A 112889-nucleotide genomic window follows, 5' to 3' on the forward strand; every position below is an offset into this window, starting at 1 on the left:
AATCGACCGGAGAGTGGGCACGCTCGCTGACTGGTGGCGAGGGCGCCGATTTCGTGATCAGTGCGCTGGGCGCAAAGGCGCCCGCATCGACGATGCTCGACTCGATGAAGGGTGTGCGACGTGGCGGCAAGGTGGTCAATGTCGGCGGCGTCGCAGAGAACCTTCCGGTCGATGTCAAGTGGCTGATGGACGAGCAGGTCCAGTTGATCGGCTCGAACTGGTTCACGACTGCGCAAGGACAGGAGATGGCGGAGATGGTGCGCACGGGAACTATTGACCTGTCGTATCTGGAAAACCGCTGCTTCCCACTCGCTGACGTCAATGAGGCGATTTCCGGACTCAAGGACCGCGACGGCGGGTTCAGCAACTACGTCGTGATCCCCTAGTAGGAGTAGGGCCCTCCTGCTGAAGGCCTTCTTTTTGCGTTCAGCAGGAGTTCAAATCCGTCAGACAGAAAGATAAGAAGCCGGCGGGGAGAAGGGCGCGGACAGAATCGATGAAGTTCAGGGATCGAAGCCCGGCATCGCTGGCGCTTCGCACCATCTACGATCAGAGGAGACAAGAAATGGAGAAAACCAACTATACGACCATGGCCAAGCTACTGCATTGGTCAATGGCGGCGCTGATTCTCGTCGCTTGGGTAATTGGCTACTACTCAAGCCTGCTCACCTTGAAAGAAAAAATCCAGACGGACAGTATCATGATCCATAAGTCTGTCGCGAGTGTGACGCTCTTTCTCATTGCCATTCGGATCATCTGGCGTCTCACACACCCGGCTCCTGCGGCGCCGGACGGGATGTCGAGTCTGGAACGAAGCGCGGCGAAGATCGGCCATTTTCTGCTCTATGCGTGCATGGTCGCACTTCCTCTTTCGGGATGGCTATGGAGTTCCGCTGCGGGTTACAAGATTCCGGTGGCCGAGATCTTTTTCCTGCCACCGCTTATCGACAAGAACCCGGCACTGACCGCGACACTTAGCGGGGTGCACAAAGTCCTAGCCTACATGATACTGGCGCTGATTTGCGGTCACGTGATGATGGCGCTGAAGCATCATTTCATCAATCGAGATGCATTGCTCTTATCGATGCTCCCGAGGAAGAACCGGACGCCGCATCCTTCACGGTCGATTACCTAGTCGCGGCGCAGGTTATCGCTGTAGAGTGCGGCTGCGAGCGTTGGGGCAGCCTGGGCGCTGTGGATTCCTGCCAGGCCGGCGGCAACCTGGCGACCAATCCAGGCGGTGGCAACGTAGCGCACTTCGGCATGGCACGCGAACTGGTATTGGGTCCCGTAGCGATCCTGCCATCGGGCGCGGTCTACTACGACCTGTGCACGCTGCGAGAACCTGTAGCGCCCGGCCGGTGCACCGGACGACTGGGCCGCCCGTAACGGCGCCTCGCTCACCGACGCAGTGCTGGAGCAGGTGATGCAGTTCGGCTGCAGCATCAGCGCCCAGCACGGGATCGGGTAATCAAGGGTCACGCGTTGCAATCAGTACAAGGGCCCGCTGGATCTGCGGCTGATGCAAGCGGCGAAGGCCGTCTTCGATCCCGCCGCCATTGTGTGTCCCGACAAGCAGCTCTGAGCCATTGCGAGAACGTCATGAACAAAGCTGCGGTTGGCGTGCCGGGCCGGCGGGCAACCCTACGCAACCACTCACCTTCGGAACTGCTGAGCTGCATTCGGGCGCTGGCGGGCTCGCTGCGCAACGTTGCTGGCTGCCCCCGCCAGCACGTCATCGCGTTGATCAACGGTGCGATGGCCGCCGCCTCGCCGCGCGAGGTCGCCGTGGTGCTTGGCGCGGCGGCCGAACTGGGCATTTATCCGGATACGGCTTCGCTCGATCGCTGCCATGATTTGGTGCAATGCACCGATGAGGTGGCCGTACGCGCTGTCGTGTGGGTAGTGCGCCACCGGCTGGCGCGCCAGCGGTCTCATGGCCGCGGTTCGCAGCAAGCACGGACCCGCAACACCAGTCAATGAACCTGTCAATGAACGAGGCAGAAATTTTTGATGCGGCGCCAATCCCCGCAGGGCGGGCGAATAATCAACAATGGCTCGATCACAGCGCATGCGCCACGTCCGTTCTCATCGCCTTACACACCCAGCAAGCGCGCGCTACTGGGCCTGACCAAAAGCATTGCGCTAAATGGCCGCGCCTTCACCATCGTCTGCACCCCGATCGACATCGGCAATGCCCTGACTTAGCTGGGGGCACGAATGCAGAAGGGCGTGCTGCAAGCCAATGGCACGGAGGAGTCTGAGCAGATGGTCGACGCTCGCCAGGTCTACGATGCGGTGGTCTACATTGCTGACCTCCTCTTTCCGCCAACGCCCTGAGTGTGACGTTGATAGCAAGCAAGATGCCTTTCCTCGGCCGCGGCTGAGGCGGGCCGCTACCGCATGCGGTGATGATCTTATGAACGCGTTTTTTTCCCTCGCGCCAGGTTTTCACGCGTCAGACTAACTGGAGGGGCTGCCTCCTGCGCGAACGCAGGAGGCGAGGGCGGAGCGGCAGATCCCGCTCCTGGGCGCTAGCCCGCCGATTCATCAGCCGCGTGCCAGCGCAACGCGCCAACCGTCGGCGACTTCCATCAACCTGGATACCGGCTGGCGCAAGAAGCCAAAGGCCACCGAGCGTACCAGTTCCTTGTGCTTTTCCTGGATAAGGTATTCGACGGGTGATTTGCCGTCGACACGCGCCAACAGCAGCGCGGGCAGCAGGCTGGCCGCGCGTGCTTCCAGCCTGTCGGCTGGCTCCCAGCTGACTTGTTGAAGATACTGCCTGGCCAATGTTTCGAAGCACTTGACTAATGCATCACGTCCATCCGATTGCACCACGCACTTCAGCAGCAGGTGATTGAGACAGAAGGCGAGATCGAACGCGGGATCCCCGTACCATGCGCATTCGGCGTCGAGAAACACAGGGCCTTTGGGGCCGACCAGGATGTTCTTCGGACTGACATCGCCATGAACCAGGGCAAGGCGCGTGTCGCGAGTGCGTTGGGCAATCTCCACCAGTACATCTGCGACGTGGGGGTTTCGTGCTGCTGTTGCAAGAAGGTAGGGTTCGAGCCGAAGCGCATGAAAGTTCTCTGCCGAATCGAACTTTGCCGCGAGATCCGGTTTCGCCGCGCTGGCGGCGTGCAGCTTGCCGAGGACACGACCGACATCATCTGCTACGGACGATTCGATATGGCCTGCCATCAGCTGTGCCTTCCAGACGGGGTACATTTCAAGCGGAAGGAACGACATCGCGAAGAGTCCTGCCTTGGCGTCGCGAGCGATGGGCCGCGGAACATTGTCGGGGACGTGCTCCGAGGCAAACTGCAACCATGCCCACTCATAGGCATTGCGTGTCAAGGGGGCCTCCCAGTCTGCAGCCACCTTGAGTTTGCCCAGTGCACGCTTGACGGCAAGAGTACGGCCGGGCAGCTCGACTTTCCAGATATCGGATGACACACCTCCGGTCAGGCGGCTGAAGGACGCTTCCTCATTGGCGGACATGAGGCCCTGAGAAGCCAGAAAGGACATTAGGAGCGTCTGCTCGACGTCAAAGGATGGAAATGTTTCGGAGATCGTCATGTCGCCTTAGCGGTTGAAGTCAGTGGCATTGCAGCGGACGGCGCCTTGCGAGGCATCGCGCGCATTGGGCCGGCAGGGCAAGCAGCAATGCTGAGATGGCCCCGCGTAGTAAGTGAAACGAACCGGTTTTGTCGAAATTCATCACCGGTGCGCGTGCTGCCGGGGATCGTTGCGTGGCTGCTCTGGCGCGGACCCTTGCAGCACGCGGACCACTTCCTCGGCTGCACGTCGCCGCAGTTCCGTCAGCGATGCGTCTGATGAGAACGCAACGTGCGGGGTCAGCATCGCGCCTGCGCAAGACAAGAGCGCCTGCGGCACCGCCGGCTCAGTCTCGAGCACATCCAGCGCGGCGCCAGAGAGCTGCCCCGTCTGGAGCGCTTCGACCACAGCGTCAGTATCTACGATAGCTCCGCGGCTGACGTTGATGAGCAGGCTATCCTGCTTCATCAGCGCAAGGCTCGACCGATTGATCAGGTGATAGGTCGACTCGGTCAACGGCACATGGACGATCACGATGTCGCTTTCCGCCATCAGATCTTCAAAGCCAACAAACTGGACGTGTCCGGCGTCGGCTGGGGGATACAGCGTATGGGCAAGGACGCGGCAGCCAAAGGCATTCAGCTTCATCGCCGTGGCGTGGCCGATGCGGCCGTAACCAATGATCCCGCATGTCATGTTCGCGAGCCGTTTGAGGTTTGCGCTCGCCGGGTTCCAGCGCCCGGATCGGACCTCGCGGTCAAAACCGATGAGCCCACGCGTCCATGCCAGCGCAAAGGCGACGGCATGGTCCGAGACTTCGGCGACGCAGTAGTCCGGTACGTTGGTGACCCAGACGCCGTGCTCTGTTGCTGCAGCAACCGCGATGTTGTCGAGTCCCACCCCGAGCCGCGCTACGACCTTGAGTCTTGAGCTTGCGTGAATCGCCGCGGCCGACACCGGCGCCCAGCAGGTCATGATCGCATCCGGTTGATGCTGCTCGACGAGTGCATCGATGGCGGCTTCCGGCGCGGGGGATGCCGGTCCGGTGACCAGCCTGAAGCCGGCAGATTCAATGACGCGACGCTCGACCGAGTCGTCCGGCCAGGCATAGTCCGTCAGCAATACGATAGCAGACATGATTTTCCCTTCGCTCCCTTGGTGGCAAACAGGTGGCCTCAATCGGGCCGTGTACACAAAACGCGTTGAGCGCCCAGACCGTCTACACCTGCCTGGACGACGTCCCCGGCGCGCAGATACCGACCGTGGTGACTGCCGATTCCCGCCGGTGTCCCGGTGCAGATGAGGTCACCTGGTTGCAGCGGAGCCTGCGTCGACAGGTAGGCGATCTGCTCGGCAATGCTGAAAACCATGTCGTTGGCCATGCCGTCCTGCATCAAGTCACCGTTGAGGCGCAGCCACGGGCGCAGTGCCGATGGATCTTCAATCTCCCACACTGGCACCAGCCACGGTCCGGTCGGCAACCAGCCCTTGCGGGACTTGGACTGCAACCAGTCAGCGCCAAGCATCGGCAGGTCCAGGCGAAAGACGCTGTCACGCAGCGTAATATCATTCACCACGCAGTAGCCTGCGACATAGTCGAACGCGCTTGCTACATCGATATGCTGCGCATGACGACCGATAACGATCCCGATCTCTACTTCCCAGTCAAGCGTGGCCATATCAGCCTTGACCGGCAGCTCATCGTACGGGCCGGATACGCAAGCCGCTCCTTTCAGGCAGATATAGGGTTTACCATCGCTGCGCCGGATTTCAATGGATTGGAGCACCGCATCGCGTCGGGCATGTGCTTGCGGCCCTTGCGGCCCATCTGCCGCATCCAGGGCAGATTCCACAAGCTGGCTGCGATAGTTCGCGATCGTGCAATAGACCTGGCGAGGGGCAACCGGCTGATTCAGTCTGAGGGTGGCGATATCCGCGCCATGTTCGATGATGGCTTCCTGTGCCGCCCGGGCGCTGGTCAGCGTTCGGAGGATCTCCGAGTTTGTGACCCAGTCGTCGAGAAAGGCCATCATTGAACCGGTTCCGCGCAGACCGGTGGACTGCCAGTAGGTCAGCGCCAGTGCCCGGTTCTCGAACAACAAGGCAGGGAACGGGGTGCAGGCAGCAGCGGAGATATTTACCAGTACAGGGTGCATGACGGTCTTGACAAAATGTGGTGGTCGACGGATCTCGCTCACTGATAGTTTGGACCACCACTGCCTTCGGGGTTGGTCCAGACAATGTGCATCGGATCCAACTCAGCTGGACAAGGAAGTTTCAGGGAAGAGAGCGTTCCTGATTGGGGGTGATGCTGACGAGGACGTCTTCGGTTGCATGGCTGGCGGCGACACCTGATGCGCGGCGGCGTGGGGCGGTCTCGACGAGAAGTACAGCGATCGCGGCGCCAGCGATGAGGCTGTAAAGGGCGAAATCGAGGGTACGGGCGAGACCGAAATGCTGCGCCACGAATCCGGCAATGACTGGCGCGACGCCGCCGCCGAAGATTTCGCCCACGCCTGAAACGAGTCCGATGGTGGAAGCGACGAGGCCGGGAGGCGCAGCTTCGGTTGCCACCGGGCCGCTGAGCAGGCTGAGCAAGCCGATCGCGAAGAAGGCCACGCCGAACAGGAGGGCAAACAGCAGTTTGGGATTGGATCCGGTGCACGAGAAGAAGTACAGCAGCACGGCAGCGGCGGCGAAGGCGATCAGGGCCGTGGGCCGGCGGCCGATGTAGTCGGAGATACCCGCCAGGCAAAACGAGCCGAAGAAGCCGCCAAAGCCGACGGCCGAGGCGACAAATCCCATGCTCTGCGTATCGAGGTGCAGTACGGTAACCAGATAGGTGGGTACCATCGCCCCGATGACGAAAATGCCGCTCATGGCGCACAGGATAGCGGCGGTTGCGACAATGACATTGCGGCGGACCAGTAGTTCGGTCCAGCGCGGCTTGCCTGCGTGGTCTGCGGCCGCTGCGGGCGCGGCGGCGCTGCGGTCATGAATGCAGCGCCAGATGAGGGCGGCGATGATCAGGCCCGGTACCGCGGAGATGGTGAATACCCAGTGCCAGGAGGGCACGACCTGCAACAGCTGCGTGGCCACGATGGGGGCGAGGCCGAGGCCCATCAGCGGCATCATGCTCAGTTGGAGTCCCAGGTTCAGTCCGCGCCGGGCTGGCAGCGAAGCTTCGCTGTTGGCGGCGAGGCTCGCGGGGGTAAAGGTACCCTCGGCCACCCCCATCGCGGCGCGCAGCAGTATCAGGCTCATGAAGCCGGAGGCAAAGCCGGACAGGCAAGAAAGCAATGAGAAGGCAACCATCGTGACCACGAGGATCTTCCGTCTGCCGATCCGGTCCGAGAGCGGGCCCATGGCAATAGACCACAGTCCCCAAGCGACGCCGAGTACTCCGATCATGCTGCCCAGCTGCGAAAAATTCAGGCCCAGTTCGCGCATCATGTGCGGAAAAAGCGGTGCCATCAGCCAACGGTCAAACCCTACCAGCCCGAAGCTGAGGCCCAGCAGTACGAGCGTCCTGCGCTCATAGCCGGCATCGTGGTGGAAAGCAGTCATGAGTGTCTCCTCTCATTGCGGTTATGTAGTCTTAAATGCAGCCGTGCCCCGCCGCGCATGGGTGTGGTACTTTCTACTCATGTGCGAACGTTAGCATTCGCGATAGTGTAGGTGCTGTGTCCCGCGGCAGTCAACCTCCAATGGTGGTTCCGGAAGGTGCTGTACTGCAATATTTTGATGCTATCGTTAGCGCAATGGAGGGGCGGCCACGCTTAATGCGGTGGCTGCGGCGCAGAAGCTTGGTGGCGACGTTCCGGTATTGATCGCTGGTCACGACGTGAAGGGTGCGGTCGAAGTGGCTGCGAAAGTTGGCGGCGTGGCAAAGGTGCTGGCGGAGAACGTCGAAGCAATGGTGCTGCGTATCGCGAAGGACTATTCGCACATCCTCGCTGCGGCAACTGCCCGCGGCAGGAACATGGCGCCGCGCATCGCGGCGAAGCTGGACGTTGCCCAGAGCAGCGACATTACCCGCGGGCCATACAGCATCTGGCCGGCATGAAAGACTCGAAGGTCATCGTCGCGATCAACAAGGACACGGATGCGTTGATTTTCAGCGGCGCGGTTTACGGGCTGGTGGCTGACCGGTTCAGTGCGGTGCCCGAGCTGCTAGATCAGTTGCCCTAAAGTGGCATGAAAGCCTCGGGCGCACTTGGTAATGCAGTTCAGTTAACCATCGTCGTTCCCGCGAAGGCGGGAAGCCAGTGACTTTATCCCCCTACGGGGACGTGAAAGACGCTGGATTGCACGCTACGCTCGCCCTACGGGCCGTCCTGCGGACGTCCAATGCAAACGTGCTTTGTCCCCGCCTGCGCGGGAATGCCGGTGGGGCTTGATACCTTGACTGAACGGCATTTGGGCGCGTGGGCCTTTCAGGGGTGGCGCGCCATCGTGTTCGATGCTTGCGCTGAGACCGACGCTCCCCTCGGCTGTTTCAACCAGCATCAACCGTGCGGCGGCGCGGCGACGCGACCCGCCGGCCTGACGCGGGGGCGAGTTGCCTCGTGCTGCCACGAACGATGAGTGTTGCGGGAGAAATGGAAGTGTAGGGCGCGGACGTGATTGCGTTGTCCTTGATTTGATGCACGAACCAGAGACCACACGCCGTTGCCAGGTCATAGACGGGAAGCCCGACCGTAGTCAATCCTGGGCCCCACCAGCGGAAGCCGATCTCGTCGCCGAATCCGACGACGGAAAGGTCGTCGGGCACCCGGATCCCTTGCGTCATCAGCTCCTCGAGTACGCCTTGCGTGGTTTGCACCGAGCCAGCAACAATGGCTGTTGGCGGGGTCGGCAGCGACAGCAGACGACGCGTGGCCTCCCGGCCAATGTCGATCGAACCGGGCGCAACGAGTTGCACCAAGGCAGGATTGACATTCTCACGGCGTGGCAGCGCCTGATGGAACCCCTTCAGGCGCGCTGAGCCTGTCGGCAGTTCATCCGTGGCACCGATGTATCCGATGCGATGGTGACCGAGCTGGACGAGATGGCTGGTTGCTTCAAATATTGCCTGTGTGTCGTCAATCCCGAACCACTGTTCGCCGAGCGACGCATGCCGGCGCAGCAACTGGATGTGCGGCAACATTTTCAGCAGCTTGACGGAATCGGGATGGGGTCTCGCTGTCGGCACAATAATGATGCCTGCAACGTTTGCACTCGTGAGTTCACGGATGTGATGCAACTCGACCAGGCGGTCGTCATCGGTTTCGGAGAGCGTAAGCTGAAAGCCACCGCGTTGCAGGCACTTTGACAGTGCGTGGGCAACCGTCGAATAGAAACCATTGCGAATGTCCGGCAGGACAAAGCCGACAAGGTTGCTGGACACCCCTCGCATCATCCGCGCGGCAAGGTTTGCCACGTAGCCCATCTCATTGGCGACCTCAGTCACCTTCTGCTTGGTAGCTTCACTGATTCGCGAATCATCAGCGAGTGCGCGACCTACCGTCGAGGGAGATACCTTGAGGCGAGCGGCGATGTCTTTGATTGTGACCATGAAAGTTGTGGCGCGGCAGTTTTGTATAACGATAGCACGCTCGTGGCACTGCGCAAAGCGCATGGCGCGCACAACAGGCCTGGAGAAGAGATGTCCTCGGCCAGTGTCAAGGCATCCTCAATTGCGCGTCGAGCGGCGGAAAAGGTAGACATGTAGCCCGCCACGATACCGTCAGAGGTGCCATTTCAAGGGCCTATGTGCTAACGCTAGCACAATCAATGCCGCATAGAGTGCCTGATTCCACGGGGTCATTGCGACTCAGTCTTTGACTTTCCCATTTCGTTGGGCTAACGTTAGCACAAATCTGACGCGAACTCGGCCATCTGGATGCGCAGCGCTGCATGCACCCGGAGGCCGTCCCGTGGCGATGGGACTTGCGGGGCCAGGGTAGGGATGAGGCGTGGATCTTTATTGCGTCTGAAGGGGCAAGGAGGCCGGATAAATACGAGACGTGGATTGCATGAAATTGCAAGGCAAAAAATAAACTCGAAGGAGTGAGACAAATTGAAAAATTGGAAATCTGTATTCCTGGCAGGAGCGATCTTCCCGGCGTCTGCCTTCGCCCAATCTGTCACCTTGTATGGCGTGATTGACAGCGGCATCGAATATGTGAGCAATGTGGGTACCAGCAAGGACAATCTGTTCCGCGTTCCGTCAAATACCGGCACAACCCCGTCGCGATGGGGGATGCGAGGAACCGAAGATCTTGGGGGCGGTCTCAAGAGCGTTTTTGTCCTCGAATCCGGCTTTGCGCCAGATGCCGGAAGTTCCGGCCAGGGTGGACGCCTGTTTGGCCGACAAGCGCTGGTTGGTCTATCCGGGCCTTGGGGGCAAGTCGCGTTCGGACGGCAGTACTCCATGATCTTTTGGGGCACTCTGGATACGGATACCCTGGGTGCAAACATTTACGGATCAGGCGCTCTCGACCCATACCTGTCGAATCCCAGGGTTGACAACGCCATTTCCTACAAAGGGAAATTCGGCGGATTGACAGTCGGCGGGACTTACAGCTTCGGACGTGATAGCGCGGTGGTTCCCGGTGCAACCAGCGCCAACTGCGCTGGAGAGAACCCTTCCGACACGAGGGCATGCCAGCAATGGTCCGCTCTACTTCTCTACGAACAAACATCCTGGGGAATTTCGGCGGCGTACGATGTCATGCGGGGCGGCACCGGTGCACCAAATGGACTGACCCGCAGCAGTATTGCGGATAAGCGACTGGCATTGGGTGCCTACGCTTTGTTGGGTAATGCCAAGCTCGGCACCGGGGTTATACTCCGGAATAATGGTGGCAGTTCAACGCCGAGAAGCAATCTCTGGTATACGGGGGCCGCTTACGATATTACCCCAGCCATCACGCTGTCAGGGGAAGTGTATTATCTCGACTATCGCAACAGCGATAATCACGCCTTCCTCTATACGGTGCGAGGGGCGTACAATTTTTCCAAAAGAACGTCCGTCTATGCCACTATCGGGCATATCAATAACAGTGGCCAGCTTGCCCAATCGGTAAGTGTGGGAGCCCCCGGCTCAAATCCGGCGCCTGGTGGTTCGCAGTTTGGCACGATGATTGGAATCCGGCATACCTTTTGATCACAAGCAAAGGCTCCGGCTTCTGGGGCCACCGGCCATCCGATTGAGCGAAGAGGGATGAACTCTTGTCGAAACACAGAGTGCATCCCGGAGGCTCGGGGCTCAGGCTTTGGCCGACAAGCGTGGATAGCGACTGCCCGGTATCAAGTCGCTCCCATTCCTTTGCCGCGCTTGCGGAATGCCGTGGCGCGGAAGGATTGCCCCTGGTAGAAAAGAATGGCTGCCAGATCGTTGCATTTCCCTTGGACAACACGTCAATGACGCAACATTCCGACTCGACCGACAAGTTTTCACTTTGGAGCTCGAAGGCGCTCCGGCGCTTGCGTGCGCTGCTGGTTTTGGTAGCAATACCAACCGGCGACGCCACCGCAGCCGAGGCCGCGCTCGCGCCAACAGGGACCCTGAGAGCCGCCTACATAGTCGCGAACGTAGCCCAGGCGCGACACGATCCTGTCACTGGTACCTTCACCGGTGTGGTCGCGGACATAACCCGCGAATTGGGACGCAAGACTAACGTAGCCGTGACGATCATGCCGCTTCCTACTGCTGCATCAGTGTTGGAGGCAGTTAAAAATGGCAGCGCCGATATCGGATTTGTGGCGCCGAATCCTGATCGTTCCGGTGTTCTCTTTTCGCAAACGTATGTGCTGGTACAGCAGAGCGCATTGGTCCGGGCAGATTCGCCGCTTGTCTCAGTCAAAGACCTCGACCGGCCCGGCCGGACGATTGGGGTGAACACCGATGATACGGTAGGCGTCTGGTTGCAGCAGCATTTGAACTTTGCCAAGGTGCGCGCCACATCGGACTATACAATGCAGGAGCCTTTCCACTGGCTCCGTGAGGGAATCGTTGACGCTTTCGCCGGCGGTCGCCAACGTCTCGCATCCCGTGCAGGCAATGAGCCGCAACTGCGCATGTTGCCCGACAACTTGTACGGTGTAGCGCAGAGTATTGCGGTCCCCTCGAATCGGCCGGAGCGGTTGGCGTTGATCAACACGGCCCTTGATGCAATGCGTGAGGACGGATTCCTTGCCGATTCAGTGAGGCGAAGTGGCATCGATGGCCTTGCGGTTGCACCCGCGGAGATGTCGAGGCCTTGAAAGTTGGCTCCAGCGCGGCCGGAGGACCACCCTGCGACTGTCCTCCGAGCCATGCCCCGCACTGACTGAGCTAACCGTGCGTTGCCTCAGCCACTGTTACGCAACCCCGCCGCCACCCCGTTGATGGTCAGGTGGATGCCGCGCCGTACGCGGATGTCATCGCCATCCTTGACCGAGCGGTAGCGCTTGAGCAACTCAACCTGCAAGTGGTTCAGCGGATCGAGGTAGGCAAAGCGGTTCTTGATCGAGCGCGCCAGCAGCGGATTGTCCGCCAGCCGTTCCTGGTGGCCGGTGATCAGCGCCAGCATCTCGCAGGTCAGGTGCCATTCCTTGCTGATGCGGTTGAACACGTTGCGGCGCAGCGCCGCGTCGTCGCACAGCTGCGCGTAGCGCGAGGCCACCGCCAGGTCGGTCTTGGCCAGCACCATGTCCATATTGGACAGCAGCGTCGAGAAGAAGGGCCAGGTCTTGACCATGCGGCGCAGCGTGGTGACGGCCGACTTGCGCGCCTTGTCATCGGGCGCGCTGTCCAGCAGCTCCCTGACCGCGCTGCCGAAGCCGTACCAGCCCGGCAGCAGCAGCCGGCACTGGCCCCACGAGAAGCCCCACGGGATCGCGCGCAGGTCTTCGATGCGGCGGTTCTTCTTGTCCATCAGCTTGCGCGAGGCCGGACGCGAACCCAGGTTCAGGTCGGCGATCTCGGTGATCGGCGTGGTGGCGAAGAAGTAGTCCTTGAAGCCGGGGGTCTCGTACACCAGGTCACGGTAGGCCGTGAAGGCGCGGTCCGACAGCTGCTGCATCACCGCCTCGAACATGTCGAGGTCCTTGGGCGCGTTCTGCTGCGGCAGCAGCGACGCTTCCAGCGTGGCGGCGACCACCGTCTCCAGGTTGCGCCGGCCGATCTCGGCGTTGGCGAACTTGCTGTTGATGATCTCGCCCTGTTCGGTCAGGCGGATCTGGCCGTTCACCGTGCCCGGCGGCTGCGACAGGATGGCGTCGTAGGTCGGGCCACCGCCGCGGCCGACGGTGCCGCCGCGGCCATGGAACAGGCGCAGCTTGACCTTGCGCTGCTCAAACAGCTGCACCAGTGCCAGTTCGGCCTTGTACAGCTCCCAGGTCGAGGTCAGGAAGCCGCCGTCCTTGTTCGAGTCCGAGTAGCCGAGCATCACTTCCTGCTCGACGCCATGGTGCGCGATCACCGAATCGAAGCCCGGCAGGTCCAGCAGCGACTGCATGATGCCGGCGGCATTGCGCAAGTCTTCGATGGTCTCGAACAGCGGGATCACCATCAGCTCCATGCGCGCCGGGTCGGTCTTGCTGCCCAGCGTGCCCTGCAGCATGCCGGACTCCTTCTGCAGCAGCATCACTTCGACCAGGTCCGACAGCGTCTCGGTGTGCGAGATGATGTAGTTGCGCGCGATGCGCTTGCCGTAGCGGCCACGCAGCTCGCGCGCGGCGGCGAAGATCGCCAGTTCCTTGCGGGTCTGCTCCGAGTACTCGTGCCAGGGCAGCGTCAGCAGGCGCGGCTGGCGCAGCTCCGCCAGCAGCAGTTCCAGCTTGCGCTGCTCGGGCAGCTTGGCGTAGTCGGCGGCGATGCCGGCGGCGGCGAACAGTTCGGCGATGACCGCCTCGTGCACGTCCGACACCTGGCGCATGTCGACCGAAGCCAGGTGGAAGCCGAACACGGCGATCGCGCGCGCCAGTGCGTCGATGCGGTTGCTGGCCAGCGCCTGGCCGTGGTGGGCGCGCAACGAATCGATCACCACCTGCACGTCCGCGGCAAAGGACTCGGCGCTGTCATACGGCTCGGCCGGCGCCACCGGGCGGCGCGTTGCGGCGTGGCCGGTGAGCGTCTTGCAGGTCGCGGCCAGGCGCGCGTAGATGCCGATCAGCGCGCGGCGATAGGGTTCGTCGGCGCGGTGCTCGGAGTGGTCGGGCGAGCGTTCGGCCAGCGCCAGCAGCTCGGGGTTGGCGTCGACCATCAGCGTGGACATCGACAGCTCGGCGCCCAGTGCATGCACTTCGTCCAGGTACCAGTCCAGGATCAGCTGGGCCTGCTGGCTGGCGGCATGCTCGAGCGTCTCGGCGGTGACGTTGGGATTGCCGTCGCGATCGCCGCCGATCCACGAGCCCATCTGCATGAAAGGCGCGAGCGGGGTCGGCTGGGCGCCGGGCGTGCCCTTGCGCTTGCGCATGGCCGGGAACACCGCGGCGATGTCTTCTTCCAGTTCGCTCATCAGCTGCGGGATGCCGCGCAGGAAGGTGGTGCGGTAGTACGACAGCGCGTTCTCGATCTCGTCGGCCACCGTCAGGCGCGCGTCGCGCAGCATGCGGGTCTGCCACAGCGTGGTGACCTTGGCGCGCAGCTGCGCGGTGTTGTGCTCGCGCTCGCGTGCCGTCATCGGCAGGTCGCGCTCGGCCAGCAGGCGGGCGATCTCGCGCTCGGCGTCGAGAATACTCTTGCGCTGGACTTCGGTCGGGTGCGCGGTCAACACCGGCACGATCAGCGCCTCGTCCAGGAACTTGCGCAGCTGCTTGCCGGTCACGCCGGCGGCGTCGATCGCCTCCAGCGCGTGCGGCAGGCTGCCCGCCTGCGGCGGCGAGCCGGCCAGCGCATGCACGCGGCGGCGGCGGTTGTGGTGCTGGTCCTCGGCGATATTGGCCAGGTGCGAGAAATAGCTGAACGCGCGCACCACCTGGTTGGTCTGGTCGCGCGACAGGCGCTTGAGCAGGCGGTCCAGCTCGGCGCCGGCGGCGCGGTCGTTCTCGCGGCGGAAGCGCACCGCGGTCTGGCGGATGGTCTCGACCACCTCGAAGGCGGCGTCGCCTTCCTGTTCGCGCAGGCAGTCGCCCAGCAGGCGGCCCAGGAAGCGGATGTCCTCGCGCAGCGGCAGGTCCTTGTCGGCGGTGCCAGGGGGCGGCACGGCAGTTGCTGATTTGACATTCATCTCTGGCACAGCATGGCGTGTGTCACCTGCGACGCCTGTCGGTGCGCCCTTGCCAGGGACGGCTTCGCTAGCAGGTGAGTTGACGACAGGAATCGCAACGGAGATTGCGGTCAGGGCGTCAGTTGCTCGGTTGGCGGAGGATTTTCGCTGGCTTGCGGGGCGTGCTGCTTGCTGCGTCATGGAATTCTATTTTTTTCAATCAAATTGATGTGACATTGCCGGGTGCGAGTCGCAGACCCGATTACCTCTTCAGACGCTCCACCAGCCCGATGGTGGTGCTATCAGCTGCGCGATCGCCTTCGTCTTTCAGCAGGCAGACGTCATCGACCTGCGTTTGGTCTCCGGCGGAAAGACGCTCCAGCTGCCGTCGTCATGTCGAAAGAAAAAGACAGCCACCGGGTTGTTGGTTCGAGGCAGTTCCACATGCACACAATGATTTCTGCCCAGTGTGGAATGCAACACACGGGTTATCCGTAGCGATGAAAACGAGGAGTTGCCGAACCACTTCTCAACCAGAAGCCTTAACGATCCTTGATTAATTTGCACTTTCGTCTCGTTGGAATAGGCGCGATCAAATGTCACAGATAAAGCGATGAACGCGTCAGTACCTTCACCAAAGAGATACAGGTGACAAGGGCTCACTGCTCTTCGGGATGTCAACTTGCAGCTTTCCGGCTCGCTGGAGGTACTTACTGAAGTGAACAACAGCCTGCCTTCGAGGCTCGGCCCGGCTGCTTTGCAGTGTTAAGCGTCTAACGCCTCCATGCTTTTGCTAACGTTAGCACTATAGTCGCGATTGGCGACCACTGTCAAAGGAATGCTCTCACAATCGCGGGCCCCGACGCTGACGCCCCTTGGGGGGCTAGCGTAACGCGAGGGCTCGCCGAAGCAGGGGAACCATTCACGGCGAGAGGATTATGAGCCACCCAATGCGCTAACCAGGACTTTGAAGTAGATTTAGCCGACCTATTAAACTAGGGATGCTCTGCACAAAGCCTGCTCAAATGTGCTTGGGGGTGAATGAGAAGCTGGTGAGGCCGGGCGCAGGCGCTCGCGGCACGCGCTGGACAGCATTTGAGGCTTGGCGCAAGACACGCGTCCAAGCCTCTGACGCACTCATGCCCCGGCGGTGGCGCGGATGCACGCGAGCATCGGATCGCGCTTGCCGCCCGGACCGGGATCTCTCCAACGGGGCGTGAATGGCCCGGCGCTGAACGCCCGGGCCGCGACGACAGGTCCGCCTATGGCTTGAAGAACGATACCGGCGTCATCAGCCGGTTCTCCTGGCTGATGAGGTAGCCGGCCTCGCCGCTCATTTTTAGGTAGTCGCTCCAGGCCGGGTCCTTCTGCAGCGCCTGGCGCTTGCCCTCGCGATCGGCCGCGCTGTCATAGACCCAAATGTGCATGTAGCTGTTGACATCGCCGGTCTCGGTTTGCATGTAGGCCAACGGTTTGCCAAGGTGGCGACTCTGGATCGCGTAGCCGTGCTCGGCATACAGCGCCAGGTGTTTTTTGATCGTGCCGGGGCGGCAGGTGTAGGTCCGAACATCGAACAGCATGGGGCTTCCTCGAGCGGTGGCGGGGGAGTGGAGTCAATCGACGGTGGCGCCAGACTGTTTGACAAGCACGGCCCAGCGCGCCACCTCCTGGCTCACGTACTTCTGAAATGCGGCCTGATCGTCGCCGACCGGGTCGGCGCCGAGCCCTTTCAGCCGTTCCTTCACGGTGGGGTCGGCTACGCTCTGGACGATGGCCTGCGAGAGCTTCTCGACGGCGGCCGCTGGCGTGCCGGCCGGCGCAAACAGGCCGAACCAAGAGCGCGCGGTCATGCCCGGGAACGGCGTTTCCGCGAATGCGGGCACATCGGGCAGGGCGACGTGGCGCTTGGTACCGGTGACTGCCAGCGCCTTGAGCTTGCCGCTCTGCACCTGGGCGAGGACTTCGGGCAGGTTGGCGAACATGATCTGCACTTGGCCGCCCATCACGTCATTGAGCGCCTGCGCCCCGCCCTTGTAGGCGACGTGCGTCATCTTCGTGCCGGCTAGCGTGCTGAACTGCTCGCCGGCCAAGTGGGACGCGGTGCCGGTGCCGCCCGACGCGTAGTTGACGCGGCCGGCATTGGCCTTGGCGTATGCGGCGAGCTCGCTAGCCGAATTGGCCGGCACCGAGGGATTCACCACCAGCAGCAGCGGCACCGACGCCAGGTTCGACAGGCCCACGAAATCGCGCGTGAGGCTGTAGTTGAGCTTCTGGTAAAGCGACGCGTTGATTGCGTGGCTCGACGTGGCCATCAGCAGCGTGTAGCCGTCGGGGTCTGAGCGCGCGGCCGAGACGGCGCCAATATTGCCGTTTGCGCCGGCCTTGTTTTCCACCAATATCGACTGGCCGAGCCGGGCCGACATGGCTTGCGCCGCGGTGCGCGCGATCACGTCGGTGGCGCCGCCGGCGGCGAACGGCACGATGATGCGCAAGGGATGATCCGGGTAGTCCGCCATCGCGTTGAGGGTAGTGACGGCCAATGCGGTGGCCACGGCAAGGCCCCGCAACCGGATGATTGCTTTGTACATGTCTGTCTCCTGTGCCCCTGGCTTCTTATGGGCCCGCTGACGGCGGCCTGCGCGTCTGCCGGGTTGTCGGCCCAATGGCGTCATGCCGTGCCCGCACGCGCCGCTCGTGCCCGCATACACATAAGAACGTGCGCGGGTGACGGCGACGCCGGGTTCGGCTGCACCGTGAGGAACACTTTACCCAGCCACGTGGCAGCTGCGTTAGGACGGATCAGACGATGTGTTGGACTTTTTCGCGCGTCATTCCAGCGGACGACAATGCTTCCTGCGGAAGTCGCCCGGCGTGAGGCCGGTCTGCTTCTTGAAGAAGCGTGCGAAGTAGGCCGGGTCCTCGATATTGAGACGGAACGCGATCTCGGCGATGCCTGTTTCAGTGTTGCTCAGCCAACGCTTGGCTTCGAGCACCACGCGTTCCTGTACCACCTGGCTGGCCGTGCGCGCCACGGTTCGCTTGACAGCGTCGTTGAGCTGACGCTCGCTCACGCAGAGCGCCTCGGCGTATTGGCCGATCGTGCCGAAGCGCAAGTAGTGCTTTTCCACCAGCATCGTGAAACGGCGCGTGAGTGCCTGCTGCGGTCCAACGCCGCTGTTGTGCTCGTTGTCCGGGCACAGGCGGCACAGGCGCGTGAGCAGGATCAGCAGGCAAGCCCGGAGCACGTCGGTAAAGCCAGGCTGGCGGTCGCGCGCCTCGCGCTCCATCTCGCCAAGCAGCGGCAGCATGTCGTCATGCTGGGCCTGCGTAAGATAGAGCGCATTGTTGCCGCGCGTGGGGTCGTAGAACGGGAATTTTGCGACATCTTCGGCCCGCGGAAACATCCGCGCGAAGAAGTCGGTGCTGAAATTCAGTACATAGCCGTGCGGCTTGACCGATGAGGTCCAGCCATGGACCTGCCCTGGTGAGAGGAAAAACACCGAGTGGTCGCGCACATCGAAATGCGCGAAGTCGAGCATGTGCGTGCCGCTCGCCCGGGTCATCCAGAGCAGGTGGTAGTAGCTGTGCCGGTGCAGGAAGCCGCGCGGGATGTCGTCGCGGTCCTGCAGCCGCACGAGGTCGAAATAGAATGACCCCTCGCCCGCGAAATCCGACGTCTCGAAGGTGGGAAACTCGCCAGACGGGCTGGAAGGGAGGGCTTTGGGCAAGCGCGGGTTCCTTGCGGTGTCGGGGCCTAGTTACCAGCGCCATCCTATCCAAAAATGCGCCGGCGGCCGCTGAGTCATGCCCGATCCACCGGGATGTCAACCCTGCGGCTGGTCAAGAATCTGGGCGCAGATCGAATGCCAAATGACGGCGTCCATTTGCATTACACGATCGTAGCGGAAAATAAATTTGTCACCGGGGTATCCGGCTGGAACCCTTGTCGCGCAAAGGTGGCGGAAAATGAATTAACATCTTTATCGACACTCTCGTGTACGCCACCGCTCCGGCAGAATCAGTGATGCATCATCTGATCAACCGTCGCTTGTTCAAACGACAGCAGATGCCGGTGGTACTACCTTCTCCAAGCGCGAGTCGAGCTATTAGATGGCAAGCTGGAGGAGCGATTTATCGACAAGTAGCCGCGCTTTCGATCGCCAGAGCTACAACTGATCACGTAGAGGGGCGTATCCCCTAGCTTGATTCCACGCCCAGCATTCAGGGCATTTCCTTATACAGAAGTCATGACTCTTCCCGCAGCGCTTGAATGGTGAGCGCGGCGTCCATGGTTCGCTGCATGCCGATCCAGATCGTCTTAGCGCCGGGCTCGCCATCGCCAAGGCCCGCTCCACACGATCTATGTGTGAGAGCTGTAGCGCTTCGACCTTGCAGCCGGTCTTCAGGACATGGAAAAACATCTGGCGGGTAAAGGACTGGCGCGGTGCTCGGCGACCCCGGCCCGTTTCCAGCCCCTCCCCATAAGAACTGATCGTGAGGTTTTCCCTCAAGCAGCTCACCCAGTGAGATTCATCGCAAGGGTTATGTGTCCTGTCGGTATGGCGGCCGCTTTCACGCGAACTCCTCCGCGCCAGACAGCGGGCGCGTTTTCCAGTCCCAGTACAAGCCCAGGACTCCGTAGAGGTACTCGTTACTCCACCGTCGCCACCCGACGCTCCTCTTCTTGCGTCGCTTGCGCCGCGTTAGCAGAGTTCGGACCTTCATTTCCAGATAGTCGCGTACCTCACTGAAGGCGCGACTGGCGTTGCCGACCCGAAAGTAGTTGACCCATCCCGCCACCGCAGCATTGAGTTTCGCGATCAGCTTCACGGCTGGGGTCGAGCCTCCATGCCGGATGATGTCGCGGATCCTCGCCTTGATGGCTTGGCGAGCCTTCTTCTTGGGGGTCATCCGGACGAAGTACCCGTTCCCCGCTCGTTTGCGCACGCGACGCAGGTCGAACCCCAGGAACCCAAAGGCGTCCTCCTTCAATGTATCCACCACAATGGTTTTCTCCGTGTTCAACTCGACGCCTAGCGGCACGAGTTGTTCCCGCAGACGCTGTAGGGCACGTTCAGCCCAGCCGCGTTTGGTGTGGTGGCCACTGACGGTGATGACAATGTCGTCAGCAAACCGGTGATAGTTCACTGCCTCGTAAGGGCCCTGTGCCGTCTTGCGTCGAATCTCGTCGAACATCCAGTCAATCTCATTCAAGTAGATGTTCGCGGCGAGTGGGCTGAATGGGCCACCTTGCGGTACCCCAACTTTGCCCGCTGCTTTGATAACCTGCTTGACCAAGTGCATGACCTGGGGATCCTGAATGCGCTTCGCGATCTTGCCCAACAGAGTTGAATGTTGAATTGTGTCAAAGTAGCGCGACAGATCCACATCAACCACCGTCGACATGCGCCGCAGCACACTGCGTCTGACTTCCGCCAGCGCGCGGTGTGGGGACCGCTTCGGTCGAAACCCGTAGGAGTTCGGGCAGAAGTCCGCCTCGAATACCGCTTCGAGGATCAGTTTCAGCGCCCCCTGCACCACGCGGTCGCGGATGCAAGGAACCTGGAGAACGCGGACCTTGCCGTTGCTCTTCGGGATCTCAACCCTGCGGTTCGGCTTGGGTTCATACCTGCCTGTTTTGAGGTCTGCCTGAATCTCCGCAAGGAATACAATGCGTCCCGATGCCTCGATGTCATTAAAGCTCAGACCATCGATTCCCGGTGCACCGCCGTTCCTCTTGGCGATACGGTAGGCCTCGTCTAGGGTTTCACTCTTCGCAATATGCACGAAGAGCCCCCAGAAGCGATGGGTCTTGTCAGACTTCGCCTTGCGATAGATCCGCCTTCTCAGTTCCTGCAGACTGCCGGATGCCTTTGTCATTTCATCCCTGCCTCACATTGTTGGACGGAGTACTCACCGGTCCGGGCCCTTCCCTCCGGGCGCGTTTTGCTGCACGCCCATCGTCAGTACTACGACCCGATCCGTCACCCTGGCACCTATGCCCGCATTTCCCACTCGCGGTTATAACGAGCATCTCCTCGACGGGCTTTCTCCGCCGGGTGCCGAGGGCTTCTCCAGTTTCCACGCTATCCTTCACACCATGTCGCCGCTGATACCCCGCCGGTGAGAGCTGCCGCATCGGACTCGTTTCGGACAACTCTTGCTGCTTTCGCGCGTTATAGACCGTCTCAGCCACCGGGTTTTCGTGTGACGAGGCTACATCTGCGTTCACTGCACGTTGCAACCTGGTGCGTTGCATACACTCCTTTCTGAGCATACTGTCGGAGGGCTCCGTCATCTTGCTTTCGCGCCATAACGCCTCCCAAGCTACGAGGCTTGAGTCTTTTGCCTCGGTCGGACTTACACCGACTGGATAACGTGTCCTTATCTGGACACACCCACTTCCCATCGGGCTCGGTACCAGTCGACGAGTTCGATGACAGCATCGGCGTCCTGCGCTTCTCGGTTCGTCAACAGCCGCCAAACCACTGGCTTGACGCCTGCGGGCGCTCCGATCTCCCTGGCCTCTACACAGGTGAGCGCAGGGCCATCCAGACCGGGCAGCCTCATACGTTTTGCGCGTAGCTCCTGTTTGACCTCGCGCGCCTTCTGGCCTGCACGCCCTGGCAAGATAAAGGCGATTTCCCCGAGTGCCGGGCTGGCGTCGGCGCTATCCCACAACTTGCCGCCTTCGGCAAGGTTGCGGTTGTGTTGGCTGCGGATCAGCCAGTCGGCCGGTTGGCCAAGTTCCTGGGCGCGCGCCATCAACTCGGCAATATCACCCTCGCGGTCCGTCACATACACCAGCCGTGTCTGGGGCAATAGCGCGGCTTGCTCCGCAACGCGTTCATACCCTTCAATCCAGCGGACGCTTTCCTTGATCCCGCCGCGGTGGCCATTGGCGTCCTTTGGTTCCCGAGCCCACATCCAGGCATCGATCACCCCCAGCGGTTCACGGTCAGGCGTCACCGCGTAGGTCGGATGCAAAAACATGCCCCGCTGGGCTTCGTAGCTCAGCGGCCCCAGCCCCTCCATTGCCGAGAAACCGATACGCCCCAATGGTTTGCGACCAGTCATCGCACGCACCGGGAATGCTCGCAGTAGGCAGGGCCGCAAACCGCTTGAGCAATTCCTTGGCGCGCCGATCCCGCCGCGGATCACCAAGATCCAGACTCTCGAATTCCTCGTCCACTCATGCCCCCGACTCGTCGTTGCCCATTGCTGTTCAAAATCCGAGAGTAAACGCGAGTCTGGCGAAGTTAACAACCCCTTACCTCGAAATTTCCGCGGCCGTATGCTCCATGCCCCGCTGCGGAGACGGTACTACTTCTGTATAAGGAGATGGGCTATGAGACGCCGTCATCTTCTCGTTCGCCCCAAGGATCGTCGCTATAAAGCAGGTCATAGTCGTGGGGGAAAAGGGTTAGACGCGGAGGAGGATACTGAAACACCAACTCCGGTTCAACCTGGCATCCCGAAGTTTGCGAAATACTTATCGAACGGCGGATTCACGTCCGGCCCGCGTGAATAGCGAGCGCAGATTGAGAGCGCGAACAGCTTCGTGGAAATCTAAGCAGATCACTCAGGCCATGGCGCCGAGACCACGGGCAACGGCCTGTGCGCAGACTCCAGGCTATCGAATGTGCTCTGTATGCCGGGGGAGAGCCATCGCACAACATCACAGCCGCGGTACGACCCGAGCTGCGGCTCTAAGCCAGATTTTTACTATCGAGCAGGTACGAAGCGCGGCATGATCGGCACGATATTTCCTTCATTGCTTGCAAGGTTGGCAGAGTGGCGGCAGTTGGGTACCGCTGTGGGCTCCCCAACCACCCGGTGGTGTTCTTCGACGAGCTGCGGGTCCAAGATGCGCGAGGATGGCGTCGTGCGCAGCAAGGCGGTCGATCTGGTGCTGGGCGTGCTGCCCGATGGCACGCGTGACATCCTGGGCCTCTGGGTCCGATGACTGCTGAGGCGGTGCAGGACACGACCTCTAACGGGCGGGCCTGCCAGGCGGTGACTTCCTCCATGACCGCATCCGTTACCGAGCTGATGAACGCATGCGACACCTCGGTGCCGTACTGCTCGGCCAGAAACGCCTGGATCTCGCGCACTGTCATGCCGCGGGCATACATGGCGATGATCTTGTCGTCAAAGCCAGTGAAACGCCGGTCGTGCTTGGGAATCAGGATGGGCGCGAAGCTGCCGTCGCGGTCCCGCGGGATCGCCAGGCGCAGCGGTCCCGTGTCGGTAAGCACCGTCTTGGCGCTGGAGCCGTTGCGCTGGTTGCTGGCATTTTCGGGGCGCTCAGCACCCTCCGGGTAGCCCAGGTGATGGCCCAGCTCCGCGCCCATCGCCCGCTCGATCAGGGCCTTCTTGAACGCCATGGCGGCATGCTCTCGATGGCATTCGTGGTGTAGATGATCTTGCGGATGGCTGGCGGGAACGCAAAGATCACGCGGCCCAGACGCGGTGCCAGGAGGCTGCAATCGGCGGGTAGCGCTTGCCCCAGTCGCTTTGCTCGAAGGCCAATAGCGCGGCCTGTGCGGCCTCTACCGTGGCTGCTGTGTAGACAGGCTTGAGCGCGGCCGCCACCGCACGGCGGTCCTTCCAGCTCGCGTAGTCCAAGCTGCCGCGGATCAGATGCACGCTGCATGTCTGCAGTATCGTGCTCGGGAACACCGCGTTCAGGGCCTGCTCCATGCCCTTCAAGCCGTCGGTCACCGCGATCAGGATGTCTTGGGTGCCTCGCGTTTTCAGTTCGTTGAACACCTTCATCCAGAACTTTGCCCCTTCGGTGGTCTCGATCCGCATCCACGACGCCCCACGGCGCCACTATTCGCTCTGACCACACGTCAGCGGCCGCTTTAAGAAATGCGCCGATCAGGGCCTTAAGGCCAAGGCCTCGGGCAAGTGAGGAAGCGGAGCTTTCATCGCGTGGGTGCGCCTGAAAGGGTGGGAGCTCGTTTTCTCGAGCGAGCAACCCTATTAACCGCCTCGTACCCCGCCGGCTTGCGCCGCGCGGGGCTTTCGGCTTTGCATGCTTCGGCTTAATCGCTACGCGTAATCGCCTTTCGGGTCGTCCGGCATCGTCCACTTGAAGCTCTCGTCCTTGACGAGAGCCGGTGGTCCCGGCGCCGGCGAAGTTAGTTGTGGTGCGGTCTTGGACAGCTTGTGAGAAGACTGGAACGAGTGCTTCCTCGTTGTGCCTGTCGACTCATACCTAAGCGGGATTGACATGGTGTTCCCCGGTGAGTGCGCCAAAATTCCCGGGTGCGAACCACTGCAGAGGGGGTGAAATTTGAGCATACACCTATATTGGATAGTTCGTATTCGTCAATGACGGGGGTGTCAGGATTTTTGTGTGCAAGGCTAAAGGCCTGCCTGCCGGGCAGGCTGCCCGGCAGGCAGGCCTTTGATCCTATCTCAGTGATGGGGTTGTGTGAAGCGATCCTCGTAGAGGATCGCGAACTGGTTCATGGCCGCTTTCCAGTCGTGCGTGGCGCTGCCCCACTTGCAGGTGATGTTGCGCAAGGCTAGCCACAGCAGCTTTGGTGGCCGCTTCATCGCTCGGGAAGTGTATTGCGCAGTTGCGCGTTGATGCTTTTCGGTCGTGGTAGCGTAGGGACGGCCCCATCATCGGGTAAGCTTCAAACGGCGGGTTGCTTATCCGGGCAGCTTTGCGACGGCCACCAGTGATGCGCGTACGAGCGAAATGGCATTGCCCATCCTGATCGCAGACGATCGTCTCGGTGTGTCCTGGGTGGGGTGCGTTTCGCCGCAACCAACTGGGCCAGATGTGAGCGCCGCTCGGCATCTCGCTCGGCATCTGGAAGACTCCCAGCGTCACTCAAGCGGGTCCAGTTCTTCGAGCTGTTGCCGGTACTGAGGATGGGGCGTTATTTGGTCATGCTAGGATCCTTGGCAGCGTTGGGAGATAGCCATGGACCGCGTTACCGAATATCGAGGATTCGAGATCCATATTGACCTTGTGAGCACATCCGAGGACATGTTCGATGTCTGGTTCCAGATCGAGGGCCCGATGAGGCCTCCGGGAGTTGCTGCAATCGGCAAGCGAATCAAAGTCCATGGCGGCCCGTTCTCTCGTCGCTGGGCATATCTCGTCGCCGAGGTAGCAGGCAGAGCCGCGGTGGATGTAATTCTTGGCGTGGAGGAATAGGCTCACCCCGCCATCCCCATCCGCCTCGCTTCCTTCGCGTGCTACGATCCTCTGGCACGATAGAGGGCAAGCCATGGCGAACTTCGAAACCGATGCCGAAATACTCGAGTGGATTGCTAAACACAGCGAGGACGAATTCCGGCAGCACGTAGAGCGCCACACGTTCGGCGACAGGCGTTTAGAGAACGCTCGTGCATATCTCGATAGGATCGACAGCCAGCGAGCGGAGATACGCGAGGAACGAGCGCTTCTGGCGACGGAGCAGGCAGCGGGCGCGGCGCAGGACCAAGTCGAGACTGCGCGACAAGCGCTCCGCATTTCGAAATGGGCTCTCGGTATAGCTATCGTTTCCGCATTTGTGGCCGTTGCCGGTTTGGTCGGAAAATAGGCCATTACATAACCTCCGCAGGCTGTGCCACTGACAGCGCCACCGCCACTAGGCCGTACCCACACCGGCGTGGCTGACAGCATGAACGTCTCGCCTGGCTCGGCCAGCAGCAGAGTAGTGCCCATCACCTTCGCGATCGCGCGCGCCGCGCCTGGCCGGCACAGCGTTGCCGATGCGCTCGCGCCAGGCCTGATCGCTCAGGCCGTCCAGCTCGAGATATTCCTCGGGCTCAACGAGGGACTGCAGGCAGGCCAGTTCCAGCGCTGTGAAAGGGCGGTGCCAGGTGCCGTCCAGCGCGCGGACGATGGCGATCAGCTTGTCGTTCGCAGGCACTACACTGAAATGGCAATCCACAGCAGTCTTCGCTGTCCGGATCTCTTTGCTTTTCTTCAGATCGTCGTCAACGCAAGGCTTGAGATGAACCGTCTCCGATACTCGGTGAGCCTGTCCTACGAGGTCATGGATCCCATGGCGGACTTCCTTCTGAACATTGAAGCCGCCAGGACTTCCCGGCAGGTCGTCGTTGCCGAGCGATTGACGTTCCCCCCGTCAATTCAGACCAGCCACTACACGGATCCGGTGCTGTGCAACCGCCTGCTTAGAATGCGCGCACCCAAGGGTCGCCTTGCCATTCGCTATGAGGCAGTCGTCGATATCGATCATCGCCTGGACGACAGCGCTCAGTTGTCAGAAGTGCCTGTCGCCGAACTACCGTTCGATGTCTGGCACTACCTCGCGCCTAGCCGATATTGTGAATCTGACCGCCTAATGGAATTTGCGATGCGTGAGTTCGGGGGCATGCAGCGCGGCTATGCCCGCGTCTACGCAATTCGGGAGTGGGTGCGCAATCACGTGCGTTTTCTCTCGCGCTCCACCAACGAGCGCACGTCGGCGGTCGATACCATCGTTGAACGCACCGGTGTCTGCCGCGACTTTGCTCACCTGATGATTGGGATCTGCCGCGCCCTGAGCATTCCGGCGCGCATGTCCAGCAGCCTGGACTATGGGGCAGATCCAACAATGGGAGCGCCGGATTTTCATGCGGTGGTAGAAGTGTATTTGTCCCACCGGTGGTACCTGCTCGATCCCTCTGGCGTATCGATCCCGACGGGGCTGCTTCGTATCGGCACCGGCCGGGATGCCGCGGACATACCGTTCGCGGCGATATTTGGCGCGGTGGAATCGAAGCGGCCCTTTGTCGAAATCCAGGCTGTGACTGACACAGCGGCCGGGATCGAAATGCCGGTGTTCACTGCAAAGGCTATCTCCACCTGGTAGCCGGCGCTAGTTGGCCGCTGCTACCGGCCCCGTGGTCGCTTGCGCATCAACGCTTGTTTCCCTTCTCGCTCTCCCTTTCCATGGCGGCCTTCCATTCCTCATAGGCCTCGATCGGCTCCATGGACTGATCGACGAACGCGGCGGCGCGCTCTGCGGCGGCAAGCATGTCCATGGCGGAGTCGCCTTGGTTGTCGTCCTCCGTTCCGGGTGGCAGTAGCATGTCGTCGAGCATCGCCGCCAGTTCCGATGTATCCTATGGCTCACCCAACTGAGTCTTCTTTACGTAGTGCTGGACTTCCGAGTTTTGGCCGGCGGTCAATGGCAGTCCACGGAAGGTAGGCTCTTCGTTGTGATGGATCATGATGTACCTCCGATGATGGTCTGCACTTTGAGTGCAAGCGCAAAACCGCACCACCATCGGAAGCCGGCAAGGGGCCGGGCATGCGCCGTCATGGAGCGTTGGCATGCCGCAACTGCGTCTAGCCCGTCGTTCCCGCAGGCGGCGTACATGGCCACTGAGTCAACGACTGCTTTCGGCGAGATTGACTGACCTGCTTCGTGTCGGGTGCATTACTCCTGATGCGGTGCAGATACCGACAGGCGCTGATCGACCAGGGCGCCGCCGACGGTAAAGTGATACAGGCTTTGCCAAGCGTGGTCCTTGATTCCGAGCATGGCGTGCATTTCATCATCAAAAAAGCAGCCAATCCCCGTGGCGCGCTCTCCGGTAGCTTCGGCTTCAAGATAGAGCGCTTGGCCGAGCATGCCGCATTCCCAGAAAAGATGGCGATAACGCCATGGTTGCTTTAGGGCGATCTCGAAGTTCGCGAGCATCCCCAGCGCAAAGCAGGAATCGGCGGCAATATCTTGGTGACAGCAGATCAGCTTTGCCACCGCGCGCAGATCGTAAGGCAGCAGAAAATAGAGTGGCAGATGGTCCGGTCCAGTCCTTTGCCAGAGCCATTCCGGGCGCATAGCCTGCTTGAGGCTTGTCAGCGCCCCAGGGTTCCTCACTAGTCCTTCGCGTCTTTGAAATAGCACCCCATTCATCTATGATGGATGCATGGGAAAAATGAGCTTGGACGAGCTCGAACGAGAGCAATTGTTGGCAGCCACGCGCAGCCAAACGGTGCGTGTGGCGGATGTGCGTCGGGCCAGGTTGATCCTGATGCTCGAAGACGGGGAATCGCGCGACGCGATCATGCAGCGGCTCGGTTGCGATTCGCGCTTTATCGCGCGTTGGTCGCGCCGGTTTCTGGCCGAGCGGCTGGCGGGCCTGTACGCACGCCATCCCGGCAGAGCCCCCGCGCGCGCGCCGGAGAAGCTTGAGGCGCGTGTGTTGAACACCACGCTCAAGCGCAAGCCAGCCGACGGCTCCACGCATTGGAGTAGTTACAAGCTGGCCGCAGAGTTGGGCAACGTGTCGGTCTCGACCGTGCAACGTATCTGGCGCAAACATGGTCTGCGTCCCCATCGACTGGCACAGCACATGATCTCCAACGATCCGGACTTCGAGACCAAGGCTGCCGACGTCATTGGCTTGTACCTGAACCCGCCGGCGCATGCGGTGGTGTTCTGCGTGGATGAGAAGACCGCGATCCAGGCATTGGACCGCAAAGACCGCATGTTGCCGCTGTCGCCCGGGCGTGCCGAAAGCCATGGATTCGAGTACAAGCGCAACGGCACCTTGAGCCTGTTTGCCGCGTTGAACACGGCCACCGGAGAAGTGCTAGGCAAGACTGCGGCGCGTCACACCAGCGAGCAGTTCGTGGCGTTTCTGACCGATATCGTGGCCCATCAGCCCGATGGTCAGGAAATCCACGTGATCTGTGACAACGTGAGCAGCCACAAGACGTCGCGCGTCCAGGAATTCCTGCGGGCCCATCGGCACGTGCACATGCACTTCACGCCCACATATTCGTCGTGGCTGAACCAGGTGGAGAATTGGTTCTCCCGTATCCAGCGTGACGTCATTAGTCGCGGTACCTTTACTTCCGTGAAGGACCTGGACCGGAAGCTGATGCGCTATATCCGTCAGCACAACGAGAATCCGGCACCCATCAAGTGGAAGTACAACGACCCAACTCGGCGAATTCGCCCGGTGCCATTTAATTGACGCAGTGTACTAGCGCATGCAGAGAACCACGCGCGGGAGCGTTGCGGCCGAAGAAAAGTTTCTTCCGGGCCGCATGACGCTTGACCTATCGCTGACTTTCCAACCCGGAGAAGCGCCTGACTTCGATCTGCTGATCGACAGGGCAAAGTCCCGCGGCTACCGCGTGCTGCACGACAGCCTGACCATCACGTTTGCCGACAACCAGGCCGTGTGGCGAGTCAGCCTGGTCGCGCCGGAAAAGTCGCGCGCGCTATCGCCGGCAGCACTGGCGGCCGAAATCGCTGCAACCCAGGGTGTCTCCCGGTTCAGCATCGTACCGTGCGCAGTTGAGCCGGGTAAGCGAATACACCGAAATTTTGCAGAGATAAGACGTGCCCTCGCCGGAGTTGTCAAGGGCTTGAATACGCGATCAAGGGCGTGGGCCGTGGCCCCGGGACCCGCGCTGCGCGAGCGGCTTCTGTAGGGTAGCCAGCACTTCATCGAACCAGGGTCCGGTTTTGAACTGTTACGCCCGCTATCCAACACGTGGTGATCGTGCTTTCGCTGCAAAATGATACGCCGGCGCCCGAAATCCTCTTGAAATTAACAATTTGCACACAACGACTTTTGCACGAAAAGCTCTTTGCACAACTCGTTGATACAGAACGGTTTACTTGCTGAAACCGTGTCAATCAGCACCGAAAGCACGATCACCCCTGAGCGGGCATGCACGCCCGTGCGAACCCCTCTCTTGAGCGCGCCTGGCTACCATGGAATCGGCTGGCGATTGCGGAAAAAGCCACCGGTGGGGCCATCGTCGGGCAGCGTTGCCAGCCAGATCACGGTGTCGATGCCCTGTTCGGGCGAGCGCGGCGCATCGGGGCCGCCCAAGTCGGTGCGACACCAGCCGGGACACACCGAGTTGACCTTGACGCCGCTATCGGCCATCTCGGCGGCCAGGATGCGCGTGACGGCGTTTAGCGCCGTTTTCGAGATTCGGTAGGCCGGCACACCGCTGCCCATCTCCGCCAGCTGTCCCATGCCCGAAGCCAGGTTGACCACCCGGCCGGCGCGGTTGGCGCGCAGCAGCGGCGCCAATGCCTGGGTGGTCCGCAGCACGCCGAAAAGATTGGTTTCCAAGGTGCGGCGCAGGGCGTCGAGCGGCAGTTCGAGCAGGCTGGTGTCGTAGTGGTCGAGCGAAACACCAGCGTTGTTGATCAGCACGTCCACGCGACCAAAGCGTTCAGTCAGCCAGTTGGCCAGCGCAGCCGCCGAGCTGTCCTCCGTAACGTCAAGGGGGTGGCAAGCGATTGGATGACCCGCAAGCCGGAGCTCTGTCTCGAGCACCTCGAGGTCCGTCGGCTTGCGCGCCGTGGCGACGACCAGATGGCCTTCCACGGTGGCCAGCCGGCGCGCGGCCGCGCGGCCCAAGCCGCGGCTCGCACCAGTGATGACGGTAATGGGTTGGTTGACCATGCCTGAGTCTCCTCGGCGCTGGCGTGAGGCAGGCCAGCTCTCGCAGCGTTAAAGACTTGCCCACGTCGCACGCCCACGCATCGATAGTTCGCCGTTGCTACAGGGATGCGAAGGACTCTTTCCAGAGTCCCCTGAAAGGTCTCGGTGTTCGCTTGCCCCGTAGGCGCAGCTAATCATCTATACACGTCGACGGCGGCCTGGTGATAGCGGATTCTCCGCATCCCGGCCTGACGCTAAACAGGGATGCTGGAACAAATGAGGACCAAATTGGTTCTAATTGGCAAATACTGGTGGCGATGATGCTCAGACTAAGCAAGCTGACCGACTACGGGACGGTGATCATGACGCACTTGGCGCGAAACCCGGGCCGAATTTGCAGTGCCGCCGAGGTCGCCGCCGCGATCGGCGTGGCGGTACCGACGGCAAGCAAGATTCTGAAGAGGCTGGCAAGGCACCACTTGCTGCAGTCATTGCGCGGCGCCAATGGCGGCTATCTGCTGGCACGACCGCCGGAACATATCTCGATCGCACAGGTGATTGCCGCCATGGAAGGCCCGGCCGGCATGACCGAGTGCAGTGTCGCTACCGGTCTGTGTGCACAGGAAGGTCTGTGCGCCATCCGCGCCAACTGGCAATCGATCAATAGAGTGATCTTTGGGGCGCTTAACGGTGTGACACTGGCAGATATGGCACAACCGGTGTTGCACCCGGTGGATATTGGCGCCTTGCACGCCCGACGCGCACACGGGCCGCAAGCTGACATTTCGTGATTTAGATGACAGTGGCAAGCGAAGGCTGAACATGGCAACCCCGGCACGCAAGCTCGATGAACTGATCAGCCAAGGCTATAAGCATGGCTTCTACACGCCCGTGGAGACGGACACGGTGCCGTGCGGGCTGAATGAGGACGTGATCTGCATGATCTCGGCCATCAAGGGCGAGCCGGAATTCATGCGGGAGTGGCGTCTCAAGGCCTTCCGCCACTGGCTGACGATGTCCGAGCCGCACTGGGCGACGGTCAAGCACCCGCCCATCGACTACCAGGCGATCGCCTACTATTCAGCGCCGCGCTCCCAGAAGGCGGGACCGAAGACGCTGGACGAGGTCGATCCGGAGTTGTTGCGCACCTACGAAAAGCTGGGCGTGCCACTGCACGAGCGTGAACTGCTGGCAGGCGTGGCGGTGGACGCGGTATTCGACAGCGTCTCGGTGGCCACCACCTTCAAGCAGAAACTGGGCGAACTCGGCATCATCTTCTGCTCGTTTTCCGAGGCGGTGCGGGAGCATCCGGCGCTGGTGCAGCAGTATCTCGGCTCGGTCGTGCCCTATACCGACAACTTTTTCGCCACGCTCAACTCCGCCGTGTTCAGCGACGGCTCGTTCTGCTATATCCCGCCTGGGGTACGCTGCCCGATGGAGCTGTCGACCTACTTCCGCATCAATGCCCGCAACACCGGCCAGTTCGAGCGCACCCTGATCATCGCCGACCAGGGCGCTTACGTCAGCTATCTGGAAGGTTGCACCGCGCCGATGCGCGACGAGAACCAACTGCATGCCGCGGTGGTGGAGCTGATCGCGCTGGAAGACGCACAGATCAAATACTCGACCGTGCAGAACTGGTATCCGGGCGATAAGGAAGGCAAGGGCGGCATCTACAACTTCGTCACCAAGCGCGGCGACTGCCGCGGCGCGCGCTCGAAGATTTCGTGGACTCAGGTGGAGACCGGCTCCGCCATCACCTGGAAGTATCCAAGCGTGATCCTGCAGGGCGACGACTCGGTCGGCGAGTTCTATTCGGTCGCGCTGACCAACCACTACCAGCAGGCCGACACCGGTACCAAGATGACCCACCTCGGCAGGAATACCAGGAGCACCATCCTTTCCAAGGGCATTTCGGCCGGCCACGGCCAGAACGCCTACCGCGGGCTGGTGAAGATGGCCAGGAGCGCAATCGGCGCGCGCAACTACTCGCAGTGTGATTCGCTGCTGCTGGGCGACAAATGCGCCGCGCACACCTTCCCTTATATCGAGGTGAAGAACGCTACCGGCCAGGTCGAGCACGAGGCCTCCACCTCGCGCATCGGCGAGGACCAGTTGTTCTATTGCCAGAGCCGCGGTGTCAGCGCAGAGGATGCGGTGTCGATGATCGTGAACGGTTTCTGCAAGGAAGTATTCAAGGAGTTGCCGATGGAATTCGCGGTGGAAGCCCAGAAGCTGCTGGGCGTGAGCCTGGAAGGCAGTATCGGGTAAGGGGGGCGCCCGGGGCGCGCCGCAGGCCACATTTGATGAAAGAAGCCAGCCATGCTTGAGATTCGCAAGCTGCACGTCAGCGTAGACGAGAAGCCCATCCTTCACGGCATCGATCTCAGCGTGAAGGCCGGCGAGGTGCATGCCATCATGGGCCCCAATGGTTCGGGCAAGAGCACCCTGGCCCACGTACTGGCCGGCCGCGACCGCTTCACCGTCACTGCGGGTGAAGTCCTCTACGATGGCACGAACCTGCTTGGCATGCCGCCGGAAGAGCGCGCCCGCGCGGGCATCTTCCTCGCCTTCCAGTATCCCGTGGAAATCCCCGGCGTCTCGAATATCTACCTGCTCAAGGCGGGGCTCAACGCGATCCGCAAGCACCGCGGTGAGCCAGAGCTGGACGCCATGGATTTTCTCGCCCTGGTCAAGGACAAGCTCCAGCTCATGGAGATGGACCAGGACCTGCTTTACCGCTCGGTGAACGAGGGCTTCTCCGGCGGCGAGAAGAAGCGCAACGAGATCCTGCAGATGGCGGTGCTGGAGCCCCGGCTCGCCATTCTCGACGAAACCGACTCCGGTCTCGACATCGATGCGCTCAAGATCGTCGCCAGGGGCATCGAGGCCATGCGCAGCCCGCAACGCGCCATTGTGCTGGTCACGCACTACCAGCGCCTGCTCGATTACATCGTGCCGGATCAGGTTCACGTGCTTGCGCACGGCCGCATCGCCAGGTCCGGCGGGCCCGAGCTGGCGCGCGAACTGGAACGGCGCGGCTATGCCGGGGTGGAGGCGCAGGCCGTCACGGGGATGGAGTCTTCAGCATGAGCGCAAGCGGACTGGAGCACTATCTCGCCGAGTTCGACCGCGTCGAGGCCGCGCTGCCCGGCCGCCGCCTGGGCTGGCTCGCGCACGCGCGCCGGCAGGCGCTGGATCATTTCGCCCAGGCCGGGTTCCCTACACTGCGCCAGGAGGACTGGAAATACACCAGCGTGGCCGCACTCGAGAGAAGCCGCTTTGCCGTGACACTGCCGCAGGCCGGCGACGGCCTGGACGCTGCGGTGGCAGCGCGGATCGAGGCGCTCGCCCTGGCCGGCGCGCACCTGCTGGTATTCGTCAACGGCGCGCACCAGCCGCAATGGTCGCGCATCGGTGCGCTGCCTGCGGGGATGGAGCTCGCCAGCCTCGCCGCCACGCTGGAGCGCGCACCGGACTGCCTGGAAGCGCTGCTCCTGCGTCGCGCTAGCGACTATCCGTCCGGTTTCGCCGCCTTGAACATGGCGTTCATGACCGACGGTGCCTATATCCGCGTGGCGCCCGGAACCGTCCCCGAACAGCCGATCCACTTGCTGTTCCTCGCCACGGCTGGCGAGCTGGCTACCCATGCGCGCAACCTCGTGGTGGCGCAAGCCGGCAGCCAGGTCTGCATCGTGGAGCACCACGCGGGCCTGGATGGCCTGGGCTATTGCACCAATACCATCACTGACATCGTTGCCGAGCGTGATGCCCAGGTCGAACATCACAAGCTGCAGCAGGAGAGCCTCAAGGCCTTCCATATCGCCGGCGTGAACCTGGACCAGCGGCAGGGTAGCCGCTTCACCTCCAGTTCCTTTGCCCTGGGCAGCGCCCTGGCGCGGGTCGACATCGAAGTCGGGCTGAATGCCGAGCATACCGAGTGTTCGCTGGACGGGCTGTATATGACTGCCGGGCGGCAGCATATCGACCACCACACCCGCATCGACCACGCCAGCCCGCACAGCAAGAGTCGCGAGTTGTATAAAGGCGTGCTGGCGGGCGCCTCGCGCGCCGTCTTCAACGGCAAGGTGGTGGTGCATGCCGATGCCCAGCACAGCGATGCCCACCAGTCCAACCGCAACCTGCTGCTGTCCGACCAAGCCGAGGTCGACACCAAGCCGCAGCTGGAGATCTATGCCGACGACGTCAAATGCGGCCACGGCGCCACCGTAGGCCAGCTCGATGCCGAGCAGATTTACTACCTGCGCTCGCGTGGGATGGACGCTGCCGCGGCGCGTGCCCTGCTGACCTTTGCCTTCGCCGAGGAGGTCGTCAGGCGGCTCGGCTCTGCCCCATTGCGCACGCGGCTGGAAACGCTCTTGCGCGGCAAGCTGCCGGAACCTGTGAAGGAGCTGCCATGAACACGGCAGCGCATGAACTGATGGCCGTGGAGCGCGCGGTGCCGGACGCCGGCCTGGAGGTGGAGCGGCTGCGGCAGGATTTCCCCATCCTGCGCCAGACCGTCAACGGTAAGCCGCTGGTCTACCTGGACAACGCCGCCACCACCCAGAAGCCGCAAAGTGTGATCGCTAGCGAAGCACGTTACTACAGCGCGCTCAATGCCAATGTCCACCGCGCCGTGCACACCCTGAGCCAGCGCGCCACCGAGGCCTACGAGGCTGCGCGCGACGCCGTGCGAGACTTGATCAACGCGGCCGGGCGCGAGGAAATCGTGTTTGTGCGCGGCACCACCGAGGCGATCAACCTGGTGGCGGCAAGCTTCGGCCAGCGCCTGCGCCCGGGCGACGAGATCCTGATCAGCGCGATGGAGCACCACTCCAACATCGTGCCGTGGCAGCTGGCGTGCCAGCGCTCCGGCGCCTTGCTGCAGGTGGCGCCGATCAACGACGCGGGCGAGTTGATGCTGGAACAGTTCGCGCGATTGCTCGGCCCACGCACCAGGCTGGTTGCATTGGCGCACCTCTCCAACGCGCTCGGCACGGTCAACCCGGTGCGACACATCATCGAGCTGGCGCATGCCCGGGGCATCCCGGTGCTGGTCGATGGCGCGCAGGCGGTGCCCCACCTCAAGGTCGACGTACAGGCCCTCGATTGCGATTTCTACGCCTTCTCGGGGCACAAGCTCTACGGCCCCACCGGCATCGGCGTGCTCTATGGCAAGGCTGCGCTGCTCGATGCCATGCCGCCTTACCAGGGCGGCGGGGACATGATTCGCGAGGTCACGTTCCGCAAGACCACATACAACGAGCTTCCCTACAAGTTCGAGGCCGGCACGCCCAATATCGCCGGCGTCATCGCCCTTGGCGCCGCCATCGAGTATGTGCGCGCGGTCGGCCTGGAGGCCATCGCCGCCCACGAGCACGCGCTGCTCGCCTACGCCAGCGCGCAGGCAGCGCGGATCGCCGGCCTGCGCATGATCGGCACGGCTGCCGACAAGGCGAGCATCCTTTCGTTCACCCTGGCCGGCATCCATCCGCACGATGTCGGCACCATCCTCGATCAGCACGGCGTGGCGGTCCGTGCCGGCCACCATTGCGCCATGCCCGTGATGGAGCGCTTCGGCGTGCCTGCCACGGTGCGCGCTTCCTTCGCGCTGTACAACACGCGTGAAGAAGTGGATGCACTGTTTGCTGCCGTGCGCGCGGCACAGGAGATATTCGCCTGATGTCCGACCTGCGCAACCTCTACCAGGAAGTGGTCGTCGACCACAGTCGCTCGCCACGCAATTTCGGGCGGCTGGCGGCAGCGAACCGCAGCGCCGAGGGGTTCAACCCGCTGTGCGGCGATCGGCTGACGCTGTACCTGAGAATCAGCGATGGGGTGATCGAGGACGCCAGCTTCGATGGCTCGGGCTGCGCCATCTCCACCGCCTCCGCCTCGCTGATGACAGAGGCGCTCAAGGGCAAGACCGAGGCACAAGCGCGGGCCTTGTTCTCTGCCTTCCACGCGCTGGTGACCGCAGAGTCGGCGCGGGCCGGCGTGCCGTTGGGCAAGCTGGAGGTCCTGGCCGGGGTGCGCGAGTTTCCGGCGCGCGTGAAGTGCGCAACCCTGGCCTGGCATACCATGCAAGCCGCTTTGGAGAACCGCGCCAAGCCGGCCTCAACGGAGTGAAGCGATGAGCATGATCGATTGGCTGCGCAAGGCCGAGGAACACGAAGACAGGTTCGAGCCTGAGCCGGACAGCCTCGAGGGGCGGGTGATAGCGGCCTTGCGCACCGTGTACGACCCCGAGATCCCGGTCAATATCTATGAACTTGGCCTGATCTACCAGTTATCGGTGGACGAAGCCAGCGGCAAGGTGGGCATCCGCATGACGCTGACCGCGCCAGGCTGCCCGGTGGCGCAGACCTTCCCCGGTGTGGTGGAGGACGCCGTGATGGAAGCCAGCGGCGTGAACGACGTCGAGGTTGAACTGGTATGGGACCCGCCCTGGTCGAGAGAACGAATGAGCGAGGCGGCGCGCCTGGAACTGGGGCTGCTCTGAGATGAGCGAGTGGATCGATGTCGCCCGCGCCGAGGAGTTCGCGCCGGGCACTTGCCGTAGCGTCGATGTCGATGGCGTACAGGTCGCGGTATTCAATGTGGGTGGCAATTACTACGCCATCGAGGACCTCTGCTCGCACGAGGCCGAGCCGCTTTGCGGCGGCGACGTGGAAGGCCAGGAAGTCGTCTGCCCGCGCCACGGCTCGCACTTTTCCCTGCTGACGGGCGAGGCGCTGTCCCCGCCCGCCTACGAGCCGGTGGCGACCTTTCCGGTTCGGGTGGAGGGCGGCAAGGTGCAGGTCAGGGACGAGCGCTGGGAATAAGTGGCCGCGCCCTTCCTGGGGTGATCGTACATTACGTGCAAAAAGTGGCGGTAGGAGGGCGCAGAGCCGTCTGTAGCAAAGGATTTCGGCGCTATGAGTCTCGCGCGAGCGGGGTATCTCCAAGTCCTGGATAAATCAACACTCTCCGGCGCAAACCGCAAGAAAACACGGAAAATACGAATGAAACGAACGCGTCCCACCGGTGAGCGGTGGGATCGAATGGACCCTCACGGCCCAACGGTATTGAAGTGCCAAGAGGAAAGATTTACACATTTCCCCGGATCGGCGAGCGAGGTGTAATCGCCGAAGAAGCGCAATTGGCCACGGCGATGCGCTTCGTCCAGATGGGTTACCGCAAAAATAAGTTGGAAAAAAGCTCGAGCCAGGTTGCGCGACGATACGGATCAAAATATTTAATTTTTTTGTCCTATTTCCGCATAGCGCTGTCGGCCGAGAATTTAATGCGCTCGTAAAATAGCGGACGTTGCTACCAGCAATAGGTGATTTTTGAAGGTCTGACCCAAGTTACCGGCATACCGATTCGGACGGAGCTTGACATTGAAGCCGCGTGGCCTATACCGCTAGCTGACAGCCACCCGTGGCGGACGAGAAAATGCCAATCGGGATTTGCCGTCCGCTTGCCCGACCTCCGGGGGCAAACGTGCACACACGTGCAAAATCGTCACTTCTGGCTGAGGAGCCCTGAGAATGATGATAGTCACAGTCTTATTCAGCCTGCCTGACGGTATGACCCGGGAGGCGTTCGTTGCGCACTGCCGCAAGACTGCCGAACACTGGAAGGAGAATCCGGCGCTGTTGCACAAGACGTACCTGTATGACCCGAAAGCGCGACAGGGCGGCGCGGTGTTTCTGTGGCAGGACACCGCGGCTGCGGAGCAGGCACTCGGCGATGCATGGCGTCTGCAGATGGCAGGGTTCTACGGTGCGGACCCGGTCGTCCGGTACTTCGAAGCGCCGCTGGTGATTGCCGGCGGCGAATTGCGCGGCAACCACGAAGCATCCGCATAGTCAATTCCGTGTTGCACCGCCAATCCCGGGAGCCGGCGCTACCGCGCAAATAGTGGACGGATCAGTCGGCGCCAGTTCCGGATACCCTGCGGATCACATCACGAAGGCCGACACCGTCATCTATCGAGCCAGCCAGCACGACTGTGGTGGATGCGCGCTGAAGAATCAATGCTGCCCGAACATGCCATTCCGCAAGATCGCTCGCAGCATCCATGAGAGCGCGTGAAGTAGCACGGAAACTCGCGGTGACACCCGAGTTCAAGCAGTCGCGCCGGGAGCGAAAGAAGGTGGAGATGCTATTTGCTCATCTGAAACAAATCTTGAAGCTGGATCGCTTGCGGCTACGAGGGCTAACCGGAGCGCAGGACGAGTTCTTACTGGCAGCAACAGCGCAAAACTGCGACGAATGGCAAACAGGTAAAGCACGAGCGCAAAGAGCGGCCCCATAGCCACAGTCTTGCCCATCACCGTCCTATATATTGGCGACCTCGGGGAGGTCTTCGACAAGCATCGAGATCGGATCAAGGAAGCGGCCCACATTAAGTGGTTGGTGATCCGGCCGTCCAGAATGGCGCGCACCATGGCGCCGCTGAAGAGGATGGGGCATTCTTTCGTCATGCTAGGATTCTCCAGGACAGTTGGAGAAAGAAATGGATCTCCAAGGCTTCACCTACTACCGCGACCACTGGTATGAAGCATCCGCAACGTCTCTTGGCGTTGGAGGGCCTTGGCAAGGTGAGGTGACGATCTGCACGAAGGCGGCAGACGGAGCTCCACTCAAAGTCTTCGATCACCGTCTTGTTCCTGGCCAGTTCTTCAGCGAAGCCGAGGCATGGCAGCACGCTTCGGAGTGGGCCCGAAAGCAGATTGATGCGCGCTCTAGTTAGCACGCGCACCATGGCGCCGCTGAAGATAATGGGATGCTCTTTGGTCATGCTAGGATTCCTTCCAACGCATTTGGAGGCTTCCCGATGCATCAGCGTCAAGATAAGACTTTCGCTCTGCAGGCCCCTGGCGATTTGCCGGGAGATCGCTGACGCTCACAAGCATTCGCGAGTTGACCGGGAACCAGACCCCAAAGTCTCGACTGCCTTCATTCTCGGGCCAGGCGAGGTTCGTGCCGCAGAGACATCGTGGTTCATCGTCGATGGCGACGACTGGCTTGATCCACGTGCTGTCATTGAGGGGGCGATAATGTACTGGATCCGATTCCTTGGTGATCGCGATATGTTGCGCGAAACGCCGATTGAAGAGATTTATCGCAAGGAACGATCGCTCCGGGGCCAGCCTGAGGGGGGCGTCTGAGGGCGAGGATTTGTCCAGTGCGCGATCTGTGGATTTGATTAAAATTTAAGCAGATAGGCCACCTTGTCCTCCCGCCGGCGCGGATCTTCGTAGCAGCAATCCCCGGAACAAGCTTGACGTCTAATGTTTCCGAACGACAGCGCGACGCTGGATCCTGCGCCTCCTCAAAATCTATTCACCTGCATCATGTCGATCGAAATCGAGCGCGCGGAAGCGATCACCTGGATCCGCATCCAGATGGCCCAGCATGGGCTGAGCCTGTCCGACCTGCAGGCCGCCGGCTGCTTTGCCGAGCCGCCGCCGGCGCCATCGCTAGGGGCGGTGCGCTACCGCAACGCGCAGGGGCAGGGCTGGGACGGTCGGGGCGCCATGCCGGACTGGCTGCAGCGGGCGATCAACGCCGGGCAGAACGTGGAACATTTCCAGGTTGGGTAGTATTCTCGCGGCGGTCCCATCCTATGGGACCGCCTGGACCTTGCATTGCTCGCCAGCTGACCGACCCGGATAATGAGGGGGAGACCGGCGCCGCCGGCCCGCAATCCGAAACCAACCGAATGCCGGACGCAACGCTCCCTTCCCCCGATTACACCGCTTGGCTCGCTGGGTTGAAAACTCGGGTCGAGCAGGCACGCCAGTGTGCGGTCCTCTCGGTCACCGGGAACTCGTGACGCTTTATTGGCAGATCGGACGTGACATCCTCGAGCGGCAGCACAGAAGGGATGGGCAGCCCAGGTGATAGACCGGCTCGCACGCGATCTGCGGGCGACGTTTCCGGACATGAGGGTTTTCGCCGCGCAACCTCAAGTACATGCGCGCGCTTGCCGAGGCTTGGCCGAGCGGGTAATTTGTGCAGCAGGCTGCTGCACAATTGCCCTGGTTCCACCTTTGCACGCTGCTGGACAAACTGTAGTCCAACGAACTGCGCGAATGATATGCCAAGGAGGCCGCCGAGCATGGCTGGTCGCGCAGCCACCGGGAAAATGCTGCACGTGCACGAAGTCGATGGTCGGCAGTTTGCTGTATCCGACGATTCGCAGTCTGCTCTGGACGCGGCGAACCGGGAGGCCATCGACAACGCCAAAGGTCGCGGCCGTTGACGCGGCACTGGGCCCCAGGGCGCCGGTAACGTGCTTCCGGTGCGTGGTCTGCGGGCACGTATCTGCCGGCCAGATTCCTGGGCGAGGCAAAGGGGACGGCAGCTTTCGTCCCCCCGCCGCCACGAGCAGGACGGGCAGATTTGTCCTGGTTGCTTCGATTCGAGGAAGCGCGGAATGGATTTAGGTCGGGCAGCACACAAAAGGTTCGGGCCCGGCCAAAGCAACATAGACCTTCTCCCGGGCATAAACTGGAAGGACGCGGCGGCCGCAGTGTGTCCTGGCGCCCAGAGTTTCTGTTAGCCTCCGGGCAAACTCCCGAGCGTGGCGGGTGCCGGCTGCGCGGCGATAGCGATGCCACGCCCAAGCTGCCTTCTCAAATGCCATGAGTTACATTCGCGCACCGTTCACCGACGATCAGGTCCAGAAGCTCAACGAGAACCAGGTCTGCCTCGGCGGCCCGGTTCTGCGCGCCTTCACCTGCAGGAACAGCGCCGATCATCGCCACGGAGTCGAAGGTGGCGCTCCTGGCATCCTGATTGCCACCAAGTACGGCTGGGTTTGCCCACACTGCAACTACAAGAGAGACTGGGCATTCGCAATCATGGCGACCCGGTTGACTCGCCCGCCGACCGCCATCCAATCCTTTGTCTATACGACGCCCTCAATCGAGAAGGCCAACATCCTCCTCGGTCAATATGAACGGCTTGCGGCAACCGAGCGCCCCGGCGCGGCCGTGATGGTCGCCTGCATCAAGAATCGCATCGAGGAAATGTCGCTCCCCGGATTCGGCGCTATCGAGCTCAGCGAGATCCCCACTGACGCGGTGGTGAGACGATCAGAAGGACGTAATTACCGGATCGTCTCGGGACAGTCACATCTCCAAGCCGCCTTGCGCCTGACCGGCCGCGCGCTGGTGACGGATGCTGTCACCCATGAGCAGTTACATGTCCATGACATCGACGGCAAACTGTTTGCCATTCCGTCAGACGCCCAAGCAGTGCTCGACTCAGAAACACTTAAGGCGATCGAACACGCCAAGGCCGACCCGCGCGCGAGACGCGCGTGAACTCGTTTCGCTGCACGCCACACTGCTCTCACATGGCACGGATCTCAATGCGAAGAGCGTTGCTGCGATGATTCGGGAATTGGATCCGGCGCATATCTAGAGGATCAAGCTCTTGCGCGACCTGGCTCGCCCATGCGACCCAAGGCCTCCCGAATTTGGACAGCGAGTTCCGCCATCGACCTGGTTTCAGGATAGAAGAGACAACTGCCGTCGGCATTGCGCTGAACCAGATGCATCCCGGCTTCCAAATGGGAGACGCTGACATGCAATCTGTCGTTGATGACCGGGATGCCATCGCGCGCCTCATCTTCGATGCGATCGCAGCAATGAATTCCAAGGGCTTCGAGCTGGCGCCGAACGGTGGTGATGCGCACGGGGCAGTCCTCCTGCGTACAAGCGTCTGCCTGATTGTGCTCGCCGTCCACGATGGACGGAAGAGAGGACTCCGCACCTCGGGCTCGGGGCAGCGCGCCGCCCGAGGGCGGCGTTTGCCATAGTTGCCTTTGCCGATAACTGGCGTTTATCGGCATGACGTGTCGTCGTAAGGTTCCTTGGATAAGGCGAGGACTGGCTCAGCTCGGCCGAGCGTACAACGTCAAAATATGACGCAAATTTAACATGAGGCCCGATCGCAGAAAAAGCTACTGGGACTTCGTTATGGCAGGGGCAGGTGAGGGCTGTTGCCACCGTCCAGCGCACCGGCTCCAGCGCCAAGACGGTGCTTACCGACACGGGACCGCTGCGCCTGGCGATCCCGCGGGACCGCGACGGCAGCTTCGCGCCCATCGCCCGCTCGATCAGGGCCTTCTTGAACGCCATGGCGGCATCCTGCACCGCCTCAGCAGTCATCGGACCTTTGACGAGCTGATCAATTAGCTCCTTGGGGATGCTCGGAAGGTCCCGGGGTGTGGCTTTTGGTTTGCGTGGCATACATGCTCCTTCTCGACATGTTATGCCCTACACACAAAATCCCGTACAGGCCCCACCGCTTCGTTCGGATGCGGCGGCAATATGCCAACCGAACAGGCATAAACTGTTGACGTGTGACCGATTGGCCCAAACCACTATGAACGAGATTCAGCTTGAATCAATCCTTACTTGCCCACACTGCGGCTTCGCAAAGAAGGAACTCATGCCCACGAATGCTTGCCAGTTCTATTACGAGTGTGGCAACTGCGGGGCAGTATTGCGGCCGACGCCCGGTGACTGCTGTGTGTTCTGCTCGTACGGTACAGTCAAGTGCCCACCGATCCAACAGAAAAATGGGCGCTGCCACTGAAACGTAGAAGAGCGAGCAATGGGGCTTCAGGAGTAGTGGCAGTAACCGATCCCATGGTCCATTGGACTACTGCAGTCCATGCACTTGCTTGATGACCAAAAGCATCATGATTGCGGCGACGCCAAGGCTTGACGAAAGCCAAAGAGCTTGGGCGCCGAAAGCATCCAGGCAGACTCCGAAGAGCCATGGCGCAAGGGCTTGGGCCACGCGAGCGGGAACCATCAAAATGCCTTGTCGATGACCATAGCCGTTGGGGCCAAAGATGACGAGCGGCAGAGTTCCCTTAGCGATAGTGAGGATGCCATTACCCGCGCCATGCAGCACCCCAAACAAGGCTGCAGCAGGCGCGCCAGCAACGCCGAACGCAATAGCACCCACGGGGTGAAGGGCAGCAGCGATGCGGGCGGAAAGCAGTGGATGAATCTTGCGCAGCAGACCGAACTCGAGTATCCGGGCACCCACTTGAGCGGGGCCGATCAGCGCACCGACCATCACAGCAGTTGCCAATGTCACACCGCCTGCCTGTAGCAATCGCGGCAGGTGTGCAGCCATGGCGGTGCTAATGAACCAGGTCGCAGCGAAGACAAAGGCGAGCGCGAACGATGCAAGACGCTGAGAAGGCGCGCCGTCATTAGAAGCCAGCGAGGACGCAGTTTTGGCGGGTGGTGGGTCAACTGCCGTACTGCGGGGCATGCTGAGATTGAGCGTCAGCCCCAAGGTCAAATGTAGCGCGGCCCAGGCAAGACAGGCGCCGCGCCATCCGATGTGCGATTCCATGAAGGTCGACAAGGGCCATCCGACCGTACTGGCAAAGCCCGCGATCAGGGTGATGCCGGTGATGGCGCCCCGAGAGCGGTTGCCGTAGAGCGCGACGAGCGTAGCAAAGGCAGCTTCGTAAAGGCCCGCGCCCATTCCGATACCGAGAACGAGCCAGGCGGCGAAGAGTCCAATCACACCTTGGGCGACGCCAAGGCCCGCCAGCCCGGCAGCAAAAACAAGGCTGGTAGCGACCAACACCCAGCGCCCGCCGGTGCGATCGATCATCCTGCCCGCGGCGGGGCCGACCAGCGCCGATACGATCAGCGCCGCGCTGAACGCCGCGAAGATCATGGACGGTGCGACGCCGAGATCCCGGGCCATGCGCGTGGCCAGCATGGCCGGCAGATAGTAAGTGGAGCCCCATGCCAGCGTCTGGGCCACACCCAGCCTGGCGATCACACTATTCGTTGGCTCCATGGCTGCTTATTATTCGACTTCGCCGCTATCCGTGTCGCTGACTTGCGCGTCCGGCTCATGGCTCATGGCTGCCGCAGCGAGCGCGGTAACGTTCGCCGGCGCCGCGTCCTTGCGCTCGCTATATCGGTCCGTAAGATAGTCGCTGCGATCGCGCACGAGCAGCGTGAACTTGTACAGCTCCTCCATGACGTCGACTACCCGGTCATAGTAGGAAGACGGCTTCATGCGGCCGTTCGTGTCGAACTTTTGGTATGCCTTGGCTACCGAGGACTGGTTCGGGATTGTCACCATGCGCATCCAGCGCCCCAGCACGCGTAGCGCATTGACTGCGTTGAACGACTGCGAGCCGCCGCAGACCTGCATGACGGCGAGCGTGCGACCCTGAGTCGGTCGAATGGCTCCGATCTCCAGAGGGAGCCAGTCGATCTGGTTCTTGAAAACCGCGGTCAGCGTGCCGTGCCGCTCGGGACTGCACCACACCTGGCCTTCCGACCACTCCGAGAGCTTGCGCAGCTCGACCACTTTGGGGTGATCCGCGGGGACACTGTCGCACACCGGCAGGTCACGCGGATCGAAGACGCGAGTCTCGGCACCGAAATGTTGCAGGATCCGCTCGGCTTCGTGCACGAGCAGGCGGCTATAAGACGTCTCGCGCAACGAGCCATAGAGCAGCAGGATGCGCGGCGGATGCGTGCTGACGCGTGACGGTTCCAGCTTGTACAGGTCCGGGGTATCGAGCACGGCCGGGACAACATTGGGCAGATCCATGGTCATTTGACCCTCCGTCCTTGCGCGTCGATGACAACTTCGCCATCCTCCTTGGTGAAGGCGCCTTGCTGTGGTGAAGCCAGAATGTCGAGTACAACCTCCGAAGGCCGGCACAGTCGCACGCCACGCTCCGTGATGACGAACGGCCGGTTGATCAGAATCGGATGGGCCAGCATCGCATCCAGTAACTGCTCATCGATCAGGGACGGATCGGACAAGCCTAGTTCGGCGTAGGGCGTACCCATTTCGCGGATGGCTTCACGAACCGTGCGGCCCGCATCGCGGATCATCTGCTGCAACGTCTGCCGGTCAGGCGGGGTGTTCAGATACTCGATGACGTTCGGTTCGATGCCCGCATTGCGGATCATGGCCAGTGTGTTGCGCGATGTGCCGCACGCGGGATTGTGATAGATGGTGACGGACATGGCGATTCCCGGATTCGGTTCGTATCTGGTTGCGAGCAGTTGAATAAGGATTCCAACCAAGGCGGCAAGAGCGGCGCCCAGGTTCCAGTCGGCGTCAGTCCACCTGGTGTTCGCCGGATGCTTCGATGACGTTGGGATGGCCGTGTGGTAACGCACGCGGCTCCAGCAGCCGGTGCAGCCCCAGTCCGATGGCCGCGCCGAGACACTGCGCCAGCATGAAGCCCGGCACGCTCGCCGGTGCGATGCCGGCAAAGCTGTCGCTGAACATGCGCCCGAACGCGGCTGCGGGATTGGCAAACGATGTGGATGCGGTGAACCAGTATGCCGAGCCGATATAGGCCGCCACCATGGCGGAGGCGCGTCCGTTTGGCGCGCGCAGAATCACCAAAAGCAGGCCGGCGGTCGCAACGGTTTCAGCAATCCATTGCCCAGGACCGCTGCGGACCTTGGTAGAAAGCTGCAGGATCGTCATGTCGAACATAGCATGGGCAAGCCACGCTCCGAGTACCGCACCCGCGAGCTGGGCGCCGATGTACGGCAGCAGCGCCGCGCCGGGCAGTTCACCTCGCGCCACCATGACCGCGCTGACGGCTGGATTGAAGTGCGCGCCGCTGATCGGGCCAAAGACTTCGATCAAGATGTACAAGCCACCGACCGTGGCGGCCGTGTTGGCCAGCAGGGCGACGGCGACATTGCCGCCGGCAAGCCGCTCGGCCATGATGCCGGAGCCGATGACGATGGCCAGCAGCAGCGCCGTTCCCAAGGCTTCGGCGCCAAGTCTGTTACGCAGATCGACCATGACGCTCAGCTTTGCGAGATACGGTTGAGATGGTCCTGCAGTTCCGCATTGCTCAGCGTGTCGAGCGGCAGCGTCAGCAGTTGCAGCATGCGGTAGCCGATGGCCTGCCGGGTCAGCTCGAATGCCTGTCGCTTCTTTTCGTCGCCGCCTTCCGTGTTCGACGGGTCAGGGTAGCCCCAATGCACCTTCACCGGGCTGCCCGGCCAATACGGGCACTCCTCTTCGGCCGCACTATCGCACACCGTGATGACCACCCGCATCTCAGGGGCGCTCGCGCCGACAAATTCATCCCAGCTCTTGCTGTAGAAGTCGCTGACGTCGACGCCAGCATTGCCAAGCACCTCGATGGCGAATGGATTGATGCGCCCGCTGGGCGAGCTTCCGGCGCTAAAGGCGCGCACATCGCGGCCAAACTGCTTGGCCAGATGGTTCAACATCCCCTCGCTCAGCACACTGCGGGCCGAGTTGTGGGTACACAAAATCAATACGTTGGTGGTCATGGGGCGCTACGAAATAGTTGGGGTGCGGCTCGGAATGCGTGTCACTGCTTCCCGATGTCCTGAACAGCCTTGTGAAGCGCGACGGCGTCCAGCTTCGGAAGCGGCAATGACAGGAACAATTCGATACGGCGCTTGAGCGTAATGGTTGCGTCGTTGATGGCTTGCTGCTTCTGGGCCTCGGTACCCTCACAGGCAGCCGGGTCAGGGACGCCCCAGTGAGCTGTCATCGGCTGGCCTGGCCATACCGGACAAACTTCGCCCGCTGCCTTGTCACACACCGTGAAGACGAAATCGAGTTTCGGCGCCCCGTCTTGTGAGAACTCATCCCAGCTCTTGCTGCGAAAGCTGTTGGTGTCCAGGCCGTGGCGTGCCAGCGCCGCCAGTGCAAGGGGATTTACCACCCCAGTCGGATGACTGCCGGCCGAATATGCGCGGAAGCGCCCATTGCCCAGATGGTTCATCAGGCCTTCCGACAAAATCGAGCGTGCCGAATTGCCGGTGCAGATGAACAGCACGTTGTAGGTCTTTTCGCTCATGGCGCACCCTTAGCAGCAGGAGGGCGTGGAGTTGACCGCGATGCCGATCGGCTTGCCCTTCGGAGCGCGGGGGGCGCAACAGGCCGATTCCTGGCCAGCAGCATCGATTTTTCGGGATTCGCCGTACACCGGCACATTGCCCAAGGTATGGAAGTGCTCCCAGGCGATGCCTTGTGGGTCCGTGACCCAGTACTTCTCGCTTTTCGCATAGCAGCAAGTGGTCTCGCCTTCGTCGAGCAGCGCCATGTCGGCCGCTTCGGCTCGCTGCTTCAGTTCGGCCAACTCGGCCGCATCGTCTGTCTGAAACCCGAGGTGGTCGACTCCAGTCTCCGCGCCGCGCGCCGAGATGGCGAAGTTCACGCGCGGATCCTCCAGCATCCACTTCGCATAGTCTTCTTTCACCACCGTTGGCTCGGCTGCGAAGAGGGCAGAGTAGTAACGAATGCTCGCAGACAGGTCGGCGACGCTGACGTGCACGTGGAAGCGCTTCATGATTTGGGCTCCGAGGCAACGGAACAGTTGGACACAGGGGAGCACGGATTGCCGCTGCAGCAGTTTTCCGTGAGATAACCCAGCAATGCGTTCATGGTCTCGAAATGGGCCATGTAGATGATCGAGCGACCGTCCTGCCTGCTGGATAGCAACCTGGCGCGGTGCAACTCCTTCAGGTGGAAGGAGAGAGATGACGCCGGCATTTCCATCAACTCGGCTATTCGGCCGGCGGGAAGCCCCGCGGGGCCGGCCTGCACCAGCAGCCGGAACACGGACAGGCGTATCGAATGGGCGAGCGCGGCAAGCGCTTCCAGGGCGTGATCGGTTTCCATGTTTCGACGATATTCGAATCATGGAATTCTGTAAAGTGAAATTTCTGTGACCAATAGGGGGGAAAGTGCGGGCGGTCTGAACTTTGGTGTCCGCTTACAGGCGTTTTCCCCGCATCAGGACGCCCGCCTCTGCGATAGAGCTGGTTTCCACTGAAGTTCGTCGGCTCTCGGCAGGGAACTGGGGGGAATACTGCCGGCGCGTGAACTACCCTCTCAACGCGCCGCACAAGGGGACTGTGTTGGGACCGTGCCACGCCATCAACCTGCACCCTTGCTTGACGCTTGCTTCGTACCGGAGTTGTGCGGTGACTGGAAACAGGAATCGCCATGCGCAGCTTATTGTTAAGCATCCTGATCGCGGGGCAGGCCGCGTTCCCGTGCGCTGTCATTGCGACCCCGACAACGCCCACAAGCCGGGGCCCTGAGGCTTCCGCAGCACAAGGCGCCAAGTCCATCTCTCAATACGAGGGCCGCAAGCGCGAACGGAGAAAGGGGCGGGAAGAAACAAGGCAGCAAACGCAGCCGGATATGGCTGGCAAGCAGGAACAGAAGGCGGTGCGGAACGACGCGGCCCCCAACTGACCGGGATAAGGCCAGCCATGGAGGTGGCGCATAGTAACTTTTTGGAGCGGCTTGCGGTCTGGATAGCGTGCAATTCCGCCCTCTACGTCGCGCCTTCCTCTACTTTCGCTTGCCCGCCGGAGAAGCGTTGTAGCAGAAATGCCGCGAGCGGCCGAGAGGCTGGAAAAACAATTTGTGGGCCGATGAAACCATCTGGTATCCTCCGCTCCGTCATCACTAAGGGTTCTCCCTATGGACTGTTGTTCTAGTCGGCGGTGCGCCGATCTCTGAACGGCTAGTCAGTCAAGGCGACATCTCGCCACTGCCTAGCCGTTACCGGCGGGTAGTGGCAACCATGCAGGTTCTCTGCGTGACCACCTCCCGATTTTTGTTTGCGACCTGTACTGAGAAGGCAGCCGCGGGCGACGTTCGCTCTCGTCCTTTGGCCTTCACGAGCAGCCGCCCCGAGCCTACACGCGCCATAGAAGCGCGTGAGGGAGGTCTCATGTCGTTCATTACCTGTTTTCAGTTTGCCTTCTCCGCCCTCACCTTTTTGAAGGGCACCCGTTGGTCGCACCGCACGCTCTCGGCGCTGGCCTTGGCGCTGCTCGGCATTGGCCTGGCACCGGCGCATGCCCAGGACGCCAGTGAAAGTCAGCCGACTCCCGGCGTTGCCCCCCGCAATACGGCATCGGATCCGATGGAGGACCGCTTTGCCTTCCATGGGCAGGCCACTTATATCTGGCAGCGCAAGCCATCGGTTGGCGCGGCATATTCGGGCGAGCACAGCCTCGGCACGGAACGGGCCAAGAGTTATTCGTTCACCAGCACGCTCGATCTGGGCCTGGGCCTGTGGCAAGGGGCAGAGTTCCACTTGAACCCCGAGGTCTCGCAGGGCGTGCCATTCTCCGGCCTGCACGGTCTGGGAGGCCTGACCAACGGAGAACTGGCCAAGTCGTCGGGCACCAATCCCACGTTCTACCGGGCCCGCGCCTTCGTCCGCCAGACGTGGGGCCTGGGTGGCGGCGAGGAGAAGCTCGATGCCGACTTCAACCAGTTCGCGCGAACCGTCGACAAGCAGCGCGTCGTGCTGACCGCCGGCAACTTCGGCGTACTCGACGTCTTCGACCTGAACCCCTACGGCTCCGACCCGCGCACGCAGTTCCTGAACTGGTCATCGCTGACGCATGGCTCGTTCGACTATCCCGCCGACGCGCGCGGCTACAACTGGGGCGTGTCCTTGGAGTACGTTGGCGATGGCTGGTCGGCGCGCTTTGGCCATTTCCTGCAACCGCTGGAATCCAACGGGCTGAAGCTCGACACACGGATGTTTGAGCACTATGGCGACATCCTTGAGCTGGAAAAGCGCTATAACCTGGCTGGCCGTCCTGGGGCCGCGCGCCTGCTGCTCTGGCGCAATAAGGCGAAGATGGGCAAGTTCAGCGATGCCATCGCATTCGGGCAGGCCAACAACGTGACGCCCGACGTTACCGACGTGCGCGCGGAACATGCCAAGGTGGGCGTGGGCATTACGTTGCTGCAGGAGGTCAATGATTCGCTGGGCGTGTTCTTCCGCGCCAATATGTCGGACGACAAGACGGAAACCTACGCCTTTACCGAGATCGGCAAGCAGATCGCCGGCGGCGGCACGCTAAATGGCACGTCCTGGGGGAGGCCCAATGACGAACTCGGGGTGGCGATGGCCGTCAACATGCTGCGATCACCGCACCGGGACTACCTGGCCGCCGGCGGTCTGGGAGCGTTCCTCGGCGATGGCGCGCTGCGCTACGGGCCGGAACAAGTGCTCGAGGTCTATTACAGCCTGGCGTTGCTGAAGTACTTCAGCGTCAGCCCGAATGCCCAGTACATCCGCAACCCCGGCTACAACCGGGATCGGGGGCCGGCCAAGTTCTATGGCGTTCGGTTCCACGCCGAGTTCTGAGTCGCAGAGCGATAACTTCCCTGTGAACAGGAGGGACGATCATGGACGACGACCCTAGTCGCTGCGCTGCGCCTGCCAACTGCCCGTAGCAGCCGGCTTCCCGGCTGGCAGGGTGGTGAATCCAATGGCTCGCGAGACTGTTCTGACCTAGCTGCTAGCACAGGCTCCGTGGGCTCCCGTTTAACCAGCAGTCGGCAAAGGAAGCCCCATGGCAAATGAATTCATGCCGCAACTCACCTTGAGCCCGACTCTGACCAGTTCGAGTGAAACATGAACATTGAAGCCATCCAAAACATCAATCTGGATTCGCTGCTCGATACCAGCATCAGCGTGGCCGCGGCATTCGTGCTGGGTGCGGTAATCGGTTACGAACGACAGTACCGCCAACGTACCGCCGGCCTGCGCACCAATGTGCTGGTGGCGGTCGGCGCGGCCATTTTCGTGGATATGGCCAACCGGCTGGGAGGGCACGATGGTGCCGTGCGCGTCGTCGCCTACGTGGTCTCGGGAATCGGCTTCCTTGGCGCCGGCGTGATCATGCGGGAAGAAGGAAACGTGCGCGGCCTCAATACCGCTGCCACCCTGTGGGGCTCGGCAGCCATAGGTGCGTGTGCCGGCGCGGACCTGCTTCTGGAGGCTACGGTTGGATGTCTATTCGTGCTGGCTGCCAATACGCTGCTGCGTCCCGTGGTCGACCGCATCAACCGTCAGCCCATCGATACCCCCGCCGTGGAGGTCACCAATACCGTCTATGTCATCGCACCGCGGGAGCGCCAGAAGGAGGCAATGCGATTGTTGGATGAGGTCCTGGAGGACAGCAATCATCCCACCCGCGACCTAGTGGTTCACGCCTTTGGTACCGACGACGTGGAGATCGAGGCCGTGCTGATGGCGACCTCGGTAGACGGGGAAAAGCTCGATCACGTTGTCGCGCGGCTAGCAGAATCCAGTGCTGTCAGTCAGGCCTTCTGGAGCCCCAGCACCACTGAGTGAATTGCTGCGGCACGACCTATGTTGGCGAAAGGCCATCACAGAGTCTTTCTGAAGTTGGAGCGGCAATTGCTAACCAGTCATGTCCGCAATGGCCGCGGATTGGCGGGCATCCGGCTTCAGGTCGCCGGGCGTCCGGTGAGGGGGCTGCGGATTCAACCGGTCGATGTATGTGAAGGGTTTTGAGTTCATCACGCCGGACGCCGGCAGCGATGACCTGTTCGCGCACTTCTCCGAGGTTCAGGGAAACGGCTTCAAATCACTTCAGGAGGGCCAGAAGGTCAGTTTTGAAGTCAAGCAGGGCCCCAAGGGGAAGCAAGCAGCGAGCATCAAACCGCTGTAAGTTTCCTGCGCTGCGGGTCTGGAGCAGGGCGTCGAAAGGGGGCGCGCGCCTCCGCCTTTGATCAACGCTCGAGAAAGGGCCTCAACTTGTCAGCGCGACTGGGATGCATCAGTTTGCGCATCGCCTTGCTCTCAATCTGACGGATCCGCTCGCGGGTCACGTCGAACTGCTTGCCGACCTCTTCAAGCGTCCGATCAGAGGTCGTATCGAGCCCGAATCGCATCCGCAGGACCTTGGCCTCGCGAGGAGATAACCCGTCGAGTGCCTCATCGATCGCGGCGCGCATGTTCGCGTGAATCGCGGCCTCAGCCGGTGAACTCGCAGAGACATCCTCAATCATGTCACCGAGCGTCGCGTCGGCGTCGTCGCCCACAGGGGTCTCGAGCGAGACAGGTTGCCTCGCGCTCCGGAGAATACTGCGCACTTTTTCCTCGGACATCTCCATGCGCTCGGCGAGGACGGAGGGATGTGCTTCCTGTCCCGTCTGTTGCAGGAATTCGCGCGAAATCCGATTCAGCTTGTTGATCATCTCGATCATGTGGACCGGTACACGAATGGTCCGCGCCTGATCGGCAAGCGCACGCGTGACAGCCTGCCGGACCCACCAAGTGGCGTACGTCGAAAACTTCCAGCCGCGCCGGTATTCGAACTTGTCCACCGCCTTCATCAGGCCGATATTGCCTTCCTGGATTAGATCCAGGAACTGCATGCCGCGGTTCACGTATTTCTTGGCGATTGAAATGACAAGACGAAGGTTCGCTTCGATCAGCTCTCGCTTGGCCTGCCGCATTTTCAACTCCGCGGCACTCATCTGGCGGTTGATCCGCTTGAGCTGCTGGAGCGGCAGCGAGACCCTGGCCTCGATGTCGATGAGTTTCTGCTGGCCGGCCTGAATGGCCGGCAGATGTCGCTCGAGCGCCGCGCCAAACTGCCGCGAAGTCGCCGCCATGTGGCTGGCCCATTCAAGGTCGGTCTCGTGGCCCGGGAACGACTCGACAAACGCCTCGCGCGGCATGCAGCAACGGTCGACGGCGATCTCCAGGATGCTGCGCTCGATCGCACGAACCTCGGTAACCTGTTCGTGCACAATTGCACACAGGCGGTCGATAGTCTTGGCCGTAAAGCGGATCGGTCCTAGTTCGCGCTGGATCTCCGAGCGCAGTTGCGCAACGGCTGCGGAACGGGCTTTCCCAGTAACGGGTGCATCCGGCAACTGCTCGAACAGTACACGCACGCGCGCGAAAATCGCAAGACTGTCGATCGTCAGTTGTTCGAGGCGGGCTGCGTTCGCTTTCTCCGGATCCACGGCGACCGTTTCAGCGTCATCACCTTCCGGGTCATCGTCGGAGGCGTCTGCTTCCACTTGAACTTCATCGGACTCTAGCGCCATTTCGCTTTCGTTCACGTCGTCGCTGATGCCATCGACCAGTTCGTCGATACGCAGTTCGCCGGCAACGATGCGGTCCGCATCGGCAAGAATCGTGGACACGACTGACGGACACGGGGTGATCGCCTGAATCATGTCCTGCAGGCCGCCTTCGATGCGTTTTGCGATCTCGATTTCGCCGGCGCGAGTCAGCAGTTCACTGGCGCCCATTTCGCGCATGTACATCCGGACTGGATCAGTAGTGCGGCCGAATTCGGAATCGACGGTCGACAGTGCAGCTTCCGCTTCCTCGTCCGCCTGATCGTCGGATGCCGCGGCAGGCGCGGCGTCGCTTAACAGGAGCGTCTCCGCGTCCGGCGTCTGCTCGTACACGGCCACCCCCATGTCGCTGAACGTGCTGACGATCGTCTCCATCGCAGCAGTTTGCGTAAAGTTGTCGGGCAGGTGATCGTTGATGTCCGAGTGGGTGAGATAGCCGCGCTCACGGCCAAGCGCGATCAGCGCGCGCATCTGGCGTTGACGCTCCTCGTCCTGGCGCGCCATGGACGCGATGTCCAGCGGTGTTGCGACCACCTGGATCTTTCTTTTTGGAGAGCGGCGGCCGGTCTTTGACGTGACCGCGATCGTGCGGGATGCTGAATCGTCGCGAACTGGATTTGCCAATACACTCTCCTCGACAGGTTGGCCGACGATCGTCGCGAACATGACGGCTGGTCAAGCCTGTCGGGGAACGAACGAAATCGTGGAATGACGCACGGACAGTCGAGGCCTGAATGCCTCTCGCGGAATCCGATGTGCGCAGAATGGGGGGATTGTGAATAATACCAGCCGACGTTGTGCGGCGCAATATGCGGTGGCTACGGCTTCGTTGAGGAGACCGCGCCAAAGCGGGGGTGGACGACCGGACCTCTGCTGAGAGGCCAATGAGGCACCTACAATGCGCGCATGGCTTCCGATCCTGGGCCGGCGACCTCCGTCCTGCAACTTCGAATTGCTCTGAGCGGCTTGAGCCCGCCGGTCTGGCGGCGTTTGCTCATTCCTGAGCACGTCACGCTGGCTCGGCTCGGCCAACCATGAGCGGGCGGAGGCGATCCGCTGGATCAGGACCAGATGGCCGACTATGGGCTGACCATGGAGGAACTGGCAGCGGCGGGATGCTTGTCGCAGGCATGAAGCTGGCCCAAACTGAAGGACGCCCTCCTTCATATCTACAATCCGAAGTGTCAGCTTTGCATTCGGCTGAGCGAAACCGATGAGGGCCGCCGTCGGGTGGCGCCGAGACAGGTTTCTGTGAGGATATGTTGAAGGGGTGACGGTGGACGTCTAACGACGCGGCGACCCTCTCAGTCGGCCGTCGATGCGCTGGCGCTCGAAACGGCAGCAAAGTCGAAATGCGCTGCGGCATAGCTGGCATTGCACGCCCAGACTTCTTCGCCGTCTTTGTAAAAAGTGACCCATTTGCCATCGCTGACGCAGTGGGCGCCAGGGAAGACTTCGTCATGGCCGTTCGGACCTTCCAGCGGAAAGGGGGCGTGGGGTGTGGCCCAGTATTGGCCGCGCGGTAAGGGCGTGATCGTCTTTGGCATGCTCATCCGGCCCAGTGCGGTGTTACTGAAGGGCCCCGGCCTCGCTACGGCGAAACGGAGGCGGTGTCAATCGTGCAATGGCGTAGCACAGACTCGTGGCAGCTTCGTGTAGTCTCGCTACCATTCCCCTGCTATCCGGTAGGATTTCCATGGCACGATACCTTCCGACTTTGGCCCGGGCCTTCGGCGTCGGCGTCGGCGTCGGCGCCTTCATCGTGATCGTCGCCATCGTCTCCCGGCAAGTATATCTGCGCAGCGCCGCGGAGGCTGCCGACGCCGGCGCAGACGAGGAGCCTGCGACAATGATGTTGATACGCTGCGAGACGATGCACGAACGTCTGCAGAATAGGGACAGGTCGACTGCGGAGGCTGACGAGCGGCCACGCGCTCGTTGTAGGGAGTCCTGATTTCGGAGAACTTCTGAGCCTCCCAAGCCCATGCATGCGCCCGGCGTTCGTGAAGAAACGGTTCTGCCCTATAACGGGAACGGCAGCGCTGCGATGACCGACACACCAATGGTGGGAGCTATAGCGAGCCCGCTTGAGAGCATGGTCCGGGAATCGTCGCCGACAGTGGTGAGCGCAGCGATGCGCATCCCGTTCAGGAGATCGAGTCGATTCTCGACGCTTCCCATGGCGCTGCCGTTCACTGACGATCTTGGAGCAAGCCATGGCCATGCGCAAGCGAGACGACGACGTGGTGTTTCCCAATGCGGCGGGGATCGACGTGGGCGCGTCGAGCCACTGGGTCGCCGTGCCCCGCCATGCGACGGACGACCCGGTGCGCGAGTTCGGCGCGATGACCGACGACCTCAACGCGGTGGCCGACTGGCTGCTGGCGTGCGGCGTGGACACGGTCGCGCTGGAGTCGACCGGGGTCTACTGGATCCCCGTGTATGAAGTGCTGGAGCAGCACGGCTTGACGGTATGGCTGGTCGATGCGCGGCAGATGAAGTACGTGCCCGGACGCAAGAGCGATGTGCTCGACTGTCAGTGGCTGCAGAAGCTGATGAGCCTGGGGCTGCTGCGCGGCGCCTTCCGCCCCGACCACGAGGTCTGCGTGGTGCGCGCCGTCGTGCGTCAGCGCGAAGTGCTGCTCGGGGAGCAAGCTTGCTGGGTGCAGCGCATGCAAAAGGCGCTGGTGCAGATGAACCTTCAACTCACGGAGGTGCTCACCGACGTGATGGGTATGACCGGCCAGGCCATCATCCGCGACATCGTGGCCGGCCAGCGCGACCCGAAAGTGCTGGCCCGGCACCGCCACAGCCGCATCAAGGCCAGCGCCGAGGACATCATCAAGGCGCTGACGGGCAACTGGCGTGAGGAGCACCTGTTCGTACTGGCGCAGGCCCTGGCGATGTTTGACAGTCTGGCCCAGCGCATCATCGAGTGCGACGCGAAGATCGAGGCGCCACTGGGCTGTCACGAGGTCGAACTCCGGGGACCGGGCAAGCGGCGCGGCAAGAACACGCCCAGCTTCGACCTACGCACGGCGCTCGCACGCTGGGCGGGCGTGGATCTCACCCGCATCAACGGCGTGGCGGTCACCTCGGTGCTGACGGTGCTGTCGGAGATCGGGCCGGACCTGAGCCGCTTCGCCAACGTCAAGCACTTCTGCTCGTGGCTCGGGCTGTGCCCCGGCACCAAGATCAGCGGTGGCAAGGTCCTGTCGGCGCGCACGCGACGCTCGACCAACCGCGTTCGTCAGGCGCTCAAGCTCGCGGCCATGAGTCTGTCGCGCAACCGTTCGGCGCTGGGCGCCTTCTACCGGCGCCTGTGCGCGCGCATGGACAAGCCCCGCGCCAATACGGCCGTCGCGCACAAGCTCGCTCGCATGATCTACTTCATGCTCACGCGCGGTGAGGCCTTCGTCGACCAGGGTCAGCAGAAGTACGAGGAGCAGCAGCGCCAGCGCTCCAATGCCGCTTTGCGCCGCCGCGCCGCCGACCTCGGCTTCGCCATCACGCCTGCGACAGTGGCACCTGCATAGCGCCGGCCCTCATCTGTTTCTCAGGAGCCGGATTTCGATTGGGGGCACCATGCTTGCTCTCATGTGGCAGAAGGATGCCTGTCTATGGCCACCGATGAATGCCGACATCCGAATGACCGCTCATGACTGCTCACTGGACCTCACATAGGCGGGACCCGGATGCCCGCCTATTGGCCCACTCGGTCATTGAAGACTGGCGGCCGACTGCTCAAACTGGCCGGACTCGGACGGATGCCTGCCGCGAAACTGCGGCGGTCCCAGATCGACCCGTTGCAGCCATACAACTTGTCATGACCTCGGAGGCCAGTTTCTGGTTGGGCGGCCGTTCGCTGAGCGATCGCGCTTGGCACAAGCGATTCCGTTGCGGCCACGCTGGTGGTGTTCGGGGCAAGTTGCCAATGCGCAATCCCGCGCGTGCGCCCGGACTGGGGCAAAAGAAGGGATTCCATTGCCTGGGGCATGGTTTGTTCGGCAATAGCTGAAGTGCTTCTCCACTGGCACCCCCCTGGCCGACCCTGCTTCGCTTCTATACTGAGATTGCGACAGTGCGAGACTCGCGCTCGACGGTGGTGCACGCCAATAGCGGGAATCGAGACCTTGATCGTGGCCAATCCCACGTGAGCCAGCCCGGCACTACCCGCCCGGCGTGGATGTCCTCTTAGGTTCACATTTGCCTCGATTCGGGCAAGGAGATTTTCAATGGCCAACGCACAAGGACAACTCGTCTTCACCCTGAACCACCTGATCGAAGTCGGCAAGGACGGCGAACTCACTTGCATGACCGGCGCCCGTGAAGTGTACGACGCCGAGATGCGCAGCATCCTGACCGGCACCGCCGAAACCTGCCGCAATTCGGTGACCGAATTGCAGGCCCTGGTCAGCTCCCTGGGCGCGGTGCCGCGTGACCGTGGCTCCATGGCCGGCACGATGCATCGCGGCTGGATGGAGGTGATGCACATCATCGCGCCGCACAACGACGACGCGGTGCTGCAGTTGTGCGAGCGCGAGGAAGAGGCCGCCAGGCGCGAGTACCGCTCGGCGCTGACGAAAGACATGCCAGAGCAAATCCGCTCGGTGCTCCTGCGTCAGTACGAGGGCATGCAGAAGTATCACGAACGCATCCACGCCATGCGTGGCATGTAGATTCACTGACGCGCTGAATCACGCCTGATTGACCCGATCGCACCAGGCGGGCCGGAAGCCGACAAGCTGCCGGCCCGCTTCTTTTTTCGACGCCGAAGCTTGCGCCGCCTTAAGTAACGCGCCTGGAAGGCGACACGGTTGAACTCGGGCCTGTCCGGCTGCGACGACCGCCATTACCCTGGGTAGACGTCAGGCGGCCCGGCGAACCTCCGCCGCCACCCCCGCCAGCATGAGGTCGAGGTTCTGCACTGCCGCCCCCGAAGCACCCTTGCCGAGGTTGTCGAACACCGCTGCCAACAGCACCTGCCCGTGCTCGCGGTTGGCGAACACGCCCAGGCGCAGGTCGTTGGTGCCGTTCAGTGCCTGCGGGTCGAGGTGAGTGGCGGCGGCCGATTCGGCCAGCGGCATCACCTCGACATGGCGGGCGTCGGCGTAGTGGTCGAGCAGGCAGGCGTGCAGCCTGCCGACGTCCGTGCCGGATGCCAGCAGGTCCAACTCCAGCGCCACCGTCAGTACGATACCTTGCCGGAAGGCGCCGTAGGCCGGCACGAAGGCGGGGCGCCGTGCCAGGCCCGCGTGCTGCTGGATTTCAGGCGTGTGCTTGTGCGCCAGGTCCAGGCCATAGACCTGGAAGGGCAGGGCCCGGGTGGCCTCCGGTCCCTCGTAGGTATCGACGGCGGTGCGGCCGCCACCCGAATAGCCCGACACCGCGTGGATGGCGATGGGGTAGTCGTGCGGCAGCAGGCCGGCCTCCACCAAGGGGCGCAGCAGGCCGATCGCCCCGGTGGGATAGCAGCCCGGATTGCTGACGCGCAGCGCGCCCGTGATGCGCTGCGCCTGGCCGGCGGCCATCTCCGGAAAGCCATAGGTCCAGCCGGGCTGCGTGCGGTGTGCCGAACTGGCGTCGATCACACGCACCGCAGGGTTGACGATGGACGTCACCGCCTCGCGTGCGGCGGAGTCCGGCAGGCACAGGATGGCGATGTCGCAGCCGTTGATGGCGTCGGCGCGGGCGCGCGCATCTTTGCGCTGGCCGGCGGGCAGTGTCAGCAGGCGCAGATCGTCGCGTCCGCGGAGGCGTTCGTGGATCTGCAGGCCGGTGGTGCCCTGGTCGCCGTCGATGAAAACAAGAGGGTAGCGCATGGGATGGATCCTCGGAGGTGGCGTGAAAGTGGCGGCCCCGGCCCGTGCAGGATCAGCTCTGCGTTGGTGCGGCCGGTACAGGAAGCGCCATCTTGCGCTACCGGATAGAATCGAAAAAGTTGAATTTCATGACGATCAAATTCACGTTTCCTGAACGATATCCTCGTCAGCAGATACGCCCTTAACCGGAGTGCCGCCCCATGCGCGAGATCAGCCTGGACCGCCTGCGTACCCTCGTCGCCATCGCCGATCTGGGTTCCTTCGCCGAAGCTGCGCGCGCGTTGCACTTGGCTCCGCCCACCGTCAGCCTGCACATTGCCGAGCTGGAAGCCCGCGTCGGTGCGCAACTGCTGACGCGTAGGCGCGGCGAGGTGCGTCCGTCGTCCATTGGCGAGACACTGGTCGATCGCGCCCGCCGCCTGTTGGCCGATGCCGACCTTGCGCTGGACGACGTGCAGCGTCAGGTGCAGGGGTTGACCGGCCGCGTGCGCCTCGGCGCCTCGACCGGGGCCATCGCCCACCTGCTGCCGCAGGCGCTGGCCATGCTGGCGGAGCGGCATCCCGACATCGACGTGCAGGTGGCCGTGCTCACCTCGGAGGAGACGCTGGCGCGGCTGGCCGCCGGCACGCTGGAGGTCGGTCTGGTGGCACTGCCACAGGCGCGCGTGGCGGGGCTGACCATCCGCCCTTGGCGGCGCGATCCGGTACGGGCTTTCCTGCCAGCGAGTTGGCCCTGCCCGGCGCGCATCACGCCGGCCTGGCTGGCAACGCGCCCGCTGATCCTGAATGACGACACCACGCGCCTGTCGCGCCTGACCGCCGAGTGGTTCGCCAGCGGTGGCCACAGGCCAGCGCCGCGTATTCAGCTCAACTACAACGACGCCATCAAGAGCCTGGTGGCGGCCGGCTATGGCGCGGCCCTGCTGCCACACGAGGTCACCACGCCGGCGCCGGATGCGCGCGTAGTGATGCGGCCGCTGCGGCCGGCGTTGTGGCGGCGACTGGGGTTGGCGCACAGTGGGGAACGGGTAGAACGTGCCACGGAATACGTACTGGAGGCCCTGTGGGCGCTGCGGGCGGGGTAGCGCCGTTGGCCACACGTCGACCGGCGGCTGTGCGAGGCGCCCAGACCGGACCTTCCAGGGCGTTGCCCGGGGGCATCGTCCGCGCGGCCTGCGTTGCCAGCCATTGGCCTGCGCTATCGGTGCTGCGGCGCCGAGGGTAGGCGTGCAGCCAGCCTGACAAACTGCGCCGCTCCAGAACGTTGCGCCCGGGCGAAAGTAAGCCGCGGTCGCTGGTGGGTGGGCGCGCGGGCGTGCTACGTCGGTCCGAGCTCGCGAGAACGACAGCGTCCGTTCGGCGTCGTTGTTCCTAGCCAATCGGAATGTCGGATACCGCCCGATGAAAGAGGTGTGGCTCTTTCCGAGACTGCTAGCGTAAGGCGGTACCCGACCCGAATGGGTCATCGGTTGGGTCGGACCTGAATGACTGCTTTGGCATGAGATCATGCCATTCGGCGGAGAAGCAGCGCGAAAGTTCCGGCCCTTCTCAGCCGCCCTGCGTGGCGAGGGTGAACGGCTACATCGCGGAGTTACACGTGTCCAAGCGAACTTTGCGGATGCTCCTATAGCCCTGTCGGCAAAAACTTTGCGAGGGCGTCCTGAATAGTCTTGACGATGTAGCCTTGCCGCTTGCGCTGCATGCGCGCAAGCGGTGCGGCTACGCTGACGGCTGCCAGAGGCACCCCGCCGGCGGCCGGAATGGCAAAGCCAACGCCGAGGGTGTCAGTCGCTACATGGTTGCCAATAACGGACCATCCTCGCTCGCGCGTGGCTTTCAACAAGAGCTGCATGCGGTCAGGCGTCATCCCGCCATAACTGCCCAGTGTAGGGGCGTTGGCGGCAATGATTGCTGCGGCCTCGTGTTTGGGCAGAGAAGCCAGCAGCGCTAGTCCGGCAGCGCCAACCCCCAAAGGCTGGCGGCGGCCAACCTGCACGATCAACACCTGGACGGGAAACGTGCCGATCTGGCGGGCAATGCAGTGCGATTGCGCGCCATCGCGCACCACCGCAAATGCTGAGTCCTCGGTAATTTCGCTGATGTGCCGCAGCACCGGTTGCAGCCGCGTCGCGAGGTCGTTCACAGGCGCGCCGCCGGACACGTCCTGAATGCGCGGCCCAGGCACGTACCAGTACCTGTCCCGCTTCGCCACGTAGCCGGCGGTGATCAGCGTGCTCAACAACCGATAGACCGTAGCGCGTTCGAGCGTGCAAAGCCGCATGATTTCCATGACCCGGACGCCTTCTTGTGCGTGTTGCCGGACGCAGTTGAGCACTTCCAGGCCACGTTGTAGCGAACGATTGCCATCGTCGTTGTGCGTTGTCGTCACATTTCTCTATCTATCCGTTTGTCCGGCTAGCGGACATTGTAGCCTTCCCAGCGATCGAGATAAGCGGAAAACTTCATCCCAGCCGAGCCCGCACTGGTCACCTGGCCAGTGGAGCTCGACGGCACATCACTAGACTGGAGACAAGCATGACCATGGCAATGTTGCGCCTGCGGCGCACGCAGACCTCATGTGCCCTGATGCTGGCGTTAACGTTGGCGCTGGGCCCGACCTTGGCCAGCGCGCAGGGCACTGCGGCAGGCACCTATCCAAACCGGCCGGTCACCGTCATCGTGCCGTTTGCTGCCGGCGGCGGCACAGACATCGTGGCCCGCATGCTTGGCAATGAACTGGGCAAGCGCTGGAAGACCGGCGTCGTGGTGGAAAACAAGCCAGGCGCCAGCGGCCAGATCGGCAATGCGCTGGCGGCCCGTGCCAAGCCTGATGGCTACACGCTCCTGCTCTCCACCACTGCGCTGATCCAGGAGCCCGGTCTCTATAAGAAGCTGCCGTACACGGCGGTAAAGGACTTCACGCCGGTGGCCCAGGTGGCCACCTCTACCAACTTCCTCGTAGTGCCCGCATCGTCGCCGGCCAACACGCTCAAGGAATTCATCACCTATGCCAGGGGCCACCAAGGGCGCCTCAGCTATGGGTCGAACGGCAACGGCGGCTCCTCGCACCTGCACGGCTCACTGTTCAATTCGGTCAACAAGCTCGAGATGGTCCATGTACCGTTCGCGGGCTCCGCACCGTTGCTGACGGCGTTGCTGGGCCAACAGGTCGACGCTGCGTTCGTCGACATTTCGCCACTGCGCGCGCAGCTCAACAGCGGCAAGCTGAAGGTACTTGCCGGCACCGGGCCGAAGCGCTCGGCGCTGCTGCCGAATGTGCCGACTATGAGCGAGGAAGGCATCGCGGGCTTCGAGCCCGTGGGCTGGTTCGGCATGTTTGTGCCATCCGGTGTGCCCGCGCCCATCCGCAAGACGATTTCCGATGCGGTGGTGGATGCGCTGAAGACCCCTGAGATCGTCAAGCGATTCGAGGAACTGGGGCTGTCGCCCGCACAGGTGGCCCCCGATGCCTTTGCCGAACGCATGCGCGAAGACACCCCTAAATGGGAACAGATGATCAAGGCTGGAAACGTAACGGTGGAATGACATGCAACTCTCTCCTGAACTCACACACGGCGGCACGATTGCAGACCTCGTGATCTCCGCAATCGAGCGGTTTCCCGAGCGCACGGCGTTTGCCAACGACGATGCCACGGTCAGCTACGCGGCACTGGGCCAGCGCATCAGCCAAATCGCGCAGCACTTTGACAGCCTGGGCCTGAAGCCCGGCGACACAGTGGCCCAACTGGCGGTCAACCGGTTCGAGGTGTTTGCGATCGTCGCCGCGGTCTACATGCGCGGCTTGCGCTCAGTCATGCTGCACGCCATGGGCAGCGAGGCTGACCACGAATTTGTTCTCGATGATTGCGATGCCAGCGTGGTGATCGTTGATTCCTATCACCAGGCGCGCGGCCAGGCGCTGCGCAAACGCTGCGGCAAGGTGCGGGCCTGGATGTCGCTGGGTGGGATTTCAGGCTTCGATGCGCTGGAAGACGCGATGAAGGCCTACCGCCCGGCGCCACTCGTGGCCTATGGCGACTCGGAGCTCGTGGTTCGCGTGGCCTATACCGGGGGAACGACCGGCCGTCCCAAGGGCGTGATGCTGTCCAACCGCGCACTGGCGACCAACGTGGTGCTAGACCTGTCTGCCAAGGAATGGCCGGCCGACGTCAAGTACCTCTGCGTGGCGCCAATCTCGCATGGCGCCGGATCGCTGGTGGTGCCCACGCTGATGCGGGGTGGCTGCGTCACGCTCATGCAGGGCTTCTCCGCCGACGGCCTGATCGACACGATCAACAAATACGGCTGCAACGTGACCTGGCTGGTGCCTACCATGCTGTACGCGCTGCTGGATAGCGCGCGCGTGAAAGAGGTCGATTGGTCGAAGTTCCATTCGCTGATCTACAGCGCAGCGCCCACTTCGCCCTCGCGCATCCGGCAGGCGCTGGATCTTCTGGGCCCCATCCTGATCCAGAGCTACGGGCAGACAGAGTCGCCGAACTCGATTCTGATTTTGGGCAAGCACGATCATCCAGGCCTGAGCGACGCGCAACTGGCCTCGGCCGGGCGCCCATATCCGTTGATGCGCGTCTGCCTGCTCGATGCAGACGGTGCAGAGGTGCCGGCCGGCGAGCGCGGCGAGGTCTGCGTGCGCGGGCCGTTGCTGATGTCGGGCTACCTCAACAATCCGACGGAAACGGCATTGACGCTCAAGGACGGCTGGCTCCACACCGGCGATATTGCCTACAAGGACGCTGACGGCCTGTACTACATCGTCGACCGCAAGAAGGACATGATCATCTCGGGCGGGTTCAACGTGTATCCCAAGGAGATCGAGGACGCCATCTGCGCGCATCCGTCGGTGGCCTCGGCAGCCGTGATCGGCATTCCCGACGAAAAATGGGGTGAGTTGGTTATGGCCTATGTGCAACTGAAGGACGGCTGCCAGGTGTCGGAAGACGAGATTGCCGCAACGGTGCGCCAGGCCAAGGGCGCCGTGGCCACGCCCAAGCGGGTGGAAATTATCGACGCGTTGCCGCTCACACCGCTCGGCAAGATCGACAAGAAGGCGCTGCGGTCCCGCCACTGGAACGCCGACCAGCGATCTGTCCATTGAAGAGTCCTGCCATGAACGAAACCCAAGCCTATATCTGCGGCGCCTACGAGCACCCGACGCGGCACGCGCCGGACAAGTCCGTCGCCCAACTCCACGCCGAATGCGCCAAGGGGGCGCTGGCCGATGCGGGGCTCACGCTTGCCGATGTCGACGGCTATTTTTGCGCGGGCGATGTGCCGGGCGGCACGCCGCTGCTGATGGCCGACTACCTGAACCTGCGGTTGCGCTGGCTCGACAGCACCGAGCTTGGCGGATGCTCCTACATCTCTCTGGTGTCGCACGCCACCGCCGCCATCGCGGCGGGTAAGTGTTCGGTGGCACTGATCACCATGGCAGGGCGCCCGCGCAGCACCGGCCAGTCGGTAGGCATCAAACCACGCGCATTGAGCCCGGACCGGCCTGAAGCAGTCTGGGACAGCCCGAGCCAATGGACCATCGCCACGATTTACGGTATGGCAGCGCAGCGCCATATGCACGAGTTCGGCACTACGGCGGAGCAGATGGCGTGGGTCAAGGTGGCCGCATCGACCCATGCGCAGCACAACCCGCAGGCCTTCCTGCCGAAGCTTGTCACGGTAGAAGACGTATTGGGGTCGGGCGTCATTGCCGATCCGCTGCACAAGATGGACTGCTGCGTGGTCACCGACGGCGGCGGGGCGCTCGTAGTAACCAGCGCGGCCGTGGCGCGTTCGCTCAAGCGGCCCCTGGTCAAGGTGCTGGGCACCGGCGAAACCGTGCACACCAATCAGGGGGGCATGGTGGACTTGACCGTCACGGGCGCCACGAAGGCGGGCACGGAAGCCTTCGCACAGGCAGGGCTCGGGCCGAAGGACATCCAGTACGCGTCCATTTACGACAATTTCACCATCATGGTGATCCTGCAACTGGAAGACCTCGGCTTTTGCAAGAAGGGGCAGGGTGGCGCGTTCGTGGCCGACGGCAACCTGATCTCCGGCAAGGGCCAGTTGCCGTGGAACACCGACGGCGGCGGCCTGTGCAACAACCATCCGCAGAATCGCGGCGGCGTCACCAAAGTCATCGAGGCCGTCAGGCAATTGCGAGGCGAAGCCCACCCGAAGGTGCAGGTTCCGGACTGTTCCATCGCGATGGCAAGCGGGCCCGGCCTCGTGCTCGGCGGCGGCCATGCGTACTCCGCGCTGATTCTGGAAAGGGAGTGACAACATGACACAGAAATCGTTTCTGGAAGATCCGTACGTGGCCGCCAACCCCGAGAGCCTGCCATTCTGGCGCGCGGCCGAGGAAGGCGTGCTGCTTGGCAAGTCTTGCAGCGACTGCGGCAAGGTGCACTGGTACCCGCGCGAGATCTGCCCGTTCTGCGGCAGCGACCAGACGGAATGGAAGCCGCTCAGCGGGCGCGGCACAGTCTACGCGTTCTCCACGTTGCGGCGCGCCGCGCAGCCCTATACGGTGGCGTACGTGCAATTGGCGGAAGGCCCCACCATGCTGACCAACCTAGTCGAGATCGACGATGACGACATGCAGGTCGGCATGCTGGTCCGGGTGGTTTTCCGGCGCACCGACGAAGGCCGTAACGCCCCCAGCTTTACGGCGGAGGTGGCACGATGAATCAACCGTTCTCGAATACGTCAGCGCTCGTCACGGGCGGCGCCTCGGGCCTCGGCCTGGCCACGGCCACCGCATTGGTCAAGCGCGGCGCGCATGTCGTCATCCTGGACCTGCCGTCATCGCGCGGGGCCGAGGTGTGCTACCAACTCGGGGCGACCGCCTGCTTCGTCCCCGGCAATGTGCTGGACGAAGACGACGTGCACCGCGCCCTAACGCGAGCGGGCGACGCCGCGCCGTTTCGCTGGCTGGTGCATTGCGCCGGACGTGGCGCACCGGTCCGCGTGGTGGAGAAGGATGGCGCGCCCGGTTCCCTGTCCAGCTTTGCCGAAGTGATACAACTGAACGTCATTGGTACCTTCAATGTATTGCGCCTGGCGGCGGCGCAGATGGCACAGACCCCGCCTCACAACGAGAGCGGCGAACGCGGCGCGTGCGTGCTGACTGCGTCTGTCGCGGCTTTCGAGGGCCAGATCGGGCAGATACCCTATAGCGCCGGCAAGGCCGCCATCGTGGGCATGACGCTCGTGGCGGCGCGCGATCTTGCGCAACGCGGCATTCGCGTCAATACGATTGCGCCAGGGCTCTTCGATACGCCGCTGCTCGCTCGGGTGCCGGAGAAGGTGAAAGCGGGGCTGGCCGCATCCGTGCCGTTTCCCGCGAGGCTGGGGCAGCCCGGTGAGTTTGCGAAGCTGGCGATACAGTTGCTGGAGAACGAGATGCTGAACGGCGAGACTATCCGGCTGGATGGGGCCATCCGCATGCAGCCCCGCTAAGTGAGGGAGAGAGATATGGAAACAGGTTTCCCGATGCCGCTGCGCCTCGACGGTCGGCATGTGTTCGTTGCGGGTGGCGGTTCGGTCGGACCCGGTTGGAGCATCGGACGCGCTGCGTCGGTACTATACGCGCGGCTTGGCGCCAGCGTATCGGTCGCTGACCGCGACGAAGCCTCCGCCCGCGAGACATTGCGGCTGATCGAGGAGGAGGGCGGTCGCGCGGTTGCCCTTTTTGGTGACGTGACGCTCGAGCAGGATGTCGGGCGGCTCTTTGACGAGGCGCGCGATGCATTCGGGCCGGTGGACGTGCTGCACTACAACGTCGGCATCGGCAAGGTAGGTGGCGCCATGGAAACGAGCGCGGCCGACATGGCGCGCATAAACGGTACCAATGTCGGCGGCCTGCTGCTGTGCGTACAAGCGGTGCTTCCAGGCATGAAGGAGCGGCATCGCGGCGCAATCGTCGCCATCTCGTCCATCGCGGGTCATCGCTATCTCGGCTATTCCCACCTTGCGTATGGCGTGACGAAGGCCGCCACGGAGCAGTACATCCGCCTGGTAGCCCACGAATACGCGGCCGACGGCATCCGCGCCAACACAGTGGTGCCCGGATTGATCGACACCCCGCGGATTGCCAGCACAGTGGCAAAGATGTACGACGCGGAGGATTTCGATCGAGCCAGGCAGGAGCGTGCGCGTCAGGTGCCAGTGGGCCGCATGGGCACCCCATGGGACGTGTCTCACGCATGCGCTTTCCTCGTATCGGACGCCGCCGCCTACATCACCGGCACCGAGTTGATGGTCGACGGTGGTATCACCGGAAAATTCATCTGAGATATGGCAACACGGCACCAAGAGGGCACTGTGCTGGTGACTGGCGGCTCGAACGGCATCGGGCGGGCCACCGTCGAGCGGCTCCTTGTCGATGGCTATGATGTCATCAACATGGACATAGCGCGTCCCACCCAAGCGCTGCCACGCGAGACCTATGTGGAGGCGGATCTCGCAAATGAGGCTGCACTCCACGAGGCGCTGGTCAAGGCTACGTCTGGCCGGAGCATCACGCGCCTGGTGAACAACGCGGGTATTGTTCGGCCTGCCGCCATCGATCTGGTCACGACGTCGGATCTTCAGGCGGCGGTCGCGGTGAATCTAGCCGCCGTGATCGCCTGCGTGCAAGCGGTGCTGCCGGCCATGCGCGAGGCGAAGTTCGGCCGAATCGTCAATATCTCGAGCCGCGCCGCGCTGGGAAAGAGCGAACGCATTGCCTATTCGGCCACCAAGGCCGGCTTGCACGGACTGACGCGGACGCTGGCGCTGGAACTGGCCGCCGAAGGCATCACGGCAAACGCGATTGGACCGGGACCGATCGCCACCGAGTTGTTCCAGTGTGTCAATCCACCGGGTGCGCCCGCGACGACGCGCATCATCGACGCGATTCCCGTGCGCCGCATGGGTGACCCGGCAGAGGTGGCGCATATGGTGAGCGGACTGCTCGACGCGCGCGCCGGCTTCACGACCGGGCAGGTGATTTATGTATGCGGTGGAATGACAGTAGGACTGACAACATGACGACAACGGGAAAACTCGACAGCAAGGTGGCATTGATCACAGGTTCCGGTCGCGGCGTGTGGCAAGCGCTGGCGCTCAAGCTGGCCGGCAAAGGGGCGAGGCTGGTTATCAACGACCTGGACGCCGAACCTGCCCACGAGACCGTGGCGATGATAGAAGCGCGTGGCAGTCAGGCCGTCGCCTGCGTGGGTAGTGTCACGGCGCCTGACTTTGCTGAGCGGTTCATCGAGACGGCGATGGCCCGGTATGGTGGTATCGACATCATCGTCAACAATGCCGGCTATACGTGGGACAGCGTGATCCAGAAAATGACGGACGAGCAGTGGCAGGCCATGATCGATTGCCATCTGACCGCGCCGTTCCGCATTTTGCGCGCCGCCTACCCGGTGTTCAGCGCGCAAGCCAAGGCAGATCTGGCAGCCGGCCGGGAAAGTGTTGCGCAAGGTGGTAAACATCTCCTCCAATTCGGGGCTCAACGGTAACGTTGGCCAGGTCAACTACAGCGCGGCCAAAGCAGGGATGGTCGGTCTGACGAAAACCTTGGCCAAGGAATGGGGACGCCTGAAGGTCAACGTCAATTGCGTGGCCTTCGGGCTGGTTACTACGCGGCTGACCGAAGCGAACGCCAAGGCTGGCGCGACCGTGGATATCGAAGGGCGGAAGGTCCGGGTCGGCGTCAATCCCGAGTTGCTGAAGACGTTTACACAGCGCTGTCCGCTGGGTCGCCCTGGCACGGTCGAGGAAGCTGCCGGCGCCATGTATCTGTACTGTGCACCGGAGTCGGACTACATCACAGGGCAGGTGATTTCCGTGTCGGGCGGGGCATGACAACGCGAATTGAGGGCAGTGATTGACCAATTCAGTCGGCAGGTATGAGAATCGCCTCGTGGTCGGCTCGGCTGTCCGCAGCGCCTGACGCGCGAGCGGGGAGTTGTCACTTCTCGGCAAAATCGACTCCAAGCTCCCCCTATGCGGGAATGACCGAAACCAATCGGCTTCGGTCATCTGCCGCTTGCCCGTTGACTGATCCAAACTGGCTGCCGGATACTGCCGCTGCGCTCCCTCCAGACTCCCAAGCAGAGGTGAGCGCTGCGCGCGTGGCCAGGATTCACGTGACGCCGGCCTTGCCAGGGCGCGCAATAAGGTTCGATAACGTTCTGCTTATCGGCAACCCTGGGGGTGATTTTTATTCCACTTTTCGCGTTGCCATTTGATAACTATTATCAAGGACGGTACACTTCATTTCGTGACCGCCCGGACGCCATTGGGCCGGCCCCGTCTGAAGAGGAGCAAATATGATCAGTGCCGACCTTGGACAACAACTCGAGCGCTACGTGACCGAACTTGTCGCCTCGGGCCGCTATGGCTCTAAGAGCGAAGTACTGCGCGAAGGCGTGCGTCTGATTCAGGACCGCGAAGCGCAACTGATGGCGCTGGACGCGGCGCTCGCGCAAAGCCTGGCCGAGGCAGACGCGGGCCGCGGCACCGAAGCAGCCACCGTGTTCGACCGCCTTGAGGCCAAATATCGCGCCGCGGCAGGCAGAACGCCCGGGCACGGTGCATGATCGTCGTTCGCCTGACGCCGCTGGCCGAGGCCGAACTCGAAGCCATCGCCGACTACATTGCCCGCGACAACCCGCGCCGCGCGCTCTCCTTCGTGCAGGAGTTGCGCGACCGGTGCCTGTCGCTCGCAGACATGCCGTTTGCCTTCCCGCTGGTACCCCGCTATGAGGACCGAGGCATCCGGCACCGCGTACACGGCAACTACCAGATCTTCTACCGCGTGTTGGGCGATCCGCCTGCGCGAATCGACGTGCTGCACGTGCTGCACAGCGCCCGCAACTATGCCGCGCTGCTGTTCAACTGAGGCCGCCCGGCCTGAGTACGGCGAACATTTCCCTGTCGCCGGTAACTCGAAGAGGAGCATAGTCATGACTTCAGCAAAATGAATATGCCTCACATGTTGTGCTTCGCGGAGGCTTAGCCGAGAGAGGAATTGTCTACGCACTGCGTAGACATTTGAGGTCGCGTCAGCTTCGCTGACCGACGATTTAGGCAATAAGGTGGAGGGCGGTGCGCCATGATTGACTCTGCCTGGATCGCCCGAAGCGCATGCATGGAACGCAGCGAGAATTGACATAACGCCCGATCTAACCCGTTCGTTCGCCGCGGTCGTCCGGTGCCGCTTCTTCGGGCCGCAATGACGTACCAAAGCGTATCTTGGAGGCTCAGATCATCAAAGCCAAGTCAGATAGCTGGCTTGGCTACGCAGGCTGCCTTAACGCTTCAATGGTGTGGTTAGCACGGTCTCATTCGTGTCCACGACGAACACCGCAAGCAGCTTGGCGGGCTCGGTCTTGCTCGCGTTGGCGCTGACGTCGTGCCGGTCGCCAGGCATTTCGGTGAAGTTCTGCCCCTTCGTGAACGTGCGAAGTGGTCCGCCGTTGAGCTGGTTCAGCACGGCGCCTTCCAGCACTGTTGCGTAAATCATTGCCGACTTGGCGTGGGTATGCGCGGCGTTGACGCCGCCCGGCTCATACTCCACCAGTACGCCCTTGACACTCTTGCCCGGCAAGTTAGGGATTTCCTGCTGGTACACGAGCGTGACTTTCACGCCCGTGGAGGTGGTTGCCAATCCTTGCACTGGCACAGTTGCCTGATGGCCGGAATGGTCTTGGGCGAGGGCTGCCTGCAAGGGCAGGGCGGCCAAGATCATCGACGCGATAAGGAGCTTCATGTTGTGTCTCCGGTGGATGTAGGTATATCGCTCACAGTCGATATCATCAGACGGGTTGTTGGCATTGATACCAAGTGGCGTGTGTAGTCGTGCCAAGTCGAGCGTCGCCGAGGGGCACGAGGGACATCTCGCCGACGGTCCCCCCAAAGTACTTCGCTTCGGGGTCGCGAGCTACCCGGCGTGTGTCACCGCTCATAGCCATGTGGCAGCTGACAATGTCGTCGAACGGTTGACGCTCCGGACCGGCGATTTCGACGATGCCATTGACTGGAGCAGCCACGGCGAGCTCCGCGTGGAAAGTGGCAACATCGTCCGCGGCCGCGCGCTGCCGCCCGGTGGTCTTACTGCTGATCAACCCGGTTCCGCCGATGATCACAATCCTCTGGTTTGCTTGCATGACGTGCTCCACTCTTTGGGGGCTGCGATTGTGCAGGGCCGAGTGAATAGTAGATGAGGAAAAACCGTCATACCTTCCCGAATTTATGGCTTACTCCACATGAGCGCGCGCCAGCCACTGATCGAGACTGGTGCGGCCTATCCGCGCGTCGCCCAGCGGCACGAGCGACAGTTCCTCGACATGGCCGCCGTAATATCGCGCGTCGCGATCTGTCACGACGGTGCGCGCGTCGCCCACCGACTTCAGATAGCGCGAAACGATCTCCGCGAAGGACGCGCGGTCCGGTCCGGCGATGTCGATGGTGCCGTTTAGCGGCGCAGCGAGCGCGACCTGCGCAAGCGCCGCCGCGACGTCATCCGCAGCGATCGGCTGGAACATCCCGTCACCAATGCGCACAGTGCCGCCATCCGTGCCGTAATCCGCGATGCCGCCGATGAATTCCATGAACTGCGTGGCGCGCACGATCGTGTATGGCACACCGGCCGCGTCGATCACCGCTTCCTGTGCAACCTTGGCCGTGAAATACACGTTGTCCGGCATGCGGTCGGTACCGACGATCGACAGCGCGACGTGATGGCGCACGCCCGCGGCCACCTCGGCCTTGCCGAGATTGCGTGCCGAGGTGCGGAAGAAGTCGAGCACCGCCTGTGGCTCCCAAGACGGCGCATTCGTCACATCCACGACGACATCTGCATTCACCAGTGCATGGCTTAGGCCTTCGCCCGTTACCGTGTTGACACCGGTACGCGGCGATGCGGCTACTGCCGTATGGCCCGCCTCATTGAGCAGCGTGACAAGACGTGAGCCGATCAGGCCAGAACCACCGATTACAACGATCTGCATGGCAGATTCTCCATATGAGGGTAGAGGAACGCGCTGCGCACCTGGTGTGGCGGCATCACTTAAAGTGCCTGTCACCGTCGCATCGCATGAGGCCATTGTGGAACAATCATGCCCTATGGATAAGGGCCAAGAATTAACCATTTGACTAGTCCAAGTTCTTTCTGCACCCTTTTGCCCGCGAGACTGTCATGACGGTACGAAACCCCACGTTGGCCATTGAGATCGACCGCCAGAAGCCGTTGCCGATCTATCTGCAGATTTGCGAGCGTTTCAGAACGGCGATCGCGGCGGGACATCTTCGCCCGGGTGATCGGGTGCCGGCGTTGCGCGGCCTCGCCACGCAGTTGAATACGGCGCGAGGCACCGTCGAACTGGCCTATACGATCCTTGTCGACGAGGGCTACCTGCAGATGCGTGGCGCTGCCGGCACGTTTGTATCGCCTTCGCTATCGGAATCCCTGATGCAAGCGGCACCTGCAGGCGGCCGCCAGGATGCCCCTGACGCGCCGACCACTCAGGGTGCGGGCGCAGCGAAGACGCCAGACGCATCACCCAGCGACCAGCCGATGGCACGCCAGTCGGCGATCGCCGTCGCCCTGAGCGGCGAGCCGCGACCCTTGCAGCCAGGGCTGCCGGCGCTTGACGCATTTCCGCGCAAGATATGGAGTCGGCTCGTTTCGCGGCGTGCGCGCAGCGGCGAACGCACTTTGCTTGCCTACCCGGATCCGGTGGGTTATCTGCCGCTGCGCGAACATATCGCCACCTATCTTGGCCTGTCGCGTGGTGTCACATGTCTGCCCGATCAGGTGTTCATTACCAGTGGCTACCGCGCGACGCTCGAACTGGTATTGCGCAGTCTTGCGAGCCCCGGCGACCGCATGTGGTTCGAGGACCCCGGTTATCTGCTTGCGCGCAGCTTCCTGGCCGAGACCGGCGTGCAGCTCGTCCCGGTGCCCATCGATGAAGAAGGCATCGATGTCGAGCGCGGCATCGAACGGGACCCGGAGGCGCGCTTCGCGCTCGTCACGCCATCGCATCAGAGCCCCCTGGGGAACACGCTGTCGCTCGCAAGGCGCATGGCGTTGCTGAGTTGGGCAGAGACAGCGTCTCGCTGGATTATCGAAGACGACTATGACAGCGAGTTCCGCTACCTGGGCCGGCCCTTGCCGGCCTTGAAGAGCCTCGACCGGCATGACCGCGTGCTCTATTGCGGCACGTTCAGCAAGGTGATGTTCCCCGGTCTGCGGCTCGCGTACATGGTGGTGCCGGAGCGCGCGGTCGAGCGTGTTGGACGGGTGGCGTGCAGCATGAATGCCGGCGCGCCAACGCTGTTTCAGGCGGCGTTGGCAGATTTCATTGAACAGGGCCATTTTGCGCGGCATGTGAAGCGGATGCGCACGTTGTATGGACAGCGGCGCCTGTTGATTGCGCAAGCCTTGAAGCAGACGTTTGGCGAACGGCTGACCGTTGAATTGCCGCCCGGCGGAATCCAGTTCTCAGTGCAATTCGCCGAGGCTGCCCATGGTCCGGTCGATGATGTCGCCGTCGCCTCACGTGCCCGCCAGGCGGGACTTGCAGTGCTGCCGCTTTCGATCTGGTATGCGCACGGCCGTATGCGGGACACGCCGCGAGGCCTGGTGATGGGTTTCGCAAACATCAACGATGCGAACGAAGCGGGCCGTCTCGCGCGTACGTTACGGGCATGCCTTGATGGCTGACTTGCGCGCCATGTAGAGGGGTGGCCGGGATTCGCAAATATGTGAGGCTTCGCATATTTGCGAATCCCGGCCGGCCTTCTTTAACATCGGAAACGTAGAGGGCCACACAGAAGCATGGTGGCATGAAAATATACGTCGTGGCGTCATTACTGCAGGCTTTCATGACGAACCGGGTGACAAGGGAGGGAAAATCCTCAAGCGTCGCCCGTTATTTTTTTCGTCGGCTGACCTAGGGTGCGCAAGACCTCTACGGAAGATGTGCTCCCAACCCTAAGGTTGGGCATATTTTCTGGGGTAACGCGAGTGCCAGTGGTAAAACGTTGTGCATCCAACCATTGTCACGGCACAGAGCAGTCCAGACCACAGCCTCACCACGCGTTTGATTGTCTATTTATGCGACCTACTTGCTAGGGCCCGAGAAGGCTAGCAAGAATTCTAGAGGCAGCAAGCGCCCGAAGGTAGTGGCAGCATCGGACCCCGACCCGGGCGATTGCGGTCTACTGTGCGAACGACCGATGCTCGGCCCAAACTGCCCGGCTACGGCGGTTGCGCTGCCCCCATCTCTGGCGAGTCACGGTTTGCCGCAGCGCGCCGGGCCGGAATGGACGTGAGGCGCTGGCATTGCTGGGAGGGCATCGATAGCTTTGATAACGTTGTGCTTGTCGCGCGTCGTCAGTACGTGGAGGCGCGGTGCATGCAGACTTGGACGCCGAACGCCAGGCGCACGGCGCGACCTCAGCTGAGACTAGACGCCGCTGGCCGGCAGCTGGCGGAACTGGGTACCCAATTCTCGGCGGAACTCGAGCGCGCGAGATAACAGGTGGCCATCGTGCAGGAACGCGCCGAGGCCAGTGAACATTACGCGCTGCGCGAACTGGACCAGGAAAGCACCTTGCTTCGTCCCTGCTTGGATTCGTCAACGACGCGTCCCGTGAGGTCGCGTTGTCCGTCGAGGTCCAGCACGAACTGGACGCTGCACTTGGCAGGATCGTTCGCATCTTTGCGAAGCCGAATCGTCGGTTCAGCGAGCGTCGTTCTGTGGCTGCCGGGGAGCCCATGGCACATGCCGGCGGGGCTGCACATTCCGATCCGCTGCAGGAGGCGCGCGAACGTGGTCACCTGGCAGCCGCACGGGAGTGGGAACAGCCGGAGAACCTGTCTCTTAAGGACGCCGCGCTTTATGCGGGACGTTCGGACCGCGCCATCAACTAGGACCGCCAGGCGGGGCGCCTCTATGCCCTCGTGCTGCCGGGGCGCGAGCGAGGGTTTCACTATCCGTCGTGGCAGTTCCACGTCGATTCCGAGCGGCTGGTCGCTGTGCTTGCACCATTCGTGGCCGCGGGAGCGAGCTGTTGGGTTATCCATAATTTTCTGCATCGCCCGCAAGAAGGCCTGGAGGGACGCACACCGGCGGATTGCATCGCCGACGCAGCGGCCCCGATAGACGCCGTTGTGCGGCTCGTCGACGCACGGTACCGCGACGAGCAGGGCGCCGCATGACCTTTAGCGCAGAAGAATTGGGTTGTCCGCTGCCGCCCGCCGGCCGACCTGGCCGACCGTCGGCTTGCCACAAAGATGCTCGATCTCGAGAGGGTAGCGCTCTGGCGGATCCATCGCGCGCACCTGGATCCTATTTACTACAACCGCCGCGCGCCGGGCGTGACCCATTACCGGTTCGATGCGGCAGGTGGCGAGTTCGGCGTCCTCTATGCAGCCCCCAGCTTTGCCGCGTGCATGGCCGAAGCGGTCATTCGGGAGCGCTTCCAGGGACAACGTCTGCCGCTAATGCTCGATGAGCATGAACTGAGCAGCCGATGCGTTTGCAGGCTCGCCTTGGCCGATCGCCGGCCTCTCGTGCTCGCTGATCTTACCGGTGCGCTGACTGCCCTTGGCATGGACGCTCGAGTGTTTTCGGTCACCGACTACCTTGGCCCGAACCTGTGGAGTTCGGCATTGCATGCGGCATTTCCTCGGATCGACGGCTTGTATTTTCAGTCGCGCCTGGCGGGTGAGCCCAGCGTCGCGATCTTCGATGACCGTGCCCAACTGGTGCCAGCAGGTATGCCAACTCCGCTGTTCGACTTTCCCGAATTGGGCCCCTATCTGACAGCCAATCAAATTGGCCTAGCGCCAACCGACGACGATTGGACGTCGAACGCCTAGCGCGGTCAGGCGACGTACAGCGCGACACTGGAGCCGGGCGGCGGTCTGACTGGGTCCTCGCGGTTTTCGTCATGCAACACCGGAGTTTAGACATAATTGCCGGTTATGTCTCCATTGAAGCTGGCGAGGTGATGCACCGCAGGACGTTGAGCGGCCGCGATGAGGATAGATCGGGTGAACCCGGTGCGGAAGGCCGCAGTCGACCCTGGAAGGCACAGTAGTCAACTAATAGCCAGTCGTACGCGTCCGCCCCAAAGCGGTCTTATCAACAGCGATGCTGAGAATGGCCGGTCCTGGCGCTTAAACAGCCAGGCGCCTCAGCGCGAGCCGCAGTCAATCTCGATCGTGCTCGCGTTGAGATAGCGGTTTTTTGCTGCACCAGCGCGGCAAACTCAGCCGCCTTGCCCATTCGGCGCGGGAACAGCATCTTCTCCAGCAGGCCGTCGGCCACCTTCTGCGGCATGGCGGCGGACATGGCCGATTCGAACAGGCCGGGCGCGATCGACATTACACGGATGCCATGCTCGGCCAGGTCGCGCGCGACTGGCAGCGTCATGCCGATCACGCCGGCCTTGCTGGCACTGTAGGCGGCCTGTCCCATCTGGCCGATCCTGGCTGCCATCGACGCGGTGTTGACGATGACGCCGCGCTCGCCGCCTTCGTCAGGGGTGTTGGCACTCATCGCCAGCGCAGCATGGCGAATCACGTTGAACGTGCCGGTGAGGTTCACGCCGAGCACCTGGTTCCACAGGTCCATCGGGAAGAGCTGGCCCTTGGAAAGCGTCTTGCAAGGCCCCAGCACGCCGGCACAATTGACGGCGACATGTACCGCACCGTGTTTCTGCACCGCGGCTTCGACGCCGGCCCTGACGCTGGCTTCGTCTGAGACATCCACCGCGATCGCGGTCATGGCGGGGCCCATCGCTTCGGCGAGGCGGTCGGCGTCACGGTCGAAGCCGACCACCCTGGCGCCGGCTGCGGCCAGCGCCTTGCATGTCGCCAGTCCGAGTCCGGAAGCGGCACCGGTGACGATGGCGACCTTGTTCTGAAGGTTCATCTCTGGAATTCCTTTGCTAAAAGAGGGCAGGGCGGAGCCGGCGAAGCGGCCCCGCCCGACGGATCAGGCGGCGTCCGTGTTGATATCGATGACCGCGTCGGCGGCATAAGCGCCTTCCCCCTGCTGCATCGCAAAGACCGGGTTCAGGTCGATCGATTGCAGCCGCGGCCCCGCCGCCACGGCGAATGCCGACAGGCGCGACAGCGTGCGCGCCAGCGCCGGGATGTCGGCCACCGGCCGGCCCCGCGCGCCCAACAGCAGCGGCGCACCCTTGATCGAGCGGATCATTTTCTCGGCCACGTCCTCACCGAAGGGGCAGCGGTGGAACACCACGTCCTTGAGCACCTCGACGAAGACGCCACCCAGGCCGAACATGGCGATCGGACCAAACACCGGGTCGCGATTGATGCCCATGATGCATTCGACGCCCCCGCTTAGCTGCTTGGCCACCAGCACGCCTTCGATGCGCGCATCGGGCGCGGCCCTGGCGGCGCGCTCCAACAGCGTGCTGAAGCCGCTGCGTACGGCAGCCTCGTCGCGCACGTCGAGCAGTACGCCGCCGATTTCGGACTTATGCAGGATGTCCGGCGACAGGATCTTCATCACCACCGGATAGCCGATCTCGCGCGCCGCCAGCACGGCAGTCTCAACGGCGCTGCACGCGCGCTCCGGTGCGCTGGCGATGCCGGCTTCGGCCAGCAGCTGCTTGGCCTGCGCCTCGCTCGGCGTCTGCGCCGGCAGCGTCACCGTGCCGATCTTTGGCGCCGGTGCAAGCGGCTGCATGGCGAAGGCGTGGCCGAAGCGGCCCATCGCTGCAATCGCGGCCACCGCGCGGGTCGGGTCCTCGAATACGGTGAAACCTTCGGCCTCGTAGCTGCGCATCACCTCGCGTGGGCCGCGCAGCACCAGTACATAGAGCCGGTCCGGATAAGCGGCGCGTACCTCAGAGAGCTGCTGGCGCAGCACCGGGGCCACCTCGGCCGTGGTGCCGGCATAGCTGAAGAAGCCCAGCACGGAGCGATAGCTGCCTTCGGTAAGCATCATCTCCATGAAAGGCTTCACCAGCGTCGGGTCGTTGATGAACTGGGCCGTGGTGTCCACCGGGTTGCGCGGGGCGCAGATCGGTAGCATCTTCAGCATCCTGGCCTGGGCGGAGGCGGGCATTTCGGGCACCGGTACGCCGTATTCCTCGGCCGCGTCAGACACGATCACGCCGGCGCCACCGCTGACGGTGATCACGCCCAGCGTGTTGTCCGCCGGGAACACGCCGCGCGTGGCCAGCCGCACAATGTCAAGCATCGCTTCGGTGGTGTAAGCGCGTACCACGCCGAGCTCTTCCAGCACGGCATCGACCACGGCATCATTGCCCGCGATCGAAGCGGTGTGCGATTGCGCAGCGGCGCCGCCCACTTCGCTGCGGCCCACCTTCATCATCACCACCGGCTTGCGCGCCGCACGCGCGGCCTTGAGCGCGTCGACCAGGCCATCGCCGTCGTTGATACCCTCCGAGTAAAGTGCGATCACGTCGGTGTTGGGATCGGCCACCATCAGCCTGACGATCTCGCCCAGGGTGAGGTCGGCTTCATTGCCGGTCATGACGATGTTCGACAGGCCGACGTCGGTATCGACCATGGCCGACACCAGGTGGCTGCCGTAGGCGCCGGACTGGCTGACAATGCCGACGCGACCGGCGCGCACGTCGTCGAGGCCCGCCAGCGAGGAGAAGCTGCCGACAAAGCCAATATGCAGGTTCACCAGGCCCAGCGAATTCGGACCCAGCAGGCGCATGCCCGTGCGACGCGCGGCGGCCACCAGCTCAGCCTGCATGGCCACGCCGGCCCCGCCGACTTCGGCGAAGCCTGCGCTGAACAGGATCGCCACGGGCACGCCGCGTTCACCCAGTGCGGTCACAACTTCCAGCACCTGGCTGGAGGGCACAGCGACAATGGCGACGTCGGGCACTTCCGGCAACGCTGCGACCGAGGACCAGGCCTGCAGGCCCTGTACTTCACGCCTATTGGGGTTGACCGGCAGGATGCGTCCGGCATAGCCAAGTTTGCACATGGATGCGATGGGCCGTCCGCCGATGCGGGATGGATCGTCCGAAGCGCCGATGATGGCGACCGAATGCGGGTTCAACAGTCTTTCCAGGGATGCAGTCATGTTCATGGATCAGTCTGGCAAGGTTTGGGGGCAGGACGCGGGCGGCCGCGGCCTCAGGCAAGGGTGAAGGTCGGCAGCGGCGCACCGCCGTCCGACGGCGCAAAGCGCAGCAGAACCTGCTGGCCGATCCGCACCGTGTCGAGGTCGCAATCGACGATCTGCGTCATCATGGTGACGCCTTCGTCCAGCTTCACATAGGCCATGCAGAACGGCATCGGGCCGGCGCGGCGCGTGACACTGTACGAGTAGATCGTGCCGCGGCCGCTGGCCTGCTTCCAGTGGGTCGTGCCCAGGCAGAACGGGCACAGCGTGCGCGGGTACCAGTGCGGTTTGCCGCAGCTGTCGCAGTGGCGCACCAGCAGGCGGCCTTCGCGCGCGGCGGCCCAGAATTCGGTGTTGTCGGGGTGTTCGGCGGGCGCCTTGAAGGGGGTAGGGGTATAGGGTGTCGTCATGGCTGTGCTCGATGCCTGCGCTCAGGCGTTATTCACGTTCCAGGATGAGAGTGGCGCTGCCGTGGCGCGAGCCCAGCAGGCCGCCGGTGCCCTGTGCCAGCGCCAGTCCGCAGTTCTTGACCTGCACGGCCGGGTGGGCTTCGCCGCGCAGCTGGCGCACGGCCTCGATCACCTTGGTGATGCCGCCGCGGTTGGCCGGGTGGTTGTTGCACAGGCCGCCGCCATCGGTGTTGAAGGGTAGCTTGCCCACGCCCGAGATCAGGTTGCCGTCGGCGACGAACCTGCCGCCTTCGCCCTTCTTGCAGAAGCCCAGGTCTTCGAGCTGCATCAGCACGGTGATGGTGAAGCTGTCATAGATCGAGGCGTACTGGATGTCGGCGGGCGTGACGCCGGCTTCGGCGAATGCCGCTGCGCCCGACACCCTGGCCGCCGACCAGGTCAGGTCCACCTGGCCGCCCAGCTGTCCCTTCACATGCTCGCCGGCACCGAGGATGCGGACCTTGGGGCGGTTCAGCTTCGCCGCAATTTCCGGCCGCGCCACGATCAGCGCGCCGCCGCCGTCCGAGACCACGCAGCAATCCAGCTTGTGCAGCGGGTCCGAGATCATTGGCGAGTTCACCACGTCCTCCACGGTCACCACGTCGCGCAGCATGGCATTGGGGTTGTGCTGGGCATGGTGCGAGGCAGCCACCTTGATCCAGGCCAGCTGTTCGCTGGTGGTGCCGTATTCGTACATGTGCCGCATGGCCACCATGGCGTATGAATTGACGGTGAGCGGGCTGTAAGGCGCCTCGAAGGGCTGGTCAGGCAGGTTGTCGCCCCAGTTGCGCGGCTTGGTGCCACTGGAGCCTTCGGAGCGCGGGCGGCCCGCCAGCGTGATCAGCGCCACGTTGCACTTGCCCATGGCGATGGCCTGCGCGGCGTGCGACACATGCGCCAGGTAGGAGGAGCCCCCGGTCTCGGTGGAATCGACGTGGCGCACGTTCAGGCCGAGGTAGTCGACCATGTTCAGCACGCCCAGGCCGGGCGCGTCGCCCGCGCAGAAGTAGCCGTCGACATCGGCCAGCGTCAGGCCGGCGTCTTCCAGCGCGCCCTTGGCGCTTTCTGCGTGCAGTTGGGCCACCGTCTTGTCCGGTGCCTTGCGGGTCGGGTGCTCATAGGCGCCGACGATATAGGCCTTGCCTTTGATGCTCATGCTTGCTTCCTGTAGGTCAGTAAGGAGGGGCGGCAGGCAGTGCCTGCCTGGTATGCAACGGGGAGAGGCAGTTGTGCCGCCTATTCCGGTTCGATGCCGGCCAGCGTGATCAGCCGTTTCCACATCTGCTGGTCGGCGATGATGGTCTTGCGCAGTTCCGCGCCGCCCGCGGGATAAGGCATGCTGCCGCGTGCGCCGTAGTGCGCCATGGCTTCGGGCGAGTTCACGAATTCCAGCGTGTATTGCGCAAGCTTGTCGACGATGGCCGGCGGCGTGCCGGCCGGCGCGAACAGGCCGGTCCAGCTGTTGATCGCTGCCGCCGGCATGCCGGCCTCGGCCATGGTGGGAACATCCTTGAGCTGCGGCATGCGTGCATTGGCGGTGACCGCCAGCGCGCGCAGCTTGCCTGACTGCACGTGAGGCACCACCGCGGAGACCTCGACGACGCCGTAGTCGACCACGCCGCTCATCAGATCGGGCAGCAACGTGCTCATGGCCTTGTAGGGAACGCTCATCGCCTGGATCTTCGCGGCGTCGTTGAAGGCGGTGATAATGGTCCGGTAGCCGGTGCTCGACGTGCCGAAGTTGAGCGTGCCCGGCTTTGCCCGCGCTGCGGCAACCAGGTCAGCCACAGTGCGGTACGGCGACGTGGCCGGCACGACCAGCGCGACCGGAATCACCGACATGCGCGCGACCGGCACGAAATCCTTCAGCGGGTCATAGGGCAGCTTCCTGAACAGAAAGGGATTGGCCGCCATGGCGCCAGAGGCGGACAGCAACAGCGTGTAGCCGTCGGGAGCGGCCTTGGCAACATAGTCGCAGGCCAGGATCATGTTGGCCCCGGGCTTGTTCTCGACCACGAAGCTCTGCCCCAGCTTCTGCCCGAGATGCTTGGCCAGCAGGCGGGTGTAGTCGTCGGCGCCGGTGCCGGCGCTGGTAATCGAAACAATGCGCACCGGCCGCTCCGGATACGTCTGCGCGGCCGCGGGCGCTGCCAGCGCCGGCAGGCAAAGCAGGGCCAGCAATGCACGCAAAGGCCCGCGGGCCCGTTCTGCAAAAATGCTCATGTCTCCTCCATGATTCTCATAGTTGCCGGCTGCGCAAGGCGTGCCGGAGTTCAGTTGTCCTGCGTGGCGGGAACGCGCCGGTGCACTGGCCACAGCAGCTTCGCCGCCTCGCCGTCCTCGTGGTAGGTGTGGCAGCTGCCGATCAGCACCGGCTTCGGCATGGGGCCGGTGCCATCGCCGGGCCAGCGGCCATTGCGCTCGCGGCGGCCGATGGCCATGGTGGTCTGCGTGGCGGTGGTGGCCAGTGGGCCGAGCAGTTCCGTCAGGTGGGTGCAGCCGCGCACGCCGCCCACGATCGCCTTGGCCTGCTGGCGGAAGCCGCCGCGGATCTGCAGCCCTTTCAGGCCGGCGTAGGCCGACTCGATCGCGTTGCAGTACTCGGTGGGGCCGGCTTCGATCACCGCCTTCACGTCGCGGATCACCAGCGCGCGATCCATCGTCACGACGATGCGCATGTGGTGGATGGCGCCGCCCGGCGGGACCTGCCTGAACAGCAGGTCGGTACCGGTAGGGCTGATGTCGCGCATTTCGGCCTCGATGTCGAGCAGGCCATCGCTGCGTTCGTAGCCACGGCAGGTCACCTCGCGGGTGTGGATGGCGGTGCGTTCAGTGGTGGTCGAGGTCATGGCTGGCTTCCATGCCGGTGCGCGCAGCGCTGCCGGCGGCGAGTCGTTCGGTAGCGTCAATGTCAGTAGCGTCAATGTCGGCTGCGTCAATTCCGGGGCAACGCCGCAGCCTGCCGGCGCGGCCGCCTGGCGGTCTGCATGCGCCGGTGCGCGGCCCAGAACAGCACGCGCAGCGGGAAGCCCAGGCCGCCGCTCATGGCCTGCCGGTAGTGCTCCGCCTGCAGATCCACCGGCACGCCCAGTTCCGCCGCGGATGCGTAGCAAACGATGCGCATGCGGGCATCGCCGCTGCGCATGCGGTCGCTAAGCATGGCGTACAGCACCTCGGCATACGCGGGCTCGTCGGCGCCGCGCGCCGATTGCCGCGCCTTGCGCTGCAGTTGACGGCTGAAGTGGCGGACTTCCTGCAATAGGTCCATGAGCCGCTCCATTGGCGCGAGGGCATGCGATGGCTGACGCGCCGCCGGTGACGGGCGGTTGGCCTTGGATGGCGCGGAAGGTGTCAGGGATGGGTGGCACTGCATCGGCTTGTCTCATCAGTGGCAGCCGGCATTCGCTTGCGGGCTGCGGATTCTGCGGAACAGTGTCACGCAGCGGCCCGGCATTCGCCCCACTCGACCAAGGGGGGCATGCGGCTGATATGCGGCACCTCGCGGGATAAGCGCTGCTATCAGCGTTACAGGGGGCGGCTCGCCGTCGGCACCACACACTATGTGCGCCACATTCCGCTTTCTACGAAATATGGTAGAACAATACGAAATCACGTAGTATTTATGTAATACGAAATTCCGTTGGTATATACGGAACGTCGTAGACAAGAAGATGGGCGCGCCGCACATTGGAGACGACCGGCCGGGGCATCCTGGTACGAAAAGGACACGATGGCAATGCAAATACAGATCGCGAAGCAGTGCCTGCGCCTGTGCGCAAAGACGCTGGCCGCAGCCGGTGCGGCGGCACTGGCACATGGCACCCTGGTGTGGGCGGCGCCGGCCGCGCGGGGTCCTATCCGGAAGAGCCGGTCACGCTCGTGGTGCCGAGGCCACCCGGAGGCATCACCGACCAGCTCGGCCGGCTGGTGGCGGCACGCATGGCACGCGACGGCGGCATCCGGGTTATCGTCGACAATCGCCCCGACGCAGGCGGCAACCCGGCCACCGAGCTGGCGGCACGGGCCGAGCCCGATGGGTACACGGTGCTGATGGGCACGCAAGGGACCATGGCGAGCAACCAGTACCTGTACAAGGCGCTGCGCTTCGATCCGGCAAGGGATTTCGTCGCCGCGCAAGGGCTGGTCTCCATCCCTAATGTGCTGGTCGTGAACAGCCGCCTGCCGTACCAGTCGGTCAAGGACCTGGTCACGTTCGCAAGGGCGAATCCGGGCAAGCTAACCGTATCTTCCGCCGGCGACGGCACCGGTACACACCTGGCCGCGGAACTGTTCCAGGCGCAGGCCGGCGTCAAGTTCGTGCATATCCCGTACAAGGGCAGCGCGCCGTCCATCAATGACCTGCTGGCAGGGCAGGTCGACATGACTTTCGACTATCCGGTTTCCACGCTGGCACAGATCCAGGCCGGCAAGCTGCGCGCGCTGGCGGTGACGGGATCCGCGCGCCTGCCGGCGCTGCCGCAGGTGCCGACCATTGCCGAGGCCGGCTACCCGGCGGCGGAGTCCACTTCGTGGATCGGCCTGTTCTTCCCGGCGAGCACGCCTGCCGCCATCGTGGCCCGGTGGCAGGCCGACATCGGCCGCATGTTGCAGGATCCCGCGGCGGTCGATGCCATCCACAAGATGGGCGGCGTGCCGTTGCCGTTGTCCGGCCAGCCGTTCGCCAACTTTGTCCAGGCCGAGCGCAGCAAGTGGAAGGCCACCATCCAGCGCTCGGGCGCCACCATCGACTGACAGGATCGACCCTGGTGGCGGCAGGTCCCAGGGCACAAGAGAGAGGAGACTGAAGACAATGTTGCACCATCGTTCCCACGGCATGGAGGCCAACGCGTTGACGAACGGCATGCCGGACATGCAGCCCCGGTACCGCGACGCGGCGCTGCGCACGGCCCAGGCCATCCATGAGGTGCGCCCGGATGGCACGCTGCTGCTGCGCGCCGGCACCGCGCCGGTGCCATCACCGCACCTGGGCTTCAGCGGCTTCGTCAAGGGCTGGGCGCAGCAGCGCGCCGCGCAGACGGCGCTGGCCCAGCGTGACAGCGCCGGTGCCTGGCGCACGCTTTCCTGGGGCGACTTCCACCGGCAGATGCTGGCCGTCGCGGCCGGATTGCTCGAGATGGGCCTGTCGCGCCAACAGCCGCTGATGATCCTTTCGGGCAATTCGATCGAACATGCCGTGGTGGTTGCAGCCGCCGAGTACGTCGGCATTCCCTGCGCCGCGGTTTCCGCCGCCTATTCGCTGCAGAGCCAGGACTTCGTTCGGCTGAAGGATATCCACACGCTGTTGGCGCCGGCCGCGGTGTTCGTGCAATCGGCGCCCGGGTTTGCCCGCGCACTGGAGGCACTGGCGGTTCCGGCGCAGGCGGTCATCGCCGTGGACGGTGCCACCGGCGCCCAGGTGGCGTGGGACGCGCTGCGCGACACCGCGCCGACACCGCAACGTCTGGAGCAGGTCGAGGCAGCGCACGGCGCCGTGCGCGCCAAACATACCGCGCGGATTTTCTTTACCTCAGGGTCGACCGGCGTGCCCAAAGGTGTGGAGATTTCCTACGCCAGCATCCACGCCCTGATCGGCCAGTTTCTCTTTGCCCACGCTGCGCTGGTTTACCAAGGCGCGGTGGTGCTGGACTGGCTGCCCTGGAGCCATGTCTTCGGCGGCGTCGGCAACCTTGGCCGGGCCTTCGTGCTGGGCGCCTCTTACTACATCGACGACGGCCGTCCGGTGGCGGGCCAGTTTGCGCGCACGCTGCGGAACCTGCGCGAGGTGTCGCCCACCATGTTCGCCACCGTGCCGGCGGCCTGGGCCATGCTGGTGACAGAACTGGAGCGCGATGATGCGCTGGCCCGCGCCTTTTTTGCCAGGCTGATGTTCGTCAGCTTTGGCGGCGCCAGCCTCCCGGCCGATGTCTATGCCCGCTTCCAGCGCCTGGCCGAGCGCATCGTCGGCGAGCGCATCCTGTTCACCAGCGGCTTCGGAGCCACCGAAACCACTGCCATGGGCCTGAACTTCAGCCGGCCTACCGAAGAGACCGGCAATCTCGGCATGCCGGTGCCCGGCGTCGAGGTTAAGCTGGTGCCGCTGGACGGCGGCGACGGCCGCTATGAGATCCGCATGCGTGGTCCCAACCTGTTCACGGGCTACCTCGGCCGTGCCGACCTGACGGCCGCCGCATTTGACGACGAGGGCTTCTACTGCATGGGCGACGCCGTGCGACTGGCCGTCGCGGACGCACCCACCGAAGGGCTGCGTTATGCCGGGCGCTGCGTGGAGGACTTCAAGCTGGTCAACGGCACCAGGGTGCGCACGGGCGCTGTGCGCGTGGCGCTGCTGGAGCAGTGCGCGCCGCTGCTGGCCGACGCGGTGATCTGCGGCCACGACCGGAACTTCGTGGCGGCGCTGGCGTGGCCCAACGTGGTGGCCTGCCAGGCGCTGGCGCCTGAGCTTGCCGGACTGAGCGCCGACGCGCTGGTGTCGCATCCGCTGGTGGTGCAGGCCGTGCAGCAGAAGCTGCGCAGCGGCGCCGGCAGCAGCGTCAGCCAACAGGTGCGCCGCGTGCTGCTGATGGCCGAACCTCCATCGATCGATGCCAATGAAGTGGCCGACAAGGGCTACGTCAACCAGGCCACCACGCGCGAACGCCGCAAGGCGCTGATTGAAACGCTGTACCACGAGCCAGTGCCCGCCGCCGTTGCCACACTGGGCTGAAACGTTGTACCGGCGGCGCAGGGATCCGCGCCGTCATTGCATCCCCGTGGCCACAAGCCACCGCCAATCCGCAGAGGCTGTCTATGCGAGTTGCACCCCGAATCAACCTGACCGAGCAGCAACGCACCGAGCTCGAGGCAATGACCCGAGCCACCAACGCGCCGGCTCGGCTGGCGCAGCGCGCGCGCATCATTTTGCTCGCCGCCAATGGCGAGCAGAACAAGACCATCGCGCCGCAACTGGGAATCAGCCGGGCACAGGTGGCACGCTGGCGCGAGCGCTATGCGATGTCCGGGCTGGACGGCATCCTGCAGGACTTGCCGCGAGGCGCGCCGCCAGTGAAGGTGGATGTGGAACGCCTGGCCATGCTGACCAGCTGCGAAAAGACCGGAGTCCCGCGTCGCTGGAGCACGCGCAGCCTTGCTGCCGAACTCGGCGTGAGCGCGACCTGCGTCTCGCGGCACTGGCGCGCGGCCGGGGTGAAACCCGGCGCCAGCCGACACGTCGGTGCCATGCCGGTGCAGCAGATGGCCGGCGCAGCAGCGGCACCCATTGCCCCGGAAGCCACCTCCCCGGAAATCGTCGCGCTCTACGCGGCGCCGCCAGTGCATGCTCTGGTGCTGTCGATCGCGGACCCCACCGACAGCGATGCCGCTGCGTTGCCCCCGCAACATGGCGTCTACCACATGCGCACGCTGCCGGCCCATCAGCGCAGCCTCGCTGTTTCGCTGATGACGGCACTGACGATGTTCGAAGGCGGCCTGCCCGGCGCCCCGGGCAGCGACGTTCACCATGAGGCATTGGCGTCATTCCTGGACAAGGCGCAAGCCGCGGCTGCGCCGGGATGCAGGCTGCTGGTGCTGGCGGTCAGCAATGCCGGTCCCTACGATGCGCCGTTGCAGCACTGGCTGCAGGGGCACCCTCGCATCAGCGTGCAGCTCGCGCCCAACTCTGCCAGCTGGTTGCGCATGGTGCAGCGCTTCCTGCGCGATGCGCAGGCCGGGCGACCGGGCGGCTTTCCCGCCGGCATCCCGGAACTGCTGGCAGCTGTCGAGGCCGCCGTGCGGGCCGGCTCCGGCGCACCGTACCAGTGGATCCGCACCACGGCAGGCGCACGGTACGAGCCTGCCGCGGCCGATCCGGCAGGCTTTGAGCCAACTGCGCCGCCGTCCCCCGCCGGCTGGACTGCGCCCGCCGCCCAATCGCGTGAGCGGCCGCCGATTGCCAGCGCCAAGGTGCTGCCGCCGCGGGGTGCACGCCAGCTCATGCCGCGCGAAATGCTGCTGAACCGCCTGCTGGAAGCGCGCCGCCAGCGCTGCGTGGTGATCCAGGGCCAGGCCGGCAGCGGCAAGACCAGCACGCTGATGGCATGGCGCAAGGCGATCCTGCCGCTCGGGTATGACGTCTGCTGGCTGTCGCTGGCGGCGGAAGACGACGAGCCGGCCCGCTTCTTCGACTACCTGCTGGCCAGCATTGGCGAAGTGGATCCAACCGCCGCGAGCGAGGCCGCGCGGGTGGTCGGCGCCGACTGCGGCGAGGCGGCCATCGAACTCTGGGTGATCATCCTGGTGCGGGCGCTGGCCCAGCGCCAGCGCAAACTGGTGCTGATGATCGATGACCTGCACCATATCGCCGACACGCGTATCCTGCAGGCCCTGCAATGGCTGCTCGACTACGCACCTGCGCCCCTGCACCTCGCCTTCAGCTCGCGCAGCGCCATTGAATTGTCGATGGAGCGGCTGCGCCTGCAGGGCACGCTGGCGGAATTCGACATGCGTGACCTGCGCTTCTCGCCGGACGAGTCGGAACGCTTCCTGCGTGAGCAGCTCGGTGCCATCGGCAGCAACGATGCGGCCGCGCTGCACGCACTCACCGACGGCTGGGTGGCGGGGCTGCAACTCTTTGCCATCGACCTGCGCACCAGGCAGGGAGGCAGGCCTGCGCTGACGCGCATGCAAGATGCCGGCGCCTTTGCCGGCTATTTCGAGCGCGAAGTGCTGGCGCGGCTGACACCGGCCGATCTGGACATGCTGGTCAGCGTGGCCATCTGCCAGCGCTTCTGCGCGCCGCTTTGCGCGGACATCGTCGGTCGGCCGGCGGCCACTGCGCCGATCCAGTCGCGGCTGGGCCAGATGGTGGCGTGCCATCTCTTCATCACGTCGGAAGGCGGCGCGGACCATGAGACCTGGTATCGCATCCATCCGCTGCTGCGTGAAGCCCTGCTCGAGCGCCTGTCCGAGCGTGGCGAGGCCGGGCAGCGCGCGCTGCACAAGGCGGCGTGGCGCTGGTTCGACCGCCATAGCCACATTGACGAGGCCGTGTTCCATGCCGTCAAGGCCGGCCATGCGGATACCGCGGCGAGCATGGTCGAGGGCTGCGCGCAGGCGCTGCTGTCGCGCGGCCAGTTGCGCCAGCTGGCCGGGTTGATGCGCATGCTGCCTGCGGAGCAGGTCGAACAGCGTTTTGGGCTGCATGTCGTCAATGCCTATATGCAGATCTATGCGCGGGATTTCGACCAGCTGCAGCGCAGCCTGGACCAGATGGAATCCCAACATGACAAGCTGAACGCGAGCGAGCGCTATGCGTTGTGCCTGTTGCGGGCAGGCCTGGCCCTGCAACTGGACAACACCGATGCGGCGGCGGCCATGCTGCCGCGACTGCTGGAAGTGCCTGCCGACATCGACGACTTTACGTGGCATGCACGCGGCAATGTGTTGTCGTGGCTGCTCACGGCGCGCGGGGAGTACGACCTGGCCCGCCGCGTGCTGGAAGAGGCCGAATTGCGCACGGGCGCGCACCGCAGCGGGCAGCTCGGCCGCTGCATCCATGCCATCAGCCTGGCGCGCGAGGGCAAGATCAAGCAGGCTGGCAAGATCGTGCGCGAGGTGATGGAAGAAGCCGAGCGCCGCGGCGCGGCCTACCTGGGCCTGGCCTGCATGGCCGCCGGGCTGCTGGCCGATACGCTTTACGAATTGAACGAAGCCGAGGCAGCATGCCAGCTGCTCGAACCGCGCATCGACATGCTCGAGCGCGTGTCGCTGCCGGAAATCGTGCTGCGCGCCTATCTCGCTCTGTCCAACTCGCACTGGCTGGCGGGCCGCCATTCGCAAGCGCTGACCTATCTGGACCGCCTCGAAACCTACGCGGTCCGCTACGGTCTCGACCGGCTCCTGGTTGAAGCCCTGGTGTTGCGCTTGCGCCGCCATTTGCAGCGGGATGAAATGGAGCGCGCCAGTGTTGTGCTGGAATGCGTGCGGGGCGTGGCAGGGCGTTATGCGGGAGCTGGCCCGGAACGCGCCAGTCAGACCGCTCTGACGGCAGCGCGTGCCGGCGTCGACATGGCCCTGCACACCAAAGACTACGCCAACGCCATCGAACGCATCCAGCTGCTGCTCGCAGGCAGCGAGCAGCAGCTGGGGACGGTCAGCTTGCGGTTGCAGCTTGCTATTGCGCGCCTGGGCCTCGGCCAGCAGCAGGCTGCACGCCAGGACTTTGTTCATGCGGTCCGGGAGGGCCATCGGCTTGGACTTACGCGGACGCTGCTTGATGTCTTGGAAAGCGCGCCCGACATGCTCATCCGGCTTGGCCGCGACGCCGTACCGGACCCGGTGCTGGCTTTTTACGTCGAGCGCCTGCAGCAGACGTCGGGCAGTGCCGCAGCCCGGCAAGGGCAGGTGCCTAGCTGCGCGGACGCCGGACTCATGGCCGCATTGAGCGAGCGCGAGCGCGAGATCTTGGAACTGCTGGCGCAAGCGATGTCGAACAAGAAAATTGCCAAAGTGCTAAATCTCTCGACCGAGACTGTCAAATGGCATCTTAAGAACGTCTATGCCAAGCTTGGCGTGGGCGGTCGCGGGGGGGCAGCAGCTCGCCTGCGAGACTTGGGTGGTGGCACGATCCAACCCGCAATTCGCACCGCATAACCCGGGCAAAGCCGTGCCCGCTCAACTGCTGCTCGTCGTCACCGCGAGGTAGCCGGCATGCGTGAGCCTGCCTAGCGCCTGCACGCCCGCGCACCTCAACTCCTACGCTTTTCTTAAGCTACGTATTCGCCTGCCCCCCCAGGTCGGGGTGTGCCCGCGCGCGTGCCACCCGCAATCATGGTCACTCAGGCAGCACCCCATCCCCCTGCCGACAGCCTTATCCAATCGATTTACTCTGGAGTACCAAACATGAGCTTGCTTGAAGGGAAAGTCATCATCGTCACGGGCGCCGGTGCCGGCGTCGGCAAAGGTATCGCGCTGGAAGCCGCACGCCAAGGCGCGCGCGTGATTGTCAACGACCTGGGGGTCAATATCGACGGCTCCGGCGGCAGCGCCGGCCCGGCCCAGCAGGCCGTAGACGAGATCAAGGCGGCCGGTGGCGAGGCAGCGGCCAGTACCGACAGCGTGGCTGACTGGAACTCGGCCCAGAAGATCGTGCAGCAGGCGCTGGACCTGTACGGCCGCGTCGATGGCGTGGTCAACAATGCCGGCAACCTGCGCGACATCATCTTCCACAAGATGAGCGAGGACGACTTCGATGCCGTGATCCGCGTGCACCTGAAGGGCAGCTGGAACGTTTCGCGCGCCGTGGCGCCGCACTTCAAGGCGCAGGAAAGCGGTGCTTTCGTGCACATGACCTCTACCGCCGGCCTGATCGGCAACTTCGGCCAGGCCAACTACTCGGCGGCCAAGCTCGGCATCGTCGGCCTGTCGAAGTCCATCGCGGTCGATATGCAAAAGTTCAATGTCCGCTCGAACTGCATCGCGCCGTTCGCCTTCACGCGCATGGTGGGCAGCATTCCCACCAATACGCCAGAAGCGGCCGAACGCATGAAGATCAACATGCGCCTGGAAGCCGGCAAGATTGCGCCGTTCACGCTCGCGCTGATGACGGACCAGGCCAGGGACGTCACCGGACAGATCTTTGGCGTGCGCAACAACGAGATCTATCTGTTCTCGCAGCCGCGTCCGATCCGCACGGCCCACAACAGCGAAGGCTGGACCGTCGAATCCTGCGTCGAGCGCGCCATCCCGATGTTCCAGGGCTCGTTTTACAAGCTGGACCTGTCGCGCGATGTGTTCGGCTGGGACCCGGTCTAACCGCCAGCCCTGAAGCGACGCGGCGGCAGCAGTCCTGATGGCCTGTCGCCAGCGTCCGAGGAGACATAGCATGGATTTTCAACGTGACCTGGGCCTGGAGGCCTTTCGCGAGGAGGTGCGTGCCTTCCTGCGCGAAAACCTGCCCGCCGATCTGAGCGGCCGCATCCGCATCGGCACGCGCTCGCCCAAGTCGGAACTCAAGCGCTGGCAGCGCATCCTGAACGAGAAGGGCTGGGGCGCGCCTTACTGGGCAACCGACCATGGCGGCACCGGCTGGAGCGTGATGCAGCGCCTGGTGTTCGACGAGGAATGCACGGCGGTCGGTGCGCCTTCGCAGGATACAGGTGCGCAGAAGCTGCTTGGCCCTGTGCTGAACGCATTCGGGACACCGGCGCAGAGGGCAGAGCACCTGCCGCATATCTTCAGCGGCGAGCGCCAGTGGTGCCAGGGCTTCTCGGAGCCAGGCTCCGGCTCGGACCTGGCCTCGCTGCGCACCAGCGCCGTGCGCGACGGCGACCACTACGTGGTCAACGGCCAGAAGATCTGGACCAGCTACGCCCACCGCGCCGACTGGATCTTCCTGCTGGTGCGAACCGACACCGAGGTCAAGAAGCAGGCAGGCATCAGCTTCCTGCTGGTGGACATGAAGACGCCGGGCATCACGGTTCGCCCCATCGTCACCATCGACAGCTGCCACCACCTGAACGAAACCTTCTTCGACAACGTGCGCGTACCGGTGGAGAACCTGGTGGGCGCAGAGGGAGAAGGCTGGAAAATCACCAAGTTCCTGCTCAACAACGAACACGCCACGGCTGCCGACCTGCCGATGCTGCGTCGCTACCTAGCGCAGATCCATGCGCTGGCGACGCACCGGTGCCAGCGCGGCAGCGTGCTGCTGGAGCGGCACGAATTTGCGCTGCAGCTGGCGCGCTTCGAGGCGGAGCTCGCCGCCATCGCCACGCTGGTCCAGCGCGTAGCGGCGATGGAGGAGGACCACAGCCCCGCCGCGCATGCCATGGGCTCGATCCTGAAGATCCGCGGCACCGAGCTGCTGCAGAAGATGAGCAGCTTCTTGTCAGAGGCGCTGGGGGACTACGGCGCCGTGGCGTACCCGACGCCGACGCCACAGGACGCCGATGCCGCCGCGCCGCTGCCCGCGCAGGACGCCGCCCGCGGCATCACCAACGAGATGTTCTTCCGCCGCGCCTCGACGATCTATGGCGGTACCAGCGAGGTGCAGCGCACGATCATCGCCAAGTCAATGTTCCAACTCTGAAGGCACTGACCGATCATGAATTTCAACCTGACTGACGAACAGCGCCTGCTTCAGGACAGCGTGCGCCGCTTCGTCGACAAAGCTTACGACTTCGAGGCGCGCACGGCCCGGGTCAAGTCCGCCGAGCCCTGCAACGCCAGGCACTGGGCCACCTTTGCCGAGAACGGCTGGCTGGCGGCAGCGCTGCCGGAGGCGGCCGGTGGCCTGGGCGGCTCGATCATCGACACGGTGTTGATCGCGACGGAGTTGGGTCGTGGCCTGGTGGTGGAGCCATATCTCGGCAGCGCGGTGCTGGCTGCGCAGACCCTGGCGGCGGCAGCTGGCCCCGAGCAGCTCGAAGCACTAGTGCCGGCGCTGGCGGACGGTTCACGCCGGTTTGCGCTGGCCTACAGCGAGGCGCAGTCGCGCGGCCTGCCCGAACCCGTGGCGACGCGCGCCGAACCGGCGCCCGGCGGCTACCTCCTGCATGGCACCAAGACGCTGGTGCTCGGCGGCTGCGATGCCGACGCCTTCATCGTGTCCGCCATGCTGCCCGGCAAGTCCGACGAGGCTGCCCTGTGCAGCCTGTTCCTGGTGCCGGCCGACGCCGCTGGCGTGCAGCGCGTTGCGCTGCCGCTGCATGACGGCAGCTGGGCGGCGGAGGTGACCTTCGACCAGGCCTTTGTGCCAGCCGACGCATTGCTTGGCGATGCCGGCAAGGCACAGGCTGCGCTGCGCCACGGGCTCACGCACGGCATCGCCGCTCTCTGCGCCGAACTGGTCGGCGGCATGGAGAAGACCATCGAGATCACGGCAGAATACCTCAAGGTGCGCAAGCAGTTCGGGGTGCCCATCGGCAGCTTCCAGGCGCTGCAGCACCGCATGGCGGACATGGCAGCCGAACTCGAAGTCGCACGCTCGATGCTGTATGCGCTGCTGGCATCGATCGAGAACGACGGCGAGGCCGACCTCGCGCGGACTGTGTCGCAAGCCAAGGCGCTGATCGGCCGCGCCGCCCGCTATGTCAGCGGGCAGGGCATCCAGCTGCATGGAGGCATCGGCATGACCGAGGAGTACACCGTGGGCCACTACTTCAAGCGCGCCGTGGTGGCGGACGTGCTGTTTGGCAACGCAGACCTGCATGAGGCGTGCAACGCGCGCGCCCTGCAGGCATCCCTGAGCGGAAAGGAAATGCAAGCATGAAGATCTACGAGAACATCAGTGACCTGCAGCCGCTGGTCGGCGAAGTCATCGGGACCAGCGAGTGGCTGATGCTGGAGCAGGATCGTATCAACCTGTTTGCCGATGCGACCGGCGATCACCAGTGGATCCACGTGGACCCGGTGCGTGCCAAGGACGGCCCGTTCGGCGCGCCGATCGCGCACGGCTTCCTGACCCTGAGCCTGTTGCCGGCGTTTTCCCATACCGCCTACAAGGTGAAGAACAGCAGCACCGGCGTGAACTACGGCCTGGACAAGGTGCGCTTTCCCGCGCCGGTTCCGGTCGGGAGCCTGCTGCGCGCGCATTTCAGGCTGGTGTCGTTCGACCCGCTGGAGAAGGGCGGCGCGCAACTGAAGCTCGAAATGACCGTGGAGCGGCAAGGCGGCAGCAAGCTGGTCTGCATCGCGGAATCGATCCTCAGGCGGTTCCCATAACCCGCCGGACCTCTCTACAACGCCGGCTGCCCGCACCAGGGCAGCACAGACAAGGAGGAGACACCTATGCACGATGGCATTTCACGCCGGCGCCGCCGGATCCTGGCTGCGGCCGCCACCGGCGTGCTGGCGGCCCTGGCATCCCCGGCCGGAGCGCAGGCACAGAACTATCCGGAACGCGTCATCAAGATCGTATCCGTTGCCAGCCCCGGCACCGGCATCGATGACTACACCCGGCTGTTGGCGAAGTTCCTGGCCCAGAAGCTGGGGCAGAGCGTGGTGGTGGAGAACCGGCCCGGCGCCAACATGATCATCGCCAATGACTATGTGGCCAAGGCCGCGCCGGACGGCTACACGCTGCTACTGACCGCATCCAGCGCGATGTCGGCGAACCCCTACCTCGTTAAGCAACTGCCGTACAACCCCGGCAAGGATTTTGTGCCGGTGGCGCGCATGTCGTCGCTGCCGGTCGCGCTGGTGGTGGCCGCAAGTTCCCCGTACAAGTCCGTGACGGATCTCGTCAATGCGGCGCGCGCCCGCCCCGGCAAGCTCAACGGCGCCAGCAGCAGCACCGGCTACCGGCTGATGGCGGCGGCGTTTACCGAGGCGGCGGGCATCAAGACGACGGATGTGCCCTACAAGGCGACGGCGACGCTGCTGCCGGACCTGATCGGCGGCAACGTCGATTTCACCATGGTCGAGTTCACGGCGGCGATGCCGCTGGTCCAGTCGAACAAGCTGCGCGCGCTGGCCGTGCTCAGTCCCCGGCGCGTATCGCTGATGCCCGATGTGCCGACCTTGTCCGAGGCTGGCATGCAGAACAACACCGTGGTCGAGGCGGTATCGCGCATTAACTGGAGCGGCCTTTTTGCGCCGGCAGGCACGCCCGCGCCGATCGTCGACCGGATTTCCAGGCTCACGCTGGAGTTTGTCAACTCGCCCGAGGCGATGGCCCACTACGCCAGCCGCGGCAGCCTGCCGAACCCGGGTACCGGGCCCGAACTCGGCAAGGCCGTGGTGGCCGACCAGCAGACGTGGAAGCGGCTGATCACGGCGTCCGGGTTGCAGCTCGAGTAAGCGTTGTAGCCGGATCCGCTGGTCGCCGGAGTCCTTCGGGCGGTGTGCCGAAGGACTCCTTTGCTTAGTGCATCGTCAGAGGCGGAACAGCGATTTGGCGATGATGGAGCGCTGGATCTCGCTGGTGCCGCCGTAGATGGTGGTGGCGCGGCGGAAGAACATCTCGGACGCTATGCCCTGCGCGGTTTGCGCCATCGGCAGCGACTGCGGTTGGCGATACGGTTCGGCGTGGGTGCCAGGATAGGCAACGGCGCCGTGGTCGCCCAGCGTTTCAACCAGGAACTCACTCATCCGCTGCTGCAGCTCGGTGCCGCGGACCTTCAGCATGGAGCCCATGGCGTGGGCCGCGGGGCTGTGGTCCTGCTCCATCGCCGCCACCCGCTGGACCATGATGGAGATGGCCTTGAGCTCGGCGTCGTAGCGCGCCAGACGCAGCAGAAACTCGTACCGATACGCCAGCGACAGCTCGCCTGCCTGCGCGGTGTGCGACAGCGCGCTGATCTGGCCATGCAAGCGCCGTAGCGTGGGCAAGTCGGCAGTGGAGGCATGTTCGTTGTTAAGCAGGAATTTGGTGATGCTCCAGCCTTCGCCCTCGGCGCCTATCAGGTTCTTCACCGGCACGCGCACGTTGTCGAAGAAGGTTTCATTGAGGTGGTGGCAACCGTCGATGCTGATGATCGGGCGCACGGTAATGCCCGGGGTTTTCATATCCACCAGCAGAAAGCTGATGCCGGACTGCTTCTTGACGTTGGCATCCGTGCGCACCAGCAGGAAGATCCAGTCGGTATGATGCGCATAGCTGGTCCAGATCTTCTGGCCGTTGATCACATAGTGGTCTCCGTCGCGGTCGGCGCGGGTCCGCAGCGACGCCAGGTCGGAGCCTGCGCCGGGTTCGGAGAAGCCCTGGCACCAGAGGCGCTCGCCGTTGAAGATCGGCGGCAGGTGCTCTGCCTTCTGCTCGGGTGTGGCGAAATGATTCAGCACCGGGCCTACCAGCTTCTGCGCGAACGAATCCTGCGAGGGGGTGCCGGCGGCCGCGCATTCTTCGTCGAACACCAAGCGCTGCTGCACGCTCCAACCGGTCCCGCCATGCTCCGTTGCCCAGTAGGGCGCACCCCAGCCCTGGGCATTGAGGATGCGCTGCCAGCGCACCACGTCAGCGCGCGGCGAGCGCAGGCCGTCCTTGCGGCGCGGCAGGTCGGCCGGCAAGTGCTGGTGCAGGAACGCGCGCACTTGCTGGCGGAAGGCATCGAGATTGGGGTCGGGTGCAAAGTTCATGAAGGCTCTCCAGTGGATCGGCGGCCCGCGGGCCCGCCTGCATTTCGGATGTCGTCAACCTTAAGCGGGAGCCTTGCCGCGAACGCCCCCCACCACTGGGGGTGCCGCGCACGCATAGGCACCGATTCATAGGCGACGCGGGGCCAACCCCCTTGAGATGAGGGGGGCGGCAAGGCGATATGCCGCGCCACACTGCTGCCAGGGGCTCTACGGTGCGCAGGCGCGTCCGCTGAGCCGCGCGCACATCCACTCCCCGGAGGACACACGACGATGCAGGACCAGCAGATCCCATTGCGCCACAGCCACTTGTCCGTTGCGGACGGCGTGGCGGTGTTCACCCACCAGCGCCCGGCGTCGCGCAACGCGCTGACGCTGGAAATGAGGCAGGACTATCACGACATGCTCGACCGCGTCGAGGACGACCGGGGCATCCGCGCATTGATCCTGACCGGCTCCGGCGGCAGCTTCTGCGCGGGCGGCGACCTGAAGTCGATCCAGGCGATCTTCGCCAGCCCCGATCCCGCGGCGCGCGCGCCGGAGGCGATGCGCCGCCGGCTGCAGGACATCCACAAGTGGTTGCGGCGGCTGCGCGACCTGGAGATTCCGGTCATCGCGGCGGTGGACGGTCCCGCGGCCGGGGCGGGATTCTCGCTGGCGCTGGCGGCGGATTTCGTGCTGGCTTCGGAGCGGGCCTCGTTCTGCATGTCGTTCGCCAAGGTCGGGCTGCTGCCCGACATGGGGTCGCTCTATGCGCTGCCGCGGGCGGTGGGGATGATGCTTGCGAAAGAACTGATGTTTACCGGCCGGCGGCTCGAGGTGGTCGATGCCAGGCGCTGCGGCATCGTGCATGCCGTCCATCCCGCCGACCGGCTGGAACAGGAAGCACGCCGCTTTGCGCAGCGCTTCGTGGCCGCGCCGCAGGAGGCGCTCGCGCTGATGAAGCGGGCCCTCAACCGAACCTTCGAAAGCTCCTACGACACCCTGCTCGACCTGGAGTGCCAGGCGCAGGCGCTCGCTTCCGCGGTGCCGTACTACGCCGAAGCGGTCGCAGCCTTTCTCCAGGGCAAGCCGGCACGCTTCGACTGGGATCGCGAATCCCGCTCCTGAGGGACGCGGGGCAGCGCTCGCAGGCCAAACCGTTCATACGCCTGCGCCGCGCAAGCGCATATCGGGCTGTCGCGGAACAGTGTTGCGCATGAAACGGCAGGTAAGCCGGCGCAACCCTCGGGCCTCATGGCTGCAAACAAGTTGTCTCCACGCCCGTCATGGCTCGATGTGACGGGCGGTTGGCTCCGGCGTGATGCCGGAGTTTTTTTGTCCGCGCCCGCAGCGGCGCATTGCCTGCAGGTCTTTGTCCCCCCTCGACCTGAGTGGGGGTGTGGGTTGGGCCAACGCCTCCCGACAGGGGGGCGCAGCTGCCCGCCTGCGGTGTTCTCCTTTGGGTGCGTGCATGGCATGCCATGGTACGCCGCACCTCCGGCACGGAGGTGTCGACCCGCACCAGACCGGAAGCGACAGGCTTGCGGCTGGCGCAGACGATCTACATGGAGAAGACAACAAATGAGGAAGACGATTTTCGCCTTGGCGGCGCTGGGCGCCCTTGGCGGATTCAGCGCGACGGCGCGGGCAAATTCGGTGACGCTGTACGGTGTGGTCGACGGGTCCATCGAGTACGTGAATCGTGTCGCGACGGCGCAGCCTACCGTCGTCAATGGCCAGCCGGTGTTTGCCACCAATGGCGGCAAGCGTGTGGGGATGCCGACGCTGGGCGGCCTGTCGCCTTCACGCTGGGGCCTGCGGGGCGTGGAGGACCTGGGCAGCGGCAACAGTGCCATCTTTGTGCTGGAAAGCGGCTTCGCCTGGGACACCGGCGCCGTACAGTCCGGGCGGATCTTCGGCCGCCAGGCCTTCGTGGGCCTGCAGAACAACGCCTACGGCAAGCTGATGCTGGGCCGGCAGTACACCTCTTTCTTCGAAGGCATGGCCAACTTTGCGCCGCTGCGCTTTGCCACGACCTATGAGCCGGTGGCCTGGCAACTGGGCACGAACTACCGCGAAGACAATGTCGTCAAGTATGTGGGCCAGTTCGGTCCGCTGCAGGCCGTCGCCCACTACTCGTTCGGCGTAGGCGTACCGGCGATCGGCTCGACCCCGCTGGCCAATGGTGGTGCCGGCGAAGTCCCGGGCGCGTTCCGCGACAACAATGGCTATGGCGCATCGCTGACCTGGCTGAGCAACGGCTTGGGCGCCAGCATCGCTTATGACGAATGGCATCCGACCGTCACCTCGGGCCAGCAGGGGGACAGCCGCAAGGTGGGCACCGCGCTCAGCTATGCCACCGGCCCGTTCAAGGCGATGGTGGGCTACCGCTGGGCCAAGGTTGACTTCGCCAACGGCAACACGCTGGCGCGCGACGACTACTACTGGGCGGGGGTCAACTACCAGGCAACCAAGGCGCTGGGGCTGTCGCTGGCCTATTACTACTCGGATTTCAAGCGCCTCAGCCTGGGCCAGACGGCACCTAGCAGCAATCCGGCCAATCCGTGGCAGGTTTCGTTCCTGGTGGACTACAGCCTGTCCAAGCGTACGAACGTATACCTGTCAACCGCGTACTCGCGCAATGCCGGCCTGAACTTCGACTCGTCGCAGACGCTGTTTCTGTACGGCTATCCGTCGATGGCCGGACAAAAGGGCATGGTTGGCGTGACCACGGGCATTCGTCACATCTTCTGAGGCGATCCCGGCGGTCGCGGGTGGCTGTTCGAGCGGGGGAACCCGGCATTGCAGGGATTCCCCGCATTTTTCCAGCGGCGCAGGACATCGCCGGCATTGTCCGGGTAGCGATGCCGCGCCGGACGTCGCGAGCAACAAGGAGCGCGAATTGCACGATTCTTATGACTACATTGTGATCGGGGCCGGCTCGGCGGGTTGCGCCGTGGCCGGGCGATTGGCCGATGCGCGCGGCGGCACTGTAGCACTGCTGGAAGCCGGCGGCCACGACTGCCGGCCGGCAATCACGATCCCGGTCGGCCTTGCCGCCACGGTACCGAAGCCGGGCCCGTTCAACTATGGCTTCACCACTGAGCCGCAGCCCGCCCTGGATGGCAGGCGGGGCTATCAGCCACGAGGCAGGGGGCTGGGTGGCACTTCCTCCATCAACGGCATGATCTACATCCGTGGCACGCCATCCGACTATGACCATTGGTCAGAGCTTGGCTGCGATGGCTGGGGCTGGAGCGACGTGCTTCCCTACTTCAAGCGCTCCGAGTGCAATGAACGCCTTGGCGGCGCGGCCGAGGATAACTGGCATGGCGGTCAAGGGCCGCTACATGTGGTCGACACGCGTTCGCTCAATCCCTTCGATCGGCGTTTTGTCGAAGCGGCCCAGGCCGCCGGGCACCGCTATAACCACGATTTCAATGGGCCTCAGCAGGAGGGGGTCGGTTTCTTCCAGCGTACGCAGCGTGACGGCGAACGCTGGAACGCAGCGCGTGCCTACCTGCACGGCGGCAATGCCGCGGCGCTGAACGGCGGGCGCGACAATCTGGATGTGATGACGGATACGCAGGTGCTGCGCATCGTATTCGAGGGCAGGCGTGCGACAGGTGTGCTGGTGGAGCGCGGCGGCATGCAGTATACCCTGCGGGCGCGACGCGAAATCATCCTCAGCGCGGGTACGTTCGGCTCGCCGCAACTGCTGATGGTGTCGGGGGTTGGTCCGGCCGGACACTTGCGGGAACACGGCATCGACGTCGTCTTCGATGCGCCGGGCGTTGGCCAGAACCTGCAGGAACATCCGGACATGAAGCTGCAGCAGCAGCTGTTCAGCACGGATCTCTATGCCTTCACGATGCGTGGCGGGCTACGGCTGTTCAAGGAATGGCGCCGCTACAAGAAGGAGCGCTTCGGCATGCTGGCTTCCAACATCGCCGAGACAGGTGGCTTCCTGAAGACCGACCCGACGCTGGCCGATCCTGACCTGCAGTTGCACTTCACCACCACCTTGGGGGATCCCAGGGCGCGCAATATCCATGGCTATTGCCTTCACGTTTGCGTGCTTCGCCCGCACAGCCGCGGGAAAGTCATGCTGGACAGCGCGGATGCGCGCCACGCGCCGAAGATCGACCAGAACGTGCTGGGCGACCCTCGCGACATGGAGACAATGCTGGCGGGGGTTCACCTGGTCAACCGCATCCTGCGCCAGGGTCCGTTGGCGCGGCTCGGCGGCAAGGCGCATACGCATGGGCATCTGCGCCTTGACGGCAGTGACGACGACGCTGTGCGCGATTTGATTCGACGGCACGTCGATATCATCTTCCATCCTGTGGGAACCTGCCGGATGGGCATCGAGCCCGAATCAGTGCTCGATCCGCAGCTGCGCGTGCGCGGCGTAGAGGGGCTGCGAGTGGCTGATGCGTCCGTCATGCCGACACTGGTGGGCGGCAATACCAACGCTCCCGCCATCATGATCGGGGAAAAGGCGGCCGACCTCGTAAGAGGCATCGAACGGGCTGGTTCCCACAGCTTCCCTGCAACGAGGCAGCCGGCCGAGGCGCCGGTGCCGGTTTCGGAGCCTGCGGCGGAGCGCGCGTCCGTATCCCGGGCAGCCGAGCCTCGCCACGGCGTGGACGACTGTCCGGCGCGCAGCCGCGTGCTGGCGACCGCCGTGGCGCTGGCGCTGACCACCGGCGTTCATGCCGCCGAGATGCCGAAGCAGCCGAAGCCGGCGAGTGCCTTCACGGCGAGCAGCAACGCTGCCGTGCTGCAGCAGTTGCCGTTCAGCGACCGTGCCGACTATGAGTCCGTGCGGCGCGGGCTGGTGGCGCCGTTCCGCGGCGAAATCCGCAACGCGGCTGGCCAGGTCATCTGGAACACCGCCGACTACGAATTCCAGCAGGCGCCGAATAGCCCGGATTCGGTGAACCCGAGCTTGTGGCGCATGGCGCAGCTCAACGCCAATGCCGGGCTCTTCCAGGTAACGGACCGGCTTTACCAGGTCCGGGGCCTGGACCTGTCCAACATGACCATCGTCGAGGGCGAGCGCGGCATCATCGTGGTCGACCCGCTGATCAGCACTGAGACGGCCAGGGCAGCCCTGGATCTCTACTACGGCCATCGACCGGGCAAGCCGGTGGTGGCGGTGATCTATACCCATAGCCATGTGGACCATTTCGGCGGTGTGCGGGGCGTGGTGGACGAAGCCGACGTCAAGGCCGGCAAAGTGGCCATCTACGCGCCTGCCGGCTTCATGCAGGAGGCCGTCAGCGAGAACGTGTTCGCCGGCACAGCCATGTTCCGCCGCGCGATCTACCAGGCGGGCTCCGGCGTGCCTCGCGATGCGCGCGGGCAAGTGGACACCGGCATCGGCAAGGGCGGCTCCTCCGGAGGGACGATCAGCCTGATCGCACCCACGGAACTCATACACGAGCGCTACGAAGCCCGTCACATCGACGGCGTGGAGTTCGAGTTCCAGCTCACCCCGGGCACGGAAGCCCCGGCGGAAATGAACTTCTACCTGCCGCAGATGCGCGCGCTGTGCATGGCCGAGAACGCCACACGGACCATGCACAACATCCTGACGCCGCGCGGCGCACCGGTGCGCGACCCCAAGGCTTGGGGCAAGTACCTGGACGAAAGCCTTGTGCGCTACGGCGACCGCGCGGAGGTGATGCTGGCTCAGCACAACTGGCCCACCTGGGGTGGCGAACGCATTCGCACGATGATGGCCGACCAGCGCGACATGTACACGTTCCTCAATGACCGCACGCTCCACCTGCTGAACCAGGGGCTTACGCCGATGGAGATCGCGGAGGCCATGCAAAAGTTGCCCGGCGAGCTGGAGAAGAAGTGGTATACGCGCGGCTACTACGGCTCGCTCAGCTTCAACGCGCGTGCTGTGTACCAGCGCTATCTCGGCTTCTATGATGCCAATCCGGCCAACCTGAACCCCCTGCCTCCGGCCCAGGCAGCCAGGCGCTATGTGCAGGCCATGGGCGGTCCGGACAACGTGCTGAGGCTGGTGCGCGAGGCGATCGACAAGGGCGAGTACCGCTGGGCCACGCAGCTGGGCAATCACCTGGTGTTCGCTGACCCGCAGAACAGGGCTGCCCGCGAGGCGCAGGCAGACGCGCTGGAGCAACTGGGCTACCAGAGCGAAAACTCGCTGTGGCGCAACATGTACCTCACGGGCGCCAGGGAATTGCGTGAGGGGGTGCCGCCGGCGTCCGCCTCGCGCAATACCGCCGACCTGGTGCGAGCGCTGGAGCCGGCGATGTTCTTCGACTACATGGCGGTGCGGCTCGACTCCGACAAGGCGCAGGGGCACGACATGACGCTGAACTGGGTCTTCTCGGATACCGGCCAGCCCTTTGCGCTGACGCTGCGCAACGGGGTGCTGACGTATCGCGAGAACAGCCGGCACGCCAGCGCGGATGTGATCGTGAAGATGAGCAAGCCGACGCTGGACCGCATCAACCTGCGCCAACTGGACCTGCCCACGGCGCTTCGGCAGGGCAAGGTCAAGGTGGAGGGAGATGCAAAGAAGCTCAGCGAGCTGATGGCCATGTTGACCACCTTTGACCCGGCTTTCGGCATTGTCGTGCCGCACGCGGGGCGCTAGCCGCGCCCGGATGGCGCTCGCTTCCCTCCGGACGGAGGCGGGCGCTGCATGCCCATGCGCCGGGCATTCGTGCGCACCGATACAAGCCATGTATTGAGCGACATACACAAAGTATTTTTCTCGAACCGCGTGCTTCCGTAGCATTCCTCAACACGATTCAAGGAGGCATGATGACATTCACCGCATTCCGACTATCCGTCGCCGAAAGGGCCGGGAGTTCCAGATGAGCGGCCCATTGCAGGGTGTGCGCATCGTCGACATGACGACGGTGCTGATGGGGCCCTACGCGACGCAGATCCTTGGCGACCTCGGTGCCGACGTGATCAAGGTAGAGCCGCCCGATGGCGATACCGTGCGCGAGGTCGGACCGCGGCGCCACGCCGGCATGTCCGGCATCTTCCTCCACGCCAACCGCAGCAAGCGCAGCATCGTGCTGGACCTGAAGGCGCCAGCCGGGCGCGAGGCGCTGCTGCGCATCGCCGCGGACGCCGACGTGCTGATCTACAACGTGCGTCCGCAAGCCATGGCACGGCTGAACCTGAGCTACGAGGAAGTGGCCAAGGTCAATCCGCGCATCCTGTACGTGGGCTTGTATGGCTACGGGCAGGGCGGCCCGTACGCGGCCAAGTCCGCCTACGACGACCTGATCCAGGGTGCCGTCGCCATTCCCACGCTGGCCAGGCAGGCGGGCAGCGACGTGCCGCGCTACGCGCCCAGCGCGATCGCGGACCGCGTCGTGGGCCTGGCAGCGGTCAATGCGGTCATCGCCGGGCTTTTCCACCGCGAGCGCACGGGCGAAGGGCAGTCGATCGACGTGCCCATGTTCGAAACCATGGCCCAGTTCATCCTGGGCGACCACATGGGCGGGCTGACCTTCGAGCCGCCCATCGGGCCCAGCGGCTATGCGCGCATCCTCAATGAGCACCGCCGTCCGTACCGGACCCGGGACGGCTACCTGTGCGTGCTGCTCTACAACGACAAGCAGTGGCGCAAGTTCCTGGCGCTGATCGGCCAGCCCGACCTGATGGACAGCGACTCGCGCTTCAGTTCCATCGTCGAGCGCAACAAGCATATCCACGAGCTGTACCGCATGGTGGCGGAGATCATGCCGACGCGCACCACGGCGGAATGGATCGAGGTGCTGGAAGCCGCCGACATGCCAGTGATGCAGCTGCATACCGTGGATTCGCTGGTGGCGGACCCGCACCTCGACGCGGTGGGCTTCTTCGATGTCGTCGAGCATCCCAGCGAAGGCGCGATCCGCACGATGGCGATTCCGTCGCAATGGTCGAAGTCGCAGCCGAAGGTCACGCGGCAGGCGCCGCGGCTGGGCGAACACAGTGCCCAGGTGCTGGCCGAGGCCGGCTACAGCGAGCAAGACATCCGCGAACTGGCCAGGCAGGGCGCCACGCGCCTTGCCGATGCCGCCGGCGACTGACGCTGGCGAACCCCTGAATTCCTGCATCCAAACCGGGAGCTATATTGAACTCGACCCTCGATTCCCTGCCGCTCGTCAGCATTCCGCCCGAGGACGAGGCGCTGCGGACCCCGATCCGACAATTCCTGCAGACCACGCTGCGCGGCGTGCCGGCATCCGTGCGCGCGCGCACCTGGATGGGCTTTGATGGCGGCTTCAGCCGCGCGCTCGGCGAGCACGGCTGGATCGGCCTGGCCCTGCCGACCGAGTACGGTGGCGCCGGCCGCAGCGCCTTTGCCCGCTTCGTTCTGGTGGAAGAGCTGATTGCCGCCGGCGCGCCGGTATCGGCGCACTGGTTCGCCGACCGCCAGACCGCGCCACTGATCCTGCGCTATGGCAGCGAAGCGCAGAAGCGGTTCTTCCTGCCGAAGCTGATCCGCGGCGAGATCTTTATCTGCATCGGCATGAGCGAGCCGGACACAGGCTCGGACCTGTCCTCGGTACGCACCCGCGCGGTACGCACCGAGACCGGCTGGCGCCTGAACGGCCGCAAGATCTGGACCACCAATGCCCACCGCGCGCAGTACATGTGCGCGCTGGTGCGCACTTCCGGCCAGCATGGCGATCGCCACAAGGGGCTGTCGCAAGTGCTGATCGACCTGAGCCTGCCCGGTATTACCGCGCGCCCGATCCGCGACCTGGCCGGCGACGGCCACTTCTGCGAGGTGGTGTTCGAAGACGTGGACCTGCCCGCGGATGCACTGGTCGGCGAAGAGGGCTCCGGCTGGAAGCAGGTGACCGCGGAACTGGCCTTCGAGCGCAGCGGCCCGGAACGCATCCTGACCAGCCTGATGCTGGCCGAGACCTGGCTGGCGGAAGTGAAGGCCAGCGGCCTGCCGGTGCCCGACTCGGTCAAGGCCATTGCCGGGCGCATCGCGGGGCGCGTGGCGGTGATGCGGGCGATGTCGCTGGCGGTTGCGGATCGGCTCGACAAGGGTGAAAACCCGGAAATCGATGCGTCGTACGTCAAGGACCTCGGCACGGAATTCGAACAGGCCGTGCCCGGGTGGATCAGCGAGGCGATGGAGCAGATGCCGGCGTTCGTGCCATCCGAGGACCTGCTGCGCGCCCACGCCTATATCACCCAGCTGGCGCCGAGCTTTTCGCTGCGTGGCGGCACGCGCCAGATCCTGCGCGGCATCATCGCCCGTTCCCTTGGGCTTCGCTGAGACGAGACACACCATGACTGATTCCCTGATCGAAGCCTTCGAGCGCGCGCTGGCCGGCCTGTGCTCGGACGAACAAGTACGGCGCAGCGAGTCCGGCGAAGGCGCCGACGCGCAATGGTCCGCCATCGATGCGCTGGGGTTCACCGACGCGCTGGTGCCGGTAGAGCGGGGCGGGGCGGGCCTGTCGCTGACCGATACCTTTGCCCTGTTCCTCGCCGCCGGGCGTGCCGGCCTGAGTCATCCGTTTGCCGAGACCGCCGTCGCACGCGCCATCCTGGCCAGCGCAGGCCATGAGCACGAGGGCGAATGCATTGCCATGGCCCCGGCGCAGGCGCAGGCAGGCGATGCCATCTTCTGCCGGGAGGTGCCGGGCGGCGCGCTGGCGCACCAGGTGCTGGTGGGGTGGCGCGGCGAGTGGCTGCTGATGCCGCGCGCGCTGGCCCAGGCCACGCCCGGCGCCTATCGTCCGCAGGCTTCGGCCACGCTGCACTGGAACTCGGCGGCGCAGGCGATCCGCCGCCTGGCGGCGGGCGAGGCCGACGTGCTGGCCCTCTGCAATGCCGTGCACGCCGCCGGCATGGCCGGCGCCATGGCGCGCATCCAGGCCATGAGCATCGAGTATGTGAACAACCGCCAGCAGTTCGGCCGTGCCATCTCGCAGTTCCAGGCGATGCAGCAGGAACTGAGCGTGCTGGCCGAGCAGGCCAACGCGTCGACCTTCGGCGCACGCCTGGGCTGCACCGCGGACGGCTTCCTGCCGCGCCCGCTGCTGGCGGCCACCGCCAAGCTGCGTTGCAGCGAAGCGGCAAGCCGCGTTGCCGCGATTGCCCATGCGGTGCACGGAGCCATCGGCATCACCGAGGAACTGGCGCTCGGCCTGTTCACGCGCCGCCTGCATGAGTGGCGTGCTTGCGCGGGCACGGAGACCGCGTGCGCCACCTCGCTTGGCGACGCGCTGTTTGCCCAGGCCACCGGCGCCGGCCAGGAGATCCTGGATTTTGTGCGGCTGCAGCTGGCTCCGGCCGCAGCCTGACCTACCTGATTTGCCGAAACCTGACATGCAGAAAACTGATTCCATCGTGATCGTCGGCGCCAAGCGCACGCCGATTGGCGCATTCAACGGCGCGCTGGCCCAGCATACGGCGCCGCAACTGGGCGCGGTGGCGATTCGCGCCGCCGTGGCCGAGGCGGGCGTCGACCCGGCATCGGTCGATGAAGCCATCATCGGCTGCTGCCTGTTCGCCGGCCTGGGCCAGGCGCCGGCGCGGCAGGCCGTGCTGGGTGCGGGCCTGCCGGTGTCCACACCGGCCACCACGCTGAGCAAGATGTGCGGCTCCGGCATGAAGGCCGTGATGCTGACGCACGACCTGCTGCTGGCCGGCACCTGCTCGGTGGCCGTGGCGGGCGGCATGGAGTCCATGACCAATGCCCCCTACATCGTGCCGCGCGGACGCTCTGGCTACCGCCTCGGCCACGGCCAGTTCCTGGACCATATGTACTGCGACGGCCTGGAGGATGCGTACGAAGGCCACCTGATGGGCTATTACGCCGACCTGTCCGCGCAGGAGCGCGGCATCGGCCGCGAGGCGCAGGACGCCTATGCGCGCGAGAGCCTGCTGCGTTCGCAGCGTGCGGTGCAGGAAGGGACGTTCGACGACGAGATCGCGCCGGTGACGCTCAGGCGCAAGGGTGCCGAGACACTGTTGGTCCGGGACGAAACGCCAGGCCAGTGCGATGCCGGCAAGCTGCCGAAGCTCAAGCCCGTGTTCCGGCAGGACGGCACCGTGACCGCCGGCAATGCGTCGTCGATCTCGGACGGCGCCGCCGCGCTGGTGCTGATGCGCGAGAGCGATGCGCGATGCCAGGGCCTGGTGCCGCTGGCGCGCATCGTCGGCCACGCCACGCATGCCCAGGCGCCGCAGCATTTCGTGGACGCGCCCGCTGCCGCGATCCGCCGCGTGCTGGACAAGGCCGGCTGGACGGCGCGGGATGTCGATCTCTACGAGGTCAACGAAGCCTTCGCGGTGGTCACGCTGGTGACGCTGCAGGAGCTGGGTATCGCGCATGACCGGCTCAATCTCAACGGCGGCGCCTGCGCGCTGGGGCATCCGGTTGGCGCCACCGGGGCGCGACTGCTGGTCACGCTGATCCACGCGCTCCGACAGCGCGGGCTGCGTCGCGGCATGGCCAGCCTGTGCCTGGGCGGCGGCGAAGCCACGGCCGTCGCGATCGAGCTGTGCTGAGGGAGGCTAGCGATGAGCCATCTGCATGAACTTCGTGGCGCCGTCGGCTGGCTGACCCTGGACCGACCCTCCGCGATGAACAGTCTGAGTCGCGAGTTGATGCGCGGGCTCGACGCGCAACTGCGGTGCTGGCGCGACGATCCCGCCGTGCGCGCGGTCGTGCTGACCGCCAATGGCCGCGCCTTCTGCGCCGGCGCCGACCTGAAGGAAGTCTCGGCGCCGGTGGCCCCCGGCGAGCCGGATTTCATCGACGTGGCGACGGCGTTTTTCTCTACGCTGCGTGCTTTCCCGAAGCCGGTGATCGCCGCCGTCAACGGCCTGGCGGTGGCGGGTGGACTGGAACTGGTGTTGGCCTGCGACCTGGTGGTGGCGGCCGAATCGGCGCGCCTGGGCGATGCCCATGCCAACTTCGGCGTGTTTCCCGGCGCCGGCGGCGCGGCCGTGCTGCCGCGCAAGGTGCCGGCCAACGTGGCCCGTTATCTGTTGTTCACCGGCCGTACCTTTACGGCGGCACAAATGGAGCGCTACGGCCTGGTCAACGAAGTGGTACCCGACGACGAACTGGCCGGCCACGTCCAGGCGCTCGCCGAAGAACTGGCCGCGCGCAGCCCGCTGGTGCTGGCCCGCATGAAGCGCGTGGCGGCCGAAGCCGCCGACAAATCGGTGGCCGACGCCTTGCGCCATGAACTGCTGGAGTTCCGCGACCACCAGCGCTCGTACGACATGCAAGAGGGATTGTGCGCCTTCGCAGAGAAGCGCGCGCCTGTATTCAAGGGGTGCTGAGCCCCAATCATCTGAAGGACAACCATGGACCTGCTCTATTCCGAGCAACATAAGGCGTTCCGGCAGGAAATCCGCGACTTTATCGCCGCCAACCTGCCCGACGACATGCGCCAGCGCCTGCGCGCGGGTGGCTTTGCCTCCAAGGCCGACACCGAACTCTGGCAGCGCCGGCTGAATACGCGCGGCTGGGGCGCACCGGCTTGGCCGAAGGCCTTTGGCGGTGCCGGCTGGGATGCGGCCGAGCAGCAGATCTTCGCCGACGAATGCGCCTGCGCGCCGGCGCCGCCGCCGCATATCTTCAATATCACGATGCTGGGCCCGGTGCTGGTCCACTTCGGCAGCGACGCGCAGCGCGAATATTTCCTGCCGAAGCTGCTGAATGCCGATATCCAGGTCTGCCAGGGCTTCTCGGAACCGGGTGCCGGTTCGGACCTGGCCTCGCTGAAGACCCGCGCCGAGCGCACGGCTGACGGCTACCTGGTCAACGGCCAGAAGATCTGGACCAGCCAGGCGCACTACTCGGACTGGATCTTCTGCCTGGTGCGCACCGACCCGGGGGCGGCCAAGCCGCAGGCCGGCATCTCCTTCATCCTGATCGACCTGAAGTCGCCGGGCATCACCGTTCGGCCCATCATCAGCATCGACGGAAGGCACAGCCTGAACGAAGTGTTCTTCGACAACGTGCTGGTGCCGGCGCAGAACCTGGTGGGCGAGGAAAACAAGGGCTGGGACTACGCCAAGTTCCTGCTTGGGCATGAGCGCGCCTACATTGCCGGCATCGGCCGCAGCAAGGAGCGCGTGGCCTATGCCAAAGACCTGCTTGCGCGACTGGAGACTGAAGGCCGGCCCGCCGACACGCTGGCGCCCTGGCGCGGACGCATTGCGATGATCGAGGCCGATCTGCACGCGCTGGAGGTCACCCAGTTCCGCATGCACGGCGGCCACGCCGACATGAAGCTGTCGCCGATGCTCAAGGCGCGCGGCAGCGAGATCTTCCAGGCCATTACGGAGGTGATCTGCGGCATGCGCGGCACCGATGCGCTGCGCGCGGATACTGGAACGCTCACCAAATCCTACCTGTACTCGCGCGCTGTCTCGATCTTCGGCGGCAGCACCGAGGTGCAGAAGAACATTCTTTCGGCCACTGTCCTGGACCTGCGATGAACCTGCAACTGAACGACGTCCAGCAACAGCTGCTGGATAGCCTGTCGCGGCTGCTGGGCCGCGAGTACAACTTTGAGAAACGCCAGCAGTACGTGGTGCACGACGACGGACACAGCGCGCAGGTATGGAGCGCGCTGGCCGAGCTCGGCGTGCTCGGCGCGGCGGTCCCCGAGGAATTCGGCGGCTTCGGCGGCAATGCCGTCGACCAGATGGTGATTTCCCAGGAACTGGGCCGCGCGCTGTCGCTGGAGCCTTACCACAGCACGGCGGTGACGGCGGCCGCGGCCCTTGCGGCCGCTGGTTCGCCTGCGCAGAAGGCCCGCTTGTTGCCGCGCATCGCCCAGGGCGAGATGAAGCTGGCATGGGCGCATGGCGAAGCCTTGACCGAACGCGTCTCCGTGCAGGCCGCTTCCGGAGCGGGCGGCTGGGCGCTTTTCGGCAGCAAGCCCTGCGTGGTGCATGGCGCGGCCAGCCACTATCTGCTCGTCAGTGCGCAGGTGCCGGGAAGCGGGGTACGGCTGTTCCTGGTGGATGGAAACAGTGTCGGCGTGCAGCGCGAAGGCTACCGGCTGATCGACGGCACACCGGCCGCTGACGTGCGGCTCGACGGCGCACAGGCCGAACTGCTGGATGGCGATGCGAATGGCACCGCGCTGCGGCGCGTCGTTGAGGTCGGCATCAACGCCGCCTGCGCCGAGATGGTCGGGGTCATGCAGGGCGCCTGCGACCTCACGGTGGACTACCTCAAGACGCGCAAGCAGTTCGGCAAGCTGATCGGCGCCAACCAGGCATTGCAGCATCGCGCTGTGGACATGCTGGTGGCGCTGGAGCAGAGCCGCAGCCTGTCGCTCTCGCTGGCCCTGGCGCTGGCCGGCCGCAATGACCTGGCTGCCGGGGCGGACCAGGTGCATGCCGCCAAGGTGTACATCGGCCGGGCGGCGCGCCAGGTCACGCAGGAGGCCATCCAGATGCACGGCGGCATCGGCATGACCGAGGAATATGCCGTCGGGCATTACCTGCGCCGCGTGCTGGTGCTGGACCTGCTGCACGGCGACACGCAGTACCACCTGGGCTGCCTGGAAGGCCGCCAGTACCACCAAACCCGTTGAAAATCGAGGAGAACACCATGTCGGATCTTATGTCCCTGCAAGGGAAAGTCATCATCGTCACCGGCGCCGCACAGGGCGTCGGCAAGTCCACGGCGGAACTCGCGCTGAAACTGGGCGCAAAGCTCGGCCTGGTCGATATGAAGGGCGAAGCGCTGCAGGAAATCACCGCACGCTATCCGGACCAGACGGTTGCCTATACCGGCAGCGTGTCGGACGCCGACTTCGTCGCGTCGTCGATGGAGCACGCGTTGTCGCACTTCGGCAAGGTGGACGGGCTGGTCAACTGCGCCGGCATCGTGCGCGCGGCGATGATCGAGAACATGACGCTGCAGACCTGGAACCAAGTCATCGATTGTCATCTGACGGGCTCCTTTCTGTGGCTGCAGGCGGTAGGGGCGCACCTCGTCGAGCGCGCCAAGAAGGGCGAACAGGTCCAGGGCTCCATCGTCAATATCTCATCCGAGGCCGGCCGCCGTGGCTCGATCGGCCAGATCAACTATTCCAGCGCCAAGGCCGGCATGCTGGGCATGACGATGAGCGCCGCGCGTGAGTGGGGCAAGTACGGGGTGCGCACCAACTCGGTCTGCCTGGGCGTGGTGGAAACGCCGATGACGGAGACCATCCGTGGCGACCGCTTCCGTGACGGCATCCTGTCGATGATCCCGATGGGCCGCTGGGCGCAGCCGGAAGAGGTGGCGCAGCCGATCTGCTTCCTGCTGTCCGACGCGGCGTCGTACATCCTGGGCCAGCACATCGGCGTGAACGGCGGGTATCACCTGGCGAGCTGAGGTGCAGGGTCGGGCTGCTGACACAGCACACTGCGCGTGTTGTCTTCTCTCTCCCATTCATGGGTGAGGGGTGAGGGCGGGGGCCTCTACGAAGCGAGGCGTTGCGATGCTTGCCATGCGCCTGCCCTCACCTCCGGCCTCTCTCCCACAGGCGGGAGAGGGGAGCAAACCAGTGGTACGGTCGCTTTGTCAGCAGTCAGGGGCCGCGTTGCGGCCCCTGTCCTCGAATCAGTCCGCTGCCTGCGCCGCTGTTCCGGGCGCATCGGGCATGATCTCGCGCGCGATGGCAACGAAGTTGCGGGTGGTGGCGTTGACCGTTTCAGGAAGCGTCACCAGCGCAATGCCCAGATCCATCTTGGGTGGCATCCCAGTCAGGCGAATCAGCTTCACGCCATCGCCCGCCTGTCGGGAGGCCGTGGCCGGCACCAGCGCCACGCCCAGGCCGCTTTCCACCAGTGCCAGGATGGATGGCACTTGCACCGCTTCCTGGGCAACCGGGGGGTGGATGCCGGCTTCGTGGAAGGCCATCATCGTCATCGCGTGCATGGCGGGTACGAAAGTTCGCGAATACACGATGAATGGCGTGGCGCCAAGCTCCGTCAGGTCCACGGACTCGCGCACGGCCAGCGGCGAATCGGCGCTGACGGCTAGCACCATCGGATCGGGCTGCAGCAGCAACACGCTGGCGCTGGTCCGTTCCAGGATCGGGTAGCGCACCAGCGCCACATCTAGCGAATGTTCCTCCAGCCGCCGCAACAGCTCGACCGTGGTGGATTCCTCGATCACCAGGTCGACACGCGGATACTGCAGGCGAAACGTGCGGATCAGCCGCGGCATCAGCGAGTACACCGCGGACCCGACGAAGCCCACGCGCAGCTTGCCTTGCTCACCACGCTCGCCCTCGCTGGCGGCACGGCGGATCTCGTCGGCGAAGA

104 protein-coding genes and 13 pseudogenes (2 of these 117 cut by a window edge) are annotated in these 112889 nt (G+C 63.8%); 71 read left to right on the forward strand and 46 right to left on the reverse strand.

The window, feature by feature from the left end:
• Together ABNX08_RS36190 and ABNX08_RS36195 are read left to right on the forward strand one after the other, a co-directional pair.
• On the forward strand, nucleotides 1-386 hold the end of the coding sequence (locus ABNX08_RS36190) for an alcohol dehydrogenase catalytic domain-containing protein (protein WP_114131462.1). The gene continues 724 nt to the left of window position 1, outside the view; the window shows 386 of its 1110 coding nt (coding positions 725-1110); the start codon falls outside the window, past its left edge; it ends in the stop codon at nucleotides 384-386.
• Nucleotides 387-565: 179 nt separating this feature from the next.
• Nucleotides 566-1135 carry a cytochrome b gene (locus ABNX08_RS36195; protein WP_349605314.1) on the forward strand — a complete coding sequence of 190 codons (570 nt, stop codon included), beginning with the start codon at nucleotides 566-568 and terminating at the stop codon, nucleotides 1133-1135.
• On the opposite strand, the gene ABNX08_RS36200 is transcribed toward ABNX08_RS36195, so the two are convergent.
• On the reverse strand, nucleotides 1132-1482 hold the full coding sequence (locus tag ABNX08_RS36200) for a hypothetical protein (protein WP_349605312.1): 351 nt from the start codon (nucleotides 1480-1482) through the stop codon (nucleotides 1132-1134). The genes ABNX08_RS36195 and ABNX08_RS36200 overlap by 4 nt on opposite strands.
• Nucleotides 1483-1501: 19 nt before the next feature.
• On the opposite strand from ABNX08_RS36200, the pseudogene ABNX08_RS36205 reads away from it, so the two are divergent.
• From ABNX08_RS36205 to ABNX08_RS36215, 3 genes and pseudogenes are all read left to right on the forward strand, one after another.
• Nucleotides 1502-1585, forward strand: a pseudogene (locus ABNX08_RS36205) (hypothetical protein); the annotation flags it as partial.
• A gap of 17 nt (nucleotides 1586-1602) precedes the next feature.
• Nucleotides 1603-1983, forward strand: a complete 381-nt coding sequence (locus tag ABNX08_RS36210; RefSeq protein WP_349605310.1) for a hypothetical protein — start codon at nucleotides 1603-1605, stop codon at nucleotides 1981-1983.
• Between the two features lie 30 nt (nucleotides 1984-2013).
• Complete coding sequence (locus ABNX08_RS36215) at nucleotides 2014-2208, forward strand: SDR family NAD(P)-dependent oxidoreductase (RefSeq protein WP_374063791.1); 195 nt, start codon at nucleotides 2014-2016, stop codon at nucleotides 2206-2208.
• Nucleotides 2209-2550: 342 nt separating this feature from the next.
• Here ABNX08_RS36215 and ABNX08_RS36220 read toward each other — a convergent pair whose 3' ends face one another.
• The 4 genes from ABNX08_RS36220 to ABNX08_RS36235 all read right to left on the reverse strand — a co-directional run bounded on the left by ABNX08_RS36220 (nucleotide 2551) and on the right by ABNX08_RS36235 (nucleotide 7131).
• Nucleotides 2551-3585: an aminoglycoside phosphotransferase family protein gene (locus ABNX08_RS36220; protein ID WP_349605308.1), complete on the reverse strand. Its 1035-nt coding sequence runs from the start codon at nucleotides 3583-3585 to the stop codon at nucleotides 2551-2553.
• 141 nt (nucleotides 3586-3726) lie between these two features.
• Nucleotides 3727-4701 (reverse strand): C-terminal binding protein, encoded by a 975-nt coding sequence (locus tag ABNX08_RS36225; protein ID WP_349605306.1) that lies wholly within the window; start codon nucleotides 4699-4701, stop codon nucleotides 3727-3729.
• 38 nt (nucleotides 4702-4739) lie between these two features.
• Nucleotides 4740-5762 carry a fumarylacetoacetate hydrolase family protein gene (locus ABNX08_RS36230; protein ID WP_349605304.1) on the reverse strand — a complete coding sequence of 341 codons (1023 nt, stop codon included), beginning with the start codon at nucleotides 5760-5762 and terminating at the stop codon, nucleotides 4740-4742.
• A gap of 79 nt (nucleotides 5763-5841) precedes the next feature.
• A complete protein-coding gene (locus tag ABNX08_RS36235; RefSeq protein ID WP_349605303.1) occupies nucleotides 5842-7131 on the reverse strand; it encodes an MFS transporter in 1290 nt (429 codons plus the stop codon).
• A gap of 202 nt (nucleotides 7132-7333) precedes the next feature.
• On the opposite strand from ABNX08_RS36235, the pseudogene ABNX08_RS36240 reads away from it, so the two are divergent.
• Both ABNX08_RS36240 and ABNX08_RS36245 read left to right on the forward strand, forming a co-directional pair.
• Nucleotides 7334-7600, forward strand: a pseudogene (locus tag ABNX08_RS36240) (electron transfer flavoprotein subunit alpha/FixB family protein); the annotation flags it as partial.
• Nucleotides 7601-7626: 26 nt separating this feature from the next.
• A complete protein-coding gene (locus tag ABNX08_RS36245) occupies nucleotides 7627-7755 on the forward strand; it encodes a hypothetical protein (RefSeq protein WP_374063792.1) in 129 nt (42 codons plus the stop codon).
• Between the two features lie 307 nt (nucleotides 7756-8062).
• Here ABNX08_RS36245 and ABNX08_RS36250 read toward each other — a convergent pair whose 3' ends face one another.
• Nucleotides 8063-9121, reverse strand: coding sequence for a LacI family DNA-binding transcriptional regulator (locus tag ABNX08_RS36250; protein WP_349605301.1), 1059 nt, complete (start codon nucleotides 9119-9121; stop codon nucleotides 8063-8065).
• Nucleotides 9122-9625: 504 nt separating this feature from the next.
• On the opposite strand from ABNX08_RS36250, the gene ABNX08_RS36255 reads away from it, so the two are divergent.
• A complete protein-coding gene (locus tag ABNX08_RS36255; RefSeq protein ID WP_349605300.1) occupies nucleotides 9626-10714 on the forward strand; it encodes a porin in 1089 nt (362 codons plus the stop codon).
• A gap of 257 nt (nucleotides 10715-10971) precedes the next feature.
• The gene (locus ABNX08_RS36260) at nucleotides 10972-11814 is read left to right on the forward strand and encodes a transporter substrate-binding domain-containing protein (RefSeq protein ID WP_349605299.1); all 843 of its coding nucleotides are present in this window, start codon (nucleotides 10972-10974) and stop codon (nucleotides 11812-11814) included.
• 86 nt (nucleotides 11815-11900) lie between these two features.
• On the opposite strand, the gene ppc is transcribed toward ABNX08_RS36260, so the two are convergent.
• From ppc to ABNX08_RS36290, 6 genes and pseudogenes are all read right to left on the reverse strand, one after another.
• Complete coding sequence (gene ppc / locus ABNX08_RS36265; RefSeq protein WP_374063793.1) at nucleotides 11901-14762, reverse strand: phosphoenolpyruvate carboxylase; 2862 nt, start codon at nucleotides 14760-14762, stop codon at nucleotides 11901-11903.
• Nucleotides 14763-16003: 1241 nt separating this feature from the next.
• Complete coding sequence (locus ABNX08_RS36270) at nucleotides 16004-16321, reverse strand: NIPSNAP family protein (protein ID WP_349608082.1); 318 nt, start codon at nucleotides 16319-16321, stop codon at nucleotides 16004-16006.
• A gap of 33 nt (nucleotides 16322-16354) precedes the next feature.
• A complete protein-coding gene (locus ABNX08_RS36275; RefSeq protein WP_349608084.1) occupies nucleotides 16355-17329 on the reverse strand; it encodes a tripartite tricarboxylate transporter substrate binding protein in 975 nt (324 codons plus the stop codon).
• Between the two features lie 240 nt (nucleotides 17330-17569).
• Nucleotides 17570-18469: a helix-turn-helix domain-containing protein gene (locus tag ABNX08_RS36280; RefSeq protein WP_349608086.1), complete on the reverse strand. Its 900-nt coding sequence runs from the start codon at nucleotides 18467-18469 to the stop codon at nucleotides 17570-17572.
• A gap of 844 nt (nucleotides 18470-19313) precedes the next feature.
• A complete protein-coding gene (gene ltrA, locus ABNX08_RS36285; RefSeq protein WP_374063775.1) occupies nucleotides 19314-20621 on the reverse strand; it encodes a group II intron reverse transcriptase/maturase in 1308 nt (435 codons plus the stop codon).
• Between the two features lie 519 nt (nucleotides 20622-21140).
• Nucleotides 21141-21912, reverse strand: a pseudogene (locus tag ABNX08_RS36290) (transposase DNA-binding-containing protein); the annotation flags it as partial.
• Between the two features lie 653 nt (nucleotides 21913-22565).
• Here ABNX08_RS36290 and ABNX08_RS36295 point away from each other — a divergent pair.
• Nucleotides 22566-22701 (forward strand): annotated as a pseudogene (locus ABNX08_RS36295) (transposase); the annotation flags it as partial.
• A gap of 31 nt (nucleotides 22702-22732) precedes the next feature.
• Here the strand turns inward: ABNX08_RS36295 and ABNX08_RS36300 are convergent.
• From ABNX08_RS36300 to ABNX08_RS36310, 3 pseudogenes are all read right to left on the reverse strand, one after another.
• Nucleotides 22733-23134, reverse strand: a pseudogene (locus ABNX08_RS36300) (transposase); the annotation flags it as partial.
• Nucleotides 23134-23549, reverse strand: a pseudogene (locus ABNX08_RS36305) (transposase); the annotation flags it as partial. The pseudogenes ABNX08_RS36305 and ABNX08_RS36300, both read right to left, overlap by 1 nt.
• Nucleotides 23550-24167: 618 nt before the next feature.
• A pseudogene (locus ABNX08_RS36310) lies at nucleotides 24168-24321 on the reverse strand (IS256 family transposase); the annotation flags it as partial.
• Nucleotides 24322-24684: 363 nt separating this feature from the next.
• Between ABNX08_RS36310 and ABNX08_RS36315 the strand changes: the two are divergent.
• Both ABNX08_RS36315 and ABNX08_RS36320 read left to right on the forward strand, forming a co-directional pair.
• A complete protein-coding gene (locus ABNX08_RS36315; RefSeq protein ID WP_349604911.1) occupies nucleotides 24685-24921 on the forward strand; it encodes a hypothetical protein in 237 nt (78 codons plus the stop codon).
• 73 nt (nucleotides 24922-24994) lie between these two features.
• Nucleotides 24995-25309, forward strand: coding sequence for a hypothetical protein (locus tag ABNX08_RS36320; protein ID WP_349604910.1), 315 nt, complete (start codon nucleotides 24995-24997; stop codon nucleotides 25307-25309).
• 4 nt (nucleotides 25310-25313) lie between these two features.
• Here the strand turns inward: ABNX08_RS36320 and ABNX08_RS36325 are convergent.
• Nucleotides 25314-25636: pseudogene (locus tag ABNX08_RS36325) on the reverse strand (DNA cytosine methyltransferase); the annotation flags it as partial.
• A 90-nt stretch (nucleotides 25637-25726) separates the two neighbouring features.
• Here ABNX08_RS36325 and ABNX08_RS36330 point away from each other — a divergent pair.
• Entirely contained in the window at nucleotides 25727-26587 is an 861-nt protein-coding gene (locus tag ABNX08_RS36330; protein ID WP_349604915.1) for a transglutaminase family protein, read from the forward strand.
• A gap of 46 nt (nucleotides 26588-26633) precedes the next feature.
• Here the strand turns inward: ABNX08_RS36330 and ABNX08_RS36335 are convergent.
• Together ABNX08_RS36335 and ABNX08_RS36340 are read right to left on the reverse strand one after the other, a co-directional pair.
• Nucleotides 26634-26948: pseudogene (locus ABNX08_RS36335) on the reverse strand (hypothetical protein).
• Between the two features lie 209 nt (nucleotides 26949-27157).
• Nucleotides 27158-27562: a nitroreductase family protein gene (locus ABNX08_RS36340; RefSeq protein WP_349604909.1), complete on the reverse strand. Its 405-nt coding sequence runs from the start codon at nucleotides 27560-27562 to the stop codon at nucleotides 27158-27160.
• Nucleotides 27563-27650: 88 nt separating this feature from the next.
• On the opposite strand from ABNX08_RS36340, the gene ABNX08_RS36345 reads away from it, so the two are divergent.
• Both ABNX08_RS36345 and ABNX08_RS36350 read left to right on the forward strand, forming a co-directional pair.
• Entirely contained in the window at nucleotides 27651-28703 is a 1053-nt protein-coding gene (locus ABNX08_RS36345) for an IS630 family transposase (RefSeq protein ID WP_349604907.1), read from the forward strand.
• A 16-nt stretch (nucleotides 28704-28719) separates the two neighbouring features.
• Entirely contained in the window at nucleotides 28720-29166 is a 447-nt protein-coding gene (locus tag ABNX08_RS36350) for a hypothetical protein (RefSeq protein ID WP_349604905.1), read from the forward strand.
• Between the two features lie 281 nt (nucleotides 29167-29447).
• Here ABNX08_RS36350 and ABNX08_RS36355 read toward each other — a convergent pair whose 3' ends face one another.
• Nucleotides 29448-30158 (reverse strand): SDR family oxidoreductase, encoded by a 711-nt coding sequence (locus ABNX08_RS36355; RefSeq protein WP_349604903.1) that lies wholly within the window; start codon nucleotides 30156-30158, stop codon nucleotides 29448-29450.
• 299 nt (nucleotides 30159-30457) lie between these two features.
• On the opposite strand from ABNX08_RS36355, the gene ABNX08_RS36360 reads away from it, so the two are divergent.
• The 10 genes and pseudogenes from ABNX08_RS36360 to ABNX08_RS36405 form a co-directional block, all read left to right on the forward strand.
• On the forward strand, nucleotides 30458-30928 hold the full coding sequence (locus ABNX08_RS36360; protein ID WP_349604913.1) for an SUF system Fe-S cluster assembly regulator: 471 nt from the start codon (nucleotides 30458-30460) through the stop codon (nucleotides 30926-30928).
• 31 nt (nucleotides 30929-30959) lie between these two features.
• A complete protein-coding gene (gene sufB, locus ABNX08_RS36365) occupies nucleotides 30960-32408 on the forward strand; it encodes a Fe-S cluster assembly protein SufB (RefSeq protein ID WP_349604901.1) in 1449 nt (482 codons plus the stop codon).
• Between the two features lie 51 nt (nucleotides 32409-32459).
• Nucleotides 32460-33230 (forward strand): Fe-S cluster assembly ATPase SufC, encoded by a 771-nt coding sequence (gene sufC / locus ABNX08_RS36370; RefSeq protein WP_349604899.1) that lies wholly within the window; start codon nucleotides 32460-32462, stop codon nucleotides 33228-33230.
• Nucleotides 33227-34558 carry a Fe-S cluster assembly protein SufD gene (gene sufD / locus ABNX08_RS36375; protein WP_349604897.1) on the forward strand — a complete coding sequence of 444 codons (1332 nt, stop codon included), beginning with the start codon at nucleotides 33227-33229 and terminating at the stop codon, nucleotides 34556-34558. The genes sufC and sufD overlap by 4 nt, the downstream gene beginning before the upstream one ends.
• On the forward strand, nucleotides 34555-35823 hold the full coding sequence (locus ABNX08_RS36380) for a cysteine desulfurase (RefSeq protein ID WP_349604896.1): 1269 nt from the start codon (nucleotides 34555-34557) through the stop codon (nucleotides 35821-35823). The genes sufD and ABNX08_RS36380 overlap by 4 nt, the downstream gene beginning before the upstream one ends.
• Nucleotides 35823-36269, forward strand: coding sequence for a Fe-S cluster assembly sulfur transfer protein SufU (gene sufU / locus ABNX08_RS36385; protein WP_349604894.1), 447 nt, complete (start codon nucleotides 35823-35825; stop codon nucleotides 36267-36269). The genes ABNX08_RS36380 and sufU overlap by 1 nt, the downstream gene beginning before the upstream one ends.
• Before the next feature lie 4 nt (nucleotides 36270-36273).
• Nucleotides 36274-36642 carry an SUF system Fe-S cluster assembly protein gene (locus ABNX08_RS36390; RefSeq protein WP_349604892.1) on the forward strand — a complete coding sequence of 123 codons (369 nt, stop codon included), beginning with the start codon at nucleotides 36274-36276 and terminating at the stop codon, nucleotides 36640-36642.
• A gap of 1 nt (nucleotide 36643) precedes the next feature.
• On the forward strand, nucleotides 36644-36964 hold the full coding sequence (locus ABNX08_RS36395) for a non-heme iron oxygenase ferredoxin subunit (RefSeq protein ID WP_349604891.1): 321 nt from the start codon (nucleotides 36644-36646) through the stop codon (nucleotides 36962-36964).
• A gap of 747 nt (nucleotides 36965-37711) precedes the next feature.
• Complete coding sequence (locus tag ABNX08_RS36400; RefSeq protein ID WP_349604889.1) at nucleotides 37712-37993, forward strand: hypothetical protein; 282 nt, start codon at nucleotides 37712-37714, stop codon at nucleotides 37991-37993.
• Between the two features lie 112 nt (nucleotides 37994-38105).
• Nucleotides 38106-38442, forward strand: a pseudogene (locus ABNX08_RS36405) (transposase); the annotation flags it as partial.
• A 165-nt stretch (nucleotides 38443-38607) separates the two neighbouring features.
• Here ABNX08_RS36405 and ABNX08_RS36410 read toward each other — a convergent pair.
• The gene (locus tag ABNX08_RS36410) at nucleotides 38608-38928 is read right to left on the reverse strand and encodes a hypothetical protein (protein ID WP_374063794.1); all 321 of its coding nucleotides are present in this window, start codon (nucleotides 38926-38928) and stop codon (nucleotides 38608-38610) included.
• Nucleotides 38929-39484: 556 nt separating this feature from the next.
• Between ABNX08_RS36410 and ABNX08_RS36415 the strand changes: the two genes are divergently transcribed.
• From ABNX08_RS36415 to ABNX08_RS36425, 3 genes are all read left to right on the forward strand, one after another.
• Complete coding sequence (locus tag ABNX08_RS36415; RefSeq protein ID WP_042876374.1) at nucleotides 39485-39733, forward strand: H-NS family nucleoid-associated regulatory protein; 249 nt, start codon at nucleotides 39485-39487, stop codon at nucleotides 39731-39733.
• A 518-nt stretch (nucleotides 39734-40251) separates the two neighbouring features.
• A complete protein-coding gene (locus ABNX08_RS36420) occupies nucleotides 40252-40395 on the forward strand; it encodes a hypothetical protein (RefSeq protein WP_349604886.1) in 144 nt (47 codons plus the stop codon).
• Nucleotides 40396-40777: 382 nt separating this feature from the next.
• The gene (locus tag ABNX08_RS36425; protein WP_349604884.1) at nucleotides 40778-41461 is read left to right on the forward strand and encodes a hypothetical protein; all 684 of its coding nucleotides are present in this window, start codon (nucleotides 40778-40780) and stop codon (nucleotides 41459-41461) included.
• Between the two features lie 104 nt (nucleotides 41462-41565).
• On the opposite strand, the gene ABNX08_RS36430 is transcribed toward ABNX08_RS36425, so the two are convergent.
• A complete protein-coding gene (locus tag ABNX08_RS36430; protein ID WP_349604883.1) occupies nucleotides 41566-41835 on the reverse strand; it encodes a hypothetical protein in 270 nt (89 codons plus the stop codon).
• A gap of 320 nt (nucleotides 41836-42155) precedes the next feature.
• Between ABNX08_RS36430 and ABNX08_RS36435 the strand changes: the two are divergent.
• Nucleotides 42156-42245, forward strand: a pseudogene (locus ABNX08_RS36435) (transposase); the annotation flags it as partial.
• On the opposite strand, the pseudogene ABNX08_RS36440 reads toward ABNX08_RS36435, so the two are convergent.
• Nucleotides 42233-42391 (reverse strand): annotated as a pseudogene (locus ABNX08_RS36440) (IS256 family transposase); the annotation flags it as partial. The pseudogenes ABNX08_RS36435 and ABNX08_RS36440 sit on opposite strands and share 13 nt — an antisense overlap.
• A gap of 136 nt (nucleotides 42392-42527) precedes the next feature.
• Here ABNX08_RS36440 and ABNX08_RS36445 point away from each other — a divergent pair.
• Nucleotides 42528-42740, forward strand: a complete 213-nt coding sequence (locus ABNX08_RS36445; RefSeq protein ID WP_349604882.1) for a GDCCVxC domain-containing (seleno)protein — start codon at nucleotides 42528-42530, stop codon at nucleotides 42738-42740.
• A 66-nt stretch (nucleotides 42741-42806) separates the two neighbouring features.
• On the opposite strand, the gene ABNX08_RS36450 is transcribed toward ABNX08_RS36445, so the two are convergent.
• From ABNX08_RS36450 to ABNX08_RS36485, 8 genes are all read right to left on the reverse strand, one after another.
• Nucleotides 42807-43976 carry an MFS transporter gene (locus ABNX08_RS36450; protein WP_349604881.1) on the reverse strand — a complete coding sequence of 390 codons (1170 nt, stop codon included), beginning with the start codon at nucleotides 43974-43976 and terminating at the stop codon, nucleotides 42807-42809.
• Nucleotides 43977-43985: 9 nt separating this feature from the next.
• On the reverse strand, nucleotides 43986-44750 hold the full coding sequence (gene arsH / locus ABNX08_RS36455; RefSeq protein ID WP_349604879.1) for an arsenical resistance protein ArsH: 765 nt from the start codon (nucleotides 44748-44750) through the stop codon (nucleotides 43986-43988).
• Complete coding sequence (arsC, locus tag ABNX08_RS36460; protein ID WP_349604877.1) at nucleotides 44747-45169, reverse strand: arsenate reductase (glutaredoxin); 423 nt, start codon at nucleotides 45167-45169, stop codon at nucleotides 44747-44749. Before arsC ends, arsH begins: the two co-directional genes overlap by 4 nt.
• A 94-nt stretch (nucleotides 45170-45263) precedes the next feature.
• Nucleotides 45264-45968, reverse strand: coding sequence for an MIP/aquaporin family protein (locus ABNX08_RS36465; protein ID WP_349604876.1), 705 nt, complete (start codon nucleotides 45966-45968; stop codon nucleotides 45264-45266).
• 5 nt (nucleotides 45969-45973) lie between these two features.
• Nucleotides 45974-46468: an arsenate reductase ArsC gene (locus ABNX08_RS36470; RefSeq protein WP_349604875.1), complete on the reverse strand. Its 495-nt coding sequence runs from the start codon at nucleotides 46466-46468 to the stop codon at nucleotides 45974-45976.
• A 41-nt stretch (nucleotides 46469-46509) separates the two neighbouring features.
• Nucleotides 46510-47004 carry an arsenate reductase ArsC gene (locus ABNX08_RS36475; protein ID WP_349604873.1) on the reverse strand — a complete coding sequence of 165 codons (495 nt, stop codon included), beginning with the start codon at nucleotides 47002-47004 and terminating at the stop codon, nucleotides 46510-46512.
• 9 nt (nucleotides 47005-47013) lie between these two features.
• A complete protein-coding gene (locus tag ABNX08_RS36480; RefSeq protein WP_349604872.1) occupies nucleotides 47014-47496 on the reverse strand; it encodes an ArsI/CadI family heavy metal resistance metalloenzyme in 483 nt (160 codons plus the stop codon).
• Nucleotides 47493-47828 carry a metalloregulator ArsR/SmtB family transcription factor gene (locus ABNX08_RS36485; protein ID WP_349604870.1) on the reverse strand — a complete coding sequence of 112 codons (336 nt, stop codon included), beginning with the start codon at nucleotides 47826-47828 and terminating at the stop codon, nucleotides 47493-47495. Before ABNX08_RS36485 ends, ABNX08_RS36480 begins: the two co-directional genes overlap by 4 nt.
• Nucleotides 47829-48155: 327 nt before the next feature.
• Between ABNX08_RS36485 and ABNX08_RS36490 the strand changes: the two genes are divergently transcribed.
• The 4 genes from ABNX08_RS36490 to ABNX08_RS36505 all read left to right on the forward strand — a co-directional run bounded on the left by ABNX08_RS36490 (nucleotide 48156) and on the right by ABNX08_RS36505 (nucleotide 51664).
• Complete coding sequence (locus tag ABNX08_RS36490) at nucleotides 48156-48410, forward strand: hypothetical protein (RefSeq protein ID WP_349604868.1); 255 nt, start codon at nucleotides 48156-48158, stop codon at nucleotides 48408-48410.
• 484 nt (nucleotides 48411-48894) lie between these two features.
• A complete protein-coding gene (locus tag ABNX08_RS36495) occupies nucleotides 48895-50331 on the forward strand; it encodes a carbohydrate porin (protein ID WP_349604866.1) in 1437 nt (478 codons plus the stop codon).
• Between the two features lie 270 nt (nucleotides 50332-50601).
• On the forward strand, nucleotides 50602-51324 hold the full coding sequence (locus ABNX08_RS36500; protein WP_349604864.1) for an MgtC/SapB family protein: 723 nt from the start codon (nucleotides 50602-50604) through the stop codon (nucleotides 51322-51324).
• A gap of 163 nt (nucleotides 51325-51487) precedes the next feature.
• Nucleotides 51488-51664 (forward strand): cold-shock protein, encoded by a 177-nt coding sequence (locus tag ABNX08_RS36505; protein ID WP_349604863.1) that lies wholly within the window; start codon nucleotides 51488-51490, stop codon nucleotides 51662-51664.
• Nucleotides 51665-51725: 61 nt separating this feature from the next.
• On the opposite strand, the gene rpoD is transcribed toward ABNX08_RS36505, so the two are convergent.
• Nucleotides 51726-53756 carry an RNA polymerase sigma factor RpoD gene (gene rpoD / locus ABNX08_RS36510; RefSeq protein ID WP_349604861.1) on the reverse strand — a complete coding sequence of 677 codons (2031 nt, stop codon included), beginning with the start codon at nucleotides 53754-53756 and terminating at the stop codon, nucleotides 51726-51728.
• A gap of 240 nt (nucleotides 53757-53996) precedes the next feature.
• On the opposite strand from rpoD, the gene ABNX08_RS36515 reads away from it, so the two are divergent.
• Complete coding sequence (locus ABNX08_RS36515) at nucleotides 53997-54128, forward strand: hypothetical protein (RefSeq protein ID WP_367576155.1); 132 nt, start codon at nucleotides 53997-53999, stop codon at nucleotides 54126-54128.
• 266 nt (nucleotides 54129-54394) lie between these two features.
• On the opposite strand, the gene ABNX08_RS36520 is transcribed toward ABNX08_RS36515, so the two are convergent.
• Nucleotides 54395-54643 (reverse strand): hypothetical protein, encoded by a 249-nt coding sequence (locus ABNX08_RS36520; RefSeq protein ID WP_349604859.1) that lies wholly within the window; start codon nucleotides 54641-54643, stop codon nucleotides 54395-54397.
• Nucleotides 54644-54786: 143 nt separating this feature from the next.
• Between ABNX08_RS36520 and ABNX08_RS36525 the strand changes: the two genes are divergently transcribed.
• The 3 genes from ABNX08_RS36525 (at nucleotide 54787) to ABNX08_RS36535 (ending at nucleotide 57769) form a co-directional block, all read left to right on the forward strand.
• Entirely contained in the window at nucleotides 54787-55044 is a 258-nt protein-coding gene (locus ABNX08_RS36525) for a hypothetical protein (RefSeq protein WP_349604858.1), read from the forward strand.
• A gap of 262 nt (nucleotides 55045-55306) precedes the next feature.
• A complete protein-coding gene (locus ABNX08_RS36530; protein WP_349604857.1) occupies nucleotides 55307-56626 on the forward strand; it encodes an IS110 family transposase in 1320 nt (439 codons plus the stop codon).
• A 699-nt stretch (nucleotides 56627-57325) separates the two neighbouring features.
• The gene (locus tag ABNX08_RS36535; RefSeq protein ID WP_349604855.1) at nucleotides 57326-57769 is read left to right on the forward strand and encodes a PA2169 family four-helix-bundle protein; all 444 of its coding nucleotides are present in this window, start codon (nucleotides 57326-57328) and stop codon (nucleotides 57767-57769) included.
• 189 nt (nucleotides 57770-57958) lie between these two features.
• Here ABNX08_RS36535 and argC read toward each other — a convergent pair whose 3' ends face one another.
• A complete protein-coding gene (gene argC, locus ABNX08_RS36540; RefSeq protein WP_349604854.1) occupies nucleotides 57959-58912 on the reverse strand; it encodes an N-acetyl-gamma-glutamyl-phosphate reductase in 954 nt (317 codons plus the stop codon).
• Nucleotides 58913-59112: 200 nt separating this feature from the next.
• On the opposite strand from argC, the gene ABNX08_RS36545 reads away from it, so the two are divergent.
• The gene (locus ABNX08_RS36545) at nucleotides 59113-59997 is read left to right on the forward strand and encodes a LysR family transcriptional regulator (protein ID WP_349604853.1); all 885 of its coding nucleotides are present in this window, start codon (nucleotides 59113-59115) and stop codon (nucleotides 59995-59997) included.
• Nucleotides 59998-60536: 539 nt separating this feature from the next.
• Here ABNX08_RS36545 and ABNX08_RS36550 read toward each other — a convergent pair.
• The gene (locus tag ABNX08_RS36550; protein WP_349604852.1) at nucleotides 60537-61301 is read right to left on the reverse strand and encodes an IclR family transcriptional regulator C-terminal domain-containing protein; all 765 of its coding nucleotides are present in this window, start codon (nucleotides 61299-61301) and stop codon (nucleotides 60537-60539) included.
• A gap of 146 nt (nucleotides 61302-61447) precedes the next feature.
• Here ABNX08_RS36550 and ABNX08_RS36555 point away from each other — a divergent pair, with 146 nt between their 5' ends.
• From ABNX08_RS36555 to ABNX08_RS36600, 10 genes and pseudogenes are all read left to right on the forward strand, one after another.
• On the forward strand, nucleotides 61448-62458 hold the full coding sequence (locus tag ABNX08_RS36555) for a tripartite tricarboxylate transporter substrate binding protein (RefSeq protein WP_349604851.1): 1011 nt from the start codon (nucleotides 61448-61450) through the stop codon (nucleotides 62456-62458).
• Nucleotide 62459: 1 nt separating this feature from the next.
• A complete protein-coding gene (locus ABNX08_RS36560; protein ID WP_349604850.1) occupies nucleotides 62460-64028 on the forward strand; it encodes an AMP-binding protein in 1569 nt (522 codons plus the stop codon).
• Between the two features lie 11 nt (nucleotides 64029-64039).
• The gene (locus ABNX08_RS36565) at nucleotides 64040-65206 is read left to right on the forward strand and encodes a thiolase domain-containing protein (protein WP_349604848.1); all 1167 of its coding nucleotides are present in this window, start codon (nucleotides 64040-64042) and stop codon (nucleotides 65204-65206) included.
• A 4-nt stretch (nucleotides 65207-65210) separates the two neighbouring features.
• Entirely contained in the window at nucleotides 65211-65615 is a 405-nt protein-coding gene (locus tag ABNX08_RS36570) for a Zn-ribbon domain-containing OB-fold protein (RefSeq protein ID WP_349604846.1), read from the forward strand.
• Nucleotides 65612-66388 (forward strand): SDR family NAD(P)-dependent oxidoreductase, encoded by a 777-nt coding sequence (locus ABNX08_RS36575; RefSeq protein ID WP_349604845.1) that lies wholly within the window; start codon nucleotides 65612-65614, stop codon nucleotides 66386-66388. The genes ABNX08_RS36570 and ABNX08_RS36575 overlap by 4 nt, the downstream gene beginning before the upstream one ends.
• A gap of 15 nt (nucleotides 66389-66403) precedes the next feature.
• Nucleotides 66404-67222, forward strand: coding sequence for an SDR family oxidoreductase (locus ABNX08_RS36580; protein ID WP_349604844.1), 819 nt, complete (start codon nucleotides 66404-66406; stop codon nucleotides 67220-67222).
• Nucleotides 67223-67225: 3 nt separating this feature from the next.
• Nucleotides 67226-67960, forward strand: coding sequence for an SDR family oxidoreductase (locus ABNX08_RS36585; RefSeq protein ID WP_349604843.1), 735 nt, complete (start codon nucleotides 67226-67228; stop codon nucleotides 67958-67960).
• A pseudogene (locus ABNX08_RS36590) lies at nucleotides 67957-68788 on the forward strand (SDR family NAD(P)-dependent oxidoreductase). The gene ABNX08_RS36585 and the pseudogene ABNX08_RS36590 overlap by 4 nt, the downstream one beginning before the upstream one ends.
• Nucleotides 68789-69255: 467 nt before the next feature.
• Entirely contained in the window at nucleotides 69256-69525 is a 270-nt protein-coding gene (locus ABNX08_RS36595) for a type II toxin-antitoxin system ParD family antitoxin (protein ID WP_349604841.1), read from the forward strand.
• Nucleotides 69522-69827: a type II toxin-antitoxin system RelE/ParE family toxin gene (locus tag ABNX08_RS36600; RefSeq protein ID WP_349604839.1), complete on the forward strand. Its 306-nt coding sequence runs from the start codon at nucleotides 69522-69524 to the stop codon at nucleotides 69825-69827. Before ABNX08_RS36595 ends, ABNX08_RS36600 begins: the two co-directional genes overlap by 4 nt.
• Nucleotides 69828-70238: 411 nt before the next feature.
• Here ABNX08_RS36600 and ABNX08_RS36605 read toward each other — a convergent pair whose 3' ends face one another.
• From ABNX08_RS36605 to ABNX08_RS36615, 3 genes are all read right to left on the reverse strand, one after another.
• Complete coding sequence (locus ABNX08_RS36605) at nucleotides 70239-70697, reverse strand: cupin domain-containing protein (protein ID WP_349604838.1); 459 nt, start codon at nucleotides 70695-70697, stop codon at nucleotides 70239-70241.
• Between the two features lie 46 nt (nucleotides 70698-70743).
• Nucleotides 70744-71094 carry a hypothetical protein gene (locus ABNX08_RS36610; protein ID WP_374063795.1) on the reverse strand — a complete coding sequence of 117 codons (351 nt, stop codon included), beginning with the start codon at nucleotides 71092-71094 and terminating at the stop codon, nucleotides 70744-70746.
• Nucleotides 71095-71184: 90 nt separating this feature from the next.
• On the reverse strand, nucleotides 71185-71937 hold the full coding sequence (locus ABNX08_RS36615; RefSeq protein WP_349604836.1) for an SDR family oxidoreductase: 753 nt from the start codon (nucleotides 71935-71937) through the stop codon (nucleotides 71185-71187).
• A gap of 188 nt (nucleotides 71938-72125) precedes the next feature.
• On the opposite strand from ABNX08_RS36615, the gene ABNX08_RS36620 reads away from it, so the two are divergent.
• The 3 genes from ABNX08_RS36620 (at nucleotide 72126) to ABNX08_RS36630 (ending at nucleotide 75818) form a co-directional block, all read left to right on the forward strand.
• Nucleotides 72126-73655 carry a PLP-dependent aminotransferase family protein gene (locus ABNX08_RS36620; protein ID WP_349604835.1) on the forward strand — a complete coding sequence of 510 codons (1530 nt, stop codon included), beginning with the start codon at nucleotides 72126-72128 and terminating at the stop codon, nucleotides 73653-73655.
• 942 nt (nucleotides 73656-74597) lie between these two features.
• Nucleotides 74598-74867: a hypothetical protein gene (locus ABNX08_RS36625; protein WP_349604834.1), complete on the forward strand. Its 270-nt coding sequence runs from the start codon at nucleotides 74598-74600 to the stop codon at nucleotides 74865-74867.
• Nucleotides 74868-75230: 363 nt separating this feature from the next.
• Entirely contained in the window at nucleotides 75231-75818 is a 588-nt protein-coding gene (locus ABNX08_RS36630) for an RES family NAD+ phosphorylase (RefSeq protein ID WP_349604832.1), read from the forward strand.
• 265 nt (nucleotides 75819-76083) lie between these two features.
• Here ABNX08_RS36630 and ABNX08_RS36635 read toward each other — a convergent pair whose 3' ends face one another.
• The 7 genes from ABNX08_RS36635 to ABNX08_RS36665 all read right to left on the reverse strand — a co-directional run bounded on the left by ABNX08_RS36635 (nucleotide 76084) and on the right by ABNX08_RS36665 (nucleotide 82797).
• On the reverse strand, nucleotides 76084-76875 hold the full coding sequence (locus ABNX08_RS36635) for an SDR family NAD(P)-dependent oxidoreductase (RefSeq protein ID WP_349604831.1): 792 nt from the start codon (nucleotides 76873-76875) through the stop codon (nucleotides 76084-76086).
• A gap of 63 nt (nucleotides 76876-76938) precedes the next feature.
• A complete protein-coding gene (locus tag ABNX08_RS36640; RefSeq protein WP_349604830.1) occupies nucleotides 76939-79014 on the reverse strand; it encodes an acetate--CoA ligase family protein in 2076 nt (691 codons plus the stop codon).
• Nucleotides 79015-79091: 77 nt separating this feature from the next.
• Nucleotides 79092-79490: an OB-fold domain-containing protein gene (locus tag ABNX08_RS36645; RefSeq protein ID WP_349604828.1), complete on the reverse strand. Its 399-nt coding sequence runs from the start codon at nucleotides 79488-79490 to the stop codon at nucleotides 79092-79094.
• 28 nt (nucleotides 79491-79518) lie between these two features.
• Complete coding sequence (locus ABNX08_RS36650; protein ID WP_349604827.1) at nucleotides 79519-80685, reverse strand: thiolase domain-containing protein; 1167 nt, start codon at nucleotides 80683-80685, stop codon at nucleotides 79519-79521.
• 80 nt (nucleotides 80686-80765) lie between these two features.
• A complete protein-coding gene (locus ABNX08_RS36655) occupies nucleotides 80766-81752 on the reverse strand; it encodes a tripartite tricarboxylate transporter substrate binding protein (protein WP_349604825.1) in 987 nt (328 codons plus the stop codon).
• A 50-nt stretch (nucleotides 81753-81802) separates the two neighbouring features.
• On the reverse strand, nucleotides 81803-82378 hold the full coding sequence (locus ABNX08_RS36660) for a DUF2889 domain-containing protein (RefSeq protein WP_349604823.1): 576 nt from the start codon (nucleotides 82376-82378) through the stop codon (nucleotides 81803-81805).
• An 86-nt stretch (nucleotides 82379-82464) separates the two neighbouring features.
• Nucleotides 82465-82797, reverse strand: a complete 333-nt coding sequence (locus ABNX08_RS36665) for a hypothetical protein (protein ID WP_349604822.1) — start codon at nucleotides 82795-82797, stop codon at nucleotides 82465-82467.
• A 503-nt stretch (nucleotides 82798-83300) separates the two neighbouring features.
• Here ABNX08_RS36665 and ABNX08_RS36670 point away from each other — a divergent pair.
• From ABNX08_RS36670 to ABNX08_RS36705, 8 genes are all read left to right on the forward strand, one after another.
• Nucleotides 83301-84281 (forward strand): tripartite tricarboxylate transporter substrate binding protein, encoded by a 981-nt coding sequence (locus tag ABNX08_RS36670; RefSeq protein WP_349604821.1) that lies wholly within the window; start codon nucleotides 83301-83303, stop codon nucleotides 84279-84281.
• A gap of 58 nt (nucleotides 84282-84339) precedes the next feature.
• A complete protein-coding gene (locus ABNX08_RS36675) occupies nucleotides 84340-86253 on the forward strand; it encodes an AMP-binding protein (protein ID WP_349604819.1) in 1914 nt (637 codons plus the stop codon).
• An 83-nt stretch (nucleotides 86254-86336) separates the two neighbouring features.
• Nucleotides 86337-90176: a LuxR C-terminal-related transcriptional regulator gene (locus ABNX08_RS36680; RefSeq protein ID WP_349604818.1), complete on the forward strand. Its 3840-nt coding sequence runs from the start codon at nucleotides 86337-86339 to the stop codon at nucleotides 90174-90176.
• 249 nt (nucleotides 90177-90425) lie between these two features.
• Nucleotides 90426-91337, forward strand: coding sequence for an SDR family NAD(P)-dependent oxidoreductase (locus tag ABNX08_RS36685; RefSeq protein ID WP_349604817.1), 912 nt, complete (start codon nucleotides 90426-90428; stop codon nucleotides 91335-91337).
• Nucleotides 91338-91407: 70 nt separating this feature from the next.
• Complete coding sequence (locus tag ABNX08_RS36690) at nucleotides 91408-92613, forward strand: acyl-CoA dehydrogenase (protein WP_349604816.1); 1206 nt, start codon at nucleotides 91408-91410, stop codon at nucleotides 92611-92613.
• Nucleotides 92614-92628: 15 nt separating this feature from the next.
• Nucleotides 92629-93795 carry an acyl-CoA dehydrogenase family protein gene (locus ABNX08_RS36695; protein WP_349604815.1) on the forward strand — a complete coding sequence of 389 codons (1167 nt, stop codon included), beginning with the start codon at nucleotides 92629-92631 and terminating at the stop codon, nucleotides 93793-93795.
• Nucleotides 93792-94247, forward strand: a complete 456-nt coding sequence (locus ABNX08_RS36700; RefSeq protein ID WP_349604813.1) for a MaoC family dehydratase — start codon at nucleotides 93792-93794, stop codon at nucleotides 94245-94247. The genes ABNX08_RS36695 and ABNX08_RS36700 overlap by 4 nt, the downstream gene beginning before the upstream one ends.
• A 66-nt stretch (nucleotides 94248-94313) precedes the next feature.
• Complete coding sequence (locus tag ABNX08_RS36705; protein ID WP_349604812.1) at nucleotides 94314-95324, forward strand: tripartite tricarboxylate transporter substrate binding protein; 1011 nt, start codon at nucleotides 94314-94316, stop codon at nucleotides 95322-95324.
• A gap of 75 nt (nucleotides 95325-95399) precedes the next feature.
• On the opposite strand, the gene ABNX08_RS36710 is transcribed toward ABNX08_RS36705, so the two are convergent.
• The gene (locus ABNX08_RS36710) at nucleotides 95400-96602 is read right to left on the reverse strand and encodes an acyl-CoA dehydrogenase (RefSeq protein WP_349604811.1); all 1203 of its coding nucleotides are present in this window, start codon (nucleotides 96600-96602) and stop codon (nucleotides 95400-95402) included.
• 270 nt (nucleotides 96603-96872) lie between these two features.
• On the opposite strand from ABNX08_RS36710, the gene ABNX08_RS36715 reads away from it, so the two are divergent.
• The 11 genes from ABNX08_RS36715 (at nucleotide 96873) to ABNX08_RS36765 (ending at nucleotide 111954) form a co-directional block, all read left to right on the forward strand.
• A complete protein-coding gene (locus tag ABNX08_RS36715) occupies nucleotides 96873-97709 on the forward strand; it encodes an enoyl-CoA hydratase-related protein (RefSeq protein ID WP_349604810.1) in 837 nt (278 codons plus the stop codon).
• Between the two features lie 453 nt (nucleotides 97710-98162).
• Nucleotides 98163-99335, forward strand: a complete 1173-nt coding sequence (locus ABNX08_RS36720; RefSeq protein WP_349604809.1) for a porin — start codon at nucleotides 98163-98165, stop codon at nucleotides 99333-99335.
• 148 nt (nucleotides 99336-99483) lie between these two features.
• Entirely contained in the window at nucleotides 99484-103221 is a 3738-nt protein-coding gene (locus tag ABNX08_RS36725) for an alkyl sulfatase dimerization domain-containing protein (RefSeq protein WP_349604808.1), read from the forward strand.
• Between the two features lie 223 nt (nucleotides 103222-103444).
• The gene (locus ABNX08_RS36730; RefSeq protein ID WP_349604807.1) at nucleotides 103445-104659 is read left to right on the forward strand and encodes a CoA transferase; all 1215 of its coding nucleotides are present in this window, start codon (nucleotides 103445-103447) and stop codon (nucleotides 104657-104659) included.
• A 44-nt stretch (nucleotides 104660-104703) separates the two neighbouring features.
• Nucleotides 104704-105867, forward strand: a complete 1164-nt coding sequence (locus tag ABNX08_RS36735; RefSeq protein WP_349604806.1) for an acyl-CoA dehydrogenase family protein — start codon at nucleotides 104704-104706, stop codon at nucleotides 105865-105867.
• Nucleotides 105868-105880: 13 nt separating this feature from the next.
• Nucleotides 105881-106900 (forward strand): acyl-CoA dehydrogenase family protein, encoded by a 1020-nt coding sequence (locus ABNX08_RS36740; RefSeq protein WP_349604804.1) that lies wholly within the window; start codon nucleotides 105881-105883, stop codon nucleotides 106898-106900.
• Between the two features lie 25 nt (nucleotides 106901-106925).
• Nucleotides 106926-108110, forward strand: coding sequence for an acetyl-CoA C-acyltransferase (locus ABNX08_RS36745; protein WP_349604802.1), 1185 nt, complete (start codon nucleotides 106926-106928; stop codon nucleotides 108108-108110).
• Nucleotides 108111-108122: 12 nt separating this feature from the next.
• Nucleotides 108123-108893 (forward strand): enoyl-CoA hydratase/isomerase family protein, encoded by a 771-nt coding sequence (locus tag ABNX08_RS36750; protein ID WP_349604800.1) that lies wholly within the window; start codon nucleotides 108123-108125, stop codon nucleotides 108891-108893.
• Between the two features lie 24 nt (nucleotides 108894-108917).
• A complete protein-coding gene (locus ABNX08_RS36755; protein ID WP_349604798.1) occupies nucleotides 108918-110057 on the forward strand; it encodes an acyl-CoA dehydrogenase family protein in 1140 nt (379 codons plus the stop codon).
• Nucleotides 110054-111166 carry an acyl-CoA dehydrogenase family protein gene (locus ABNX08_RS36760; protein WP_349604796.1) on the forward strand — a complete coding sequence of 371 codons (1113 nt, stop codon included), beginning with the start codon at nucleotides 110054-110056 and terminating at the stop codon, nucleotides 111164-111166. The genes ABNX08_RS36755 and ABNX08_RS36760 overlap by 4 nt, the downstream gene beginning before the upstream one ends.
• Before the next feature lie 17 nt (nucleotides 111167-111183).
• Nucleotides 111184-111954: an SDR family NAD(P)-dependent oxidoreductase gene (locus tag ABNX08_RS36765; RefSeq protein ID WP_349604794.1), complete on the forward strand. Its 771-nt coding sequence runs from the start codon at nucleotides 111184-111186 to the stop codon at nucleotides 111952-111954.
• 228 nt (nucleotides 111955-112182) lie between these two features.
• Here the strand turns inward: ABNX08_RS36765 and ABNX08_RS36770 are convergent, their stop codons facing one another.
• Nucleotides 112183-112889, reverse strand: partial view of a LysR family transcriptional regulator gene (locus ABNX08_RS36770; RefSeq protein WP_349604793.1) — the 3' portion only. 217 nt of this gene lie beyond the right edge of the window; the window shows 707 of its 924 coding nt (coding positions 218-924); the start codon falls outside the window, past its right edge — the gene reads right to left on this strand; the stop codon is at nucleotides 112183-112185.

This window comes from Cupriavidus sp. DF5525 (genome assembly GCF_040149425.2).
Classification (GTDB): domain Bacteria; phylum Pseudomonadota; class Gammaproteobacteria; order Burkholderiales; family Burkholderiaceae; genus Cupriavidus; species Cupriavidus pickettii_A.

Coding starts and splice junctions, on each gene's coding strand:
- ABNX08_RS36525 (WP_349604858.1), top strand. CDS start 54,787: ATGGCACGATACCTTCCGACTTTGGCCCGGGCCTTCGGCGTCGGCGTC.
- sufC (WP_349604899.1), top strand. CDS start 32,460: ATGCTTGAGATTCGCAAGCTGCACGTCAGCGTAGACGAGAAGCCCATC.
- ABNX08_RS36765 (WP_349604794.1), top strand. CDS start 111,184: ATGTCGGATCTTATGTCCCTGCAAGGGAAAGTCATCATCGTCACCGGC.
- ABNX08_RS36315 (WP_349604911.1), top strand. CDS start 24,685: ATGGACCGCGTTACCGAATATCGAGGATTCGAGATCCATATTGACCTT.
- ABNX08_RS36630 (WP_349604832.1), top strand. CDS start 75,231: ATGCTCGATCTCGAGAGGGTAGCGCTCTGGCGGATCCATCGCGCGCAC.
- ABNX08_RS36750 (WP_349604800.1), top strand. CDS start 108,123: ATGAGCCATCTGCATGAACTTCGTGGCGCCGTCGGCTGGCTGACCCTG.
- ABNX08_RS36480 (WP_349604872.1), bottom strand. CDS start 47,496: ATGAAGCGCTTCCACGTGCACGTCAGCGTCGCCGACCTGTCTGCGAGC.
- ABNX08_RS36390 (WP_349604892.1), top strand. CDS start 36,274: ATGAGCATGATCGATTGGCTGCGCAAGGCCGAGGAACACGAAGACAGG.
- ABNX08_RS36420 (WP_349604886.1), top strand. CDS start 40,252: ATGGCTGGTCGCGCAGCCACCGGGAAAATGCTGCACGTGCACGAAGTC.
- ABNX08_RS36415 (WP_042876374.1), top strand. CDS start 39,485: ATGTCGATCGAAATCGAGCGCGCGGAAGCGATCACCTGGATCCGCATC.
- ABNX08_RS36235 (WP_349605303.1), bottom strand. CDS start 7,131: ATGACTGCTTTCCACCACGATGCCGGCTATGAGCGCAGGACGCTCGTA.
- ABNX08_RS36495 (WP_349604866.1), top strand. CDS start 48,895: ATGTCGTTCATTACCTGTTTTCAGTTTGCCTTCTCCGCCCTCACCTTT.
- ABNX08_RS36555 (WP_349604851.1), top strand. CDS start 61,448: ATGACCATGGCAATGTTGCGCCTGCGGCGCACGCAGACCTCATGTGCC.
- ABNX08_RS36250 (WP_349605301.1), bottom strand. CDS start 9,121: ATGGTCACAATCAAAGACATCGCCGCTCGCCTCAAGGTATCTCCCTCG.
- ABNX08_RS36210 (WP_349605310.1), top strand. CDS start 1,603: ATGAACAAAGCTGCGGTTGGCGTGCCGGGCCGGCGGGCAACCCTACGC.
- ABNX08_RS36485 (WP_349604870.1), bottom strand. CDS start 47,828: ATGGAAACCGATCACGCCCTGGAAGCGCTTGCCGCGCTCGCCCATTCG.
- ABNX08_RS36605 (WP_349604838.1), bottom strand. CDS start 70,697: ATGAAGCTCCTTATCGCGTCGATGATCTTGGCCGCCCTGCCCTTGCAG.
- ABNX08_RS36275 (WP_349608084.1), bottom strand. CDS start 17,329: ATGTACAAAGCAATCATCCGGTTGCGGGGCCTTGCCGTGGCCACCGCA.
- ABNX08_RS36575 (WP_349604845.1), top strand. CDS start 65,612: ATGAATCAACCGTTCTCGAATACGTCAGCGCTCGTCACGGGCGGCGCC.
- ABNX08_RS36515 (WP_367576155.1), top strand. CDS start 53,997: ATGGCTTCCGATCCTGGGCCGGCGACCTCCGTCCTGCAACTTCGAATT.
- ABNX08_RS36660 (WP_349604823.1), bottom strand. CDS start 82,378: ATGACCTCGACCACCACTGAACGCACCGCCATCCACACCCGCGAGGTG.
- ABNX08_RS36705 (WP_349604812.1), top strand. CDS start 94,314: ATGCACGATGGCATTTCACGCCGGCGCCGCCGGATCCTGGCTGCGGCC.
- ABNX08_RS36195 (WP_349605314.1), top strand. CDS start 566: ATGGAGAAAACCAACTATACGACCATGGCCAAGCTACTGCATTGGTCA.
- ABNX08_RS36425 (WP_349604884.1), top strand. CDS start 40,778: ATGAGTTACATTCGCGCACCGTTCACCGACGATCAGGTCCAGAAGCTC.
- argC (WP_349604854.1), bottom strand. CDS start 58,912: ATGCGCTACCCTCTTGTTTTCATCGACGGCGACCAGGGCACCACCGGC.
- ABNX08_RS36345 (WP_349604907.1), top strand. CDS start 27,651: ATGGGAAAAATGAGCTTGGACGAGCTCGAACGAGAGCAATTGTTGGCA.
- ABNX08_RS36695 (WP_349604815.1), top strand. CDS start 92,629: ATGAATTTCAACCTGACTGACGAACAGCGCCTGCTTCAGGACAGCGTG.
- ABNX08_RS36470 (WP_349604875.1), bottom strand. CDS start 46,468: ATGACCACCAACGTATTGATTTTGTGTACCCACAACTCGGCCCGCAGT.
- ABNX08_RS36595 (WP_349604841.1), top strand. CDS start 69,256: ATGATCAGTGCCGACCTTGGACAACAACTCGAGCGCTACGTGACCGAA.
- ABNX08_RS36330 (WP_349604915.1), top strand. CDS start 25,727: ATGAACCGTCTCCGATACTCGGTGAGCCTGTCCTACGAGGTCATGGAT.
- ABNX08_RS36220 (WP_349605308.1), bottom strand. CDS start 3,585: ATGACGATCTCCGAAACATTTCCATCCTTTGACGTCGAGCAGACGCTC.
- ABNX08_RS36520 (WP_349604859.1), bottom strand. CDS start 54,643: ATGAGCATGCCAAAGACGATCACGCCCTTACCGCGCGGCCAATACTGG.
- ABNX08_RS36650 (WP_349604827.1), bottom strand. CDS start 80,685: ATGAGCATCAAAGGCAAGGCCTATATCGTCGGCGCCTATGAGCACCCG.
- ABNX08_RS36655 (WP_349604825.1), bottom strand. CDS start 81,752: ATGAGCATTTTTGCAGAACGGGCCCGCGGGCCTTTGCGTGCATTGCTG.
- ABNX08_RS36410 (WP_374063794.1), bottom strand. CDS start 38,928: ATGACCAAAGAGCATCCCATTATCTTCAGCGGCGCCATGGTGCGCGTG.
- ABNX08_RS36680 (WP_349604818.1), top strand. CDS start 86,337: ATGCGAGTTGCACCCCGAATCAACCTGACCGAGCAGCAACGCACCGAG.
- sufU (WP_349604894.1), top strand. CDS start 35,823: ATGTCCGACCTGCGCAACCTCTACCAGGAAGTGGTCGTCGACCACAGT.
- ABNX08_RS36530 (WP_349604857.1), top strand. CDS start 55,307: ATGGCCATGCGCAAGCGAGACGACGACGTGGTGTTTCCCAATGCGGCG.
- ABNX08_RS36380 (WP_349604896.1), top strand. CDS start 34,555: ATGAACACGGCAGCGCATGAACTGATGGCCGTGGAGCGCGCGGTGCCG.
- ABNX08_RS36755 (WP_349604798.1), top strand. CDS start 108,918: ATGGACCTGCTCTATTCCGAGCAACATAAGGCGTTCCGGCAGGAAATC.
- ABNX08_RS36340 (WP_349604909.1), bottom strand. CDS start 27,562: ATGCGCCCGGAATGGCTCTGGCAAAGGACTGGACCGGACCATCTGCCA.
- ABNX08_RS36645 (WP_349604828.1), bottom strand. CDS start 79,490: ATGACGACACCCTATACCCCTACCCCCTTCAAGGCGCCCGCCGAACAC.
- ABNX08_RS36560 (WP_349604850.1), top strand. CDS start 62,460: ATGCAACTCTCTCCTGAACTCACACACGGCGGCACGATTGCAGACCTC.
- ABNX08_RS36215 (WP_374063791.1), top strand. CDS start 2,014: ATGCGGCGCCAATCCCCGCAGGGCGGGCGAATAATCAACAATGGCTCG.
- ABNX08_RS36710 (WP_349604811.1), bottom strand. CDS start 96,602: ATGAACTTTGCACCCGACCCCAATCTCGATGCCTTCCGCCAGCAAGTG.
- ABNX08_RS36360 (WP_349604913.1), top strand. CDS start 30,458: ATGCTCAGACTAAGCAAGCTGACCGACTACGGGACGGTGATCATGACG.
- ABNX08_RS36490 (WP_349604868.1), top strand. CDS start 48,156: ATGCGCAGCTTATTGTTAAGCATCCTGATCGCGGGGCAGGCCGCGTTC.
- ABNX08_RS36450 (WP_349604881.1), bottom strand. CDS start 43,976: ATGGAGCCAACGAATAGTGTGATCGCCAGGCTGGGTGTGGCCCAGACG.
- ABNX08_RS36760 (WP_349604796.1), top strand. CDS start 110,054: ATGAACCTGCAACTGAACGACGTCCAGCAACAGCTGCTGGATAGCCTG.
- ABNX08_RS36260 (WP_349605299.1), top strand. CDS start 10,972: ATGACGCAACATTCCGACTCGACCGACAAGTTTTCACTTTGGAGCTCG.
- arsH (WP_349604879.1), bottom strand. CDS start 44,750: ATGACCATGGATCTGCCCAATGTTGTCCCGGCCGTGCTCGATACCCCG.
- ABNX08_RS36620 (WP_349604835.1), top strand. CDS start 72,126: ATGACGGTACGAAACCCCACGTTGGCCATTGAGATCGACCGCCAGAAG.
- ABNX08_RS36500 (WP_349604864.1), top strand. CDS start 50,602: ATGAACATTGAAGCCATCCAAAACATCAATCTGGATTCGCTGCTCGAT.
- ABNX08_RS36675 (WP_349604819.1), top strand. CDS start 84,340: ATGTTGCACCATCGTTCCCACGGCATGGAGGCCAACGCGTTGACGAAC.
- arsC (WP_349604877.1), bottom strand. CDS start 45,169: ATGTCCGTCACCATCTATCACAATCCCGCGTGCGGCACATCGCGCAAC.
- ABNX08_RS36600 (WP_349604839.1), top strand. CDS start 69,522: ATGATCGTCGTTCGCCTGACGCCGCTGGCCGAGGCCGAACTCGAAGCC.
- ABNX08_RS36745 (WP_349604802.1), top strand. CDS start 106,926: ATGCAGAAAACTGATTCCATCGTGATCGTCGGCGCCAAGCGCACGCCG.
- ppc (WP_374063793.1), bottom strand. CDS start 14,762: ATGAATGTCAAATCAGCAACTGCCGTGCCGCCCCCTGGCACCGCCGAC.
- ABNX08_RS36350 (WP_349604905.1), top strand. CDS start 28,720: ATGCAGAGAACCACGCGCGGGAGCGTTGCGGCCGAAGAAAAGTTTCTT.
- ABNX08_RS36690 (WP_349604816.1), top strand. CDS start 91,408: ATGGATTTTCAACGTGACCTGGGCCTGGAGGCCTTTCGCGAGGAGGTG.
- rpoD (WP_349604861.1), bottom strand. CDS start 53,756: ATGTTCGCGACGATCGTCGGCCAACCTGTCGAGGAGAGTGTATTGGCA.
- sufD (WP_349604897.1), top strand. CDS start 33,227: ATGAGCGCAAGCGGACTGGAGCACTATCTCGCCGAGTTCGACCGCGTC.
- ABNX08_RS36505 (WP_349604863.1), top strand. CDS start 51,488: ATGTATGTGAAGGGTTTTGAGTTCATCACGCCGGACGCCGGCAGCGAT.
- ABNX08_RS36270 (WP_349608082.1), bottom strand. CDS start 16,321: ATGCTGTTCGATGTTCGGACCTACACCTGCCGCCCCGGCACGATCAAA.
- ABNX08_RS36475 (WP_349604873.1), bottom strand. CDS start 47,004: ATGAGCGAAAAGACCTACAACGTGCTGTTCATCTGCACCGGCAATTCG.
- ABNX08_RS36565 (WP_349604848.1), top strand. CDS start 64,040: ATGAACGAAACCCAAGCCTATATCTGCGGCGCCTACGAGCACCCGACG.
- ABNX08_RS36730 (WP_349604807.1), top strand. CDS start 103,445: ATGAGCGGCCCATTGCAGGGTGTGCGCATCGTCGACATGACGACGGTG.
- ABNX08_RS36715 (WP_349604810.1), top strand. CDS start 96,873: ATGCAGGACCAGCAGATCCCATTGCGCCACAGCCACTTGTCCGTTGCG.
- ABNX08_RS36585 (WP_349604843.1), top strand. CDS start 67,226: ATGGCAACACGGCACCAAGAGGGCACTGTGCTGGTGACTGGCGGCTCG.
- ABNX08_RS36445 (WP_349604882.1), top strand. CDS start 42,528: ATGAACGAGATTCAGCTTGAATCAATCCTTACTTGCCCACACTGCGGC.
- ABNX08_RS36400 (WP_349604889.1), top strand. CDS start 37,712: ATGACCCGGGAGGCGTTCGTTGCGCACTGCCGCAAGACTGCCGAACAC.
- ABNX08_RS36465 (WP_349604876.1), bottom strand. CDS start 45,968: ATGGTCGATCTGCGTAACAGACTTGGCGCCGAAGCCTTGGGAACGGCG.
- ABNX08_RS36580 (WP_349604844.1), top strand. CDS start 66,404: ATGGAAACAGGTTTCCCGATGCCGCTGCGCCTCGACGGTCGGCATGTG.
- ltrA (WP_374063775.1), bottom strand. CDS start 20,621: ATGACAAAGGCATCCGGCAGTCTGCAGGAACTGAGAAGGCGGATCTAT.
- ABNX08_RS36545 (WP_349604853.1), top strand. CDS start 59,113: ATGCGCGAGATCAGCCTGGACCGCCTGCGTACCCTCGTCGCCATCGCC.
- ABNX08_RS36635 (WP_349604831.1), bottom strand. CDS start 76,875: ATGAACCTTCAGAACAAGGTCGCCATCGTCACCGGTGCCGCTTCCGGA.
- ABNX08_RS36395 (WP_349604891.1), top strand. CDS start 36,644: ATGAGCGAGTGGATCGATGTCGCCCGCGCCGAGGAGTTCGCGCCGGGC.
- ABNX08_RS36700 (WP_349604813.1), top strand. CDS start 93,792: ATGAAGATCTACGAGAACATCAGTGACCTGCAGCCGCTGGTCGGCGAA.
- ABNX08_RS36320 (WP_349604910.1), top strand. CDS start 24,995: ATGGCGAACTTCGAAACCGATGCCGAAATACTCGAGTGGATTGCTAAA.
- ABNX08_RS36535 (WP_349604855.1), top strand. CDS start 57,326: ATGGCCAACGCACAAGGACAACTCGTCTTCACCCTGAACCACCTGATC.
- ABNX08_RS36355 (WP_349604903.1), bottom strand. CDS start 30,158: ATGGTCAACCAACCCATTACCGTCATCACTGGTGCGAGCCGCGGCTTG.
- ABNX08_RS36570 (WP_349604846.1), top strand. CDS start 65,211: ATGACACAGAAATCGTTTCTGGAAGATCCGTACGTGGCCGCCAACCCC.
- ABNX08_RS36685 (WP_349604817.1), top strand. CDS start 90,426: ATGAGCTTGCTTGAAGGGAAAGTCATCATCGTCACGGGCGCCGGTGCC.
- ABNX08_RS36610 (WP_374063795.1), bottom strand. CDS start 71,094: ATGCAAGCAAACCAGAGGATTGTGATCATCGGCGGAACCGGGTTGATC.
- sufB (WP_349604901.1), top strand. CDS start 30,960: ATGGCAACCCCGGCACGCAAGCTCGATGAACTGATCAGCCAAGGCTAT.
- ABNX08_RS36615 (WP_349604836.1), bottom strand. CDS start 71,937: ATGCAGATCGTTGTAATCGGTGGTTCTGGCCTGATCGGCTCACGTCTT.
- ABNX08_RS36245 (WP_374063792.1), top strand. CDS start 7,627: ATGAAAGACTCGAAGGTCATCGTCGCGATCAACAAGGACACGGATGCG.
- ABNX08_RS36740 (WP_349604804.1), top strand. CDS start 105,881: ATGACTGATTCCCTGATCGAAGCCTTCGAGCGCGCGCTGGCCGGCCTG.
- ABNX08_RS36665 (WP_349604822.1), bottom strand. CDS start 82,797: ATGGACCTATTGCAGGAAGTCCGCCACTTCAGCCGTCAACTGCAGCGC.
- ABNX08_RS36720 (WP_349604809.1), top strand. CDS start 98,163: ATGAGGAAGACGATTTTCGCCTTGGCGGCGCTGGGCGCCCTTGGCGGA.
- ABNX08_RS36225 (WP_349605306.1), bottom strand. CDS start 4,701: ATGTCTGCTATCGTATTGCTGACGGACTATGCCTGGCCGGACGACTCG.